General features: G+C 64.3%; 115 protein-coding genes, 1 tRNA gene and 2 pseudogenes (1 of these 118 only partly in view). 74 read left to right on the top strand and 44 right to left on the bottom strand.

Translation table 11 applies throughout. The annotated features are described in order from the left end of the window. Positions 1 to 417 precede the first annotated feature (417 nt). The 3 genes from QZ853_RS12180 to QZ853_RS12190 all read right to left on the bottom strand — a co-directional run bounded on the left by QZ853_RS12180 (position 418) and on the right by QZ853_RS12190 (position 4,816). Positions 418 to 1,626 (bottom strand): acetyl-CoA C-acyltransferase, encoded by a 1,209-nt coding sequence (locus tag QZ853_RS12180; RefSeq protein WP_005409292.1) that lies wholly within the window; start codon positions 1,624 to 1,626, stop codon positions 418 to 420. Positions 1,627 to 1,736: 110 nt separating this feature from the next. Beyond that, positions 1,737 to 4,109 carry a 3-hydroxyacyl-CoA dehydrogenase/enoyl-CoA hydratase family protein gene (locus QZ853_RS12185; protein WP_295573529.1) on the bottom strand — a complete coding sequence of 791 codons (2,373 nt, stop codon included), beginning with the start codon at positions 4,107 to 4,109 and terminating at the stop codon, positions 1,737 to 1,739. A 53-nt stretch (positions 4,110 to 4,162) separates the two neighbouring features. Continuing rightward, positions 4,163 to 4,816 (bottom strand): TetR/AcrR family transcriptional regulator, encoded by a 654-nt coding sequence (locus tag QZ853_RS12190; RefSeq protein ID WP_295573532.1) that lies wholly within the window; start codon positions 4,814 to 4,816, stop codon positions 4,163 to 4,165. A 368-nt stretch (positions 4,817 to 5,184) separates the two neighbouring features. Here QZ853_RS12190 and ndk point away from each other — a divergent pair, with 368 nt between their 5' ends. The 16 genes from ndk (at position 5,185) to QZ853_RS12270 (ending at position 24,895) form a co-directional block, all read left to right on the top strand. After that, entirely contained in the window at positions 5,185 to 5,610 is a 426-nt protein-coding gene (gene ndk / locus QZ853_RS12195; RefSeq protein ID WP_008265389.1) for a nucleoside-diphosphate kinase, read from the top strand. Between the two features lie 10 nt (positions 5,611 to 5,620). Next, positions 5,621 to 6,826: a 23S rRNA (adenine(2503)-C(2))-methyltransferase RlmN gene (gene rlmN, locus QZ853_RS12200; RefSeq protein WP_295573536.1), complete on the top strand. Its 1,206-nt coding sequence runs from the start codon at positions 5,621 to 5,623 to the stop codon at positions 6,824 to 6,826. Next, complete coding sequence (pilW, locus tag QZ853_RS12205) at positions 6,813 to 7,598, top strand: type IV pilus biogenesis/stability protein PilW (protein ID WP_295573544.1); 786 nt, start codon at positions 6,813 to 6,815, stop codon at positions 7,596 to 7,598. The genes rlmN and pilW overlap by 14 nt, the downstream gene beginning before the upstream one ends. An 18-nt stretch (positions 7,599 to 7,616) precedes the next feature. Beyond that, entirely contained in the window at positions 7,617 to 8,492 is an 876-nt protein-coding gene (locus QZ853_RS12210; protein WP_295573545.1) for a RodZ domain-containing protein, read from the top strand. A 65-nt stretch (positions 8,493 to 8,557) separates the two neighbouring features. Next, positions 8,558 to 9,196 carry a tetratricopeptide repeat protein gene (locus tag QZ853_RS12215; RefSeq protein WP_295573546.1) on the top strand — a complete coding sequence of 213 codons (639 nt, stop codon included), beginning with the start codon at positions 8,558 to 8,560 and terminating at the stop codon, positions 9,194 to 9,196. Beyond that, positions 9,196 to 10,404 (top strand): outer membrane protein assembly factor BamB, encoded by a 1,209-nt coding sequence (gene bamB, locus QZ853_RS12220; RefSeq protein ID WP_295573548.1) that lies wholly within the window; start codon positions 9,196 to 9,198, stop codon positions 10,402 to 10,404. The genes QZ853_RS12215 and bamB overlap by 1 nt, the downstream gene beginning before the upstream one ends. Before the next feature lie 15 nt (positions 10,405 to 10,419). Continuing rightward, positions 10,420 to 11,817, top strand: coding sequence for a ribosome biogenesis GTPase Der (gene der / locus QZ853_RS12225; protein ID WP_106549640.1), 1,398 nt, complete (start codon positions 10,420 to 10,422; stop codon positions 11,815 to 11,817). A gap of 162 nt (positions 11,818 to 11,979) precedes the next feature. Continuing rightward, on the top strand, positions 11,980 to 13,122 hold the full coding sequence (gene moeB / locus QZ853_RS12230) for a molybdopterin-synthase adenylyltransferase MoeB (protein WP_295573549.1): 1,143 nt from the start codon (positions 11,980 to 11,982) through the stop codon (positions 13,120 to 13,122). Positions 13,123 to 13,330: 208 nt separating this feature from the next. Continuing rightward, positions 13,331 to 15,166 (top strand): monovalent cation:proton antiporter-2 (CPA2) family protein, encoded by a 1,836-nt coding sequence (locus QZ853_RS12235; protein ID WP_286071722.1) that lies wholly within the window; start codon positions 13,331 to 13,333, stop codon positions 15,164 to 15,166. A 78-nt stretch (positions 15,167 to 15,244) separates the two neighbouring features. After that, positions 15,245 to 16,123 (top strand): bifunctional methylenetetrahydrofolate dehydrogenase/methenyltetrahydrofolate cyclohydrolase FolD, encoded by an 879-nt coding sequence (folD, locus tag QZ853_RS12240; RefSeq protein ID WP_295573550.1) that lies wholly within the window; start codon positions 15,245 to 15,247, stop codon positions 16,121 to 16,123. A gap of 209 nt (positions 16,124 to 16,332) precedes the next feature. After that, complete coding sequence (gene guaB, locus QZ853_RS12245; protein WP_295573551.1) at positions 16,333 to 17,790, top strand: IMP dehydrogenase; 1,458 nt, start codon at positions 16,333 to 16,335, stop codon at positions 17,788 to 17,790. Positions 17,791 to 17,897: 107 nt separating this feature from the next. Further along, a complete protein-coding gene (locus QZ853_RS12250) occupies positions 17,898 to 18,377 on the top strand; it encodes a hypothetical protein (RefSeq protein WP_345777905.1) in 480 nt (159 codons plus the stop codon). After that, on the top strand, positions 18,374 to 19,939 hold the full coding sequence (gene guaA, locus QZ853_RS12255) for a glutamine-hydrolyzing GMP synthase (protein WP_005413109.1): 1,566 nt from the start codon (positions 18,374 to 18,376) through the stop codon (positions 19,937 to 19,939). Before QZ853_RS12250 ends, guaA begins: the two co-directional genes overlap by 4 nt. Before the next feature lie 1,257 nt (positions 19,940 to 21,196). Next, on the top strand, positions 21,197 to 22,093 hold the full coding sequence (locus QZ853_RS12260) for a hypothetical protein (RefSeq protein ID WP_148563082.1): 897 nt from the start codon (positions 21,197 to 21,199) through the stop codon (positions 22,091 to 22,093). Between the two features lie 29 nt (positions 22,094 to 22,122). After that, the gene (locus QZ853_RS12265; RefSeq protein WP_295573553.1) at positions 22,123 to 23,937 is read left to right on the top strand and encodes a hypothetical protein; all 1,815 of its coding nucleotides are present in this window, start codon (positions 22,123 to 22,125) and stop codon (positions 23,935 to 23,937) included. A gap of 4 nt (positions 23,938 to 23,941) precedes the next feature. Next, positions 23,942 to 24,895: a hypothetical protein gene (locus QZ853_RS12270; RefSeq protein ID WP_148563084.1), complete on the top strand. Its 954-nt coding sequence runs from the start codon at positions 23,942 to 23,944 to the stop codon at positions 24,893 to 24,895. Positions 24,896 to 25,023: 128 nt separating this feature from the next. Here QZ853_RS12270 and QZ853_RS12275 read toward each other — a convergent pair whose 3' ends face one another. Both QZ853_RS12275 and QZ853_RS12280 read right to left on the bottom strand, forming a co-directional pair. After that, entirely contained in the window at positions 25,024 to 25,380 is a 357-nt protein-coding gene (locus tag QZ853_RS12275) for a hypothetical protein (protein ID WP_295573554.1), read from the bottom strand. Positions 25,381 to 25,933: 553 nt separating this feature from the next. Then, positions 25,934 to 26,851 (bottom strand): LysR family transcriptional regulator, encoded by a 918-nt coding sequence (locus tag QZ853_RS12280; protein WP_295573556.1) that lies wholly within the window; start codon positions 26,849 to 26,851, stop codon positions 25,934 to 25,936. Positions 26,852 to 26,948: 97 nt separating this feature from the next. Between QZ853_RS12280 and QZ853_RS12285 the strand changes: the two genes are divergently transcribed. Both QZ853_RS12285 and QZ853_RS12290 read left to right on the top strand, forming a co-directional pair. After that, positions 26,949 to 27,788: a type 1 glutamine amidotransferase domain-containing protein gene (locus QZ853_RS12285; RefSeq protein ID WP_295573558.1), complete on the top strand. Its 840-nt coding sequence runs from the start codon at positions 26,949 to 26,951 to the stop codon at positions 27,786 to 27,788. Between the two features lie 111 nt (positions 27,789 to 27,899). Next, entirely contained in the window at positions 27,900 to 28,394 is a 495-nt protein-coding gene (locus QZ853_RS12290; protein WP_295573561.1) for a hypothetical protein, read from the top strand. Positions 28,395 to 28,740: 346 nt separating this feature from the next. Here the strand turns inward: QZ853_RS12290 and QZ853_RS12295 are convergent, their stop codons facing one another. Beyond that, positions 28,741 to 29,898, bottom strand: coding sequence for a hypothetical protein (locus tag QZ853_RS12295; RefSeq protein WP_295573563.1), 1,158 nt, complete (start codon positions 29,896 to 29,898; stop codon positions 28,741 to 28,743). 127 nt (positions 29,899 to 30,025) lie between these two features. Here QZ853_RS12295 and QZ853_RS12300 point away from each other — a divergent pair, with 127 nt between their 5' ends. Beyond that, complete coding sequence (locus tag QZ853_RS12300) at positions 30,026 to 30,808, top strand: 3-hydroxybutyrate dehydrogenase (protein WP_295573565.1); 783 nt, start codon at positions 30,026 to 30,028, stop codon at positions 30,806 to 30,808. On the opposite strand, the gene QZ853_RS12305 is transcribed toward QZ853_RS12300, so the two are convergent. From QZ853_RS12305 to QZ853_RS12340, 8 genes are all read right to left on the bottom strand, one after another. Further along, positions 30,805 to 31,569: a hypothetical protein gene (locus tag QZ853_RS12305; RefSeq protein WP_295573568.1), complete on the bottom strand. Its 765-nt coding sequence runs from the start codon at positions 31,567 to 31,569 to the stop codon at positions 30,805 to 30,807. The genes QZ853_RS12300 and QZ853_RS12305 overlap by 4 nt on opposite strands. A 97-nt stretch (positions 31,570 to 31,666) precedes the next feature. Then, positions 31,667 to 32,044, bottom strand: a complete 378-nt coding sequence (locus QZ853_RS12310; protein ID WP_295573571.1) for a DUF4180 domain-containing protein — start codon at positions 32,042 to 32,044, stop codon at positions 31,667 to 31,669. Continuing rightward, positions 32,037 to 32,903, bottom strand: coding sequence for an alpha/beta hydrolase (locus tag QZ853_RS12315; RefSeq protein WP_295573573.1), 867 nt, complete (start codon positions 32,901 to 32,903; stop codon positions 32,037 to 32,039). Before QZ853_RS12315 ends, QZ853_RS12310 begins: the two co-directional genes overlap by 8 nt. Next, entirely contained in the window at positions 32,900 to 33,319 is a 420-nt protein-coding gene (locus tag QZ853_RS12320) for a helix-turn-helix domain-containing protein (protein ID WP_295573575.1), read from the bottom strand. The genes QZ853_RS12315 and QZ853_RS12320 overlap by 4 nt, the downstream gene beginning before the upstream one ends. Before the next feature lie 134 nt (positions 33,320 to 33,453). Then, positions 33,454 to 33,912, bottom strand: coding sequence for an SRPBCC family protein (locus QZ853_RS12325; protein WP_295573577.1), 459 nt, complete (start codon positions 33,910 to 33,912; stop codon positions 33,454 to 33,456). A gap of 2 nt (positions 33,913 to 33,914) precedes the next feature. Beyond that, positions 33,915 to 34,229 (bottom strand): metalloregulator ArsR/SmtB family transcription factor, encoded by a 315-nt coding sequence (locus QZ853_RS12330; protein WP_295573580.1) that lies wholly within the window; start codon positions 34,227 to 34,229, stop codon positions 33,915 to 33,917. Positions 34,230 to 34,240: 11 nt separating this feature from the next. Continuing rightward, entirely contained in the window at positions 34,241 to 34,696 is a 456-nt protein-coding gene (locus QZ853_RS12335) for an SRPBCC domain-containing protein (RefSeq protein ID WP_295573583.1), read from the bottom strand. A 129-nt stretch (positions 34,697 to 34,825) separates the two neighbouring features. Further along, a complete protein-coding gene (locus QZ853_RS12340; RefSeq protein WP_295573585.1) occupies positions 34,826 to 35,281 on the bottom strand; it encodes a MarR family winged helix-turn-helix transcriptional regulator in 456 nt (151 codons plus the stop codon). Between the two features lie 80 nt (positions 35,282 to 35,361). Here QZ853_RS12340 and QZ853_RS12345 point away from each other — a divergent pair, with 80 nt between their 5' ends. From QZ853_RS12345 to QZ853_RS12355, 3 genes are all read left to right on the top strand, one after another. Next, positions 35,362 to 36,459, top strand: a complete 1,098-nt coding sequence (locus QZ853_RS12345) for an NAD(P)/FAD-dependent oxidoreductase (protein ID WP_295573587.1) — start codon at positions 35,362 to 35,364, stop codon at positions 36,457 to 36,459. 142 nt (positions 36,460 to 36,601) lie between these two features. Then, positions 36,602 to 37,189, top strand: coding sequence for a TetR/AcrR family transcriptional regulator (locus tag QZ853_RS12350; RefSeq protein WP_295573590.1), 588 nt, complete (start codon positions 36,602 to 36,604; stop codon positions 37,187 to 37,189). 92 nt (positions 37,190 to 37,281) lie between these two features. Continuing rightward, entirely contained in the window at positions 37,282 to 37,782 is a 501-nt protein-coding gene (locus QZ853_RS12355) for a hypothetical protein (protein WP_295573593.1), read from the top strand. Positions 37,783 to 37,800: 18 nt separating this feature from the next. Here the strand turns inward: QZ853_RS12355 and QZ853_RS12360 are convergent, their stop codons facing one another. Next, positions 37,801 to 39,045 carry a hypothetical protein gene (locus QZ853_RS12360; RefSeq protein WP_295573595.1) on the bottom strand — a complete coding sequence of 415 codons (1,245 nt, stop codon included), beginning with the start codon at positions 39,043 to 39,045 and terminating at the stop codon, positions 37,801 to 37,803. A gap of 79 nt (positions 39,046 to 39,124) precedes the next feature. Beyond that, the gene (ftrA, locus tag QZ853_RS12365; RefSeq protein ID WP_295573596.1) at positions 39,125 to 40,126 is read right to left on the bottom strand and encodes a transcriptional regulator FtrA; all 1,002 of its coding nucleotides are present in this window, start codon (positions 40,124 to 40,126) and stop codon (positions 39,125 to 39,127) included. Between the two features lie 311 nt (positions 40,127 to 40,437). On the opposite strand from ftrA, the gene QZ853_RS12370 reads away from it, so the two are divergent. The 9 genes from QZ853_RS12370 to QZ853_RS12410 all read left to right on the top strand — a co-directional run bounded on the left by QZ853_RS12370 (position 40,438) and on the right by QZ853_RS12410 (position 51,030). Beyond that, positions 40,438 to 43,014 (top strand): TonB-dependent receptor, encoded by a 2,577-nt coding sequence (locus QZ853_RS12370; RefSeq protein ID WP_295573598.1) that lies wholly within the window; start codon positions 40,438 to 40,440, stop codon positions 43,012 to 43,014. Positions 43,015 to 43,066: 52 nt separating this feature from the next. Beyond that, positions 43,067 to 43,648: an FMN reductase gene (msuE, locus tag QZ853_RS12375; RefSeq protein ID WP_295573600.1), complete on the top strand. Its 582-nt coding sequence runs from the start codon at positions 43,067 to 43,069 to the stop codon at positions 43,646 to 43,648. 156 nt (positions 43,649 to 43,804) lie between these two features. After that, a complete protein-coding gene (locus QZ853_RS12380) occupies positions 43,805 to 44,167 on the top strand; it encodes a DUF3088 family protein (protein ID WP_295573602.1) in 363 nt (120 codons plus the stop codon). Between the two features lie 14 nt (positions 44,168 to 44,181). Continuing rightward, positions 44,182 to 45,159, top strand: coding sequence for an MsnO8 family LLM class oxidoreductase (locus QZ853_RS12385; protein WP_295573604.1), 978 nt, complete (start codon positions 44,182 to 44,184; stop codon positions 45,157 to 45,159). Between the two features lie 18 nt (positions 45,160 to 45,177). Continuing rightward, positions 45,178 to 46,521: an LLM class flavin-dependent oxidoreductase gene (locus tag QZ853_RS12390; protein WP_295573606.1), complete on the top strand. Its 1,344-nt coding sequence runs from the start codon at positions 45,178 to 45,180 to the stop codon at positions 46,519 to 46,521. A 4-nt stretch (positions 46,522 to 46,525) separates the two neighbouring features. Continuing rightward, positions 46,526 to 47,746, top strand: coding sequence for a M20 aminoacylase family protein (locus QZ853_RS12395; RefSeq protein ID WP_295573608.1), 1,221 nt, complete (start codon positions 46,526 to 46,528; stop codon positions 47,744 to 47,746). Further along, the gene (locus QZ853_RS12400) at positions 47,743 to 48,294 is read left to right on the top strand and encodes a GNAT family N-acetyltransferase (protein WP_295573610.1); all 552 of its coding nucleotides are present in this window, start codon (positions 47,743 to 47,745) and stop codon (positions 48,292 to 48,294) included. Before QZ853_RS12395 ends, QZ853_RS12400 begins: the two co-directional genes overlap by 4 nt. Beyond that, positions 48,291 to 50,036 carry an amino acid ABC transporter permease/ATP-binding protein gene (locus QZ853_RS12405; RefSeq protein WP_295573612.1) on the top strand — a complete coding sequence of 582 codons (1,746 nt, stop codon included), beginning with the start codon at positions 48,291 to 48,293 and terminating at the stop codon, positions 50,034 to 50,036. Before QZ853_RS12400 ends, QZ853_RS12405 begins: the two co-directional genes overlap by 4 nt. 16 nt (positions 50,037 to 50,052) lie before the next feature. Next, positions 50,053 to 51,030 (top strand): ABC transporter substrate-binding protein, encoded by a 978-nt coding sequence (locus QZ853_RS12410; RefSeq protein ID WP_295573615.1) that lies wholly within the window; start codon positions 50,053 to 50,055, stop codon positions 51,028 to 51,030. Positions 51,031 to 51,082: 52 nt separating this feature from the next. On the opposite strand, the gene QZ853_RS12415 is transcribed toward QZ853_RS12410, so the two are convergent. Together QZ853_RS12415 and QZ853_RS12420 are read right to left on the bottom strand one after the other, a co-directional pair. Continuing rightward, complete coding sequence (locus QZ853_RS12415; RefSeq protein ID WP_295573618.1) at positions 51,083 to 54,202, bottom strand: discoidin domain-containing protein; 3,120 nt, start codon at positions 54,200 to 54,202, stop codon at positions 51,083 to 51,085. A gap of 165 nt (positions 54,203 to 54,367) precedes the next feature. Further along, complete coding sequence (locus tag QZ853_RS12420; RefSeq protein ID WP_295573620.1) at positions 54,368 to 55,444, bottom strand: MBL fold metallo-hydrolase; 1,077 nt, start codon at positions 55,442 to 55,444, stop codon at positions 54,368 to 54,370. Positions 55,445 to 55,549: 105 nt separating this feature from the next. On the opposite strand from QZ853_RS12420, the gene QZ853_RS12425 reads away from it, so the two are divergent. After that, positions 55,550 to 56,161 (top strand): TetR/AcrR family transcriptional regulator, encoded by a 612-nt coding sequence (locus QZ853_RS12425; RefSeq protein ID WP_295573623.1) that lies wholly within the window; start codon positions 55,550 to 55,552, stop codon positions 56,159 to 56,161. On the opposite strand, the pseudogene QZ853_RS12430 reads toward QZ853_RS12425, so the two are convergent. Beyond that, positions 56,158 to 57,426 (bottom strand): annotated as a pseudogene (locus QZ853_RS12430) (EAL domain-containing protein); the annotation flags it as partial. The gene QZ853_RS12425 and the pseudogene QZ853_RS12430 sit on opposite strands and share 4 nt — an antisense overlap. A gap of 44 nt (positions 57,427 to 57,470) precedes the next feature. Then, positions 57,471 to 58,187 (bottom strand): SDR family NAD(P)-dependent oxidoreductase, encoded by a 717-nt coding sequence (locus QZ853_RS12435; RefSeq protein ID WP_295573628.1) that lies wholly within the window; start codon positions 58,185 to 58,187, stop codon positions 57,471 to 57,473. Positions 58,188 to 58,367: 180 nt separating this feature from the next. Between QZ853_RS12435 and QZ853_RS12440 the strand changes: the two genes are divergently transcribed. The 4 genes from QZ853_RS12440 (at position 58,368) to QZ853_RS12455 (ending at position 61,976) form a co-directional block, all read left to right on the top strand. Next, positions 58,368 to 59,171 carry an APH(3')-II family aminoglycoside O-phosphotransferase gene (locus QZ853_RS12440; protein ID WP_295573630.1) on the top strand — a complete coding sequence of 268 codons (804 nt, stop codon included), beginning with the start codon at positions 58,368 to 58,370 and terminating at the stop codon, positions 59,169 to 59,171. An 82-nt stretch (positions 59,172 to 59,253) separates the two neighbouring features. Further along, positions 59,254 to 59,844, top strand: a complete 591-nt coding sequence (locus QZ853_RS12445) for a TetR/AcrR family transcriptional regulator (protein WP_295573632.1) — start codon at positions 59,254 to 59,256, stop codon at positions 59,842 to 59,844. Further along, positions 59,841 to 60,872, top strand: a complete 1,032-nt coding sequence (locus QZ853_RS12450; protein WP_295573634.1) for a heparan-alpha-glucosaminide N-acetyltransferase domain-containing protein — start codon at positions 59,841 to 59,843, stop codon at positions 60,870 to 60,872. Before QZ853_RS12445 ends, QZ853_RS12450 begins: the two co-directional genes overlap by 4 nt. Positions 60,873 to 60,971: 99 nt before the next feature. Continuing rightward, positions 60,972 to 61,976 (top strand): aminoglycoside phosphotransferase family protein, encoded by a 1,005-nt coding sequence (locus QZ853_RS12455; RefSeq protein WP_295573636.1) that lies wholly within the window; start codon positions 60,972 to 60,974, stop codon positions 61,974 to 61,976. A 63-nt stretch (positions 61,977 to 62,039) separates the two neighbouring features. Here the strand turns inward: QZ853_RS12455 and QZ853_RS12460 are convergent, their stop codons facing one another. From QZ853_RS12460 to QZ853_RS12490, 7 genes are all read right to left on the bottom strand, one after another. Beyond that, on the bottom strand, positions 62,040 to 62,927 hold the full coding sequence (locus tag QZ853_RS12460; protein ID WP_295574318.1) for a DMT family transporter: 888 nt from the start codon (positions 62,925 to 62,927) through the stop codon (positions 62,040 to 62,042). Positions 62,928 to 62,959: 32 nt separating this feature from the next. Continuing rightward, the gene (murB, locus tag QZ853_RS12465; RefSeq protein ID WP_295573637.1) at positions 62,960 to 64,021 is read right to left on the bottom strand and encodes a UDP-N-acetylmuramate dehydrogenase; all 1,062 of its coding nucleotides are present in this window, start codon (positions 64,019 to 64,021) and stop codon (positions 62,960 to 62,962) included. A gap of 8 nt (positions 64,022 to 64,029) precedes the next feature. Further along, entirely contained in the window at positions 64,030 to 65,085 is a 1,056-nt protein-coding gene (locus QZ853_RS12470) for a quinone-dependent dihydroorotate dehydrogenase (protein ID WP_295573640.1), read from the bottom strand. A gap of 8 nt (positions 65,086 to 65,093) precedes the next feature. Then, positions 65,094 to 65,864: a class I SAM-dependent methyltransferase gene (locus tag QZ853_RS12475; RefSeq protein ID WP_295573642.1), complete on the bottom strand. Its 771-nt coding sequence runs from the start codon at positions 65,862 to 65,864 to the stop codon at positions 65,094 to 65,096. Between the two features lie 7 nt (positions 65,865 to 65,871). Next, positions 65,872 to 66,156, bottom strand: a complete 285-nt coding sequence (locus QZ853_RS12480) for a DUF4190 domain-containing protein (RefSeq protein WP_295573645.1) — start codon at positions 66,154 to 66,156, stop codon at positions 65,872 to 65,874. 138 nt (positions 66,157 to 66,294) lie between these two features. Further along, positions 66,295 to 67,098 carry an SDR family oxidoreductase gene (locus tag QZ853_RS12485; RefSeq protein ID WP_295573647.1) on the bottom strand — a complete coding sequence of 268 codons (804 nt, stop codon included), beginning with the start codon at positions 67,096 to 67,098 and terminating at the stop codon, positions 66,295 to 66,297. Beyond that, positions 67,098 to 68,630: an aldehyde dehydrogenase family protein gene (locus QZ853_RS12490; protein WP_295573649.1), complete on the bottom strand. Its 1,533-nt coding sequence runs from the start codon at positions 68,628 to 68,630 to the stop codon at positions 67,098 to 67,100. Before QZ853_RS12490 ends, QZ853_RS12485 begins: the two co-directional genes overlap by 1 nt. 370 nt (positions 68,631 to 69,000) lie before the next feature. On the opposite strand from QZ853_RS12490, the gene QZ853_RS12495 reads away from it, so the two are divergent. From QZ853_RS12495 to QZ853_RS12540, 10 genes are all read left to right on the top strand, one after another. After that, positions 69,001 to 70,533 carry an undecaprenyl-phosphate glucose phosphotransferase gene (locus tag QZ853_RS12495; RefSeq protein ID WP_295573651.1) on the top strand — a complete coding sequence of 511 codons (1,533 nt, stop codon included), beginning with the start codon at positions 69,001 to 69,003 and terminating at the stop codon, positions 70,531 to 70,533. A gap of 152 nt (positions 70,534 to 70,685) precedes the next feature. After that, positions 70,686 to 71,120: a low molecular weight protein-tyrosine-phosphatase gene (locus QZ853_RS12500; protein ID WP_295573654.1), complete on the top strand. Its 435-nt coding sequence runs from the start codon at positions 70,686 to 70,688 to the stop codon at positions 71,118 to 71,120. Between the two features lie 53 nt (positions 71,121 to 71,173). After that, positions 71,174 to 73,384, top strand: coding sequence for a polysaccharide biosynthesis tyrosine autokinase (locus QZ853_RS12505; RefSeq protein ID WP_295573656.1), 2,211 nt, complete (start codon positions 71,174 to 71,176; stop codon positions 73,382 to 73,384). Positions 73,385 to 73,525: 141 nt separating this feature from the next. Beyond that, complete coding sequence (locus QZ853_RS12510; protein ID WP_295573658.1) at positions 73,526 to 74,692, top strand: nucleotide sugar dehydrogenase; 1,167 nt, start codon at positions 73,526 to 73,528, stop codon at positions 74,690 to 74,692. Positions 74,693 to 74,730: 38 nt separating this feature from the next. Beyond that, positions 74,731 to 76,116 (top strand): hypothetical protein, encoded by a 1,386-nt coding sequence (locus tag QZ853_RS12515; RefSeq protein ID WP_295573661.1) that lies wholly within the window; start codon positions 74,731 to 74,733, stop codon positions 76,114 to 76,116. Positions 76,117 to 76,142: 26 nt separating this feature from the next. Further along, a complete protein-coding gene (locus tag QZ853_RS12520; RefSeq protein WP_295573664.1) occupies positions 76,143 to 77,345 on the top strand; it encodes a glycosyltransferase in 1,203 nt (400 codons plus the stop codon). Further along, positions 77,342 to 78,637, top strand: a complete 1,296-nt coding sequence (locus QZ853_RS12525) for a hypothetical protein (RefSeq protein WP_295573666.1) — start codon at positions 77,342 to 77,344, stop codon at positions 78,635 to 78,637. The genes QZ853_RS12520 and QZ853_RS12525 overlap by 4 nt, the downstream gene beginning before the upstream one ends. Then, the gene (locus QZ853_RS12530) at positions 78,630 to 79,886 is read left to right on the top strand and encodes a glycosyltransferase (protein WP_295573667.1); all 1,257 of its coding nucleotides are present in this window, start codon (positions 78,630 to 78,632) and stop codon (positions 79,884 to 79,886) included. The genes QZ853_RS12525 and QZ853_RS12530 overlap by 8 nt, the downstream gene beginning before the upstream one ends. Then, positions 79,883 to 80,395, top strand: a complete 513-nt coding sequence (locus QZ853_RS20580) for a DapH/DapD/GlmU-related protein (RefSeq protein WP_345777903.1) — start codon at positions 79,883 to 79,885, stop codon at positions 80,393 to 80,395. Before QZ853_RS12530 ends, QZ853_RS20580 begins: the two co-directional genes overlap by 4 nt. Next, complete coding sequence (locus QZ853_RS12540) at positions 80,392 to 80,931, top strand: hypothetical protein (protein WP_295573669.1); 540 nt, start codon at positions 80,392 to 80,394, stop codon at positions 80,929 to 80,931. Before QZ853_RS20580 ends, QZ853_RS12540 begins: the two co-directional genes overlap by 4 nt. Before the next feature lie 43 nt (positions 80,932 to 80,974). Here the strand turns inward: QZ853_RS12540 and QZ853_RS12545 are convergent, their stop codons facing one another. The 6 genes from QZ853_RS12545 to QZ853_RS12570 form a co-directional block, all read right to left on the bottom strand. Next, entirely contained in the window at positions 80,975 to 83,125 is a 2,151-nt protein-coding gene (locus QZ853_RS12545; protein ID WP_295573671.1) for a YjbH domain-containing protein, read from the bottom strand. Then, positions 83,122 to 83,898: a capsule biosynthesis GfcC family protein gene (locus QZ853_RS12550; RefSeq protein WP_295573674.1), complete on the bottom strand. Its 777-nt coding sequence runs from the start codon at positions 83,896 to 83,898 to the stop codon at positions 83,122 to 83,124. Before QZ853_RS12550 ends, QZ853_RS12545 begins: the two co-directional genes overlap by 4 nt. Continuing rightward, positions 83,895 to 84,581 carry a YjbF family lipoprotein gene (locus QZ853_RS12555; RefSeq protein WP_295573676.1) on the bottom strand — a complete coding sequence of 229 codons (687 nt, stop codon included), beginning with the start codon at positions 84,579 to 84,581 and terminating at the stop codon, positions 83,895 to 83,897. The genes QZ853_RS12550 and QZ853_RS12555 overlap by 4 nt, the downstream gene beginning before the upstream one ends. Before the next feature lie 13 nt (positions 84,582 to 84,594). Beyond that, positions 84,595 to 85,701, bottom strand: a complete 1,107-nt coding sequence (locus QZ853_RS12560; RefSeq protein WP_295573679.1) for a polysaccharide biosynthesis/export family protein — start codon at positions 85,699 to 85,701, stop codon at positions 84,595 to 84,597. A 92-nt stretch (positions 85,702 to 85,793) separates the two neighbouring features. Beyond that, positions 85,794 to 86,108 (bottom strand): hypothetical protein, encoded by a 315-nt coding sequence (locus QZ853_RS12565; protein WP_295573682.1) that lies wholly within the window; start codon positions 86,106 to 86,108, stop codon positions 85,794 to 85,796. 108 nt (positions 86,109 to 86,216) lie between these two features. Beyond that, positions 86,217 to 86,807 carry a phosphatase PAP2 family protein gene (locus QZ853_RS12570; protein WP_295573686.1) on the bottom strand — a complete coding sequence of 197 codons (591 nt, stop codon included), beginning with the start codon at positions 86,805 to 86,807 and terminating at the stop codon, positions 86,217 to 86,219. A 108-nt stretch (positions 86,808 to 86,915) separates the two neighbouring features. On the opposite strand from QZ853_RS12570, the gene QZ853_RS12575 reads away from it, so the two are divergent. Next, positions 86,916 to 86,992, top strand: a tRNA-Arg gene (locus QZ853_RS12575). 102 nt (positions 86,993 to 87,094) lie between these two features. Here QZ853_RS12575 and QZ853_RS12580 read toward each other — a convergent pair. From QZ853_RS12580 to QZ853_RS12590, 3 genes are all read right to left on the bottom strand, one after another. Next, positions 87,095 to 88,084, bottom strand: coding sequence for a tyrosine-type recombinase/integrase (locus QZ853_RS12580; RefSeq protein ID WP_295573689.1), 990 nt, complete (start codon positions 88,082 to 88,084; stop codon positions 87,095 to 87,097). A gap of 205 nt (positions 88,085 to 88,289) precedes the next feature. Then, positions 88,290 to 88,598, bottom strand: a complete 309-nt coding sequence (locus QZ853_RS12585; RefSeq protein WP_295573691.1) for a hypothetical protein — start codon at positions 88,596 to 88,598, stop codon at positions 88,290 to 88,292. Further along, on the bottom strand, positions 88,595 to 89,179 hold the full coding sequence (locus tag QZ853_RS12590; RefSeq protein ID WP_295573693.1) for a hypothetical protein: 585 nt from the start codon (positions 89,177 to 89,179) through the stop codon (positions 88,595 to 88,597). The genes QZ853_RS12585 and QZ853_RS12590 overlap by 4 nt, the downstream gene beginning before the upstream one ends. A 237-nt stretch (positions 89,180 to 89,416) precedes the next feature. On the opposite strand from QZ853_RS12590, the gene QZ853_RS12595 reads away from it, so the two are divergent. Further along, positions 89,417 to 90,199 carry a hypothetical protein gene (locus QZ853_RS12595; RefSeq protein WP_295573695.1) on the top strand — a complete coding sequence of 261 codons (783 nt, stop codon included), beginning with the start codon at positions 89,417 to 89,419 and terminating at the stop codon, positions 90,197 to 90,199. 191 nt (positions 90,200 to 90,390) lie between these two features. On the opposite strand, the gene QZ853_RS12600 is transcribed toward QZ853_RS12595, so the two are convergent. From QZ853_RS12600 to QZ853_RS12625, 6 genes are all read right to left on the bottom strand, one after another. Then, positions 90,391 to 90,633, bottom strand: coding sequence for a hypothetical protein (locus QZ853_RS12600; RefSeq protein ID WP_295573698.1), 243 nt, complete (start codon positions 90,631 to 90,633; stop codon positions 90,391 to 90,393). 109 nt (positions 90,634 to 90,742) lie between these two features. After that, positions 90,743 to 91,156 carry a hypothetical protein gene (locus QZ853_RS12605; protein ID WP_295573700.1) on the bottom strand — a complete coding sequence of 138 codons (414 nt, stop codon included), beginning with the start codon at positions 91,154 to 91,156 and terminating at the stop codon, positions 90,743 to 90,745. Next, a complete protein-coding gene (locus QZ853_RS12610; protein WP_295573702.1) occupies positions 91,153 to 91,368 on the bottom strand; it encodes a hypothetical protein in 216 nt (71 codons plus the stop codon). The genes QZ853_RS12605 and QZ853_RS12610 overlap by 4 nt, the downstream gene beginning before the upstream one ends. Continuing rightward, positions 91,365 to 91,601, bottom strand: coding sequence for a hypothetical protein (locus QZ853_RS12615; protein WP_295573704.1), 237 nt, complete (start codon positions 91,599 to 91,601; stop codon positions 91,365 to 91,367). The genes QZ853_RS12610 and QZ853_RS12615 overlap by 4 nt, the downstream gene beginning before the upstream one ends. Before the next feature lie 206 nt (positions 91,602 to 91,807). Next, positions 91,808 to 92,245, bottom strand: a complete 438-nt coding sequence (locus tag QZ853_RS12620; protein ID WP_295573706.1) for a hypothetical protein — start codon at positions 92,243 to 92,245, stop codon at positions 91,808 to 91,810. Beyond that, the gene (locus QZ853_RS12625; RefSeq protein WP_295573709.1) at positions 92,233 to 92,982 is read right to left on the bottom strand and encodes a S24 family peptidase; all 750 of its coding nucleotides are present in this window, start codon (positions 92,980 to 92,982) and stop codon (positions 92,233 to 92,235) included. The genes QZ853_RS12620 and QZ853_RS12625 overlap by 13 nt, the downstream gene beginning before the upstream one ends. A 56-nt stretch (positions 92,983 to 93,038) precedes the next feature. Between QZ853_RS12625 and QZ853_RS12630 the strand changes: the two genes are divergently transcribed. After that, complete coding sequence (locus QZ853_RS12630; protein ID WP_295573712.1) at positions 93,039 to 93,530, top strand: YdaS family helix-turn-helix protein; 492 nt, start codon at positions 93,039 to 93,041, stop codon at positions 93,528 to 93,530. 158 nt (positions 93,531 to 93,688) lie between these two features. On the opposite strand, the gene QZ853_RS12635 is transcribed toward QZ853_RS12630, so the two are convergent. Then, complete coding sequence (locus tag QZ853_RS12635) at positions 93,689 to 93,985, bottom strand: hypothetical protein (RefSeq protein ID WP_295573715.1); 297 nt, start codon at positions 93,983 to 93,985, stop codon at positions 93,689 to 93,691. Positions 93,986 to 94,127: 142 nt separating this feature from the next. Between QZ853_RS12635 and QZ853_RS12640 the strand changes: the two genes are divergently transcribed. The 5 genes from QZ853_RS12640 (at position 94,128) to QZ853_RS12660 (ending at position 97,298) form a co-directional block, all read left to right on the top strand. After that, positions 94,128 to 94,571, top strand: a complete 444-nt coding sequence (locus QZ853_RS12640) for a phage regulatory CII family protein (RefSeq protein ID WP_253086113.1) — start codon at positions 94,128 to 94,130, stop codon at positions 94,569 to 94,571. After that, a complete protein-coding gene (locus tag QZ853_RS12645; protein ID WP_345777904.1) occupies positions 94,568 to 94,888 on the top strand; it encodes a MarR family winged helix-turn-helix transcriptional regulator in 321 nt (106 codons plus the stop codon). Before QZ853_RS12640 ends, QZ853_RS12645 begins: the two co-directional genes overlap by 4 nt. Positions 94,889 to 94,910: 22 nt before the next feature. Next, the gene (locus QZ853_RS12650; RefSeq protein WP_295573721.1) at positions 94,911 to 95,876 is read left to right on the top strand and encodes a helix-turn-helix domain-containing protein; all 966 of its coding nucleotides are present in this window, start codon (positions 94,911 to 94,913) and stop codon (positions 95,874 to 95,876) included. Continuing rightward, positions 95,842 to 96,444 carry a hypothetical protein gene (locus QZ853_RS12655; protein ID WP_295573724.1) on the top strand — a complete coding sequence of 201 codons (603 nt, stop codon included), beginning with the start codon at positions 95,842 to 95,844 and terminating at the stop codon, positions 96,442 to 96,444. Before QZ853_RS12650 ends, QZ853_RS12655 begins: the two co-directional genes overlap by 35 nt. Positions 96,445 to 96,830: 386 nt before the next feature. Beyond that, complete coding sequence (locus QZ853_RS12660) at positions 96,831 to 97,298, top strand: recombination protein NinB (protein WP_295573726.1); 468 nt, start codon at positions 96,831 to 96,833, stop codon at positions 97,296 to 97,298. A gap of 5 nt (positions 97,299 to 97,303) precedes the next feature. On the opposite strand, the gene QZ853_RS12665 is transcribed toward QZ853_RS12660, so the two are convergent. Further along, positions 97,304 to 97,816: a hypothetical protein gene (locus QZ853_RS12665; protein ID WP_295573728.1), complete on the bottom strand. Its 513-nt coding sequence runs from the start codon at positions 97,814 to 97,816 to the stop codon at positions 97,304 to 97,306. A 140-nt stretch (positions 97,817 to 97,956) separates the two neighbouring features. Here QZ853_RS12665 and QZ853_RS12670 point away from each other — a divergent pair, with 140 nt between their 5' ends. From QZ853_RS12670 to QZ853_RS12765, 20 genes and pseudogenes are all read left to right on the top strand, one after another. Next, the gene (locus QZ853_RS12670; RefSeq protein WP_197628464.1) at positions 97,957 to 98,265 is read left to right on the top strand and encodes a nuclease domain-containing protein; all 309 of its coding nucleotides are present in this window, start codon (positions 97,957 to 97,959) and stop codon (positions 98,263 to 98,265) included. After that, a pseudogene (locus QZ853_RS12675) lies at positions 98,262 to 98,659 on the top strand (hypothetical protein). The gene QZ853_RS12670 and the pseudogene QZ853_RS12675 overlap by 4 nt, the downstream one beginning before the upstream one ends. Then, on the top strand, positions 98,656 to 99,363 hold the full coding sequence (locus QZ853_RS12680) for a hypothetical protein (protein ID WP_262222122.1): 708 nt from the start codon (positions 98,656 to 98,658) through the stop codon (positions 99,361 to 99,363). The pseudogene QZ853_RS12675 and the gene QZ853_RS12680 overlap by 4 nt, the downstream one beginning before the upstream one ends. A gap of 26 nt (positions 99,364 to 99,389) precedes the next feature. Further along, entirely contained in the window at positions 99,390 to 100,031 is a 642-nt protein-coding gene (locus QZ853_RS12685; RefSeq protein WP_262222121.1) for a hypothetical protein, read from the top strand. A 90-nt stretch (positions 100,032 to 100,121) separates the two neighbouring features. Next, a complete protein-coding gene (locus tag QZ853_RS12690; RefSeq protein WP_295573736.1) occupies positions 100,122 to 100,787 on the top strand; it encodes a glycoside hydrolase family 19 protein in 666 nt (221 codons plus the stop codon). Further along, on the top strand, positions 100,784 to 101,110 hold the full coding sequence (locus tag QZ853_RS12695; RefSeq protein ID WP_053462892.1) for a hypothetical protein: 327 nt from the start codon (positions 100,784 to 100,786) through the stop codon (positions 101,108 to 101,110). The genes QZ853_RS12690 and QZ853_RS12695 overlap by 4 nt, the downstream gene beginning before the upstream one ends. Beyond that, a complete protein-coding gene (locus QZ853_RS12700) occupies positions 101,107 to 101,322 on the top strand; it encodes a hypothetical protein (RefSeq protein ID WP_043034789.1) in 216 nt (71 codons plus the stop codon). Before QZ853_RS12695 ends, QZ853_RS12700 begins: the two co-directional genes overlap by 4 nt. A gap of 1 nt (position 101,323) precedes the next feature. Beyond that, on the top strand, positions 101,324 to 101,800 hold the full coding sequence (locus QZ853_RS12705; protein WP_295573742.1) for a hypothetical protein: 477 nt from the start codon (positions 101,324 to 101,326) through the stop codon (positions 101,798 to 101,800). Then, positions 101,797 to 101,997 (top strand): hypothetical protein, encoded by a 201-nt coding sequence (locus QZ853_RS12710; protein ID WP_295573744.1) that lies wholly within the window; start codon positions 101,797 to 101,799, stop codon positions 101,995 to 101,997. Before QZ853_RS12705 ends, QZ853_RS12710 begins: the two co-directional genes overlap by 4 nt. Before the next feature lie 468 nt (positions 101,998 to 102,465). Then, positions 102,466 to 102,891, top strand: a complete 426-nt coding sequence (locus tag QZ853_RS12715) for a P27 family phage terminase small subunit (RefSeq protein WP_043034793.1) — start codon at positions 102,466 to 102,468, stop codon at positions 102,889 to 102,891. Continuing rightward, a complete protein-coding gene (locus QZ853_RS12720) occupies positions 102,824 to 104,572 on the top strand; it encodes a terminase TerL endonuclease subunit (protein ID WP_295573747.1) in 1,749 nt (582 codons plus the stop codon). The genes QZ853_RS12715 and QZ853_RS12720 overlap by 68 nt, the downstream gene beginning before the upstream one ends. A gap of 2 nt (positions 104,573 to 104,574) precedes the next feature. After that, a complete protein-coding gene (locus QZ853_RS12725) occupies positions 104,575 to 105,858 on the top strand; it encodes a phage portal protein (RefSeq protein WP_295573750.1) in 1,284 nt (427 codons plus the stop codon). Between the two features lie 3 nt (positions 105,859 to 105,861). Continuing rightward, positions 105,862 to 106,728, top strand: a complete 867-nt coding sequence (locus tag QZ853_RS12730) for a head maturation protease, ClpP-related (protein WP_295573753.1) — start codon at positions 105,862 to 105,864, stop codon at positions 106,726 to 106,728. 11 nt (positions 106,729 to 106,739) lie between these two features. Continuing rightward, positions 106,740 to 107,951 carry a phage major capsid protein gene (locus QZ853_RS12735; protein ID WP_188218816.1) on the top strand — a complete coding sequence of 404 codons (1,212 nt, stop codon included), beginning with the start codon at positions 106,740 to 106,742 and terminating at the stop codon, positions 107,949 to 107,951. A 54-nt stretch (positions 107,952 to 108,005) separates the two neighbouring features. Continuing rightward, positions 108,006 to 108,365, top strand: coding sequence for a hypothetical protein (locus QZ853_RS12740; protein ID WP_295573756.1), 360 nt, complete (start codon positions 108,006 to 108,008; stop codon positions 108,363 to 108,365). Positions 108,366 to 108,368: 3 nt separating this feature from the next. After that, positions 108,369 to 108,713, top strand: a complete 345-nt coding sequence (locus QZ853_RS12745; protein ID WP_295573759.1) for a head-tail connector protein — start codon at positions 108,369 to 108,371, stop codon at positions 108,711 to 108,713. A gap of 1 nt (position 108,714) precedes the next feature. Further along, entirely contained in the window at positions 108,715 to 109,053 is a 339-nt protein-coding gene (locus QZ853_RS12750) for a phage head closure protein (RefSeq protein ID WP_295573761.1), read from the top strand. A 5-nt stretch (positions 109,054 to 109,058) separates the two neighbouring features. Continuing rightward, a complete protein-coding gene (locus QZ853_RS12755) occupies positions 109,059 to 109,547 on the top strand; it encodes a hypothetical protein (RefSeq protein WP_295573763.1) in 489 nt (162 codons plus the stop codon). Further along, positions 109,547 to 109,909, top strand: a complete 363-nt coding sequence (locus QZ853_RS12760) for a DUF3168 domain-containing protein (RefSeq protein ID WP_295573765.1) — start codon at positions 109,547 to 109,549, stop codon at positions 109,907 to 109,909. Before QZ853_RS12755 ends, QZ853_RS12760 begins: the two co-directional genes overlap by 1 nt. A gap of 62 nt (positions 109,910 to 109,971) precedes the next feature. Beyond that, positions 109,972 to 110,181 carry the 5' end (the start) of a phage tail tube protein gene (locus QZ853_RS12765; RefSeq protein ID WP_295573767.1) on the top strand. Its footprint extends 294 nt past the window's final position, so the window shows 210 of its 504 coding nt (coding positions 1–210); its start codon is at positions 109,972 to 109,974; the stop codon falls past the right edge of the window.

Here is a 110,181-nt window from a genome sequence, read left to right on the forward strand (position 1 = left end):
GTCCCGCCTGTCAGGTTTCCTGCGGGCGCGGACGGGAAGGGCGGAATCAAAGGCAAAGGCAAAAGCAAAAAGGCAGCCAATGGCTGCCTTTTTTCGTGGGTCGGGGTCAGAGCCCGTTGCGTAGCAAAGGGCTCTGAACCCAGCTCTTGCCCTGCCTTTGCTCACCCCGCCGCCGCGCGGAATGCCGGGTGGCACGGGTGGGTGAGGCTGACCGGGACCGTTGGCGCCATGGGCCCGAGGCATGCCTCGGGCGGGTTGGGCAGGACGCCCAACCCCGGTCTTGCCGTGTGCGCAGGACGGCGCACACGAGCAAGGCGCCATCGAGCCCCCAAGGACGGGTTTACGGCGTGTCCCGGGCAGCCTCACCCACCCGGGCCCGACAGCCAACCGACACTCCAGCCGGCAACGCTTTGATCCTTACAGCGCCTCGAAAATACCCGCCGCGCCCATGCCGGTGCCGATGCACATCGTCACCATGCCGTACTTCTGCTGGCGACGACGCAGGCCGTGCAGCAGGGTGGCGGTGCGGATCGCACCGGTCGCACCCAGCGGATGGCCCAGGGCGATCGCGCCGCCCAGCGGGTTGACCTTGCTGGGGTCCAGGCCGCAGTCGCGGATCACCGCCAGCGACTGCGCGGCGAACGCTTCATTCAGTTCGATCCAGTCCAGCTGGTCCTGGGTCAGGCCAGCCTGCTTCAGTGCCTTCGGAATCGCGGCGATCGGGCCGATGCCCATTACTTCCGGGCGCACGCCGGCCACCGAGAAGCTGACAAAACGCGCCAGCGGGGTCAGGCCGTAATCCTTGATCGCCTGTTCCGAGGCCAGCAGCACGGCGCCGGCGCCGTCGCTCATCTGCGACGAGTTGCCGGCGGTGACGGTGCCGCCGAACTGGCCGTTGCGGAACACCGGGCGCAGCTTGGCCAGGCCTTCGGCCGAGGAATCCGGGCGCGGGCCTTCGTCGGTGTCGGCGATCTTGTTGCGGGTGATGATGCGCTGTCCATCTGCCAGGTCCGGCAGGTGCGAGACGATCTCGTACGGGCTGATCTCGTCCTTGAATTCGCCGTTCTGGATGGCGGCCATGGCCTTCTGGTGCGAGGCGAGGGCGAACGCATCCTGGTCCTCGCGCGAGACCTTCCACTCTTCGGCCACCTTCTCGGCGGTGATGCCCATGCCGTAGGCGATGGCTACGTGGTCGTTGTCGAACACGCTCGGCGCCATCGCGATCTTGTTGCCCATCATCGGCACCATCGACATCGACTCGGTGCCGCCGGCCAGCATCAGGTCGGCGTTGCCCAGGCGGATCGCATCGGCGGCCTGCGCCACGGCCTGCAGGCCGGAGGAGCAGAAGCGGTTCACGGTCTGCGCGGCGATGGTGTTGGGCAGGCCAGCCAGCAGCACGCCGATGCGCGCCACGTTCATGCCCTGCTCGGCTTCCGGCATGGCGCAGCCGATGATCGCGTCATCGATGCGGTTGACGTCCACGCCCGGCGCCTGTGCGACGACGCTGCGCAGCACGTGCGCAAGCATGTCGTCGGGGCGGGTGTTGCGGAACATGCCCTTGGGCGCCTTGCCCACCGGGGTACGGGTGGCGGCGACGATGTAGGCGTCCTGGATTTGCTTGGTCATTGCAGTGATCTCTCGAAGTTTTTTGCCGGTGTGCCCACCAAGGTGGGCACCTACCAGAGGCGGAGGAGTGCCGACCCACGGTCGGCACCCACCAAAAGCAGGGGTGGCGATCAGTTCCGCAGCGGCTTGCCGGTCTTCAGCATGTGTGCGATGCGGGCCTGGGTCTTTTCCTGCTGGGCCAGTTCAACGAAATGCTTGCGCTCCAGGGTCAGCAGCCACTCTTCGTCGACCAGGGTGCCGCGGTCGACCTTGCCGCCGCACAGCACGGTGGCGATGCGCTCGGCGATCTCGTAGTCGTACGGGCTGATGAAGCGGCCTTCCAGCATGTTGACCAGCATCATCTTGAAGGTGGCGATGCCCACGTCACCGGCGACCTGGATGCGGCGTGCCGGCAGCGGCGGACGGTAGCCCGCTTCGGCCAGGGCGCGCGCTTCGGCCTTGGCGATGTACAGCGCCTCGTAGCTGTTAAACACCACCTTGTCGGTGCTGCGCAGCAGGCCCAGTTCCTGGGCGTTGACCGCCGAGTTGGACACCTTGGCCATCGCCACGGTCTCGAAGGTCTTCTTCAGTTCGGCGAACACGTCACCGCCCGGACCGGCGGCCTGCGAGGCGCGCACGGCCAGTTCCTTCAGGCCGCCACCGGCCGGCAGCAGGCCGACGCCGGCCTCGACCAGGCCGATGTAGCTTTCCAGGAAGGCCACGGTCTTGGCGCTGTGCATCTGGAATTCGCAGCCGCCGCCCAGGGCCAGGCCCCGCACCGCGGCCACCACCGGCACCAGCGAGTACTTGATGCGCTGGCTGGTGCGCTGGAAGTTGGCGACCATCTCTTCGAACTGGTCGACCTTGCCGGCCTGCAGCAGGCCCAGCGCACCGGCCAGGTCGGCACCGGCGGAGAAGGGTTCCTTCTGCTGCCAGATCACCAGGCCCTGGAAATCCTTTTCGGCGCGGCTGACACATTCCTGCAGGCCATCGAGCGCCTGGTCGGACACGGTGTTCATCTTGGTCTTGAAGCTGACCACGGCGATGCCATCACCGTCGTGCCACATGCGCAGGCCGTCGTTCTCGAACACGGTCTCGCCCGGCGCGAACTTTTCGCCCAGCAGCGGATCCGGGAAGCGCTGGCGCTGGTACACCGGCAGCGACGAGCGCGGCAGCTTGGCGTTGCGCGACGGGCTGTAGCTACCCTCGGCAGCGTGCACGCCGTCGCGGCCATCGAACACCCAGTCCGGCAGCGGGGCGTTGCTCATGCTCTTGCCGGCGACGATGTCATCGGCGATCCACTGCGCGACCTGCTTCCAGCCGGCGGCCTGCCAGGTTTCGAACGGGCCCAGCGACCAGCCGTAGCCCCAGCGGATGGCCAGGTCAACGTCACGCGCGGTCTCGGCGATGTCGGCCAGGTGGTAGGCGCTGTAGTGGAACAGGTCGCGGAAGGTCGCCCACAGGAACTGCGCCTGCGGGTGCTGGCTTTCGCGCAGCTTGGCGAACTTCTCGGCCGGGTTCTTGATCTTCAGGATCTCGACCAGTTCCGGCGCGGCGGTGCGGTCGGCCGGACGGTAGTCCTGCTTTTCCAGGTCGAGGACCACGATGTCCTTGCCGACCTTGCGGAAGATGCCGGCGCCGGTCTTCTGGCCCAGCGCACCCTTGGCGATCAGCGCGTCGAGCCACTTTGGCGACTTGAAGAATTCATGCCACGGGTCATTGGGCAGCGTGTCGCCCATGGTCTTGATCACGTGGGCCATGGTGTCCAGGCCGACCACGTCGGAGGTGCGGTAGGTGGCCGACTTCGGGCGGCCCACCAGCGGGCCGGTCAGGCCGTCCACTTCATCGAAGCCCAGGCCGAACTGCTGGGTGTGGTGGATGGTGGACAGGATCGAGAACACGCCGATGCGGTTGCCGATGAAGTTCGGGGTGTCCTTGGCGTACACCACGCCCTTGCCCAGGGTGGTGACCAGGAACGCTTCCAGGCCTTCCAGCACCGCCTTGTCGGTGGTGGTGGCCGGGATCAGCTCGGCCAGGTGCATGTAGCGCGGCGGGTTGAAGAAATGCACGCCGCAGAAGCGGTGGCGCAGCTGCTCGGGCAGCACGTCGGCCAGCTTGTTGATGCCCAGGCCCGAGGTGTTGGAGGCCAGCACCGCGTGGTCAGCCACGAACGGGGCGATCTTCTTGTACAGGTCCTGCTTCCAGTCCATGCGCTCGGCGATGGCCTCGATGATCAGGTCGCAGTCCTTCAGCTGCTCCAGGCCGGACTCGTAGTTGGCCGGGGTGATGGCTTCGGCCAGCGACTTGCTGGCCAGCGGCGCCGGGCTCAGCTTGCCCAGGTTGGCGATCGCCTTCAGCACGATGCCGTCGGCCGGACCTTCCTTGGCAGGCAGATCGAACAGCACGGTGTCGACGCCCGCGTTGGTGAGGTGGGCGGCGATCTGGGCACCCATGACGCCGGCACCCAGCACGGCGGCGCGGCGGACTAGCAGGGAATTGGACATGGTGTAGGGCCTTTGTTGGTCAGCAGTTACTGGGTGGGTCACACCCGGTGGAATCAAGGGGAAGCGGGCAGGGCGCTGGCGCGTGCGGCGGCGCGGAACCCGGCTTCGGCGAAATGGATCAGTTCGTGGGCGGCATGGGCACGATGCGCCGCTTCGGTGACACCGGCGGGACGCTTGATCAGCCCGAAGTCGGCCATGGCATAGGTGAGCGAACCGGCCAGGAAGTCCAGGCGCCAGTACAGCTCTTCCTTGCTCAGGCCGGGCACGCACTCGCCGATGGCCTTGCCGAACGCACGCAGCACGTGGCCGTAGTGGTCGGACAGGAACTTGCGCAGGTTGTCGTTCTTCTCGGCGTAGGCGCGGGCGATCACGCGCACGAAGGCGCCGCCGTTCTGGCGGTCCTGGGCCAGCGCCAGCGCTGGCTCGACGAAGGCGGCCAGCACCGGACGCAGCTGCCCGGGGTGTTCGGCGCGGGCACGTTCGAGCTGTGACAGGCGGGCGCCGGTCATCTCGTCCATACGGCGACGGAATACCTCGTTGACCAGGTTTTCCTTGGAGCCGAAGTGGTAGTTGACCGCGGCGATGTTGACATCGGCCTGACTGGTAACCTGGCGCAGTGAGGTGCCTGCGAAACCGTGCTGGGCGAACAGCTCCTCGGCGGCACCGAGGATCCGGTCCTTGGTCGAGAAGTGGGCGGGCTTGGCCATCGGTGGGCGGACCTTAATCAAACGATTGTTTGATACTAGGACCAGACGGTACCGTATGGCATTTTGCAGTGCAGCAAAAATGCGCAGGGTGGTCAGAATCCGCTCAGGTGGGTGAATGGGCAGGCGCGGACGGATCCTCGAACGGGGGCGCCGACCCCAGCGGTGAGCCCCGGAATGGGGGCGAGCCTCCCTGTAGAGCTGTGACCCCGGCCACGACGGCGTTGCTGGCCGGCGGCCGGCACTACCACGCCAGCGCTTTATCTTTTACAATTCGCCCACGTTTATCAGGCTAAGCCCGCGTCCCGACGCGGGTTTTTTTCATGTTACCCTTCGGGCCATCAGCGGCCCGATTCCATTGGAGACATCCCATGGCGCTGGAGCGCACCCTTTCGATCATCAAGCCGGACGCCGTTGCCAAGAACGTCATCGGCGAAATCTACGCCCGCTTCGAGAAGGCCGGCCTGAAGGTCGTGGCCGCCAAGTACAAGCAGCTGTCGCGCCGTGAAGCCGAAGGCTTCTACGCCGTGCACCGCGAGCGTCCGTTCTTCAACGCGCTGGTCGAGTTCATGATCTCCGGCCCGGTGATGATCCAGGCCCTGGAAGGCGAGAACGCCGTCCTGGCCCACCGCGACCTGCTGGGCGCCACCAACCCGAAGGAAGCCGCTGCGGGCACCATCCGCGCCGACTTCGCCGAATCCATCGATGCCAACGCCGCCCACGGCTCGGACTCGGTCGAGAATGCCGCGATTGAAATCGCCTACTTCTTCGCCGCCACCGAAGTCGTCTCGCGCTGAGAGTAATGCCGTGAACGAGGTCGTACAGTCCCCCGCCATCCAGCCGCTGCCGAAGTCGGCACCCACGGCTGGCAAGCAGAACCTGCTCGACCTCGATCGCGCGGGCCTGGAACAGTTTTTCGTCGAAAAACTCGGCGAAAAGAAGTTCCGTGCCCATCAGGTGATGAAGTGGATCCACCATCGCTACGTCACCGACTTCGATGAAATGACCGATCTCGGCAAGGTCCTGCGCGCCAAGCTGCAGGCCCATGCCGAGGTCGTTGTCCCCAACATCGTGTTCGACAAGCCCTCCGCCGACGGCACCCACAAGTGGCTGCTGGCGATGGGCGTGGATGGCAAGAACGCCATCGAGACCGTGTACATCCCGGACAAGACCCGCGGCACGCTGTGCGTGTCCTCGCAGGTCGGCTGCGGCCTGAACTGCACGTTCTGCTCCACCGCCACCCAGGGCTTCAACCGCAACCTGACCACCGCCGAGATCATCGGCCAGGTGTGGGTCGCGGCGCGCCACCTGGGCAATGTGCCGCACCAGATGCGCCGCCTCACCAACGTGGTGATGATGGGCATGGGCGAGCCGCTGATGAATTTCGACAACGTCGTGCGCGCGATGAGCGTGATGCGCGACGATCTGGGCTACGGCCTGGCCAACAAGCGCGTGACCCTGTCGACCTCCGGCCTGGTGCCGCAGATCGATCGTCTGTCCGCCGAAAGCGACGTATCGCTGGCCGTTTCCCTGCATGCGCCCAATGACGCACTGCGCGAAACGCTGGTGCCACTGAACAAGAAGTACCCGATCGCCGAGCTGATGGCCTCGTGCGCACGTTACCTGCGCGCCAACAAGCGCCGCGAATCGGTGACCTTCGAATACACCCTGATGAAGGGCATCAACGACAAGCCCGAGCATGCCCGCGAGCTGGCGCGCCTGATGCACCAGTTCGACAACGCGGTACAGGCCAGGGACTCGGGCAAGGTCAACCTGATCCCGTTCAACCCGTTCCCGGGCACCCGCTACGAGCGTTCCGAAGAGGCGCATATCCGCGCCTTCCAGAAGATCCTGCTCGACAGCAACGTGCTGACCATGGTCCGCCGCACCCGTGGCGACGACATCGACGCCGCCTGTGGCCAGCTCAAGGGCCAGGTGATGGACCGCACCCGCCGCCAGGCGGAGTTCAACAAGGCGCTGCAGGCGGGGAAGGGGAGCGATGCCGCGGCCTGACCGCCTCTGGCTGGTTGTGCTCGCCGGCACGCTGGCCCTCGCGGTCGTCGGCTGCAAATCCCAACCCAAGGCCAAGCTGGGGCCCAGCGTGGCGCCGGTGTATTCGGTGCGCGATCCGGACAACGTGCGTCGCCACGTGCGCTGGCAGGAACTGCTTGCCCTGGCCGCCCGCGACATGCAGGTCGGCAATCTCGACGCTGCCGAGCGCAAGGCGCGCGACGCGCAGAAGTTGGCCCCGGAAGCACCGGACGCACTGATGCTGCTGGCCGGCATTGACGAGCGCCGTGGCCGTACTCAGCAGGCCGGCGAGAACTTCCGCAGGGCGGCCGAGCTGGCGCCGCAGCGCGGCGACATCCTCAACAACTATGGTGCGTGGCTGTGCCAGCAGGGCCGGCCGGCCGAATCGCTGGTCTGGTTCGATCGTGCGGTGCAGGCCCCGGGCTATGCCACCCCGGCCGAGGCGCAGGCCAATGCCGGCGGCTGTGCACTGGATGCCGGCCAGCTCGAACGTGCCGAGCGCGACCTGCGCGCCGCGCTGACGACACTGCCGGGCAACCCGGTCGCGCTCGAGGCGATGGCCCAGCTGAGCTTCCGCCAGGGCCGCTACATGGAGGCCCGGGCCTTCGCCGAACGCAGGATTGCGGCTGCACCCGCCACGCGTTCCGTGTTACAACTTGCGTCTCAAATCGAAGCGCGGCTGGGCGATCGGGCAGCATCTGATCGGTATCTGCAGCGGATTCGACAGGAATTTCCGCAGGACGCGGGCTCCTAACTCCAGGGTTGATGCATTGTGATTGATGACCAGACTGTGAGCGCTCTCGAGACTGCGGCCGGCTGCGGCACCCGCCTGCGCCAGGCCCGCGAGGCGGCCGGGCTGACCCTCGAGGATGTCGGCTCGCGCCTGCGCATGCCGGTCCAGGTGGTCAAGTCGCTGGAAGAAGAACAATGGCAGAAGCTCGGCGCGCCGGTGTTCGTGCGCGGCCAGCTGCGCAGCTATGCGCGCCTGCTCAACGTGGACGTCAGCGAACTGCTGGAGCAGGCCCAGGTCGGTCCGGTCGTGCCGCCCACCCTCGTCAGCCATACCCATACCCCGCGTGCGCGGCGGATTGCCGAGAACCTCGGCAGGCGCATGCTGTATGTCGGCATCACCGCCGTGCTGGCCGTGCCGGTGTGGTTCGCCACCCGCGGCCATTTCGATGGCAGCGCGACCCCGTCGCCGAGCACCGCCTCGCTGGACGCCATCCCGGCCGCTGTGCCGGTGGCTCCGTCCGCCGCTGGCGTCGAGCCGACGGCGTCGGCTGAGGTCGCCAGTACCGCCCCGGCCGGCAAGCCGGCGGCGACCCCGTATGTGGCCTCGCTGGCCCCGGTGCCGCGTCCGGCCCCGGCCGCCGTCGCTGCCGGCAACACGCTGGAGATGCAGTTCAGCGGTGACAGCTGGGTCGATATCGGTGGCCCGGACGGCGCCACCGTGGAAAAGGCGCTGATCAAGTCCGGCGAGAGCCGCAGCTTCACCCCGGGCCAGGTGAGCCGGGTGACCCTGGGCAACGCTTCGGCGGTCCAGGTTCAGCAGAACGGCGCTATCGTCGATCTGACCCCCTACCAGCGAGCCAACGTGGCACGCTTTCAGGTATCCTCTGAAGGCTCCGTAGTCCCGGTTTCGCACTGAGGCGCGGTTTCACCACCTTCGATTAAACCCAATGGTCCCTCCCGATGGGCGGGGCGAGAGTACGCATGGCGATCGACGATCTGCTCGACGAGCACGAACAAAGTGAACGCGTCCGCAGCTGGCTGCGGAAGAATGGCGCCAGCATCCTCGGTGGCGTGGTCATCGCCATCGGTGCCATTGCCGGCTGGCAGTGGTACCAGAAGGATCAGGGCGGCAAGCTGGCCTCGGCCAATGTCGAGTACCAGAAGGCGCTGGTCGGCCTTCAGCAGAACAAGCTCGATGACGCGGCCAAGGCCGTGAAGGCGCTCGAAGCCGGCCCGTCCAGCATCTACGGCGACCTCGCGGCGCTGCAGCTGGCCAAGGCCCAGGTCGACGCTGGCAAGAACGAAGAAGCGCTGGCCACCCTGCGCAGCGTGAAGGTCGAAGGCGACCTGCAGCGCGTGGTCGACCAGCGCGTGGCCCGCCTGCTGGTGGCCACCGGCAAGAGCGACGAGGCGATCAAGCTGCTGGGCAGCGCCACCGACAGCAGCAGCCTGGAAATCCATGGCGACGCGCTGATGGCGCAGGGCAAGCGCGATGGCGCCCGTGAACAGTACGAGAAGGCGCTGAAGTCGCTGGACGTGGCAGCGCCGCAGCGGCGCCTGCTGGAAACCAAGGTTATGGATGCCGGCGGCACGGTCGCCGCCCCTGCGGAGTCGGTTTGATGAGTCAGAAGGTCATGATCACCCGCGTCGCCACCGTGCTCCTGATGGGCATGGCCCTGACCGGCTGCAGCACCGTGAAGGGCTGGTTCGCCGGCAAGGACGCGGCAGCGAAGAAGGCGCTGGAGCCGGCTGAACTGGTCAAGTTCGAGCCGAGCGTGAAGGTCAACAAAGCCTGGTCGGTCAATCTCGGCAAGGGCGAGCGCCGCATTGGCGTGCGCCAGGGCCCGGCCGTGGCCAATGGCCATGTGTTCGCCGCGGCGATCACCGGTGGCGTGCATGCCATCGACCTGCAGACCGGCAAGAAGGTCTGGACCTGGGAGCCGACCAAAGAAAAGAAGAAGCCCAAGCTGCGCCTGTCCGGCGGCCCGGGTGTCGGTGAGAACCTGGTCGTGATCGGCACGCTTGACGGCCAGGTCATTGCCCTGGACATCAATGATGGCAGCGAGAAGTGGCGCGCCCGTGTGCCGGGTGAGGTCATTGCCGCGCCGGCCGTGGCGCAGGGCCTGGTGTTCGTGCGCAGCAATGACGGCCGCGTCACCGCCTTCGATGCCGGCAACGGCACCCAGAAGTGGTTCAACCCGAGCGAACTGCCAGCGCTGACCGTGCGCGGCAACGCGCCGGTGGTCACCGGTCCGGGCGTGCTGTTCATCGGCAAGGACGAAGGTGCGGTTGCCGCGCTGGCCATGCAGGATGGGCGTACCCTGTGGGAACAGAACCTTGGCAACGGCGAAGGCCGTACCGAGCTGGACCGCATGGCCGACGTCGACGGCGCTCCGGTTCTGGAGGGCAACACCCTCTTCGTGAGCAGCTTCAAGAACCAGACCATGGCCATTGAAGGCCCGACCGGCCGCCCGCTGTGGGCGCGCGACCATGGCGGTGCCGGTGGCGTGGCAGTGTCGTCGGGCAATGTGTTCGTGACCGACAACAAGGGTGGCGTGTTCGGCCTGGACAAGGGCACCGGCGCTGCCATGTGGTCGCAGACCGCGCTGGCGCGTCGTTCGCTGACCGGCCCGGCGCTGCAGGGCGACTACGTGGTGGTCGGTGACTACAAGGGATACGTGCACTGGTTGAAGACCTCCGATGGTGCGATGGCGGCACGGGCGAAGAGCGGCGGCGACGCCCTGCTGGCCCAGCCGGTCGTCGTAGACGGGGTGCTGCTGGTGCAGAACGTTGATGGCAAGCTGACCGCCTTCCGGTTGGCAAATTAAATTGGAGTAATCGCGATGCTGCCTTTGGTCGCCCTGGTTGGACGGCCGAACGTCGGCAAGTCGACTATTTTCAATGCGCTGACGCGCACCCGTGACGCCCTGGTCCATGACCAGCCCGGCGTCACCCGCGATCGCAACTACGGCGTCTGCCGCCTCGACGAGGACAACCATTTCCTCGTCGTGGATACCGGCGGTATTGCCGGCGAAGACGAAGGCCTGGCCGGTGCCACCACGCGCCAGGCGCGTGCTGCTGCCGCCGAAGCCGATCTGATCCTGTTCGTCGTTGATGCCCGTGAGGGCACCTCGGCGCTGGACGACGAGATCCTGGCCTGGCTGCGCAAGCTGTCGCGCCCGACGCTGCTGCTGATCAACAAGATCGACGGCACCGACGAGGACAGCGTGCGGTCCGAGTTCGCCCGTTACGGCTTCGGCGAGATGCTGACCGTCTCGGCCGCGCATCGCCAGGGTCTGGACGACCTGCTGGATGAAGTGATCCAGCGCCTGCCGGAAGAAGGCAGCGGCGAAGAGCTCGACAACGATCCGAACCGCATCCGCATCGCCTTCGTCGGCCGCCCGAACGTGGGCAAGTCGACCCTGGTCAACCGCATCCTCGGCGAGGAGCGCATGATCGCCTCCGACGTGCCGGGCACCACCCGCGACTCGATCGCGGTGGATCTGGAGCGCGACGGCCGCGAGTACCGCCTGATCGATACCGCCGGCCTGCGCCGCCGTTCGCGCGTGGACGAGGTCGTCGAGAAATTCTCGGTGGTCAAGACCATGCAGTCGATCGAGCAGTGCCAGGTGGCGGTGCTGATGCTGGACGCCACCGAAGGCGTGACCGATCAGGACGCCACCGTGCTCGGCGCCGTGCTCGACGCCGGCCGTGCGCTGGTGATCGCCATCAACAAGTGGGATGGCCTGACCGAGTACCAGCGCGAGCAGGCGGAAACCATGCTGTCGCTGAAGCTCGGCTTCGTGCCGTGGGCCGAATCGGTGCGCATCTCGGCCAAGCACGGCTCGGGCCTGCGAGAGCTGTTCCGTGCGGTACACCGCGCGCACGAATCGGCGAACAAGACCTTCACCACCAGCGAAGTGAACAAGGCGCTGGAAGTGGCGTACGAGACCAATCCGCCGCCGACCATCCGCGGCCATGTCTCCAAGCTGCGCTACGTACACCCGGCCGGCGCCAACCCGCCGACCTTCATCGTGCACGGCACGCGCCTGAAGGAGCTGCAGGAGTCGTACAAGCGCTACCTGGAGAACTTCTTCCGCAAGCGCTTCAAGCTGATCGGCACGCCGGTGAGCTTCATCTTCCGCGAGGGTGCCAACCCTTACGAGGGCAAGAAAAACGTCCTCACCGAGCGGCAGATCAAGGCCAAGCGGCGCTTGATGAAGCACGTCAAGGGCAAGTGATCTACGAGAAGGCGGCCGCAGGGCCGCCTTCTTCATTTGAGCGCCGCCGCGGGGCGGGGCAACGGCGACCGGCGAGAGCCGACTGGGTAGAGCCGACTACCGCGCGCAGCGCGGGGTTCCGGCATTCCACGACAGCCCCGACGGCCGCTCTACAATGGGTGCATGAGCATTCCCCAGCTTTCCCCGCAGCAGGCCCATGAACGCCTCGCCCACGGCGCCGTGCTGATCGATGTGCGCGAGGCGCACGAGCGGGCCGGCGGCATGGCCGAAGGCGCGCGTGGCGTGGCCAAGGTCGAGCTGCAGGCCGACCCGGCCGCGCATCTGCCACGGCAGGACCAGCACATCCTGTTGATCTGCCAGAGCGGCAAGCGCTCGGCCGATGCCGCGCAGTTCCTGCTGGAGGCAGGCTACACAAATGTCGCTTCCGTGACCGGCGGCACCGTGGCCTGGCGCGAACAGTCGCTGCCGTTGGTGCAGCCGCTGTCCAGCGCCGCCGACCGTGATTTCTTTGATCGTTATTCACGCCACCTGCTGCTGCCGCAGGTCGGCGAAGCCGGGCAGCGCCGGTTGCTGCAATCACGCGTGCTGGTGCTGGGCGCGGGCGGCCTGGGGGCGCCGGCCGGCTTCTATCTGGCCGCAGCCGGGGTAGGGCATCTGCGTTTTGCCGACCATGACCGCGTGGAGCGCAGCAACCTGCACAGGCAGATCGTGCATACCGAGGCCAGCGTCGGCCAGCTCAAGGTCGATTCGGCGCGCGAGCGGTTGCTGGCACTGAACCCGTCGATCGAGGTCGAGGCCGTGCCTGAGCGGGTCACATCCGAGAACGTGGATGTGCTGCTGGACGGCGTGGACGTGGTGCTGGACGGCTCGGACAACTTCCCGCTGCGCTACCTGCTCAACGATGCCTGCATCAAGCACGCCACGCCGCTGGTGTATGCCGCCATCGAGCGCTTCGACGGCCAGGTAAGCGTGTTTGACGCAGGCCGCCAGCGTGGTGTGGCGCCCTGCTACCGCTGCCTGTTCCCGGAGCCGCCGCCGCCGGAGTTCGCGCCGAACTGTTCCGAAGCCGGCGTGCTGGGGGTGCTGCCTGGATTGGCTGGGGTGCTGCAGGCCACCGAAGTGCTGAAGCTGCTGCTGGGCATCGGTGAGCCGCTGGTGGGGCGGTTGCTGCGCTTCGATGCGCTGGGCATGCGCTTCCGCGAGACCGGCATCCGGCCTGATCCGCAGTGCCCGGTGTGCGCGCCCGGCGTGCCGTTCCCGGGGTATATCGATTACGCCGCGTTTTGCCGGGGTGGCTCTCTGTAGCGTCGAGCCACGCTCGACGGCCCTGCGCGTTGAGACCAAAGGCAGTCGCGCGTGCTCGACTCTACAGGGCATGCTTTCGGGATGATATTGGGGGTCACTCCCGGCATCGTTCCACCTCCAAGACAATCCGGCGCAACATGCGTGCTATTGCCGTCATCGGCATTGCTCTATTGTTGAACCCGATTCTGGATCTTGGGGAAAACACCGGATGGCGGTAGAAGCAGCGACCAGCGAGCTGGTCAAGGTCGTCGCCCTGCTGGGCGCGGCGGTGGTGATGGTGCCTTTGTTCCGCCGGGCCGGCCTGGGCTCGGTGCTGGGCTACTTCGCCGCTGGCCTGGCGATCGGACCGTTCGGGCTGGGCTGGTTCTCCGACCCGCAGGCGATCCTGCATACCGCCGAACTCGGCGTGGTGATGTTCCTGTTCGTGATCGGCCTGGAAATGCGGCCGTCGCACCTGTGGAGCCTGCGCAAGGAAATCTTCGGGCTGGGCACGCTGCAGATCGCCACCTGTGCGCTGGTGCTGACCAGCATCGCCAAACTGTTCGGCTTCCCGTGGCAGGTCGCCTTCATCGGCGCCACCGGCTTCGTGCTCACCTCCACCGCGGTGGTGATGCAGTTGCTGGCCGAGCGCGGTGATATCGCGCTGCCGTCGGGGCAGAAGATCGTTTCGATCCTGCTGTTCGAAGACCTGTTGATCGTGCCGTTGCTGGCCCTGGTGGCGTGGATGGCGCCGAGCGCGGGCAGTGCCGATGGCGAGGGTTCGCGCTGGCTGTCGGTGGCGATTGGTGTCGGTGCCATCGTCGGCCTGGTGCTGGTCGGCCGCTTCCTGCTCAACCCGCTGTTCCGCGTGCTGGCCGAATCGAAGGCGCGCGAGGTGATGACCGCTGCCGCGTTGCTGGTGGTGCTGGGCGCGGCACTGCTGATGCAGCTTTCCGGCCTGTCGATGGCGATGGGCGCGTTCCTGGCCGGCGTGCTGCTGAGCGAGTCGACCTTCCGCCACCAGATCGAAGCGGACATCGAGCCGTTCCGCGGCATCCTGCTCGGCCTGTTCTTCCTCAGCGTGGGCATGGCGCTGGACCTGGGCGTGGTGGCGGGAAACTGGCCGCTGATCCTGGGCCTGGTGCTGGCGCTGATGGCGGCCAAGGCGCTGTGCATCTACGTGGTCGCGCGCATCATGGGCAGTGATCACGCACAGGCGCTGGATCGCGGTGTCCTGATGGCGCAGGGCGGCGAGTTCGCCTTCGTACTGTTCTCTGCTGCGGCTTCGGCCGGCGTGATCAACCTGGAGATCAATGCCAACTTCACCGCCGTGGTGGTGCTGTCGATGGCGCTGACCCCGCTGGTGGTGCTGGTCTACAAGCGCATCGCGCCGAAGCCGACGGTGAACATGGACGGCGTGGACGAGGCCGATGGCCTTTCCGGCAGCGTGCTGATGATCGGTTTCGGCCGCTTCGGCCAGGTCGCCAGCCAGTCGCTGCTGGCGCGCGACGTGGACGTGACCATCATCGACAACGATGTGGAGATGATCCACAACGCCGAGCGTTTTGGTTTCAAGATCTATTACGGCGATGGCACCCGCCTGGACGTGCTGCATGCTTCCGGCGCCGCTACCGCGCGGGCCATCGCGGTGTGCGTGAACAACGCCGAGGATGCCGACCGCATCGTTGAACTGGTGGCGCATGAGTTCCCGCAGGCCAAGCTGCTGGTGCGCTCGTTCGACCGCGAGCACTCGCTGCGGTTGATCCATGCCGGCGTCGATTTCCAGATCCGCGAGACGTTTGAATCGGCGCTGCTGTTTGGCCAGGCCGCGCTGATGGAACTGGGTGCGGACGAAGATGACGCGCAGGAGATCGCGGAGCAGATCCGCGAGCGCGATGCCGAGCGCTTCGAGCTGGAAATGGCCGGTGGCAGCCTGCGTGCCGGTGCGCACATGGTGTTTGGCAGCGCGCTGCCAGGCGTGCCCACGCCGACCCCGTTCACCGCGCCAAAGCGCAAGGCGCGCACGTTGAATGCCGACCAGGTGCCGGAAGAGGAAGAGGATTGACCGGTTCTGGTAAGGCCGGTGGGCGAGGGGGCCTGAATCAGGGACAATAGCGTCCCCGCCGCCGTTCCCCCGCTCCCGATGACCGATTCCGCCCCCCAGCATCCTGCCCGCATCCTCGATGGCCGCCGTATCGCCGAGGACCTGCTCGACAGCCTGAAGGTGCGCGTCGACGCCCGCGTGGCCGCCGGCGGCAGCCGTCCGGGCCTGGCCGTGGTGCTGGTCGGTGGCGACCCGGCCTCGACCGTCTACGTGCGCAACAAGCGCCGTGCCGCCGAGAAGGTCGGCATCGAGGCGCATGACTACGATCTGCCGGCCGGCACCACTGAAGCCGAACTGCTCGACCTGATCGACCAGCTCAACGCCGATCCGAAGATCAACGGCATCCTGATCCAGCTGCCGCTGCCGGGCATCCCCGATGCGCGCCGGCTGATCCAGCGCATCGACCCGCGCAAGGACGTGGACGGGTTCCACCCGGAAAACGTCGGCCACCTGGCCCTGCGTGAGTTCGGCCTGCGCCCGTGCACCCCGCGCGGCATCACCACGCTGCTGGGCCACACCGACCAGCCGGTGCGCGGCCGCAACGCCACCATCGTCGGCGTCAGCAACCACGTCGGCCGGCCGATGGGCCTGGAGCTGCTGATTGCCGGCTGCACCGTGACCAGCTGCCACAAGTTCACCCCCAGGGACGTGCTGGAACAGGCCGTGCGCAACGCCGACATCCTGGTGGTGGCGGTGGGCCGCCCGGGCATCGTGCCGGGCGAGTGGGTGAAGCCGGGCGCGGTGGTGATCGATGTGGGTATCAACCGGCTGGACGACGGCCGGTTGGTGGGCGATGTCGGGTTTGAGGCGGCGGCGCAGCGGGCCAGCTGGATTACCCCGGTGCCGGGTGGCGTGGGCCCGATGACCGTGGCCACGTTGATGCAGAACACGCTGGAAGCGGCGGAAGCGCTGAGCTGACCTGCTGTTGGCGCCCACCAAAGGCGGCGCCGGGCCTTGGGCCCGCTGTAGAGCCGAGCCCATGCTCGGCTCATCGCGGTCTGGCGGAAAGCAGCCGAGCGGTTGCGACACTGTGTCGCGCGAAGTTCCAGTTCTGGTCAGCAAAAATGCTGTTCTTGGCCCCTGAAAAGGGGTAAAATGTCGCGCTTCCCCACATCTCGGGTATGCCGATGCTGCGCATCCAGGCTGAAGCACTCACTTACGACGACGTCTCGCTCGTCCCCGCCCACTCGACCATCCTGCCCAAGGACGTCAACCTCGAAACGCGGTTGACCCGAGACCTGAAGCTGAAGCTTCCGATCCTGTCCGCCGCGATGGATACCGTCACCGAAGCCCGCTTGGCCATCGCCATGGCCCAGCTCGGCGGCATGGGCATCATCCACAAGAATCTCAGCCTGGAACAGCAGGCCGCGGAAGTGGCCAAGGTCAAGAAGTTCGAGGCCGGCGTCATCCGCGACCCGATCACCGTCGGCCCGGAAACCACCATCCGCGACGTGCTGGCCCTGACCCAGGCGCACAACATCTCCGGCGTGCCGGTGGTGGGCAGCGACGGCCAGCTGGCCGGCATCGTGACCCACCGCGACATGCGCTTCGAGACCGAGCTGGACGATCCGGTCCGCCACATCATGACCAAGAAGGATCGCCTGATCACGGTCAAGGAAGGCGCCGCGTCTGATGAAGTGCTGCAGCTGCTGCACCGCAACCGCATCGAAAAGGTGCTGGTGGTCAATGATTCGTTCGAACTGCGTGGCCTGATCACCGTCAAGGACATCCAGAAGAACACCGACTTCCCGAACGCTGCCAAGGATCTGTCGACCCGCCTGCTGGTCGGCGCTGCCGTCGGCGTGGGTGGCGATACCGATCGCCGCGTGGAAGCGCTGGTTGCCGCCGGCGTGGACGTGATCGTGGTCGATACCGCGCACGGCCACTCGCAGGGCGTGCTGGACCGCGTCAGCTGGGTCAAGAAGAACTTCCCGAACGTGCAGGTCATCGGTGGCAACATCTGCACCGGCGAAGCCGCACTGGCGCTGCTGGACAGCGGCGCGGACGCCGTGAAGGTCGGCATCGGCCCGGGCTCGATCTGCACCACGCGCGTTGTCGCCGGTGTCGGCGTGCCGCAGGTCACCGCAATCGACCTGGTGGCCGAAGCGCTGCAGGACCGCATCCCGCTGATCGCCGACGGTGGCATTCGTTACTCGGGCGACATCGGCAAGGCGCTGGCCGCCGGTGCCTCGACCATCATGGTCGGCGGCCTGCTGGCCGGTACCGAGGAATCGCCGGGCGAGACCGAGCTGTACCAGGGCCGTTCGTACAAGAGCTACCGCGGCATGGGTTCGCTGGCTGCCATGGAGAAGGGGTCGAAGGACCGCTACTTCCAGGACGCCGCCACCGCCGACAAGCTGGTGCCGGAAGGCATCGAAGGCCGCGTGCCGTACCGCGGCCCGGTGGGCGGCATCATCCACCAGCTGATGGGCGGCCTGCGCGCCACCATGGGTTACGTGGGCTGCGCCACCATCGACGACATGCGCACCAAGCCCAAGTTCGTGAAGATCAGCGGCGCCGGCCAGCGTGAGAGCCACGTCCACGACGTGACCATCACCAAAGAGCCGCCGAACTACCGCGCCTGATGCGCTTGCGAACTGCTCTTGCGATTACGGGCAGCCTGCTGATGGCAGGCTGTTCGTTGTCCGAACCGCCGCCGCGCTCCGGGTCTCCGGGCGCGGCGGTTTCGCAATTGCAGGACGTGCAGGCGTGCCAGAACGCGTTCTCGCTGCCGAAGGGCTGGCAGGTGCAGGCCGCTGGCGAGCAGCGCTGGCTGCTGAAAGGCACCGGCGAGCGCCCGCTGCAGGTCGTCCTGCGGTGCGTTACCGATCTGGGTGACAGGCTTGAAGATCCTGTGGTCACCGCCGAGCTGGGGCCGCTGGAGCCGAAGCGGATGAGCGTGCAGTCCGCGTTCTGGGGCAACGCCGTGGATTCCGGTTACCCGATGCACACGCTGCAACGGCGCATCGTGCCCGGCACCGAAGTGCAGGAAATCGCCGAGCTGCCGCGCGCCGACCGCGCCAACCCCAACGCACCGCACGGCCTGCTGATGCTGCGCTGGGACGAGGAAGATCCCTCACATATTCAACAACGCGAGGCGTTCATCGCCACGCTGACGCAGAGCCTTGAAGCGCCGGGCGCTGCGAAAAACACCACTGGAACGGCACCATGACCAACATCCATAACGACAAGATCCTCATCCTCGATTTCGGCGCGCAGTACACGCAGCTGATCGCCCGCCGCATCCGCGAGCTGGGCGTCTACTGCGAAATCTGGGCGTGGGACCACAACCCGGCCGAGATTGCCGCGTTCGGCGCCAAGGGCATCATCCTGTCCGGTGGCCCGGAATCGACCACGCTGCCGGGCGCCCCGGCCGCGCCGCAGGAAGTGTTCGACAGCGGCCTGCCGATCTTCGGCATCTGCTACGGCATGCAGACCCTGGCCGCGCAGCTGGGCGGTGCCACCGAAGCGGCGGATCAGCGCGAATTCGGCCACGCCGAAGTGAACGTGATCAACCCGGATGCGCTGTTCAAGGGCCTGAGCGACCACGGCGGCGAGCCGAAGCTGAATGTCTGGATGAGCCACGGCGACCACGTCTCCGTTGCACCGCCGGGCTTCACCATCACTGCCACCACCGACCGCATTCCGGTGGCCGCCATGGCCAACGAAGAGAAGCGCTGGTACGGCGTGCAGTTCCACCCGGAAGTGACCCACACCCTGCAGGGCCAGGCGCTGCTGCGCCGCTTCGTGGTGGACGTGTGCGGCTGCCAGACCCTGTGGACCGCCGCCAACATCATCGACGACCAGATCGCCCGCGTGCGCGAACAGGTGGGCGATGACGAAGTGATCCTGGGCCTGTCCGGCGGCGTTGACTCGTCCGTGGTGGCCGCACTGCTGCACAAGGCCATCGGCGAGAAGCTGACCTGCGTGTTCGTGGATACCGGCCTGCTGCGCTGGCAGGAAGGCGACCAGGTGATGGCGATGTTCGCCGAGCACATGGGCGTAAAGGTGGTGCGCGTGAATGCCGCCGACCGTTACTTCGCCGCGCTGGAAGGCGTGAGCGACCCGGAAGCCAAGCGCAAGATCATCGGCAACCTTTTCGTTGAGATCTTCGACGAAGAGTCGAACAAGCTGAAGAACGCCAAGTGGCTGGCGCAGGGCACCATCTACCCGGACGTGATCGAGTCGGCTGGCAGCAAGACAGGCAAGGCGCATGTGATCAAGAGCCACCACAACGTGGGCGGCCTGCCGGAGCACATGAAGCTGGGCCTGGTGGAGCCGCTGCGCGAGCTGTTCAAGGACGAAGTGCGCCGCCTGGGCGTCGAGCTGGGCCTGCCGCGCACCATGGTCTACCGTCACCCGTTCCCGGGCCCGGGCCTGGGCGTGCGTATCCTGGGCGAAGTGAAACGCGAGTACGCCGAGCTGCTGGCCAAGGCCGATGCCATCTTCATTGATGAGCTGCGCAAGGCGGACCTGTACGACAAGACCAGCCAGGCGTTTGCCGTGTTCCTGCCGGTGAAGTCGGTGGGCGTGGTGGGCGATGCGCGGGCTTATGAGTGGGTGATTGCGCTAAGGGCCGTTGAGACGATTGATTTCATGACGGCGCATTGGGCGCATCTGCCGTATGAGTTCCTGGGGACGGTGAGCAACCGGATCATCAATGAGTTGCGGGGGGTGTCGCGGGTTGTCTATGACATCTCGGGGAAGCCGCCGGCGACCATTGAGTGGGAATGAGTTGAAGAACGAGGGCGCCGAGAGGCGCCCTTGTTGTATGGGCTACATGCTAATTTCTACGTATGAAAATCCGCGCCCCGTTGCTGCCTAGAGCGATTCGGTGAACGTCACTCAGTGCTACACCGCGTCAACTGTAGTCAACTAGGCAAGATATCCTATGTTGGAATCAAGCGCTAAGTGTCTCAATCAGGAAGGTTCGGCCAGGTCTTCATCAATGGTTTTTGATTTCTATCCAACGCCAGCTACGATTGCGAGAAGAGTGGCAGCAGCCTCGAGTATTTCCTTGCCGAAGCTGGTTGCGGATTTTTCGGCCGGAGACGGCAGTCTCTTGCGCGCAGCAAGTGATAGGTGGCCATCTGCAGTAATTATTGCAACTGACATACAGAGCAAGCTTGTACGTCAGATTAAAGCTGTGAACCCTACTTGGATAGCTGGAACATGTGATTTTTTGCTGGAGCGATCGGTAAGGTCCTGTAAGTCGTTGGCTGGACGCGAAGGGGCGGTTGACCTGATTCTCCTGAATCCGCCCTTCTCCATGAGGGGGCAGGCTGTCGCCGGGAACAGTAGACCTGTGCCAAGCATTGCGTTGCGGTTTCTACTTCGCGCTACTGCATACGCCTCACAGCATGCCGAGATCTGTGCCATTCTCCCTATCTCTTCCTTGTATGGGGAGAAAGATCGTAGTGCAAGACTACGCCTTGAGCGTGATTGGTCCATCCATCTAGTAGAGAAGCTTCCGCGAGGCTCGTTTCCGGGTTGCTTTGCCGAGGCGGCTATCGTGCGGCTTTCACGAAAGTTGTCAGAGGGTGAAGAAAGAAGTACAGAGACGCCGACACTCTTTAGTCACGCTACCATTACTCGCGGACGTGTTCATGTCCACACTGTAAAGCCTAAGCGTGGAGGGCCCCGGGTCGAATTCATACACAGCACGAATCTTACAAATTCCAGGGTTAGCAGGTCCAGCCTGCATGTTGATCCAGTTCAGGTCATCACAGGCCCGGCGATACTAATCCACCGCGTCGGGAGGCCATCAAAGTCGAAGGTATGCATGTTGGAGGCGGGGCGACGGGTTCAGCTTTCTGATTGTGTAATTGCCATCCAGGCTCAAGATCGCGAAGAGATCGAATCGATCTTTGAGGCTCTCATGGAGCATTACGCGACTCTGAAATCCGCATACATCGGCACGGGCGCACCGTTTATTACGGTGTCTAGATTAAATAATCTGCTTTCGACATTGCTTAAATAGGATAACTAATAGTGGAATGGATTCTGGAAGAGCCGGAACTGTCGTTGCGCAAGGCGGAGTTCTTCAGCCTCATAAATCTGTGGCCCAATACCGCAGACTTGGATGTGAGTGGATGGCTTTCTAACTTTAATGAAGGTGAGCGGATTCTAGCTGGGCATCTTCTTAGTGGTTTCGTCTACTTGAATAGATCCGTTGTTTCCGCCCTTTTTATATCTGCATTTCATCAGCTGAGTACCAGTCCATATTTAACCGGGCCGACGGACTCTAGGCGAGAGAATTGGGAGTGGTTCAGGCAGAACGTAGTGGTAACTCATGTGGAGGGTGAGACTCCGAGTACTACTGACAGCGGACATATATTCGCTCGGCTGGCAAGAACGGCGCTAGGAATACCGGAAGCTAACATAGTTACGCCGGAGCGCGCGCTGCGAATTCTCTCGTCCGGATCTGGCCGACCAATTGTCTTTGTCGACGATTTTCTAGGAAGTGGAAGCCAGTTCTCGGCTACTTGGGAGAGGTTCTATTCAATCTCTTCCGCTCATGAGTCAAACTTCAAGAGGGAAGTTTCCTATCATTCCACTTCCATTTACTTTATACCGTTGATTGCCACAAAATCGGGGGTTGACTGCGTCGCGGAGGTCGCGCCGCAAGTATCGATTTGTGCTGCCCATGTGCTTGATGGGCGAGATAGCGCCCTTACTCCAGATTCTCAGGTCTGGCCTGAGGAGCTTAGGGAGCAGGGTGTTGAGATGATCCACGCCGCAAGTTCTCGCGCAGGCATTCAAGGAGATGATTGGCAGGGTTTTGGGAAGTTGGGACTTTGCTTGTCTTTTGAGCACTCCACGCCAGATGCAACTTTGCCGATCTTCTATCATGAAGAAAACTGGCACCCGCTTATTAAGAGGACGTGATCGTGCCTACACAGCTCATTGATGCCAGCATGGCGCAGGTGTTCTCAAGCTTTAGAGCTGAGCACGACAAGCTCAGTCTTGCCCATCAGTTTACTCAGCCAGGATACTTTCCAGAGCTGCTAACGTTGCAGCCCTGCTTCCTTATTGGCGGACGAGGAACTGGAAAAACCACAACTCTGCAATCTCTCTCGTATCGTGTTCGGCTCGCCACTCCCCCGGACCGGATTCAAGGTCGATTGGATGATTTAGGGATCATTGGTCTGTATCACAAGATCAACACTGGTCGTGTCGCAGCCTTTCAAGGGCCAGAGCTTGACCAAAGTGAGTGGGATCGACTGTTTGGACACTACCTTAATCTCACGTTAGTCGTGTCAATATTGGAGTTCTTCGCTTGGAGGGAATCCAATCAGGAGGGTGAGCGCTCGCTGCCTTCTGAAGTTCTGGACTTGGTTGCCACAATATTCTCGTGCATGCGAGTGGGTACAGCTTCGGGTGCTCTGTTGGCTGTTAAATCTGAGATGGCAGATTTTGAAACCGCGATCAATTCGATAGGTCGAAAGCCGAACCTTAGACTTACTCCGTTGGGAATGCCCATTGACTCACTCCTTGATAGCATTGCCGATTCGGGTGTGGTAGGCGATGCTTCGTTTTACTTTCTTATTGATGAGTTCGAGAATCTTTCCAACTATCAACAGAGAATTGTTAATACACTTGTCAAGCATTCGCGGCCGCCATATACCTTTAAAATTGGCGTGAAAGAACTCGGAGTTCGTGAGCGATGCACTGTAAACGCTACTGAACAGTTGATTGATCCAGCCGATTTTCGAAGAATCGACATATCGGAGCGCCTCACATCTGGGGCTTCGTTTGAGGTCTTTGCGGCGCAGGTGTGCGCAAGGCGGGCTAGGCTTGATGATCCCGAAGCGGTTAGATCGCTCTTCCCGGGAATAAGCGCGGACGATGAAGCGCTTAAGCTAGGAATCGAGCGGGTTGCGCAGGAGCCAGTGGCAAGTGTGTTTGCGGTGATGGACTCAGCAGAGCGAGAGCGATTCAAAACATACTCGCTTCTTGAGCAGTATTGTCTGTTTATGCTGGAAGATGGTAGTCCCACCCGTGTCCGCGAGCTCATGCGGACGACTACGGATTCAAGCATCGCGGACCGGCTTAATAATTACAAGATTCCAATACTCTTCAGTCTTAAGCAAGGTAAGCGAGGATTTAGAAAATATTATTGTGGCTGGGATGTTCTCTGCAAGCTCGCAAATGGAAATATTAGGTACTTGCTTGAGCTGGTTCATAGATCTATCTATCTTCAACTTGAGTCCGGTCCTTCAAGTCATGTGTCAATCGAAGCGCAGACTGAGGCAGCGCGATTGATAGGACAGAAGAACCTTAGGGAGCTTGAAGGTCTTTCAGTTCTCGGCGGGCGAATGACAAAGCTTGCGTTGAGCCTGGGTCGTGTCTTCCAGGTGATGGCGTTGTCTCCCTTAGGGCATACGCCCGAAGTTACGCAGTTTCGCTTGGAATCTCCACCAAGCGTTGGCGGTGACCGGGCTGCACAAGAACTTCTTGAGCAGTGCGTGATGCATCTTGCATTGGTCAGGCGGCCCGGCACGAAGTTGCAACAATCCGAGGATATTCGAGATTATGATTACTCCCTGCATCCCATCTTTAGTGCTTACTTCGAATACAGCTATCGCCAGAAGCGCAAGATGTTACTTACTTCGGATGACATAATTTCTCTGTCGGAGGGCAAGGCCGAGGGGATTCGGGCAGTGCTGCTCCGGCAGAATAGAGAGGGTTCGATTTTTGGATTGCCCAGTCAGATGGATCTCGGGATCTGAGGCGATGACAAGAATTACTGATCGTCCTATTTATTCTCAGACTTTCAATAGTCTTCCTGATCTCCTTTTGAGTTCGGAGGTGGTGATTGCCGTTGGTGATAGTACCGAAGAGAGGGGGAGTCATGTTCAGGCAATGAATGAGCGCGCCCCGGATAGCTTCTGGGTGCTGAAGGAAACGGATAATCTTAATCAGGCGGAGAGTCATTTCCGTGGCTGTAGTACGTTCCTTAACTTGAGAGACCCTGATCAGCTCAGATCTACCATACAAGAGGTGACTGGTGGATCTCTTGATGTCGATCTGACGAGTATCCCCGCTCACATTTGGGCGCCAATTATTCGTGCATGTATTGAGATTGGTGTGCAAACTAGAAGTATTTATATCGAGCCGGAGGATTACGCGAGGAGCTCTACGCCCGGGGTGGGATCTCTTTTTGACCTTAGCGAAAGAATAACTGGAATTCAGCCAATTCCAGGCTTTGCTGCATTGCGGTCTATCGATGACGAATCTTCGATATTCGTCCCCCTGATGGGCTTCGAAGGAGCAAGATTGTCCTATATGCTTGATCAGATTGAGCCCAGTCCTGATCGAGTTTTTCCAATAATTGGTGTTCCGGGATTTAAGAAGGAGTACCCATTTAGTACGTATCTCGGCAATCAGGTCCCTTTGGAGGAAACGAGAGCTTGGCGCAATGCAACCTACTCGCGTGCCAACTGTCCCTTCAGTGCCTACTATGCAATTGAGAAAATAGCCGCTCAGCGTCCCGGGCACCACTTGCGGATCGCGCCTATTGGCACCAAGCCGCACTGCCTCGGTGCTGTTCTTTATAATATTGATAATCAGGTGGCTTCGGAGATTGTCTATGATCATCCGCGAAGAAGCCGTTCCCGAACGAAAGGAATAGCTAGGGTTAGTCTATTCGAGATATCCGAGTTCCGAAGGGATTTTGCCAGAGTCTGATGCCTCAGTTTGACGTGCGCCAGCGTTTCCTTGAGCAGCCGTGAATTGCTGATTGCGGGTACCCGTGACCAGATGGTGGCTTCCGCTTTGTGAGCAGACTCCAATCTGAGCACGGCGGCCATTGCGGGTCACTCCGGCCTAACCTCATGACAACCCCACTCAACCAACCCCCGGCAAGCTAGAAACAACCCATCCACAACCCCCTCATCCAGATGCCGTTCCGGGTCCGCTGCCACCCGGCAGCGGTCTGCCGCGTGCAGCACCTCCAACACCGTCAGCGCTCCCACCATCGCGCGCTCGCTCCTGGCCAGACTCACGCGGCGGCCTGGCGAGACATCGGTTTCTGGCCACGGATGCCCATCTGCCCCCTCGCAGCCACGCATGCGCTTTAGGATGCCGAGCAGGGAGTTCAGGTCGGGCAGGGGAGTGTCGTCGTTGATGGGCTCAACAACGGTGTATGAGGAGAGGGTGTCGGATTCGTTCATGGCGTCGGCTTCCGTGGCTGTGCTTAACAGCGCCACCGTGAGGAGGTGGCGGACGATGCGTGGCTGCAAACCGGGATGAAATAGCACCATAGACCGGTGGGCCCGAGGGCCCCCACGCACCGCCCGCCAGAAAGGCCGACGGATTGCCCGCCGGCACCGGTTAAGGACGGTGCCGACGGGCAAGCGCAAACTACAGGTGCATCTCTCATCACGGGTTTGCAGACCCGCTGCCACCCTTTTTCGGTGGCGCGCCATGGTGTTTACGCCGCCGCTTCGAATGCCAATAGAAATTCGCGAAGGAATCGCGGAATCCGAGAGCGAAGAACTATTGTTGCACGCACCATTCGTGCAGCACGCGACACCGCCGGACGCATTCGCGCAGCTGCTCTGCTGATGGCGAATCAAACTGGCGCAATCGCCCACGCCACAAGCGAATAGCGCGACGGTCTTCTTTGCAACAGTTCTTAGTCTGCTTCGGCAGGCAGTGGCACCCGACAGACCGCACACCCCGAAAATCGGTTCAAACCCGACACCGCCAGCGAGCCTTGCGGCTTCAACCAGCGCGATCCTCAGCCGCATTCCCCACCAGCAACTCAATCATCGCCCGCGCCGCCGCCGACTGCCGCCGATGCGGTGCATAGATCACCGAGAACGGCCGCGACCGCCCGCGCAGCTGCGGCAGCACTTCCACCAGCTCCCCACGCTGCAACCGCTCGCGCACGATGAACGCATAGCTCTGGCAGATGCCGATGCCCTGTTCGGCCAGCGACACCACGCCCAGCACATCGTCGGAGGTCTCGATGGACGAACGCGGCAGCCAGTCCACGTCGCGCCCACCGTCGCGGAAGATCCACGGCGCCAGCCGCCCAGTACGCGGCATCACGAAGGGCAGGCACAGGTGCTGCTGCAGGTCGTCCAGCGTGTGCGGCGTGCCGCGGCGTTGGAGGTAGTCCGGCGCGGCCACCAGCAGCAGCGGGGCGTCTTCCAGCTTTCGCGCCACCAGCCCGCTGTCCGGCAACTGGCCCAGGCGGATGGCCAGGTCGAAGCCTTCGGCCACCAGGTCCACGTTGCGGTTGGTGATGTTCAGTTCCACCTGCACCTGCGGGTACTGCTGCGCAAAGCGCGCCAGCACGGGCGGCAGCCGGTAGTGGCCATAGGTGGTGGGCACGCTCAGGCGCACGCGGCCGGCCAGCGCACCGTCCTGGGCCAGTACGTCGCGCTCGGCGTCGTCCAGCAGGCCGAAGGCGGTGCGCACCTGTTCCAGATAGAGCCGCCCGGCGTCGGTCAGGCCCACGCGGCGGGTGGTCCGCTGCAGCAGCTGCCGGCCCAGCCGCGCTTCCAGGCGGGTGACCGCGCGGCTCAGCACCGAGGGCGTGGTGGACAGCGCCACCGCGCCGGCCGTGAACGACCCGTGCTCGACCACCGCCAGGAACACCTCTACATCGCCCAGGTAGTCGAACTTTCGGCTCATTTGGCTCTCCGGGGAACAGATGTTTTGCGACGGGGCCAATTTATCGCCGCTGGGGCGATGAATAAAGTGGCCGTCATTCCCCGATTAGGAGCTACCCATGAACCTGATGACCCGGCTGGCCGCAGCGCTGGCCCTGACCCTGGCCGCCACCGGCGCGCAGGCCGCCAACGTGCTGGTGGTGCTGTCCGACGAAAACCACATGGACCTGAAGGACGGCAAGGTGCTGCCCACCGGCTTCTATCTCAACGAGTTGATGCAGCCGGTCAAGCTGCTGCTGGACGCCGGCCACGAGGTGACCTTCGCCACGCCGCAGGGGCGGGCGCCGACGGTGGATGCGTCCTCGGTAACGCCGGCGTACTTCGGCAACGATGCCGCGCAGCTGACGCTGCACAAGGACCTGCTAGAGAAACTGGCGTTGACCTCGCCGACGGCTTCGCCTGTGGTCAGCCTGGCGCGCGTCGAACAGCAGGGCTACGCGCGCTTCGATGCGGTCTACATTCCCGGTGGCCACGCGCCGATGCAGGATCTGCTGAAGAGCCCGGCGCTGGGTCGCTTGCTGGCCGACTTCCACCAGCGCAACAAGACCACCGCGCTGGTCTGCCATGGGCCGATCGCGCTGCTTTCCACGCTGCCGGATGCCGGTAGTTTCGTGGCAAAGCTGGAAGCGGGGGTGATGCCGGCTACGCCGAAGTGGATCTACAGCGGCTACCGGATGACGGTGATCAGCAACCAGGAAGAAGAACAGGCCAAGCCGTTGCTGGGTGGTGGCGAGATGAAGTTCTACCCGCAGACCGCGTTGCAGCGGGCGGGGGCGAAGTTCAGCAGCAACACCACGCCGTGGGCCGGGCATGTGGTGGTGGACCGCGAGCTGATTACCGGGCAGAACCCGGCTTCGGCGCTGGAGGTGGGGCAGCGGTTGGTGGAGCGGTTGAAGTAAGGCGGGCTCTGCATCGCTTGCTGTGCCGTGGCACCATGGCGGACTGGCTTCGTCCTTATGGGCGGGGCCGGTTTTCCAGGGAAGTCCCTTACCACGACTGCCCGAACGTTCATGCTGGAGATCTGTGTGCCAAACACTCTGGAAGCTGTTTTGAAGACCGCAGGCTTCATTGTGCTCGCGGCGCTTCCGTTGTTGACCCTTTGGTTCTTCCTTCGGCGAATGTCAGCGACCGCGCGTTCTGCGTTGGAATCCGGGCTGCAATTGAACCCGCCTCGCAGGATCTCCGGCACGTCCATGACCTTGGTGATGGTGGATGGCAAAGAGGATCGTGAGCACTACTTCTTCGATACGGACGCGTTCTACCTGCGGCGGGGACCGGTGCCCACGGCGGTTCCGCTTTCGCAGATCACCTCAGTCACACGCACGTCCGACAGGATCTACGGGCGCTATGTCTGGCAGGTGTGCTTCAGCAAAGCGTCGGGCAGAAAGTGCGTGACGTTCACCAATAACCTGACCCTGTTCAACCGCGATTTCCTGCTCTTCCTGGAGGCGGTGCGGAAGGCCAATCCACTGGCAACCGTCGATCAGGCGGGTCTGTTCTTCTGATTGTGCGGCGATATCAGCAGCGCTGATTGGCAAACAGAGGGTCCAGGAGGGCGGGTTGCCTTGGACACAGTGCTGCATGGTTGAGATGTGCGGGCGTTGAGGGAGTCCATCTACGCAAGGCGCGGGCCTACTGGCATCTCTGCCTGCCGCCCGCCACACAGCTTGCCCGCCAATGCTCCCAGGCCTTGGCATCGATGCCAGCCATCAGTGCGACGGCCTGCAGCTCCGCCCAGTTCTTCGGGGAAGGCGCCGCAAGCAGCCCACGCATGAAGGCCTGCATTCTCGCTTCGCCTACCTGCTTTTCCAGCGAAAGCAGCAGCAAGGGCCCGTAGCCGTAGCGGTACAGTTAGCCCAGATCCGAGTTGCCGTCGATGGCATCGAACGCGGGCAGCGGCTTGTCCGTCTTGTCGACGGCCGATTGCAGGCGCGCAATGTGGCGATCCGCCGCGGCGTCCCCACTGATCTCACGCAGCGCCTTGATCGACAGGAACTCAGCGCCGGATTCCAGCAGGAACCAGAAATACGGCCCCTGCGGACGGTTGAGCGTGCCGAAGTAGTAATGGCCCATTTCGTGCGCGATGTACTGCACGCGCCGCTCGGCCTTCTCGCCACCGGCCAGCAGTGAATCGGCCACGTTGCCGATGCTGCCGCTCATGGCGATGGTCGGCCAGGTGGCAAAGCCCCATTCGCTGCCTTCGCGGTCGCGCTCGATCTGGTTGAGCGTGACCATGCGCAGGAAGGTGGGGCGGTCGGCCAGTGGTACGCCCATGTAGCGGCTGTGCACGTCGGCCACTTTCTGCACGGTGCTGGACAGTGCATCGACCTTGGCCGTGGGCAGGGTCTCGTTGAGGATCGTGACCTGCGCAGTGCGGGTGATCGGGCCGCTGCCGCCGAACAGCAGGATCGGCCGCGCGTTGTCGCTGCGGAACTGGCCCTGCGCGCCTTCGATGGCCGGGCTGCCATTGAGATACAGGAAGCGGCAGCCGGTGCAGTCGACCTGCAGGTCGTAGCGGCTTTGGCTGCTACGCACGCGCGCCTTCGGGTCGAACGCCTGCGGCAGCCACGCGGACTGCTCGGTGAAGCGGGCGCTGTCGCCGTTGAAGGCCATCATGCCTTTGAAGTCGCCCAGGGCATCGTGCTTCGGGTACAGCGGGAACGCGCCTACGTACTGCACGCAGAGCGTGGCGGTGGGCTCGGCCAGGGTGTAGACGCGCGCTTCGCCATCCACGCCCGGGCCGAACCAGCCATCGAAGCCGACCGGCTTGCCTTCGCCATCGGTGACCCGTGCCACGTTCAGGCCGGCGTTGAGCACGAAGTGGGCTTGGGCGTTGGCGGGGGAATTGGATACGCACACATCGCCCTCTACGCGGCCGCTCGCGATATCCACCTGCACGCTGCCGGTGGTGAGCGGCGTGGTTGGCGGCGCGGGCAACGCGGCCTGGCTGATGACAGGGGCGAGCAGTGCGGCAACAACGAAGGGCAGCAGGGCCTTGCAGGGGGTCATCGAGCCATCCTTGGGTGGAGGGTGGTGAATATAGAGGGAATGCGAATTCCTGCCGAGAGGGAGCATCCACGTGTGGCGTGGATCTGCGGGGCTACACTGATGGCCTGCCCCCGATGGAAGCTCGCCCATGTTCTCTGGCAAGGTTGCGGTGGTCACCGGCTCCACCAGCGGTATCGGTCTTGGCATTGCCACCGCGCTGGCGCGGCAAGGCGCCGACATCGTGCTGAATGGCTTCGGCGATGCGGCGGAGATCGAACGCATCCGTACCGGCCTGGAAGCCGAGTTCGGTGTACGGGTGACGCATGATGGCGCGGACCTGTCCAAGGGTGAGGCGGTGCGCGGAATGATCGACCACGCCGTTGCGAAGATGGGCCGCATCGACATCCTCGTGAACAACGCGGGCATCCAGCACACCGCGTCGATCGAGGAATTCCCGGTCGAGAAGTGGGATGCGATCCTGGCGCTGAACCTGTCGGCGGTGTTCCATGCAACGGCAGCGGCCTTGCCGCACATGAAGCAGCAGGGCGCCGGCCGCATCATCAACATCGCGTCGGTGCACGGGCTGGTGGGCTCGGTGAACAAGTCGGCGTATGTGGCGGCCAAGCATGGCGTGGTGGGGTTCACCAAGGTGACCGCGCTGGAGAATGCGGGCAGCGGCATCACCGCCAACGCGATCTGCCCGGGCTGGGTGCGAACGGCGCTGGTGGAGCAGCAGATCACCGCGTTGGCGGAGAAGGACGGCACGGATCAGGAATCCGCCGCCCGTGCGCTGCTGGCCGAGAAGCAGCCGTCGTTGCAGTTCGTGACGCCCGAGCAGCTGGGCGAGATGGTGGTGTTCCTGGCGTCGGATGCCGCCGCACAGGTCACCGGAACGGCGCTGCCGGTGGATGGGGGCTGGACGGCCCGTTAGTTGGCTGGCTGCGCCTTACGCTGCAGCATCGGCAGCGCCACCAGCGTTACCAGAAGGGTGAACAGCACCAGCGACGAGCCGACCGTGCCGAAGCCCAGCCCGCCCTTTTCCAGCGGCTTGGTGAGCAGATCGCCGAAGGTGGCGCCGAACGGGCGGGTGAGCACGAAGGCGATCCAGAACAGGATGACCCGGTTGATGCCCTTGATGCGGCTGGCCAGCGCGGTGAGCGCGATGAGGCTGCCGATCAGCAGCGCGCCGCCGGTGAAGCCGAGCCCGGAATCGTCGGCGAGGAAATCACCCAGCGCGGTGCCGAGCGTGTTGGAGAACAACACGGCGGTCCAGTAGAAGCCTTCGGCGCGGCGCGATGCGATGTTGCTGACCGAGATCGACTTTTCCGACAGCCGCCAGGCCAGCAGCACCAGCGCCAGGCAACTGGCTAGCAGGCTGGCACCGGTGGCGTAACCCAGGCCGAGCGTGCGGTCGAGCAGGTCGGACATCGTCGTGCCGGCGGTGCTGGTGGCCAGCACCACCGACCAGAACAGCAGCGGGTGGAAGCGCCGTGCCGACAACTGCATGCCCAGCAGGCCGGCGAAGATCGCCAGCAGGATGGCCGAGCTGGCCACGTAGCCCAGATTGAGCGTCATCGACAGCAGATCGCCCGCAGTCTCGCCGAGGGTGGTGGCGGCGATCTTCATCACCCAGAAGCCGAGGGTGACCGCCGCCACTTTGCTGTGCAGGGAATCTGCGTCTGAAGCAGGCATCGAACATCGCCTGGGGAGCCTGCGGGTGATGCTGTGGCGGGCGGCGTCGGAGTGCAGTCGGAAGCGGGTTCGGTGAGGGTGAGCGCGGGGCTGGCGTTCAGCCCGCGCTGGCCGAGACCGACAGGCGGGCCAAGAGGGCATCCCAGTCGGCCACGAAGCAGCCGTCGCGACCGCGGTTGCATTCGGTGATCCACGCGTCCAGTGATTCGCTTTGTGCGCGGTAAGCGCTGACGTCGCCCAGCACGGCGAAGCGCAGGCGGTAGTTCACCAGCATCTGCAGCCATTGCCCGGCCATGCCGGAGCGCAGCTCGAAGAAGTCTGGCGACAGGCGTTGCACCGGAATGGCGATCCACTCGGCCTGATGGCCGAGGGCGTCGCCGACCAGGTCGCGCATGGCGTTGGCATCGAGTGCGGGGCCCTGCGGCGCGATGCGCAGGAGGCGGGTGGTGCCGATGTGTTCAATGGAATCATTCATGCTGGAGGTTCTGCAGTTGACGCAGCCGGGCGAGGATGTCTTCGCGCAGGCCGGGGATGTAGTGGTAGCCCTCTGCCAGCAGGGTCACGTCCGCCGTCGGGACGAGCCGTTTCATGCGTTCGGCGGCGGCAGGGGTGTCGATGAGGGCATCACGCGCGCCCATGACAAGAGCGACCGGCGGATGCAACGCAGCCAGCCGCTCGTCGCTGATGCGGGGAATGCGCAGCGGGCGTGGCCGAACCTCGGCACGGATCAATGCCAGCAGGTCGAGCAGCGGCTGCGCACGTGCAGGTGCATGCAGCGGCGCGGGCCCCATGACCGCGCGGCGCAGGCGCTCGCGTCCCCATCGGCCAAGCAGCAACAGTGGCAGTGCCTTGAGCAGGAATGCACGCTGGCGCCCGATACCCGAGGGGCTGACCAGGACCAGTGCGTTGACCCGGGCAGGCCTTCGCAGCGCGTAGTCCAGTGCCAGGAAGCCGCCGAACGACAGGCCCACGAATGCTGCGCTTTCCACGCCGAGTGCGTCGAGGACATCATCCAGCCATTGCGCATGCGCATCGCTGTCCAGCGCAGGTTGCGTGCCTTCGCTGAGGCCCGGTTCGCCAATGATGTCGACGGCATGCACGCGGTAGTACTCGCTCCAACGTTCTGCATCGAACATCCAGCTGGCGGCATTGCTGAGGGTGCCATGCAGCAGCACCAGGGCAGGGCCGTGTTCCGGGCCGCAGCTGACCACGAATGTCGAACCGGCGCGGGTGGCGAGATGGTGCGATTCGTGGGGTACCGGCCAGTCCGAAAGCACCTGGCGATAGGCGGCAAGTACGTGCTGCGTGGGAATGCCGGGGCGCTGCCACTTCATGCGCTGCGGTCCTGCAGCAGACGCTGCAGGCTGACCAGCAGCGCCGTGGAACCTTCCAGGCCACCGATCACGATCAGCTTGAGCACATCGTGCTCAGGCGAATAGATCGTCTCCATGCGCAGCCGCTCATCGTCGGCCTCGCGGCCGGTGACGCGCGCATGCAGGGCACGGACCAGGTCGGCGGCACGTGCCGCACCGCATCCGGGAATATCCACCACTGTGGTCAGCTGTGGGCGCGCAGCGGAGGGCTCACGCACGGTGCCGGTGAACACGTCGAGGTCTTCAGCGGTGATGCGATAGGACTTGCCGATGCGGGTCGCGCGCAGTTGGCCGTTACGGATATGCCGCAGGACGGTTTTGGGGTGGAGGCTGAGCTGCTGGGCAGCCTGTTCGACGGTTAGCAACGCGGGGGACATATCGGAACTCGAGAACCATGTGCTCCCTATTGTTCCATGAAATTCAATTGTTGGGAGCGATTGGGGATTGCGCGGCGGCGGTGACAGGAGGGCATCTACCCAGTGCCGCTCGCGCGGGCCAACCATCCCGACGACTACGCTGGCTTCGCAAACACATCCAGCCCCTTGCCCGTCTCCAGCAGCGACTTCAGGCTGGACAGCACGATCGGCCAGCCCTGGCGGATGCCGGTGTCCATGCCGCTGCCCGGTTCCAGTTCCTCGTGGGTAACGGTCAGCCGCACCATGTCCTGGTAAGGCACGATCTCGAAGGTGACCCGGCTGTAGGCAGCGGGATTGTCGGCCTGTGAGGCGGCGGCCCAGGTGATGACCAGCCGCGAGGGCGGGGTGCTTTCCACCACGTCGCCGACCAGCTCGACCGAGCGCGTTTCGTTGGCACGCACATGCTGCCAGCGCGAGCCGGGCTTCCAGTCCGAGACGTTTTCATGGCCCCAGTAGCGGCTGGCGATCTCGGGGCGGGTGATGGCCTCGAACACCTTCTGTGGCGTGGAGGCGATGTAGATCACGTGGATGAAGCGGGTGGTCTCTGCAGACATCGTCATTCTCTTTCCAGTTCGCGTTTCAGGTCATGCAGCAGGCTCAGGCGCTGCTGCTCGAACTTGCGTACCCAGCGCTCGTAGACTTCGTGCAACGGCACCGGGTTGATGAAGTGCAGCTTTTCGCGGCCGCGGCGCACGGTGCTGATCAGATTGGCGTCTTCCAGCAGGCCCAGGTGCTGGGTGACCGATTGCCGGGCCATGTCCAGGTGTTCGCAGAGCTGGCCCAGCGTCTGGCCGTTGTCTGCGCAGAGCAGGTCCAGCAGCGTCCTGCGCGTGGGGTCGGCTAGGGCCTTGAACACCTTGTCTGCATTCATGCGGGGCGTCTTCAGTTCCAGTTGTCGATCCTGACGTCGTGCGGGTTGGGCTGGCCCTTGCCGGTTTCCAGCAGGGCTTTGAGGCTGATCAGGAACACCGCCCACTTGGTGCTGCAGTGGGAGGTGAACTCGACGCGTTCCTTCCAGCCTTCGTGGGTGAACAGCACGATGCAGTAGTCGCCTTCCTGTTTCAGTGCGAAACGCGCATGCGTGCCGATCCATTCGGCGGGGCCAGCCAGGAACTTCCAGAGCACCAGCTCGCCGGGAATGAGCTGTTCCAGCTGCATTTCCATCGCGCCGATTTCCTGGCCGTTGTGGGTGAAACGAACCTTGACCGTGCCGCCGACGTTGCGATCGCCATGGGTGTCTTCGGCCCACCAGGCGGCGACGCCTTCGGGGGTGGCCAGTGCTTGATACACCTGGCTTGCGGGGGCCTTGATGCCGACCCTGTGTGCGATATCCACCATTGCCGGTTCCTCGCGATGGGCAGGCAGGCGCCGCCTTCGGGATGGACTATATGCAGGTAAATGACTGCATGTCAAACCCGGCCCATGGAGTTGCGGCCGTGGTAGTGCCAGCGCTACCTCGGTGATGCGTCAGTTTTCCGCGTCCTGCAGCGCTGCATGCAGTTTGTCGGTGATCCGCTGCAGAGCGGCCAGGTCATCGGCAGAGAGATGGTCGAGGAAATACTGGCGGACGCCGGCTATGTGTAGCGGCCGTGCTGCGCTCAGCTGCGCGTGACCTTCTGCGGTCATGCGGATCACTACGACCTTGTCGCTGTTGGTATCGCGCTCGATCAGCCCACGGGCGGCCATGCGCGTCAGCTGATGCGAGAGCCGCGTCTTGTCCCATTCCAGGTAGTCCAGCAGCTCGCGCTGGCGGCGACAACGATCCTCGGCCTGGCTCAGCTCCATCAGCACGATGAAGTCGGCTTTGGACAGCCCGGTACTGCGGGTGATGTCCTGAACGATGCGGCCGGAGGTGATCTCGGCCATGCGCCGGAAGCCGCGCCAGGCGGCCCATTCGTCGGGTGTGATGCTGGGGGAGGTCATGGCTGCACGTTGCCGGGACATGGTTGACATGTCAACTTGCTCGTTCTACGGTTGACATATCAACTCACGTGGATCGCGCCATGCAGCACCCTCCCCGCATCGCCGTCATCGGCGCAGGTCCCGCTGGCCTGACCGCTGCGCTGATCCTCCATCGCGGTGGCTACCGCTTGAGCGTGTACGAGGGTGAATCGTCCGGACAGCAGCGTGCACAGGGAGGCACGCTGGATCTGCACGACGATTCCGGCCAGGTGGCGCTGCAACGCGCGGGCCTGCTTGAGGCCTTCCGTGCAGTCGCACGGCATGAGGGGCAGGAGGCACGGATGGGCGACCCGTGGTCAGGGGAGATCACCTCCGGTGGGTTCGGGCCGGAGGGGAGCAAGGACAAGCCGGAGATCGACCGTGGCGACCTGCGCCAGTTGCTGCTGGACGCGCTGCCGGCGGACACGGTGCAGTGGGGCCACCGCCTGGCCGAACTGGTCCCTGCACAGGCGGACGGCCACCGCTTGCGCTTTGCCAACGGCGTGCAGCGGGAGGCTGACATCGTGATCGGTGCCGATGGTGCATGGTCGAAAGTGCGCGCGGCTTTGAGTGCCAGCCAGCCGCTGCCAACCGGCATTACGTTTTTCGAGGGCTGGATCGAGCGGCCAGCAGCGGACATCGCAGCGATGGTCGGGCAGGGCAGCCTGTTCTGCTTTGGCGGCGAGGAAGCCCTGTTCGTGCAACGCAACAGCGGCGATCGGCTCTGCGTGTATGCGGCGCTGAAGCGCTCCTCCGAGTGGCTCGATGCACGGATTGCACAGCACGGCATGCGGACGCTGGTGGCAGGCAGCTTTGCCGGGTGGGCCCCGAACCTTCGGCGCGTGCTGGAGGCCTGCACGGACTTCGTGCGGCGGCCGATCTACAGCCTGCCGGCGGATTTCCGCTGGACCCCGTGCGATGGCGTGACCCTGATCGGCGATGCGGCGCATCTGATGCCGCCGGTGGGCGTGGGTGTGAACCTGGCGATGCTGGACGCGTCGGATGTGGCGATGGCGTTGTGCGCGCAGCCGGATGCGATCAGCGCCATCCACGAAGCCGAAGCGCTGGTGTGCGAACGCGCCCGCGCGCTGATGCCGGATGCGATCGAGGGGTTCCAGCGCTGGTTCATTACGGAAGGCGCTGCTGAGGGCGGTCGATGATCGCTTGACTGGTAATCGACCGGTTGCCCGACGCCGTGCGGGGGCGACGCCCGGCGCCGAAGTAGAGCGGTTGCAGCGTCGGTCTTGCCACGTGAGCTTCTGGGGGTTGACGGGAGAGTCTACCGACTAGTAGATTGGCGCCATGAAAGAATCGTTGTCCCCCAAGGCTCAGGAGATCCTGGCCCACGCCCGCTCGCTGCTGGAGGCCGGCGGCTACAACGGCTTCAGCTACGCAGACGTGTCGGCGAGGGTGAACATCAGCAAGGCCAGCATCCATCACCACTTCCCCAGCAAGGCGGATCTGGTGCGCACGGTGGTAGCGCTGTATCGCGCCGAGGCGCGCGAAGGCCTGGCGCTGCTGGACCGACAGCTGGACGACCCGCTGCGGGAACTTAACGCTTATGTGGACTACTGGTCCAGCTGTATCGCCGGTGGCACGTCCTCGTTCTGCATCTGCGCGATGCTGGCGGCAGAGGCACCGATGATTCCTGCCGAGATTGCCGAAGAAGTGCGAGGGCATTTCGAGGATCTGAGCGGCTGGTTGACGGTGACGCTGGAGAAGGGCGAAGCGCAGGGCCAGTTGCGGCTGCAGGGTTCGGCTACGGACGAGGCCAAGGCGTTCATGTCATCGGTGCATGGCGCGATGCTGGCCGCGCGCGGATTCGGAGATGCGGCGACCTTCGCTGCACTGGCGCAGTTGGCCATCGCGCGGGTGAGCGCCACTGCCTGAGCGATGTGTGGTGGGCCTGCGGCAACGTAGGCCCTGTTTTTTGAACTCGTCGCCTACCTACTAGTAGATTCATTTAATCCTTGGAGTGTTCCATGTCGCACCCACTGTCCATGCTTGGCGTGTTCCATACCGTTGTCAGCCTGATCCCGGTTCTCAGCGGCCTGTATGCCTTCATTCGCCATCGCGCAATCGCCCCAGCCACACGCTCGGGCAAGGTGTACCTGGCCGGACTGCTACTGTCTGTCGCTACCTCATTCACCGTGTCCAGCACGGGTGGCCTTAATCCAGGCCACGCGTTCGGCGTGATCGTGCTGCTGGTGGCGTTCGGGGGCGTGCTGGCCGCGCGGCTGCGCTGGCTGGGTCGCGCAGCGCGCTATCTGTCGACATTTGCGCTGTCTTTCAGCTTCCTGCTGTCGCTGGTGCCGGGCGTGAATGAAACGCTGACGCGGTTGCCAGTGGGCCATCCCATTGCGGCTGCGCCCCTGGCACCGGTGATCCAGCAGACGCTGCTCGGGTGCGCGCTGTTATTCGCAATCGGATTCCTGGCGCAGTGCTGGATGCTTCATGCGCGCACTGCACGCACGCGTGGCTGAGACCGCCAGCGCTGCGGATCAGTCGGCCAGCACGGTGTCTGCACCTTCGCGGTAGCTCGCGCGGGCGCTGCCACACACCGCATGGGTGGCAGCACTGGGTGGCAGGCCGGTGGCCTTGATGCCGCGCAGTGTGTCGCCATCAAGTACCTCGGCGTAGCGTTCGGCGGCCAGCGTGCTGTCGGGCAATACGTACAGCAGGACGCGCTGCAACGTGGATTGCCCCTGCAGGGGCAGCGGCTGCCGGAACGCAGGCACCTGCACGCGCGCGCTGTGCCAACGCGTCGGTGCATCGACGGTTTGCCAGCGCACCTGCAGGGGTGCGTCCAGCGATAACAATGCGGTGCCGAGGGGGTAGCCGTAGGCCGTGCAGTCCGCGGGCACGGCCGGGATGCTCGCGATGGCCGTGTCACCGATGTCCAGTGCGGTGCCATTGACCTCCAGCCGCACGATCGGTGTGCTGCCGTAGTTGTGGATCTTGAACAGCACGAGGCCTTCAAAGCGGCTGCGTTCCAGATCGTCGGCAGTGAAGCCGCTGAGGCGTGCGAGTGTTGGCGCGACCTCCACGTGATCGCTGTAGTGGTAGTAGAGGTGCACGAGTTCCGGTGTGCCTGCGCGGCGCCATCCGGCATTGAATGGGGCGGTGTCCGGATAGCGCTGTCGTACCAGCGGCACATCGGTGATGGCGCGATCCCCAGAGGGTGTGGCGTAGCGATAGTGGCCTACAGTGCGCTTCAGGCGCCCGTCCTCATATGGGAACGCTCCGTCAGCATCGGACTGTGCATTGGGATAGCGATGGAAGACCATGAAGCGTTCCGGCGCGTCGCCTTGCATGGGCAGGTCCGGGCCAGCGCCGGAGCCGGTGGATGCATACGGCGTGGTGTCCAGCCACAGCGGCTGCCCGCTGAGGTTGACGTGCAGCTCTGCGATGGAGGCACGCGAACCGCCACCAAAGCTGGCCCAACTGCTCTGCAGGGAATGCCACAGCGGAATGACGAGCATGGCGGCGGCGGTCGGCACGAACATCAGCGCGTGCACCCGGCCGGGAACGCGCCCGCGCTGCCGCACCATGTAGTACACCCACGCCAGCAGCAGGACCAGCAGCAACGGGAGGCCGACCCAGATCGCGACGGTGGCGAGCGCCACGACGCCCCAGCCCAGGTTGGGGGTGGCTATCGCGATGAGCGAGAGCGCGGCGATGAGCACGGCCAGCAGCAGCGACATGCCGATGCCGACGCGGTAATTCCGGTAGGAGCTGTCAGTCATCACCGTTCCATCGGCGGTGTGGGGCGTGCTCCTATCTTGCGGCGGTGGGGGCGCCGTGGGAAGCCGGGAAGGAGGGCGCTCAGCAGCCGACCAGGCGGTCGGCACCGATGCCGTTGCGGTGCTGGCTGCGGTATTCGGTCGGGCTGGCGTCGGCCTGGCTGCGGAAATGGCGGCGGAACGACTCCTGCGAGCCGAAGCCGGCCTGCTCGGCGATCCACTGCAGCGGCCGGTCCGTGGTCTCCAGCAGCTCGCGCGCAAACGCCACGCGCTCGCGGATCAGCCAGTCGATGGGCGACAGGCCGGTGGCTTCCAGGAACTGCCGTTGCAGGGTGCGCTGGCTGAGCGCGGCCTGCTCGGCGAGGCTGCCAAGTGAGTGCGGTTCACGCAGGTTGCGGCGCATCCACTCCATCAGCTTCGCCAACCGCGTGGGCTCGCCGTTGGGAATGGCACGGCTGACACGCTGGCTGCGGCCAGCATCGCGCCACGGCGCCAGCACCAGCCGTTCGGCCACCAGGTTGGCCACGCGCGCACCGTAATCCTTGCGCACCATGTGCAGCATCATGTCCATGCCGGTGGCGGAGCCGGCCGAGGTGATGATGCTGCCGGTGTCCACGTACAGCACATCCTCGCGCACATCGATGCGCGGGAAGTCGCGTGCCAGCGCTTCGGTAAGCCGCCAGTGCGTGGTGGCCTGGCGCCCATCGAGCAGCCCGGCCCACGCCAGCACGAACGCACCGGAGCAGATCGAGGCGATGCGCGCACCACGGGCGTGAGCGCGGATGAGCGCATCGAGCAGTGCCTGCGGCGGGCGTTCGCCGGGTTCGCGCCAGCCTGGGATGACAATGATGTCGGCGTCGTCGATGGCATCGAGCGCGTAGGGCAGTTGGATCTGCGTGCCACCCAGCATGCGCAGCGCGCCGGGTTCGCCTGCGCAGAGCTGGGTGCGGTACCAGGCCACGCCGAGTTCCGGTCGCACCGGGGCGAACAGGCCGACCGCACAGCCGAACTCGAACAGCCCCTGGCCGTGACAGGCGACGATGGCGACGAGCGGCGCGGTGGGATCGGCAGGTGGGCTGGGCATGGCGTGATGCTACGGGCGGTGATGCGCGGCGCGGAGTGGCGCGCGGGCATGAGGTGATGCCTGTGGAGCATGTGCACGGGGGGACATTCGCCTGGCTTGGGGCGCCCGCCACCCACCGCCCGCCGCACATCATCCAGCTTCGATTGCCCATCGCCGTCCCAGGCGCGTGCTGCGCAGGCCTGCCTTACGTCATTACCAGCAGTCATGTGGCTGGCCGGATATGACGGTTGGGTGACGCGATCCCGCCTGTTGCCGCCGGTGAACAGGCCCTTGAATGGACGCGTGTTTCCGGTCCACCCCCACGAGCCCCCATGCCTGCCGCCCACGCCCCTGTCCTGAGCACCCTTGCTGTCCTGATCGCTGCCGCTCTGGCCCCATCGCTTGGCCACGCGGCTGAAGCCGATGCCGATCCGGCTGTCACCGCCGCGACAGCCAACGTCGCCGCCTCCACGCTGGATGCGGTGGTGGTGACCGGTTCGCGCACCAGCACACGCACGGTAAAGAACAGTTCCACGCCGATCGACGTGATCTCCGCCGAAGACCTCACCGCTACCGGTCAGGCCAACCTGCTTGAGGCGCTGCAGCGTGCGCTGCCTTCGCTCAGCCAGATCGGTGGTTACCAGAGCGATCAGGAGAGCCTGATCCGCGGCTACCAGCTGCGCAACCTGTCGCCGGGCTACACGCTGGTGCTGGTGAACGGCAAGCGCCGCAATGCCAGCGCCTATGTCAGTGGCGCAAACGGCGGTGGCTTTCCGGGCCATGCCTGGGCCGACCTGGCGCTGATTCCGGTTTCGGCCATCGACCATGTGGAGGTGCTGCGTGATGGCGCCTCGGCCATCTATGGCTCGGATGCGATCACCGGCGTGGTGAACGTGATCCTCAAATCGCAGGCACACGGCGGCGAGTTCGCCGTGGAGAGCGGGCAGAGCATCGATGGCGATGGTTCACGCACCAGCGTGCGCGCGAATGTGGGTCTGCCGTGGGGCGCCGATGGCTTCGTCAACCTCTCCGGTGAGACCACGCGCCAGCACCACGCGATCCGCACCCGGCGCTATATTGATGGCTACCTGAGTTATCCAGCGGTGGATGCCAGCGGCAATCGGGTGGCGCTGCGGCCGAACAACCGGCTGCCTGCCGGTGCGTCGCCGAGCCCGGCCGAGGCCACGCGTGATCCTGAGGCCAACACCATCCTCAGCTCGCCGTCGTATGCGTTGAAGGCGTTCGCGGTGAACGTGGGACATGGCCTGGGCGAGAGCGCACAGTTCTACGCCAATGCCACCGCCAGCGACCGCACTGCGCAGGCAATCCAGAACTTCCGCCTGCCGGCGACCATCTTCACCACCTACAAGGCGCCGGGTGTACTGAGCGTTTTCCCGGATGGCTTCCTGCCGGTGCTGGAAACCAAGGAGAAGCAGTACACCGGCACCGCGGGTGTGAAGGGCCAGGTTGCGGGGTGGGACTTCGACGCCAGCCTGACCGGCAACCGCAGCACGGTGCGCACCTATACGCGCAACTCGGTGAACTACTCGCTGCCGTACCCGGGCTCGCCCACCGATTTCTACGACGGCAAGCTGGACTACCAGCAGGGCATCGCCAACCTGGACCTGCGCCGAGGTTTCGAGGTGGCGGCGTTCGCTTCGCCGCTGGAAGTGAGCGCCGGTGCGGAATACCAGCACGAACGGTACGAGCGTGCGGCCGGTCAGTGGGAGTCGTATACCGGCTTCGGTGCGGCGGCGTTCGTGGGCTACTCCACCGCCGATGCGGTGAAGGCCAACCGCAACAGCAAGGCGGTCTATGTGGGCGCGGCCAGCAACATTACCGCGCGCTGGTATCTGGATGCAGCTGCACGCTGGGAAGATCATTCCGACTTCGGCAGCGTGTCCACGGGTCGCCTGACCACGCGCTTCGACTTCACCGACGCGTTGGGTGCACGCGCTACGGTCAGCAACGGTTTCCATGCGCCCAGCCTGGGTGCGCAGTACTACCAGGCCACCGGCAGCTGCCCGTGCGGCACCACGCTGGTGGCGCAGGTGTCTTCGCCCGCGGCGATCGCGCTGGGGGCAACGCCACTGAAGCCGGAGAAGGCCACCAACTACAGCCTGGGCGTGACCTGGGACCCGAGCCCGGCCTTCCATCTGGCGCTGGACGCGTACCAGATCGACATCCGTGGCCAGCTCGGCCAGTCCAGCCAGATCGGCTACAACGCGCAGGACCCGGCGCGCATCACCGACAACAGTGGCACCGTGCTGAGCGCGGCGCAGAAGAGCACCATCGACACGCTGCTGGGTTCGGCGGGTATCAGCATCCTGCCGGGTGATGCCTTCTACGCCAGCTACTTCACCAACGTGGGCAACACGCGTACGCGCGGTGTCGAGTTGACCCTGGAGGCCAACCAGGAAACCGCGTGGGGCAAGCTGCGCTGGAGCTACGCGGCCAACGTGGGCCGCACCACCATCCAGAAGGTGAGCGACATTCCAGCGGCGCTGCAGGGGTTGCCCAACATCAACCTGCTGACCAAGACCAGCGAGTACGCGCTGCGCTTCCGCACGCCGAGCTACACGCAGGTGGCGGGACTGGGCTGGCAGAACGGGCGCTGGCGCTCGAACGTCGATTTTACCTATTACGGCCCGATCAAGCGCCTGAACAACGGCGTGGAGTACAGGCAGCCGCCGGTGCTGGTAACCAATCTTTCCGGTGCGGTGGAACTGGGGGCGGGCTGGAGTGCGGCATTGGGTATCAACAACGTGTTCGACAAGCGCACGCGCAAGGTGCCGGAGTACGCGCGCAGCACTACCGATGTGGCGAGCATCGAGACGACCTGGGATTCGGGCGATGTGCTGAGCCGGATCGGGGCGTACTGGTATGGGCGGGTCAGTTACCGGTTCTGAGGGTCAAGCGAAACGTCGCCGGGCATGGCCCGGCGCTACCGAGGAGAGGGTCATGTCTTCTGCATTGAAGGTGGTTGCAGTGGTGGGATCGCCGACAAGTTCGGCGACGTCGCGCACGCTGCTGCTGGCGCGGCATCTGCTGGAGTCGTTGCAGCAGCGGATGCACGCCAGTGTGGATCTGGTGGAGCTGGCGCCGATCGCGCGCTCACTGGGGCAGTCGTTGTCGCGCGATGAGGTGGAGCCTGCGGTGGAGCAGGCGCTGCAGACGATCGAGGCGGCCGAACTGCTGGTGGTGGCGGCGCCTGTGTATCGCGGTTCCTATCCGGGGCTGTTCAAGCACCTGGTCGATTTCCTCGGACTGGAGGCGCTGGTGGATACGCCGGTGCTGCTGGCGGCTACCGGCGGCAGCGAGCGCCATGCGCTGGTGATCGACCACCAGTTGCGGCCGTTGTTCAGTTTCCTGCAGGCGCACACGCTGCCGATCGGGGTGTATGCCACGCCAGCCGATTTTGAGGGCGAGCGTATCCACAGTGCGGCGTTGCAGGCGCGTATCGCGCTGGCGACCGAGCGTGCGGTCGGGCATCTGGCCGTGCAGGCGCCGGCGGTACCAGCGCCGCTGCGACGCATTGCCTGACGGCATAACCGACGGCGCTTTGCTTATGGCCAAGGCGCATCTGCATGGCCGGATCTGACCGCCGATTGTCGCCTGGCATCGCCGTGCCGACCGCCGTCATCTCTAGCATCGATATCGAAGCGGCATCGCATTGCCGCCCCCGATGAGGACGACCCCGTGAGTCTGGACGCAACCGACAAGCCCATCCTGTTCCTGCTCGACCGTGAGTTCGAGGACGGACAGATTCCCGGCCAGCGCTTCTTCTGCCGGCACAGCCTGCTGCTGGAAGGCGCACTGTCGAGCATCCACGGCCTGGACGCGCAGCTGGACGTACGCCGCATCGGCTTCGCACGGCCGCGTCGCGAGGTGATCGCCGAGATCGGCGAACAGGATCAGTCGTTGCCCAAGCTGGTGCTGCCGCAGGGCGTGCGCAGCGAACTGGCCAGCGGCGTGCACCACGACCGCCAGTACATCTCCGGCGCCGAGCCTATCCTGGCCGCGCTGAACGGGTTGCTCGGCATCCCCGTGGCCCATCCCTGAGCGAGGACGCGACGATGAGCTATCACATCAGCGTATTGGACAAGAGCCCGGTGGCCGAGGGCGCGTTGCCGGAGCAGGCGCTGCGCAACAGCCTGCAGCTGGCGCAGCGCGCCGAACAGCTGGGCTACCACCGCTACTGGTTTGCCGAGCACCATGCCGCGCCGGCGCTGGCCAGCCCGGCGCCGGAAGTGCTGGCGGCCTGGGTGCTGGCACAGACGCGGCGCATCCGCATCGGCAGTGGTGGAGTGATGCTCCGCCACTACGCACCGTACAAGGTGGCGGAGAACTTCAACCTGCTGGCCGCGCTGGCGCCGGGGCGTGTGGATCTGGGCGTGGGCAAAGCCCCCGGTGGCCTGCCGGCCTCGACGGCAGCACTGGCGGCAGGACGACCGGCGTTCGCTGACTTCGATCAGCAGCTGCGAGACCTGGAGGGCTATCTGTCCGGTGCTGATGCCGATGCGCTGGCGCGTCCAATTCCTCGGCAGGCGCCGGAGCGCTTCCTGCTCGGTGCCAGCCCGCAGAGCGCGCGGCAGGCGGCCGCGCTCGGCTGGCGTTTCGTCTATGCCGCGCACTTCGACGGCGATCCTGAACACATCGAAGCTGCGTTTGCGGCCTATCGCTCTGTCTCCACGCAGCCACCGCTGCTGGCCACGGTGGCCTTCGCCGCACCTACGGCCGAAGCGGCTGCGCGGCACATCGGTGCATTGAAGGTCTACAAGCTGCACCTCGGCCCGGGCCAGACGGTGAACCTGCCCAGTCCCGAGGCGGCCGCCGAGTATGCACGCCAGGTAGGCGTGACCGAGTTCCGCATCGAGGAAACCCGCCCGAGCGTGCTGTCCGGCGATGCACAGCATGTGCGTGACGAACTGGATGCGCTGCACCGTCGCTTCGGCGTGGGTGAGTTCATTCTCGATGCGCCGGTGGCCGACCTCGATGCACGCCTGACTTCCCTTGAGCTGCTGTCGCCCGCGCCACGCGCGGCGGTGGCCTGATCTGCAGGAGCGATTCCCATGAGCACCCCCCCGCGCCACATTCCGTTCGGCATCATGCTGCAGGGCCCCGGCAGCCACATGCATGCCTGGAAGCATCCGTCCAATCCGGCTGACGCCAGCGTCAACCTGCAGTTCTACATCGACATCGCGCGCACGGCCGAGGACAACGGCATCGCCTTCGGCTTCGTGGCCGATGGCCTGTACATCAATGAGAAGTCGATCCCGCACTTCCTCAACCGCTTCGAGCCGATCTCGCTGCTGTCGGCGCTGGCCACTGCAACGAAGAAGATCGGCCTGGCGGGCACGCTCTCTACGTCCTATAGCGATCCGTTCACCGTGGCCCGCCAGTTTGCTTCGCTGGATCTGCTCAGTGGCGGTCGCGCCGGCTGGAACGTGGTGACCTCACCGCTGGAAGGTTCGGGCCGCAACTATGGCCGCCCACATCCGGAGCATGCCCTGCGCTACCAGATCGCCGACGAGTATCTGGACGTGGTGCAGGGGCTGTGGGATTCCTGGGATGACGACGCCTTCGTGCGCGAGCGCGACAGCGGCACCTTCTTTGCGCCAGAGAAATTCCGCCGACTCGACCACAAGGGCCGCTTCTTCCAGGTGGAAGGCCCACTCAACATCCAGCGCTCGGCGCAGGGCCAGCCGGTGATCTTCCAAGCCGGTTCGTCCGACGACGGCATCGCGCTGGCCGGCAAGTACGCCGATGCGGTGTTCACCCATTCGCCGTCGCTGGAAGAAACCCGCGCGTTCACCCAGAAGGTGAAGAATTCGGCGATCGCGCACGGCCGCAGCGGCAACGACGTGAAGATCTTCCCGGGCATCGGCCCCATCGTCGGACGCACCGCCGGGGAGGCTGAAGCCAAATACCAGGCGATCGCCGCACTGGCCACGCTGGAGGACGCGCTGGCTTATCTCGGGCGTTTCTTCGATCACCACGATTTCAGCCAGTACGACCCGGACGCACCGTTCCCGGAGCTGGGCGACATCGGCAGCAACTCGTTCCGCTCGACCACGGACCGCATCAAGCAGGATGCGCGCGAGAAGGGGTTGAGCCTACGCCAGGTCGCACTGGAAGCGGTCAGCCCGCGGCCGAACTTCATCGGCACCCCGGAGCATGTGGCCGATGAGCTGATCCGCTGGTTCGATGCCGGTGCCAGCGATGGCTTCATTCTCGGCTTTGCCGCACAACGTGAAGGCCTGGACGATTTCGTGACCCAGGTGCTGCCGATCCTGCAGGCCCGTGGCTACCACCAGCGTGAACTGGAAGGTCAGACCCTGCGTGAGCATCTGGGCCTGCCGTTCAAGGCCAGCCGCTATGCGGCCGATGCCGAGCCGGCACGGAAGGTGGGGTAAGGCGATGAGCGGAGAAACCGCGGCAACACCGGGCCACGCTCGGCGGAGTTCCCCACCAACCGGCGTTCTGCCTGAAATCGCAGCGCGCGCCGAGGCCGCCATCGCGATCCGCCATGACCTGCACCGGCACCCGGAGCTGGCCTTCGAGGAGCATCGCACCAGTGCCCGGGTGGCCGAGCTGCTGCAGCAATGGGGCTATGAGGTGGCCACCGGGCTAGGCGGCACCGGTGTGGTCGGCACGCTGCAGCGCGGGCAGGGGAGCCGTCGCCTCGGCCTGCGCGCTGACATCGACGCACTGCCGATCCACGAGGACTCCGGCCTGGCCTACGCCAGCCAGACCGACGGCCTGATGCATGCCTGCGGTCACGATGGCCACACCGCCATCCTGCTGTCTGCCGCGCATTACTTGGCCCACCATGGGCGGATTGACGGCACCCTGCAGCTGGTGTTCCAGCCCGCCGAGGAAACCGGCTCGGGTGCCTCGAAGATGATCGCCGATGGCCTGTTCGAACGCTTCCCGATGGATGCGATCTATGGGCTGCACAACTGGCCGGGTGTGCCAGTGGGGCACTTCGGCTTCGTCGATGGCCCAGCGATGGCATCGGTGGACTGGGCACGGCTGAAGGTGCTCGGCAAGGGCGGTCATGGTGCAGAGCCGCAGGGCAGCGTGGATCCGATCCTGGTCGCTGCGCACATCATCACTGCGCTGCAGAGCGTGGTGTCGCGCAATGTCGATCCGCGGCACATGGGCGTGGTCACCGTCGGCTCGATCCACGGCGGGCAGGCGGCCAACGTGATTCCGGATGTGGTCGAGCTGAAGCTGACCGTGCGCGCCTACCTGCCTGAGGTACGCGATACGCTGAGGCGGCGGGTCACCGAGCTTGCCGAGCAGACCGCTGTGGCGTTCGGGGCACGCGCCGAGATCGAGTTCCCGCGTGGCTTCCCCAGCGTGATCAACCATCCGCGGCAGACCGCCTATATCCGCGAGGTGGCCGTGCAGGGCTTCGGCGCCGCACAGGTGGTACCCGAATTTGCGCCGCGCACGGCCAGCGAGGACTTTGCCTTCCTTCTGCAGGCGCGGCCAGGCAGCTTCGTGTTCGTCGGCAACGGCGACAGCGCACCGCTGCACAGCCCGCGCTATGTGTTCAACGACGCAGCCATCGCGCCCGCTGCCAGCCTGTGGGCGCGGCTGGCCGAGGACTATCTGGTGAAGGACGCAGCATGAGCAGCAACGAACGCTTCCTCTATACCTCGGTGGATGATCCGCTGGCGCTGCCCTTGTTCGATGGCCTGGAGCAGGAGTACGACCGCCGCTACGCCGACGTGCGTCGCCGCATCGGCGGCAGCGCCCGCGAAGAGCTACAGCGCTACCCGGCGCAGGCCTTCGCCGCACCGGTAGGAGCGTTCGTGCTGCTGCTGCGTGATGGTGTGGCGATTTCCGGTGGCGCGTTCATGCCGCACCGCGATCCGGATACCGCCGAATTCAAGCGCATCTGGACGCTGCCGGGCCTGCGCCGCCAGGGCATCGCGCGGCGCGTGTTGCAGGAGCTGGAAGACCAGGCGGCACGCCAGGGCTATCGGCGGGTGTTCCTGACCACCGGCTTCCGCCAGCCCGAGGCGGTCGGTCTTTACCTCAGCCATGGCTACACCGCGCTGTTCGATCTGGACGCGGATCCGGAAACCATCGCGCATCTGCCCTTCGAGAAGCATCTTGGACAAGCGGCGCCGGTGCTTGCGCCGTCGCAGGCCATGCTGCACGGAGCCCACGCATGAGTACGCCGTCGTCTGCGCTTGAGGGGCTCACTGCGCGTCCTGCGCCAGCGCCCGAGTTGAAGATTGTGCCGGCGCGCCATCCGTTGCAGGTGGTTGGCACGGTGCTGGCGCTTGCGCTGATCCTGATCGGCCTTCAATCAGTATTGGGCAATCCGCGCTGGGGCTGGGGCACCTTTGCCGAATGGTTCTTCGCGCGCCCGGTGCTTGAGGGCCTCGGCCGCACGCTGCTGCTGACCGCGCTTGGTACCGGACTCGGTTTCGCACTGGGTACCTTGCTCGCGCTGGCCCGTGTGTCCGGTTCGCCGCTACTGTCGGCGGTGTCATGGGGCTACGTGTGGCTGTTCCGCTCAATCCCGCTGTTGGTGCTGTTGCTGCTGTTGAACAACCTGGGCTACCTGTACAGCACCATCGAACTGGGGGTGCCGTTCACCGGCATCAGCCTGTTCTCGTATCCAACCACGCAGCTGATCGGCGTGTTCACCGCAGCAGTACTGGGACTGACCCTGAACCAGGCCGCGTTCTCGGCCGAGGTGATCCGTGGCGGCATCCTCTCTGTGGACCATGGGCAGTATGAGGCGGCTGCTGCCCTTGGCCTGCCGCGTGGTCGGCAGGTGCGCCGCATCATCCTGCCGCAGGCGATGCGTTCGATCCTGCCGGCCGCGTTCAACGATGTGATCGGCTTGGCCAAGAGCACGTCGGTGGTCTATGTGCTGGCGCTGCCGGAGCTGTTCTACACCGTGCAGGTGATCTATCGCCGCAACCTGGAGGTAGTGCCGCTGTTGATGGTGGCCACGGTCTGGTACCTGGTGATTCTGACCGTGCTGTCGCTGTTGCAGCGGCGCGTGGAGCAGCGCTTCGCGCGCGGCCAGCTGCAGCGCGAGCGCTCGGTGCCGCGCGTGTCATCGCCGGTGCGCGCGCGGGCCGATGGCGCACCGCGCGTGGCCAACCGTCCGCGCCTCGCCGCCCAGGTCGAAGCGGGCGAGGGCGCTGCTGTACTGCTGCATGGCGTGGGCAAGGCATTCGGCGAGCAGCCGGTGCTGGACGATGTGAACCTGGACCTGCGCGCGGGCAGCGTGACCGTGCTGATCGGCCCGTCCGGCGCTGGAAAATCCACGCTGCTGCGGCTGATCAACCACCTGGAACGTGCCGACAGTGGCTACGTGACCGTTGGTGGCCAGCTGATCGGCTACCGCCGCGACGGTGACACGCTGTACGAACTGCCGGAGCGCGAAATCCGCCGCCGTCGTGCCGAAGTCGGCATGGTGTTCCAGGGCTTCAACCTGTTCCCGCACCTGACTGCGCTGGAGAACATCATCGAGGCACCGATTGCAGTGCGTGGCGTGCCGCGCGCGCAGGCCGAGGAACAGGCGCGCATGCTGCTGGAGCGGGTCGGCCTGGCCGACAAGGCCGGTGCGTTCCCGCGCCAGCTGTCCGGTGGGCAGCAGCAGCGCATCGCGATCGCGCGGGCGCTGGCGCTGCAGCCGAAGGTGCTGCTGTTCGACGAACCTACCTCGGCACTGGACCCGGAGCTGGTGGCCGAGGTGCTGACCGTGATCGAGGAGCTGGCTCGTTCCGGCACCACGCTGGTGATTGTCACCCATGAGCTGGGCTTCGCCCGCCGCGTGGCGGACCACGTGGTGATGATGGACCAGGGCCGGGTGATCGAGCAGGGCGCGCCCGAGGCGCTGTTCGAACGCCCGCGCCAGCAACGCACGGCCGACTTCCTGGCCAAGACCCTGTAACCCTCTGAGGAATGCCATGAGCCCTGCAACACCCCGTCGCCCCTCACGCAGCACCTTGTTGATCGCTGGCGTGCTGGTCATCGGCGTCGCCGGCATCGTCTATTCGCGCGTTCGCCAGGTGCCGGAGAGCGAGGCAGCAGCCACGACCGGTCTGTCTGGCGCGCATCCCGCCGCGCTGAAGGGCACTGTGGACCCGAAGGCGCAGGCGTTGATCCCGGCCGGCTACCGCTTTGTCACGCCGGGAGCGTTCACCGTCGCCACCCATCCGGGCCAGCTGCCGCTGGCCGACTACGGAGCCGACAGCAAGCAGGTGGTCGGCATTGAGCCGGACATCGCACGGCTGATCGCCGATGCGCTCGGCCGGAAGCTGGTGATTGTGCCGGTGGCCTGGGCCGACTGGCCGCTGGGGCTGGAATCGGGCAAGTACGATGCGGTGCTGTCGAACGTGACGGTCACTGAAGAGCGCAAGAAGAAGTTCGATTTCTCCAGCTATCGCTACGATCTGCTGGGCATCTATACGCGCAGCGATGGGCCGATCCAGAAGATCGAGAAGCCCGCCGATGTGGCCGGGCTGAAGGTGGTGGTCGGTGCCAGCACCAACCAGGACCAGATCCTGCGCCAGTGGGACCAGCAGAACATTGCCGCCGGCCTGAAGCCGGTGGAGTACCAGTACTTCGATGACGCAGTGGTGGGCCGCTTGGCGGTGATCACCGGGCGCGCCGATGTCTCGTTCGAGCCCAATGCCACCGGCGCCTACTCCGCGCGCGACGGCAAAGTGCGGCGTGTGGGGCTGTTCCCGGGGGGATGGCCGAATGCCGCGGCGATTTCGGTGACCACGCGCAAGGGCAGCGGCCTGGCCGACGCTGTGACGCAGGCGTTGAATACCCAGATCCGCAGCGGCACTTACGCACAGGCGCTGAAACGATGGAACGTGGCCGAGGAAGCGGTACCGCAGTCGCAGACCAACCCGCCGGGGTTGCCGACGCTGCAATGACGCCGGCCACGGCCCCGCTCGCCCTTGTCGAGCCGAGCCGTGCTCGGCTGCTCTACCAACGCGCCTCCAGCGTCCTGAACGGCTTTGCCAGGCGCACACCCTCGGCATCGAAGTCGGAAACGCTCCGGCCATCCACACGTACCGTCTTCGGTACCGTCCGCTGCGGCCACCAGACCTTCAGCGCCGTCCCGCTGCGCAGCCCCTCGCCGAGGGTCACCGTCAGCACCTCGCCGCGCTGCCTCGCCTGCATCTGCAACGTGCCATACGCCGTCGGCAGGCGTTCCACCGCCAGGCCATCCCCCGCCACCCACGACGGCGGTGTGCCCGGCAGCAGCGAGAGGGCTTCATCGTCTTCGCGCATCAGCATGCCGAACAGCGTGCGGCCGTACTCGGCGCCGATCCAGGTGTGCGGCATGTCGCCCAGGTAGCGCGGGAAGCGCAGCCGCGAATGCACCACTTCGGCCAGCACCTGCCACTCAAGCGGCCGCCGATCATGCAGAAGTCCCTGCAGCAGCTCGTCGGCCACCTGTGGCTGGCCGAGGTGTACATAGCTCAGTACGTTGCGGATTTCGTAGGGCGTATAGGCATACAGTGCACCGGGCTGGCTGCGTCTGCGCACGTCCTCCAGGTACCGGGCGAAGGTGGTCCTCAACGCCTCGGCCGGCAGTACGCTCTGCGCCCCGGTCGGGTCCAGTGCGATCGATACACCGGTAGGATCGCCATCGCCCAGATCGGCCGAGGACGGAATGAAATCGATGCCCTTCCAGGCCATCGTCGCCCGGATCGACGCATGCAATGCGTCGTACAGTGCCTTGTACTGTTCGCGCGCCCACGCCGCGGTTTCGTGATCGCCCAACGCATCGGCCAGCCATGCACCGTCGTGCCAGCCCTTCAGTCCCCAGTAGTCATCCCAGTAGCTGTGCGTGGGCGAGGGGTAGCCTTCGTGGCTGATCGACGGCGCAAGGATGCCAGCAAAGCGCTCCGGTGCAGGCTGGTCGGCCTTGTAGCCCGGCATCAGCGTGCGTTCGCGCAGTTCCTGCAGGAAGCGCAGCGCGGCTTTCACTTTCGGCAGGTAGTCACGGACCGATTCGGGCCCGCCATCGAGGCGCGCGACATCGGCCACCAGCGCAACGTATTGGCCCTGGCTGTCGTACTCGATGTCCGAGCCGAAGCCGGTGTTGACGCTGCCATCATCGTTGAGGATCGGTGATACCAAGCCGTTGGCATGCACGCCATGTTCGCTGTACCAGACCAGGTAGTCCCGCGCGACCTTGGCTTCGCCCATGCGCAGCAGCACCGCAGAGGTGGCCATGCCATCGCGGATGAAGGATCGGTTGTAGTTGCGCGGGCCGGGCTGCATGGCTGGACCGGTCTGGTTGATCAGCATGTACGCCGCCTGCGCGCGCAGCATGTCCACCAGCGACGGATCAGGCAGGCGCAGGCCGACCTGGCCCAGTCGTGCCTGCCAGTCCGCAGAGACTTGTGTGGCCAGCGCGTCGAACGCGGTGCTGGCATCGCCGGGAAGCGTTGCCAGATCAAGCGCGGGCGCTTCGGGCAGCGCGCCGTTGGCGTCTGCGGCGGCAGTACCCAGCGGGAAGGCGGCTACAACCGATTCGCTGGCACCCGGGGCCAGCGAGATGCGGTAGTCCAGAACGGCGGCGGCCAGACCCTGCTCGTCGCGTGTCTGGTGGGTGGAAGGCAGCTTCCCAGCGGCGAGTGCCGAGGTGATTTCCGTTGCACCGTCCTTGCCGAAGGGCGCCGCACCAGACGCCGATACCGGCGTGAGCGAATACAACAACGTGCGGCCATTGATGCGCACGGCCTGACGATCTACCGCAACGTCGCGGATGGGCGACAGGCCACCGTTCTGCCATGGCGGATTCATCTGCATCGGGCGCACGACGAGGCTGAGTGTGCCCTCGATCCGGGTGCTGCCGGTGTTGTGCAGCCGGTGCCGCAGGAAGGTCACGGGCTGGCCATCGCGCTCGACGGCGAAGGCCTCGCTGTGAAGCGCCAGGCCGGGTTGCGGCGACCACGTGGCAGATGGCATGGGTTTCCAGCCGTCGCGTAGTTCATGCTGTACGGATTGCCCGGCAGCGCCGGCACTGCGGCCATCGGCATTGCGCCAGATCGGCTGCACCAGCGGTGCACCCTTGAATGCCTCCAGATTGCCGTACTCGTCGAAGATCGATTTCTGCCGGCCGGCATGTACGCCGACTGCGGTCCAGTAGGTCTGCTGCATCTGCAGCGAGGCCGGGAACAACGCGCGCTGCGCACCACTGGCGGCAATCTGATACTGCTTCATCGGCGTCATCACGGCCTTGGGGCCGAGCAGGCGCAGGCGCGCGATCTTCGGTGCGCTGCCTTCGACGCTGAGCCGCAGCGCACGAATCGGCTGTGCAGCCGTCGCGGCCAGCCAGCTCTGACGATGGTTGCCCGCCTGCAGGTCCTGCGCGAGTTCCTGCCAGCGTCCTCGGGCGTCCTGTACCTGCAGATGCGCTGCGCCACGCGTGCCATCGGCCCAGTCCACCGCCAGCCCGGCCGAGGGTTGGGCGTGGGGCAGGGTGATCTGGAGCGAGTGCGCGCCATTCTTTCCGGCCGGTATTGCCACCGAACTGCCGCCCTGCCAGAGGGCCGCCGCCTGCGACGCATCAAGCCCGTCGATGCGTGCGACGAGCGTACTGTCCAGCGGTTCCATTTCGAAGATCGACACGCCCCAGTCGGAGGTGCGCTGCGGGCTGGCCAGCCGCAGGTAGCGTGCCTGCCGCGGCGCGAAGTACAGCGTTTCCACGTCACCCAGCGAATCGTTCGTGGTGTACGCCGATTGCCAGTGCTGGCCGTCCATCGAGGTCTGCAGCGAATAGCCCTCCGGATGGGACACATCCCAGGTGAGGCGTGCGCCGGCCAGCATCGCGGGCACGCCAAGATCGACCTGGAACCAGTGCCCCGGGCTGAAGGCACCGCCGGTGATGGTCTTCGGGTCGCCGTCAATCAGGTGGCTGATCGCCATCGCCGGCACATGCTGCGAAGAACTGCTGGCCTGCCATTGACTGCGTGGGGGAAGGCTCTGTGCCTGTGCGGCAGCGGCGAGGGCGGCCAACAGCAGGGCGGCGGCTGATCGCCACGGGATGGCTGAGCGGAAAACCTTGGAGCGTTCGGCGCGCAACGTCATTACGGACAGCCTCGCAGGTTCGGCCGGTATCGGGCGAGCGCTACGCTAGCAAGGGATGTAACCGGTTACATGACGCACTGCAGCGCCGAGGGCCGCTTCTTTGGTTGATGCAGCTGAGCATGGCTCGGCTCTACATCGTTTCCGGCAGCTCAAGCGCACCGCATGCTACAGCTCAACCGTCTCCCACCATCGTGTGCCCGCCAGTGGCGCCTGCATGTCCAGCGCTTCGCCCATCATCGGCGTAGCCACCGGCACGTTCTTGGCCGCAGCCAATGCGGTGATGCGTTCGAACGGCTGCTGCCATTCGTGCAGGGCCAGGTCGAAGGTGCCGTTGTGGATCGGCAGCAGCCACTTGCCGCGCAGGTCCAGATGCGCCTGCAGGGTCTGCTCGGGCTGCATGTGCACGAAGGCCCAGCGCGGGTCATAGGCGCCGGTCTCGATCATGGTCAGGTCGAACGGGCCGTACTCCTTGCCGATGGCCTTGAAGCCATCGAAGTAGCCGGTGTCACCGCTGAAGAAGATGCGGAAGTCGCCATCCTGGATCACCCATGACGCCCACAGGCTCCGATCGCTGTCACCCAGCCCGCGGCCTGAGAAGTGCTGGCCGGGCGTGGCGGTGAGGTGCAGGCCATTGGCCTCGGTCGATTGCCACCAGTCCAGCTGCTCTACTTTGCCGGCATCGACACCCCAGGCGATCAGCTGGTCACCCACGCCAAGCGGGGCGATGAAGCGCGCGGTCTTTCCGGCCAGCTGCATCACCGCAGCATGGTCAAGGTGGTCGTAATGGTTGTGGGAGAGAATCACGCCGGCGATCGGCGGCAGTTCCGCGATGCTGATCGGCGGTGCATGGAAGCGCGCCGGCCCCATCCACTGCACCGGCGAGGCGCGCTCGGAGAACACCGGGTCGGTCAGCCAGTACTGGCCGCGCAGTTTCAGCAGGATCGTGGAATGGCCGATGCGGAACAGGCTGCGGTCAGGTGCGGCATCCAGCGTTGCGCGGTCCAGCGGCTGCACAGGGATCGGGTGGGCCGGCACGGTGCCCTTGGGCTTGTTGAACAGGAACGTCCACCAGATCTCCAGGCCATCGCGCAGGCCCATCGCCGGCTTCGGCAGGGCGTTTCGGAACTTGCCGTCGCGGTACTGCGGCGATTCGGGGAAATCGGGGAGAGACCAGGTCTTGCAGAGGGTGTAGGCGGTCACGGCAAGGATTCCAGACAGGAGGACAAGGAGCAGGCGCTTCATGGGTGACGTCCGCTGGGTACACTGCACAGTGTAGTTTCCCATTTCTCAAAAGTACACTGCCGGGTGTAAAATGTGCGCATCCGTTCAGCTATCTGGTTTTCCGCCATGCCCCGTGCCCCGCAACGCTTGACCGACCGCAAACGCGAGGCCATCGTGCGCGCAGCGGTGGAGGAGTTCCGTGCCGCAGGCTACGAGGCCACCAGCATGGACCGCATCGCCGAAGTGGCCGGGGTCTCCAAGCGCACTGTCTACAACCACTTCCCGAGCAAAGAGGCGTTGTTCTCGATGATCCTGGAGGAGCTGTGGGAGCGCAGCGTGGCCGGCGATGTGCTGCCGTACCGCAGCGAGCTGCCGCTGGACGTGCAGTTGCTGCAGCTGCTGGGCCAGAAGCTGGACCTGCTCAGCGACGCCAATTTCATCGACCTGGCGCGGGTGGCGATGGCCGAGATCATCCATTCCCCCGAACGCGCGCAGGCCATCGTCTGTCGCATGGGCGAGAAGGAAAGCGGTGAGAGTGCCTGGATCCGTGCTGCGATCGCCGATGGACGCTTGCGCAAGGTCGATCCGGAATTCGCCGGTCACCAGCTGCACGGGCTGGTGAAGAGCTTCGCGTTCTGGCCGCAGGTAACGATGGGGCAGGCACCGTTGAATGCGCAGGAGCGTGCGCGGGTGGCCGAATCGGCCGTGGCGATGTTCCTCGGTTACTACGCGATCTAGTCGGCGGCGAAACGACGGAACTCGTCCGCCGGCAGTGCCGCCGAATACAGGTAGCCCTGGCCGACATCCACGTCCAGCGCCCGCAACTGCTGCTCCTGCGCCAGCGTTTCGGTGCCCTCGGCCACCACGATCGCGCCGCAGCGATGGGCGACCTCGACGATGAAGCGCACGATCGACTGTGACTTCGCATCGAACAGCGTAGCGATCAGTGCCTGCTCGATCTTGACCTCGGCGATGGCCAGCTGCGAGAGCAGGATCAGGGTCGAATAGCCGGCGCCGAAATCATCCAGCGACAAGGTAACCCCAGCTTCCAGCAGCTGCGCGATGTTGGCTTCGACCACGTCGCGCTCGACGATCTCGGTCCACTCGACGATCTCCAGGCGCAGCATCGCACCGGCGACGTCGTGCAGCTGCAGCAGCTCCTGCAGGCGCAGGCCGAAGTCGGGCAGGCACAGTGACTCGGCCGAGACGTTGACGGCCACCTTCAGTTGCGTGCCATCACGCCGGCACTGCTGCAGGAAGCGGATCGCCGACTGCAGCGTGGCCCATTCCAGGTCCGCAAGCCGACGCTGTCGCCGCAGCAGGGAAATCACGCGCATCGGGGAGATCAGCCGCCCCTCGCCGTCGCGCATGCGCAGCAGCGCTTCGGCGCCCACCAGCTGGCGGTCCTGCAATCGAAGCTTGGGCTGGTAGCACAGGGGCGCGTCAGCATGCTGCAGCCAATGCTCCAGCGCGCTTTCGATCAGTGCGTCGGTCTCGCTGTCGCGCTGGATCGGATCGTCGAAGAACACCACGCCCGTATCGATTGCGCTCAGCGCCAGGGTGATCGCACGGAACGGCAGAGGCCCGTCGTCGCAGTGGCCCGGTGCCTTCAGCTCCACGACGGCGCAGCGGAACAGCGGACGGAAGCCCGGCCAGTCCTGGCCGACCCGATCGGCCAGCGCGGAGGCCAGCTCGCTGATCTGTGGTTGCGCGCGCAGTTCGGACAACGACGCGCCATGGACCAGAATGGCCAGCGCCGCATCACCGAACTGGTAGATCTCCAGCCTGTCGGCCGCCAGCGATGGCAGCAGGCGGCGGACCTCGTCGCTGCTGTCGCGTCGCCACAGCCCGTTGTCCTGCAGCGGCCCGTAGCGCAGGCGAAGATCGCGCAGGTTGCCCATTTCGGCAACGACGATGCGTAGCCACGCTTGTTCGCGCTGGCGCTGGGCATCGATCTGCGCATCGTTGTAGACCAGTGCGAACACCGCCGCGAGCACCAGCAGCCGGTCGGGCGGCCACTGATGCCCCGTGGCGCTGGCCGCCGAGGTCAGTAGCGCGGGTCGGCGATGGCCGGCAGCACCAGTTCGCGCACGAAGCCCGAAGGTGACAGACGCAGCAGGGCACGCACCATGGTTATCACATCGTGCATGGGAACCAGCTCGCCTGCGCCGCGCGCAGCGGCGTCAGTCAACGGCACCGACAGTGCATCGTCGGTGTTGAGATAACCCAGCTGCAGGCTGGTAACCGCCAAGCGACGATCACGGAAGCCTTCGCGCAGCGCATCGGCGATGCCGTTGAGCGCGAACTTCGACGCACCGAACGCCACTTCCGGGCGACCGCTGCGCGGCAGTGCCGAGGTCGAGCCGGTCAGCACCAGCTGCGGCCGTGTTGCATTGAGCACGCGCGGCAACAGGCGCCGCAGGAGCATCAGGGTGGCGGTGATGTTGACGTCGACCAGCTGCTTGAGCGCCGCATCGCTTTCTTCGAGGAAGGCGTACTCGTCACTGAATGCCTTCTCTTCCCAGATGCCCAGGTTGTGGATCAGCACATCCAGATCAGCCGGCGCCTGTGCAGCAATCTGCTCGGCAGCAATGGAGGGCTGGGCCAGGTCGGCCTCGATCCACTGCAGCGTGATTCCATCAGGGCATTGGAGGTCGCGCGGACGACTGCGCGAGACGCCGATGACAGTGTCGCCCGGCTCCCACAGGCCTTCGACGAATGCCCGGCCCAAGCCCCTGCTGGCACCGATGACCATCAATTTCATGTTGCTTCCTTGTATTGGGGAGGCGCGGCGACCGCCGCAGCGCCGGTCACTGTGGACGGCATGCGGCGATTGGTCCATCGTGCGCGCGCTGGCGTATGGACCCGGTTCAGGGCGGCGCACCTGCCGGAAGTACGCGACAATCACCAACGTCACTCACCGACTCCGGACCTTCGCATCTGCATGGACGAACCCGAACCCGCTGCTGGCGATATGCCGCTGCCGCAGACGTGGCAGGGAGTGCTGGCTGGCGCCCGCATCGAACGGCAGTCGATAGGCATGTCGCGTGCGGATGTTGCCCGCGTGTATCGGCCCGGGCAGGCCGACGCTTTCCTGAAGTCGGAAGTGATCGATGCCTTCAGTGAACTGGGCGACGAGATCGAGCGACTGCATTGGCTGCGGGCCCAGGGCCAGCCGGCGCCGACGGTGGTGGCTACCGCGGAAGAAATGGGGCGGCGCTGGTTGCTGATGAGTGCGCTGCCGGGTCGCGATCTTGCCTCCTCACCGGACCTGCCGCCGCAACAGGTGGTGGCTGTGCTGGCTGACGCGTTGCGCGGCCTGCACGCGTTACCGTTGGCGGCCTGCCCGTTCGACCAGCGGCTGGCCTGGCGGCTTCAAGCCGCACAGGCGCGCGTCGAGGCGGGTCTGGTCGACGCCGATGACTTCGATGACGAACGTCTTGGGCAGAGCGCCCAGCAGGTGTTCGCCGCGCTTGATGCCACCCGGCCGGAGGGCGAGGACCTGGTGGTGAGCCACGGCGATGCCTGCCTGCCCAACCTGATGGTGGCCCAAGGCCGCTTCAGCGGCTTCATCGACTGCGGGCGGCTGGGCGTGGCCGACCGCTACCAGGACCTGGCATTGGCCGCGCGCAGCCTTGTGCACAATTTCGGTGACACCCGCTGGGTGGCGCCGCTGTTCCAGCGATATGGCGTGATCGCCGATGAGCGTCGGATGGCGTTCTATCGATTGCTCGACGAGTTCTTCTGAGGCCGGCAAAGGCTGAACGCTGGCCCCCCTGTGCCGGCCTGTGCTCTTTGAAAAATGCGAACGTTCGTTCATTATTTGCGCGATGAACCGCATCGACCGCAATCAGCAACGCATTGCGCAGATCCTGCAGGCGGCACTGCAGTGCTTCCTGGCAAAGGGCTTCCATCAGACCAGCATGCGTGACATCGCGCAGGCAGCCGGGGTCAGCTTGGGCAATCTCTACAACCACTTCCCAGGCAAGGAGGCGATCATCGTTGCGGTGGCGGTGGCCGAGAGCGAAGAACTGGCGCCGTTGCGGCAGCGCCTGGCGGCGTCTGACGGCGACCGCACACAAGTGCTGGCCTTCCTGCAGGAGTTCCACGCACTGTGCCGGCAGCCGGAATGGGCGATGCTTGCCGTTGAAGTGCTGGCCGAAAGCGCGCGCAATCCCGCTGTGGCCGAGGCCTTCGCGGGCAATCGCAGGCACTTGCACCAGGCATTGGCCGAGGCCCTGCAGCGCGTGGCGCAGCGCGAACGTCGGCGCCCAGCGTTGACACCGGCAGTGCAATCGCAGGTACTGCTGGACGCCATCGAGAGCGACGCGCTGCGCCGGGGGCTGGCCAAGGGGGGCGATGTGGATGGCGCACCGTTGGATCTGGGCCTGCTGACGCGTCTGCTTGGGGCACGCGCATGAGCGATGACCGGCGGTTGCACGGCCTGGATCTGGCGCGCTATCTGGCGCTGGCCGGCATGGTACTGGTCAACTTCCGCTTGGCGATGGCCGTTCCCGCTGAAGAAGCGGGCTGGCTGGCGGGCTTCTTCCATCTGCTGGAAGGCAAAGCGTCTGCGACCTTCGTCACCCTGGCCGGCCTTGGCCTGGTACTGGCCACGCAGCGCCAGCAATGGAGGGCGGCGAGCCTGCAGACCTGGCGGCGTGCATTGGTCCTGCTGGTGCTGGGCCTGCTCAACCTGACCCTGTTCCCGGCCGACATCCTGCACTACTACGCGGTGTACTTCGCGCTTGCAGTGCTTTGGCTGCGCGCGTCTCCGAAAGTGTTGCTGGCCAGCATCGTCGCCTTGGCGGCGTCCTCGTTCTGGGCGCTGCTGCACTGGGACTACAGTGAGGGCTGGAACTGGCAGACACTGGAGTACGCGGGCCTGTGGCAATGGCCCGGCGCGGTGCGCAACCTGCTGTTCAACGGTTTCCATCCGGTGCTGCCGTGGCTGGGTTTCTTCCTGCTGGGCATGCTGCTGGCACGCCTGCCGTTGTCGCTACCCCGGGTGCAGCGCGCAGTGCTGGTGCTGGGGCTGTTGCTGATCGGCGCGGGCCACGCGGTGCAGCACCTCGCGCAGGCAACGGCCTGGCAGGCGTGGCTGGGAACGCAGCCGATGCCGCCCGGGCCGGCCTACCTGCTGACCGGAGCAGGTGCGGCGTGTTCGCTGATCGCCACCTGCCTGCTGCTCACGCGTCGATACCCGGGTGACTGGATGGAACCGTTCACCGCCGCAGGGCGCATGACCCTGACCCTGTATGTCGGCCATATCCTGCTGGGCATGGGCACACTGGAAAGCCTGGGCCTCCTGGACGGCAGCGCGTCGTTGGCGTCGGTGCTGTTGTGGGCGCTGCTGTTCCTGATGCTGGCGACGGGCGCAGCGTGGCTGTGGTCGTGGCGGTTCGCACGTGGCCCGCTGGAAGCGCTGATGCGTCGCGTCGCGGGCTAGCCCGTTGCCTGCGCCGGCGTAATGTTGTGACGGACATGTCTGTGTCTCGGCGAAGGCATCTGCGATAGTGGGCGCAGGCAATACTTTCCCCTTCCATTCATGTCATTCGCGTCGGCGCAGCATCTCGGCGAAGTTCTGCAACAGTCCTACGGCATTACAGCCAACGCAGTGGTGCCGCGTGCGGTGGGCGCCGATGCCGGCGCCAGCGTATACCGCGTCGATGCGCGGCAGGGAAAGTGGTGGTTGAAGTGCCGTACCTACCAGGTTGATCCCACGGTGTGGGACAGCCTGCACTGGCTGCGCGGCACACTGGGCATTGACGAGATCGTTGCGCCGTGGCCGGCACTGACCGGCGGCGCATCGGTACAGCGCTGGGGCCTCCAGTTCACTCTGTTCCCCTATATCGAAGGCCAGTCCGGTTTCGAGGCACCCTTGAGCCGCCCCCAGTGGAGCCGGTTGGGCGAGGTGTTGCGGCGTGTGCACGAGGCGCGGCTTCCCGCGAAGCTGCAGGGCGCATTGCCATGCGTGCAGCTGGAAACCGCAGCGTTGGAAACGGTTGGCCGCTGGTTGGGGGAGGGCGACCTGCCGGAGGTGCAGGACGGGCTCAGCCGTGCGTTCGTCTCGACATGGGAGCAGCATCGCGCACGAATTGCGGCGCTGCATGCACATGCGCTGCAGCTGCACAGCGCGCTGCAGGACGTTCCGGCCGATTTGCACCTGTGTCATACCGACCTGCACGCCGGCAACTTGCTGATGGGAAACGATGGTGGTCTGCACCTGATCGACTGGGACGGCCTTTCACTGGCACCGCGCGAACGCGACCTGATGTTCATCGGGGCTGCGGTGGGCGGGCGCTGGGGGCGTGAGAAACCGTCGGGGTTTGCGGAGGGATATGGCCGCGACCTTGGCGACCCGCGCTGGATCGCGTGGTACCGGCACTGGCGCATCCTGCAGGACCTGATCGAGTTCCAGCAGGTGTTGATCGGTACCGATGCCGGCGAGCGCTCGCCGCAGCTGCGCCGTCAGTCGCTGCATTACCTGGGCGAGCAGTTCGCACCGGGCAATGTGTTCGACGCGGCCGAGCGGGCGTATCGCGCTCTGTAGATCCACGCCATGCGTGGATGGCGTGATCAGGCGAGTGGGTCGTCATCCACGCGTGGCGTGGATCTACTCGGCGGGTTTGACCGCTGCGGAGGCCGCGGCGCTGGCGGCACGCCGCGATAACACGGCTTCACGGTGGGCGATATAGGCGTTGGCAGCCAGGATGATGCCGGCGCCGATGAGCGTCCAGCGATCCACGCTTTCATGGAACAGCAGCCAGCCGAACAGCGTCACCAGCGGCAGCTGCAGGAAGCTGATCGGGGTCAGCGCCGAGACTTCACCGAGGCGCAGCGCCCGCGTCCACAGCAGCTGACCGACAGTGCCGAGCACACCCGTGGCCAGCAGCCACAGCCAGGCGATGCCGGTTGGCCAGACCCAGACGAACAGGGCCGGTACCAGCGACAGCGGTACCCAGAATACATAGGTGTAGAGCACCACGGTGTCGGCGCTGTCGACGCGGGTCAGCTGCTTGATCTGGATCGCCACCAACGAGCTGAGCAGGGCTGCTGCGACTGCCACCAGGCTGCCTGCGGTAAAGCCGGCGGTACCGGGTCGCACGATCACCAGCACGCCGATGAAGCCGACCACCACCGCTGCCCAGCGTCGCACGCGCACGGTCTCGCCCAGCCACAGCACGGCGGCAATCGTGACGAACAGCGGTGTCGAGTAAGACAGCGAAACCGCCTGTGCCAACGGCAGATGGCCCAGCGCCCAGAACGCACACAGCATCGAGCCCAGGCCGATTGCACTGCGCACGAAGTAGCGTGGCAGCTGTCGTGTCTTCAGTGGCGCGCGGCCGGGCCGCAACAGCATCGGCAACAGTGCCAGCAGGCCGAAGGCATTGCGGAAGAACGCCACTTCCTGGGTCGGTACATGACGGGTGGCATAGCGGATGGCCACCGCCATCAGGCCGAACGCCATCGTGCTGCCAAGCATCAGCAGCGCCGCCCGCATCGGGGTAGCGCCGGGAGAGGGGGTGGAGCTGTTCACCACTGTGCGCCGAGCAGGCGGGGCTCCGGTTCGATCGGTACGCCAAATTTCTCCAGAACCGAGGCCGAGATGCGCCGCGCCAGCGCCAACAGTTCAGCGCCGCTGGCGTTGCCGTAGTTGACCAGCACCAGCGCATGGCTCGGGGCGACGCCAGCATCGTCTTCGCGGAAGCCCTTCCAGCCGCAGGATTCGATCATCCAGGCCGCCGAGACCTTGCGCTTGCCGTCCTGGTCGGACGGGAACACTGGCAGCTCAGGGAAGTGCTGCAGCAGCACGTCGACCTGTTCCAGCGGCAGCACCGGGTTCTTGAAGAAGCTGCCAGCGTTGCCCAGTACATCCGGGTCGGGCAGCTTGCGGCGGCGGATCGCGATCACCGCATTGGCCACATCCACTGCACCGGGCAGCTCCACGCCCTGCGCCTGCAGTTCTTCGCTGATGCCGGCGTAATCCATGCGCAGGTCATGCAGCAGGGGCAGCTTCAGTTCGATGGCCGTGATCAGGTAGCGGTCCGTCTGCTGCTTGAACACGCTGTCACGGTAGGCGAAGCCGCACTGCTCGTTGTCCAGCCGCACCCAGGCCTGTTGCTGGCAGTCCCAGGCTTCGACGGCCTGGATGAACTCGCCGACCTGCGCACCGTAGGCGCCGATGTTCTGGATCGGCGCGGCACCGGCGGTGCCGGGAATCAAGGCCAGGTTTTCCAGTCCGGACAGGCCTTCCTGCAGCGACCACATGACCAGGCCATGCCAGGGCACACCGGCGCCGGCGCGGATCACCGCATGGTCGGCGCGGTGTTCAAGGAAGCTGATGTCGCGGTTGCCGAACACCAGTACGGTGCCGGGCAGATCGTCGGCGATCAGCACATTGCTGCCGCTGCCGAGTACCAGCAATGGTCCCTCGGCCACTTCGGGCAGCGCCAGCACCTCCGGCAACAGCGCCGGGTCGTGCAGTTCCAGCAGCTGGGCCGCGCTGGCCTGCACATGGAAGGTGTTCAGTGCCTGCAGCGGCGCATTGCGGGTGAGCGTCCAGCGCAGCGGTGCGGCGGCGTCGGTGGTGTCCATGGGCGCGCTCACAGCGGTGCCACCGCGCCACGGCTCGGCGCTTCGCGGCGGCGACGGATCGCCTCCACGCATTCGGAAACCAGCGCCGGGCCACGGAAGATCAGCCCGCTGTAGCACTGCACCAGCGCGGCTCCGGCGGCCATCTTGGCCACCGCGTCGGCACCGGACAGGATGCCGCCGACGCCGACCAGCGGCACCGACTCGGGCAAGCGCGCGCGCAGGCGGCGCAGCACCAGGGTGGACTGTTCCAGCACCGGGGCGCCGGACAAGCCGCCGGCTTCATTGGCCAGCGGATGGCCGGCCACCTTGCTGTGGTCGATGGTGGTGTTGGTGGCGATCACGCCATCCACCTGCAGTTCGCCCAGCACGCGCGCGGCGGCATCGATGTCGCGCTCGCTGAGGTCCGGTGCCACCTTGACCAGCATCGGCACGCGGCGACCGTGCTGCGCGGCCAGGGTTTCCTGGCGGTCGCGCAGCTGGCTGACCAGCTGGCGCAGTGCGGTCTCCTCCTGCAGTTCGCGCAGGCCGGCGGTGTTGGGCGAGGAGATGTTGACCGTGATGTAGTCGGCCAGCGGATACACCTTGTCCATGCAGGCGATGTAGTCATCGGCCGCCTGTTCGTTGGCGGTGTCCTTGTTCTTGCCGATATTGATGCCGAGCAGGCCGCGGCGGTTGCGCGCGCGCTCGACGTTGCGCACCAGCGCGTCCACGCCTGCATTGTTGAAGCCCATGCGGTTGATGATCGCGTTGTGTTCCGGCAGCCGGAACAGGCGCGGCTGCGGGTTGCCGGCCTGCGGTCGCGGGGTGATGGTGCCGATCTCGACGAAGCCGAAGCCCAGCGCGAACAATGCATCGATGTGCTCGCCGTTCTTGTCCAAGCCGGCGGCCAGGCCGACCGGGTTGGGGAAGGTCAGCCCGAACACGGTGCTCGGCATCGGCGCGATGCGGGCGGCCAGCAGCGGCGTGGTGCCGGTGCGCCAGGCCAGGTCCAGTGCGGACAGGCCGAGGCCGTGGGCGCGCTCGGCGTCGAGCGAGAACAGGAAGGGGCGGGCAAGCGAATACATGCGTCGGTTCAGTCCAGCGTGCCGAGGAAGGCTCGGGTTCGATATTCAAAAGCAACCTGGCCGTCGACCGCGTGGGTGGCGAACAGGTCCTGCAGCGCGTCGATCATCGGCACATGGCGCGGGTGACCGGGTTGCGGGGCATAGGAGGAGGACAGCAGGCGCCCGCGCAGGGCATCGAAATCCAGGTGCTGCACGTTCGGCAGCTCGACCATGCCGCGCAGCCCTGCGCCGAACCAGGCCTGCATGGTGGCGTCGTCCTGGTAGCGTTCGGCCACAGCGGTGTAGTCGGTGCCGTAGTCCAGCAGCAGCTGCTCGTAGCCGACCAGGAACGGGCTGGCATCGAGCAGGCGCGAGTTCCAATAGATCAGTGCCTGGCCACCCGGGCGCAGGATGCGCTGCCACTCGGCGCGCACCGCCACGGTTTCGAACCAGTGGAAGGCCTGTGCGACGCTGACCAGATCGATGCTGGCAGCGTCCAGCCCGGTGGCCTCGGCGCGTCCATCGACCGCACTGAACTGCGGGTACAGCGGCGCCAGCCACTGCTCGGACGCAGAGCGCATGGCGGTGTTCGGTTCCACCGCGATCACCGGGTGGCCGCTGGCCAGGAACAGGCGACTGGAAATGCCGGTGCCGGCGCCGATGTCGGCCACCTGCGCCTGATGGCTGACACCCATCGGACCGTGCAGCCACTCGAGCAGGGCCGGCGGGTAATCGGGCCGGTAGCGGACGTAGTCGGCGACGCGGCTGCTGAAGCGTTCAGTGCTGTCGGCGGTGGTCATGGTGGGCTCAGCTCGACATCGCGGCGAACCAGGCCAGGCCGCCGAAGAACAGGATGAAGGCCAGGATGGCGGCGATCACGGCGCCGACCATCACCCACCCCAGCACCAGCCCGGTAATAGCGAGGCCGTCACCTTCAAGTTCAAGCGGGCGGCGGCGGATCTCGGCGCGGGCCATGTGACCGGTCACGATGGCGACGATGCTGGCCACGAAGGGCAGGACGGTCCAGCTGGCGATACCCATGACCAGGCTGACGACGGCCAGGGTGCTTGTCTGTCGGGGTGCCACGCTCATCGGGGTCCTCCTTGGCAGTGTGCACATGATAGTGCCTCTGCCCGGGCAATCCCATGCCCGGAGGGTACGATGGCAGGCGTCGACCTTGTCCGGCGAACGGGGCGCCAACCCAGGTTGGCAGCTGCCGGAGCGCCGTCGTCAGCCCATCAACACCTGGCCGCCATCCACATTGAGCACGTGGCCGGTGATCCAGCGTGCCAGCGGCGAGCACAGGAACAGGGCGGCGTCAGCGATCTCTCGCGGGTGGCCGAAGCGGCCGAACGGGATTTTCGCCAGGGTGCCGTGGTACAGCGCAGGATCCTCGATGCGGCGGCGGTCCCACAGGCCGTCATCGAACTCGATCGAGCCCGGTGCGATGGCGTTGACCCGGATCCGGTCCTTGGCCAGGGCCAAGGCCTGCGAGGTGGTGTAGTGCGAGAGCGCGGCCTTGGCGGCGGCGTAGGGTGCGCCGCCTGGACGCGGCTGCTGCGCAGCGATCGAAGACAGGTTGAGGATGCAGGCATCGCTGGAGGCGCGCAGCCACGGCAAGGCCAGTCGCGAGGCCCGCACGGCCGCCATCAGGTCAATCTGCAGGCTGGCAGCCCAGCCGTCTTCGTCATCCGCCATGCCGTAGCCGGTGGCGTTGTTGATCAGCACGTCGATGCCGCCGAGCGTGCCGGCTGCGGCGTGCAGCCAGGCCTGGATCTGGCCGGTGTCGGCCAGATCGGTGGCAAACGCATGCAGTGGGGTGCCCAGCGCCTGTGCGTCGGCACGCAGCGCATCCAGTCCGGCTTGGCCGCGGGCGCAGGCCGAAACCTGCGCACCGGCACCGGCAAACGCCAGCGCCATTTCACGGCCGATGCCCTTGCTGCCGCCGGCAACCAGCACGCGGCGGCCGCTGAAGTCGAGGGTCGGAGCCCCGTTGGGGATCCGGCCCACCGCCATGGCCGAAACGTTCGCCATTACAGGTCGAACTTGATGCCCTGGGCCAGCGGCAGCGAATCGGAATAGTTGATGGTGTTGGTCTGGCGGCGCATGTAGACCTTCCACGCATCCGAACCGGACTCGCGGCCACCGCCGGTGTCCTTCTCGCCACCGAAGGCGCCGCCGATCTCGGCACCGGACGTGCCGATGTTGATGTTGGCGATGCCGCAGTCGCTGCCGGCCGCCGACAGGAACTTCTCGGCAGTCTTCAGGTTCTGGGTGAAGATCGACGACGACAGGCCCTGCGGCACGCCGTTCTGCATGTCGATGGCTTCGTCGAGGCTGTCGTACGGCATCACGTACAGGATCGGTGCGAAGGTCTCGTGCTGGACCACCGCATCGCTGTTCTTCAGGCCGGAGACGATCGCGGGCAGCACGAAGTTGCCGGCGCGGTCGATGCGGGTGCCGCCGGTTTCGATGGTGCCGCCGGCGGCCTTGGCCTGGGCAATGGCATCCAGGAACTGCTGCACGGCGCCTTCGCTGTTCAGCGGGCCCATCAGGTTGGCGGCATCGGTCGGGTCGCCGATCTTGCCTTCAACCTGCTTGTACGCCTTGACCAGCGTGGCCAGCACGTCGGCGTAGATCGAGCGGTGCACGATCAGGCGGCGGGTGGTGGTGCAGCGCTGGCCAGCGGTGCCGACAGCGCCGAACACGATGCCCGGCACGGCCAGCTTCAGGTCGGCGGTTTCGTCCAGGATGATGGCGTTGTTGCCGCCCAGTTCCAGCAGGCAGCGGCCGAGGCGGCGCGCGACCTTCTCGTTGACGGTGCGGCCGACCTGGGTCGATCCGGTGAAGCTGATGAGCGGTACGCGACGGTCGTCGACCATCTTTTCCGACAGCGCGGTGCCGGCGTCGTTGATCAGGAAGAAGATGTCCGGGAAGCCGGCTTCGCGCAGGGCATCGTTGCAGATCTTCAGCGAGGCGATGGCGGTCAGCGGAGTCTTGTTGGACGGCTTCCAGATGCAGACGTCGCCACAGATGGCGGCCAGGAACGAATTCCAGCTCCACACCGCCACCGGGAAGTTGAAGGCGGAGATGATGCCGACCAGGCCCAGCGGGTGGTACTGCTCGTACATGCGGTGGCCGGGGCGCTCGGAGTGCATGGTGTAGCCGTACAGCATGCGGCTCTGGCCGACCGCGAAATCGGCGATGTCGATCATCTCCTGCACTTCGCCGTCGCCTTCCGGCTTGCTCTTGCCCATTTCCAGCGCGACCAGCGAACCGAGGGCGTCCTTGTGTTTGCGCAGTGCTTCGCCGCAAAGGCGCACGGCTTCGCCACGGCGCGGGGCCGGCGTGGTGCGCCAGATCTTGAAGGCTTCCTGGGCGCGAGCGACGACGGTCTCGTATTCGGCCTCGGTGGTGGCGCGGACCTGCGCGATCGGCTCGCCAGTAGTCGGGTTGACCGGGGTGATCAGCTCACCGCTGGTCGCGCTCGACCACTCCCCGTTGCCCAGGTACGTGCCAGCGTTGATCGCGTCCAGGCCAAGGGACTTGAGCAGCTCGGAAGACATGCAGACTCCTGTGTTTCGTTACGTTGTTTGGCGCCATCGCGGGCAGGTGGGGGCGCGATGAACTGAACCGTCGATGGTAGCAGAGCGTGGTTGCCGGACTTTGATGCGGTGCGAGGTGAGGGGGAGGGGGAGGGGGAGGGCCGAGCTTCAAGGCGATTGGCGCTTCATGGAGAGTCTGTGACGACGTGTGACGAAAGGTGACGTGAAGCGCCGAACATCGAGACAGGATGCCGTCGAAAAATCGTAATGGTTGTAAAGACTTGCGAAGACGGTGGCGAGAAATTGGCGGTCATCGCCACCCCCTTTCCTTTCTTTTACAGGGAACATCGTTCACAATATCTGCACAATTCGTTGACAGCATCTCGACATTTTGGCGCGGGCTGTCGAGCTCTGCACGCGACGGCGCACTTGCTGTTGTCGGGTTGGGAGAACATGGAGAAGCGCTTTGCTACATGGATCAGTAGAAGACCTTCCCGCAGAGCGGGCCCGGGCCGGCCGTCGCCGCGTCGAGGCCCGGGCTGCCCTTGAACTGGGGCTGCGCCTGGGCGATCTGTTGTTGCTGCCGGGCATGGCGGTGCTTTCCCACATCCTGCTGTTCGGCACAGGCGCCCCCGATTCGTCCCAGCGGATCGTGTTCGGTGCGGTGGTCCTCAGTGCCATCGTCTGCTTCTCTGTAGCGCCGGTCTATCGCAACTGGCGGGTCCGGGGCCTTCTGGCGGATCTGTGGCTGTTGCTGCTGGCCTGGTCGTCCACGTTTGCTTTGTTCTCGATCTACGTCGTGCTTGTCGGCGTCACCGATGCAGTTCCTTCCAGTTGGCTGGTGGGCTGGTACGCGACGGGGCTGGGTGCGATGGCGACGCTGCGCGTAATGCTGAGGGTGCAGCTGCATCGCCTGCGCTCGCGTGGGATGGACCGCGAACGCATCCTGCTGGTCGGCCTGCGCGCGCCCGCACTGAGGCTGCATCGTCTGCTGCGCGGGAAGCCGGAGCTGGGCAAGGAAGTGGTGGGCTATTTCACCTGTGCCGGTGACATTGCCACTCGCCGTGGTGGTGATGCCCCTCGTCGGCTGGGGGCCTTGGTCGACGTGCCGCATTATCTGGATCTGCATCGCGGAGAATTCGACCAGGTCTGGTTCTCAATGCCGATGGGAGATGCCGCGCCGATCAAGGATGTGCTCAAGCAGATCGAACGTTTCCCGGTCCCTGTGCGCTTGATTCCCGATACCACCGGCCTGGGTGCACTGAATCCCGGCGTGCATCAGGTGGGCGACGTGCCGATGATTGGCGTCCGCCAAGGTCTTGCCGATCACAGATTCCGACTGTTCAAGCGCGCCGAGGACATTGTCGTGGCTGGCGTGGCCGTGATCGTGTTGGCTCCGTTGTTTGTCGTGCTTGCCATCGGCGTGAAGCTGAGTTCGCCTGGCCCTGTGCTGTTCCGCCAGAAGCGCCACGGGCTGGGAGGCAAGGAGTTCTGGATGCTCAAGTTCCGCTCCATGCGCGTGCATGCCGAAGGTGCGGGGCAGGTCACCCAGGCGACGCGTGGCGATCCGCGCGTGACGCGATTTGGCGCCTTCCTGCGCCGCAGCAGCCTGGATGAGCTGCCGCAGTTCTTCAACGTGCTGGGTGGCAACATGTCGGTGGTGGGGCCGCGACCGCACGCGATCCAGCACAATAATCACTATGAGCGCGTCATCGAGCGCTACATGCATCGCCACTACGTCAAGCCGGGCATCACCGGCTGGGCGCAGGTGCACGGATTGCGCGGCGAGACGCCGCAGCTGCGCTCGATGAAGAAGCGCGTGCAGTACGACATCGACTACATCCGGCGGTGGAGTCCTACGTTGGACGTGCGCATCATCGTGTTGACCTTGCTCAAGGTGCTGGGCCAGAAGTCGGCCTACTGACGTGGCCGATGTCCGGAACTGCGACGTAATCCCATGAATCTGCTGGCGATTTCATCGCCTGTAATGCGGTTGTAATGTATTCTGTGCGGCTGCCGCCGGCGCTTGTTACTGCAGCCGTGCGTGCCGCAAGGAATGCCACAGGATCCAGGTCAGTGTTCAAGAACGTTCTTTTTGTATGTGTAGGCAACATCTGTCGCAGCCCCTCCGCTGAAGTAATGCTGAGGCAGGCTGTTGCCGGCAAGGGCATCCACGTGTCTTCGGCCGGCCTGGGTGCACTGGCGGGGCATGGCATCGATGCCACCGCGCAGGAGCTGCTGGTGGAGCAGGGCATGGATGGGCGGGGACATCGCGCCCGCCAGATCGATGACGCCATCCTCGGTGCCGCCGATCTGGTGTTGACCATGGAGCGCAAGCACGTGCGCCGCATCGCCGAGATCGCGCCGCAGGCGTCCGGCAAGACCTTCCTGCTGGGCAAGTGGCAGCAGGATCGGGAGATTCCTGATCCCTATCGCCAACAGCGTCCGGCGTTCGAGCATGTCTACAAGCTGATGGCTGAGGGTGTGGCCAGCTGGGCGCGGCACCTGTAGTGCCGATCTCTCATTCCTGACCGCCCCCACGTCCAATTGAAGAGTTCTAAGTGATGACCACCGATACTCGTAGTCCGGCGCAGGACGATGCCGATGAAATCGACCTGCGGCAGTTGCTCGGCACCTTGATTGACCACAGATGGTGGATTGCCGGAATCACGGGGACGTTCTTCGTCATTGCGGTTGCCTACGCCTCATTGGCGACCCCCATCTATCGTGCCGATGCGATCGTGCAGGTTGAGTCCAAGGTGCCGAGCCTGCCGGGGCTTTCTGATATCAGTCAGTCCCTTGGCATCGGAGGGGGCACGGCAGAGGCGACAACCGAAATCGCGCTCATCACTTCCCGTTCGGTAGTGGGCAGCGCCGTCGATGCGCTGAAGCTTGACGTCGAGGTTAAGCCGAATCGGTTCCCGCTTCTCGGTGGCTACTTCGCGCGAAAAGCAGAGCGTTCGGACCTTGATGCATTGGCGGATGTGCGATTTGGCATGGCGCGGTTCGGTTGGGGTGGCGACAAGCTGGACGTGTTCCAGCTGGATGTGCCGCGCAACCTGGTTGCAGAGCCCTTGACCGTGGTAGCAGGGGAGCGCGGGACCTACGAGCTTCTGGATGAGTCCGGGAACCTCCTGCTGAAAGGCCAGGTCGGCAAGCCCGCGGCCGGAAATGGCATTGTGATGCAGGTGGCGATGATGCGGGCGCATCCCGGCATGCGCTTTGAGGTGACCCGCCAGCGGCACCTGACAGTGGTAGGAGAGCTGCAGAAGAAGGTCGCTGTAAGCGAATCTGGCAAGGAGTCTGGCATCCTGACGCTGGCCTATGAGAATGCGGACCCTGATCTTGCGCAGCGTTTCCTGCAGCAGGTTGCCCAGGCCTATGTGCGGCAGAACGTGGAGCGTAACTCGGCCGAGGCGTCTGCGCAGCTGACGTTTGTGAAGGAGCAGCTGCCCAGTGTGCGCAATCAGGTTGATGCCGCGCAGAAGGCGCTGAGTACTTATCAGACACGTGCCAACTCCGTGGATCTGAGCCTGCAGACCAAGGGCCTGCTGGATCAGGAGGTTGCTGTGGAGACCAGCATCCAGCAGCTGCGCCTGCAGCAGGCAGAGATGGATCGCAAGTTCACGCGTGATCATCCGGCGTACCAGGCGCTGATGCGACAGATCGGAGAGCTGGAGGGACGGAAGAGTGGATTCCAAGGGCAGGTGAAGCAGTTGCCTGAAGCGCAGCAGGAGCTGCTGCGGCTGACGCGCGACCTTCAGGTCAGCAATGAAATGTATACCGGCATGCTGAATCAAGCACAGCAGCTGGATGTCGCGCGCGCTGGCACGGTGGGCAATGTGCGCATCGTCGATGCGGCCGAGGTGGATGCATCAACTCCGGTGAAGCCCAGAAAGGCGTTGGTTGTTCTTATCGGCACGCTGCTCGGTGGCTTCCTCTCGATTGCCTTCGTACTCATAAGGCAGATGCTCAACCGTGGCGTCGAGGATCCGGCGCAGATCGAGGAACTGGGGTTGCCCGTCTACGCATCGATCCCGGTCAGTGCGCAGCAGCAGAGCGACTCGGTGCGCGGCAAGTTCCGCGCAGATGGCAAGCTGCACCTGCTGGCCATCAAGGATCCTGCGGATCTTGCGATCGAATCCGTGCGTAGCCTGCGAACCAGCCTGCACTTCGCCCGGCTGGAAGCAAAAAACAACATTGTTCTGATCTCGGGCGCCAGCCCGAACGCAGGCAAGACGTTCGTCTCCTCCAATCTGGCCGCAGTAATTGCGCAGGCCGGTCAGCGGGTGCTGATCATCGACGCGGACATGCGTAAGGGCACTTTGCACAAGGCGCTGGGTGCCGCGCAGACGCCGGGTCTATCAGATCTGCTGGTAGGCAAGGTCGGGCTGGCCGACGTGGTTCGGACTCTGCCGGGCGTGGACAATCTGAGTTTCATTCCGCGTGGTGATGTGCCGCCGAATCCATCCGAGCTGCTGATGCACTCGAACTTCACCTCGATGTTGGAACACGTTGCGGGCGAATATGACCTGGTCATTGTGGACACGCCTCCAATCCTCGCCGTGACTGACGCTGCTGTCATTGCCCATCATGCCGGCACCTGCCTGATGGTAGCGCGTTTCGGCCTGAATCAAGCCAAGGAGCTGGCATTGGCCAAGCATCGGTTCGAACAGAACAACGTGCGCATCAAGGGTGCAATCTTCAATGCGGTCGAACGCAGGGCGACGGGCTATTACAGCTACGGCTACTACGAGTACAAGTCTTCAAACTGACCTCGGCTGAGGATGGGCGCGGAGCCGTGATGTTCGACTCCGCACTCGTCCCTGACGCGGTGTTGTTGTTCATACAAGGTAATGAATGCTGCCTGCGCGCCGAGCTTGAGCGGTGCCGGGGTGCAGTAGGGAACGTTGCATATGAAGATCGCTGTTGCAGGGGTTGGCTACGTCGGCCTGGCCAATGCTGTGCTTCTTGCCCAGCACAATTCTGTTGTCGCACTGGATGTGGACGTGGCAAAGGTTGAGGCGATCAACAAGTGCCGTTCGCCCGTTGAAGACGTTGATATCCAGGACTTCCTGGATCGTGGCACCCTGGATCTGCGGGCGACCGTTGACAAAGAATCGGCTTACGTCGGCGCCAGCTTCGTCATTATCGCAACGCCTACGGACTACGATCCAGATACGGACTTCTTCGATACGAGCTCGGTCGAGCAAGTCATCCGTGATGTGTTGGAGATCAATCCGTCTGCGACACTAATCATAAAATCCACTGTGCCGGTTGGGTTTACCGATCGTGTCCGTGCCAAGCATGCGGATGCAAGGATCATCTTCTCGCCGGAGTTTCTGCGCGAGGGCCGTGCCCTGCACGACAATCTCTACCCCAGCCGCATCATCGTGGGTGAGTGTTCGGCGCAGGCGACGGAGTTCGCATCACTTCTCCGGCAGGGGGCTGCGACCGACAACGTTCCCGTTGTCTTCTGCGGAGCAGCCGAGGCAGAGGCCATCAAGCTGTTTGCGAACACATATCTGGCGATGCGTGTGTCCTACTTCAATGAGCTGGATACCTATGCGGCCTGCCATGGATTGAATGCGCGTCAGATCATTGATGGCGTGTGTCTGGATCCCCGGATTGGAGAGCACTACAACAATCCTTCCTGCGGCTATGGAGGCTACTGCCTGCCAAAGGACACGCGGCAGTTGCTGGCGAACTATCGCGACGTTCCACAGAACCTCATCCAGGCCATCGTGGCATCAAACTCGACCCGCAAGGACTTCATTGCTGCCGAAGTACTTCGCTCCAACCCCAGGGTGGTGGGCATCTACCGTTTGGCGATGAAGGCCGGGTCGGACAACTTCCGTTCGTCCAGCATCCAGGGCGTCATGAAGCGAATCAAGGCGCAAGGCGTGGAGGTGATTGTCTATGAGCCCACCCTGGTCGCCGATGAGTTCTTCCGGTCGAGAGTGTGCCGGGATGTGAATGAGTTCAAGCGCATTGCTGACGTGATCATTGCCAATCGACGTCACCCCGATCTGGACGATGTGGCAGGCAAGACATATAGTCGCGATCAGTTCGGGGTTGACTGATGCAGGCAATTGCCGGAAGGGCGCGAGCCGGAACATCGATGTTGATGCTGGTCTCGCTGGTCCTCGCCAACCTGGCGAGTCTTGGTATCCAGTTCGTGATACCGAGGCTGCTGGTGCCGGAGGAGTACACGCGATTCGCGATGATGTGGGCGTCCGGCCAGCTGGCGGCTGCCGTTCTTTTTGAATGGCTACGGATTGGCGTGGTCCGCTATTCCGCAAGTGACTCTCGCGATCCACGGAAATTGCCTGAAACCCTTGGTGCACTTTACGTGGGCATTCTGGGAGTGGCGGTAGTGCTGGCGGTGCTGCTCCTGGCAACTGGCGATGCCGGAGGGGCAGTCTTCACTGCGGGCTTCATCCTCTTCTACGCATGTGCTCAAGGGGCATTCGACGGTCAGCAGGCCAGCCTGAGGGCCGACTTTCGCAATGTTCGCTTCTCCATTACCTGGATGGCGCGAAGCATTCTGTCATTCATCCTCACGCTTGCCGCAGCGTCGTGCTTCTCTGATGGCAGGTTCGCACTTGCGGGCCTGATTGTTTCCTTCCTGGTTGCCTCGGTGTTTGCCGGATCACGCCCGCGGTCACTTCGTTGGCCTGCGCGAGCGAGCGTCATCTTCCTGGTGAAGTTTGGATTGTTCGCTGCCGCCGCAGGCATGATCTCGTTTGCGCTGCCACTGGCCGCGAGATATGCGATGGTGCATTACGCAGGTGGAGCTGAGTCGGCAGGCGCCTTGCTGGCAGTGGATATAGCACAGAAGATCCTGATGGCACTCGGAACGGCGATCAACCTGGTGTTGCTCCAACCGGTAATCGGCCGCGTCAATCTTGACCCGGTGGAAGGCCGGGGTCACATGGCCGGCCACTTGGTCAATGTGGTGGCACTATTCTCTGCCGCCATGGTCGTGCTGCTCTATGCGAATCGCGTCATGGTGACGTACTTCGTGCCAACCGCATTCCTTGATTCCTACTCGAAGGTGTCGCTTCTTGCGGTCATCTCAGTCGTGCTTGTTTGCTTGAAGAGCTATGGACTCGATGCATTGTTCGCCATCGGGGCGAAGACGGTCTACTCGGTAGTCACCAGTGCATTGGCCTTGATCCTCTTCGCTCTCGGATGCGTTGGTCTGTATGCAACCCAATGCCTCAGCCTGGTCAGCATCCTGATCGCTTTGGTACTCGCGTTGGCCGCGGGTGTCGTTCTGGCTGCCTGGCTCGTGGCGTCCACTCTGTCAATGCAACTTCCGTGGGCCAAGTTGTCAAGGATTCTCCTGGTCACCGTCATTGCCCTTACGGCCTCCTACTGCCTTGCTCTGTTTGGCGGGCGTGTTGTCCAGATGCTGGGAATGGTCATGATCGTGCTCGTCATTCTTTGCGGCTATCGCGCACTTGGTGTAGGTGGGCCCAGGCAATGGTTGGTCCAGTCGTGAGCCCGCAGGAAAGAGGTGGAGATGAGATGCGCAGCGATCCTGGTCGTGTAGCCGAACAGAAGGATTGCGTGGAGAACCGGGTTTCGTCCCTCAACGTCCTGATCTTCACTACGGATGTCCATGCCGGGGGGATCCGGGCATCCACGCTTCGCCTCAAGGAAATGCTGGCTGACGGTGTCTCCAATGTGAGCATCCTGTCCTATGAGCCTGCGGGAGAGGGCGGAGAGGCAGACTACTCCCTCGGTCTTCCGCTGGTGCGGGAGTTCCAGGCCAATGCTCGATGGGACTATGACCTTCGCCGCGCCATGGGCATCCTGTTGGCGGTGCTTCGATTCCGCAAGCTGATGCGGAGTGAGCGCTTCGATGCAGTTATTTCGATGTCGTACGGTCCGAGTATCGTTGCGTTGATGGCGAAGAAGCTCGGGCTTGATTTCAAGCTCATCGTCTCCGAGCGACAGGATCCTTCACGGGATCTTGCTGCCGGTTGGCGAAAGCGCCTGGTGCGGAGATTGTGTGGCTGGATGTACCGCGGAAGTGATCTCTATCACTGCAATTCTCCAGTTGCTGCCGAACGCGCGCCGGTTCTATTCAAGGTGTCGCCGGAGAAGACGCTTTTCATTCCTAATGGATATGATTTTTCGCGGCTTGATCTGCAGGCCGCTGCTTCGCCAGTGACAGCGATATCCCGCCCCTATGTCGTGTCATGCGGTCGATTGAATGAACAGAAGGGGCAGCACATCGCCATTGCTGTCTTCGCCCGGATGGTGAAGCTGGGTTACAAGGGCGCACTGGTGTTCATTGGTGACGGTAGCCTGAGGGAGTCTCTGCAAGCGTGCGCTGAGATGAAGGGCGTATCGGATCGGGTGATGTTTCTTGGAGCGGTGGATAACCCCCTTCCGTACTTCCGCCAGGCCGATCTCGTGCTCGTAACTTCCTTGTGGGAAGGGTTCGCCAATGTGCCCGTTGAGGCGATGGCTGTCGGCGGGAGAGTGATCAGCACGCGTTGGAGTGGGGCGAAGGAAGTGCTCCAGAACGCGGCCAACTTCTTCTCGGCTGATCTTGATGCACTTGATCAATGCGATGAGGCTGCCGTGGCGTTGGCGTCAACCGAGGCCATGGCAGCGGTCACCGAATTGCCTCGACTTGCTGCCGTCGAGTCTCTGCGGGAGCAGTACGGGTACGCGGGGACTTCGCGCAGGTTCGTCGCGGCCATCGAGGGCCTTCAATGATCAGGATCAGGTTTGTCAGCTGGCTCGGTTTCCTGGCGATAGCGCTGTTGCCCGTTTTCAAGATGTCGTTCGTCCCTGTCAGTTACAGTCCGCCGTCGCTCATCCCGGCAGCACTGCTGGGCATCGTCTTCTTCTTCGGTTCACATGGGAGGATTGAGCGCGCCGACGTCGCGACGATCTGTTTTGTGCTCTATGTGGTCCTGGTCAGTTTCATATTCCTGGGGGTGAAGGACATCGGCGTGGAGCGCGTTCTCAGGGGAATTCTGCCGGTTCTTGCGGGGCTGGCCGCGTTTCTTGGTTTCCGCTACTACTTCCGGTTCGTCTCTATCGATCAGTACCTGAACATTCTGCGTTCTGTGCTGAAGATCGTGCTGCTCTATGGAATCTTCGAGATTGTCGCCCTTTACCTTGGCGTTGGTGGCGTGTTTCGCGACGCACTGGCACTCGCACTGAGCGGGAATGCAGGATCACGGGTGCAGCTGTTTACCTCCGAGGCATCCTGGGCCAGCCTCTATCTGGTGTTCGCTTTCCCGCTGCTTGGTCGCCTGTCGTGGATCTATCGCGGGATGTGGTTGCTGCTCTTCGCCGCCACGTTCTCGCTCTACGGCTTTGCGACATTGGTCATCGGATTGATCGGGTACCGCCTTCTGATGGGCCGCAGCTTCACCAGAACCCTGTTTCAGGTACTCCTCATCGGGGCGGGAACCCTGTTGGTCGTGTATGCAGTGAAGCTGATGGTGGCCAATCTCGCATCTTCAGGGGACCTTCCCTACTACTTGACACGCATCATCAAGCTCGACGAGGCCTCGACCGTTGAGGCCTCGTTGCTCGAGTCCCTCGATGGATCGGTGTTTGTGCGCGTCATGTATCCCGTGTACGCGCTCCTTGTCTCGCTTTCATATCCGTTCGGAATGGGCGCAGCGTTGTATCCCTACGGCTTCAACGAAGCGATGTCATGGTTGCCGCTGAATCATGTTGCGTATCGAAATTTCGAGATCATGGGCGACATCTCATCGACCTCGGCCGATCCACGTAATCTGTTTGTTGGCATCTACGTCATGGGCGGGTTGGTGGGGTTGGCGTATCTCCTCTTCATGCTCAGCCGCGTGCGTCGTGATGTCAGCCAGATCAAGCGCTCCGGTTCTCCGGCCGAAAGGCTGGTGGTTCTCCAGCTGGTGCTCATGGGCGCCGCTTGCCTTCAGTTTGGCTCATTCGCCTTCGTGCTCTTGTGGATTCCGCTTGCCGCAGTACTGGCCATTTCACGTGGAATAAGGGGGCGGCGTCATGGCTAAGGTCGTCTTTCTGATGACCAGGCCGTTCCTTCCTGTAGTCGGCGGTCGTGAGCGCATGCTGCGCCAGCATCTCGAATACCTGGTTGATCGGTTCGATGAAGTGATGGTCATCTGCTTCAAGGGGCGTGGCGAAACCGTTGATGTTGAGCGCTACCGCCGGGAGTTTCCCTCGGTGGCGTTCCATTTCACCCCTTACCCGCCGGTGGTGGATGTGTTGCGTGGCGCCCTTCAGCTGGGCCTTGCTGCGCCGCTTCAATGCCTGGCCTTCTTCGGCAAGCGCAAGTCACGCTGGATTACATCGCAGATCGCGGACTTCGGTCCCGATGTAGTGGTTGTGGATATGCTCCGATTGTGGAGCTACGTCCAGCATTGGGACTCGACGCCCCTTGTGCTTGATATCGATGATCTGCTTTCCGTCCGCTACCAGAGGCAACTTTCCTCAGGTGCGACGGACGTGCTTGGAACCTTCAGGGAGCGATTGCCCTCTGTAGCGGGATGGTTGGCCAATGTGTTTGCAGCCCGTCTTCTGGCTGTCGAGTCCAGACGGTTGGCAAGGATGGAGCTGGATGTGACCGCGTCCGCCGCGAGCGTCATCTTTGTATCGGAGCTGGAGGCCGAGCGGCACAGGCTGAGATCGGGCGCGGCGAACCTGTATTCTGTGCCGCCGATGTCTGCTGATGTCGTTGGCGTCCGGAGGCCGCGTTCACATCATGGTGGCATGCCGCTTCGCCTGGCGTTCCTGGGAAACCTGAAGGCACCCCAGAACTTGCAAGCCCTGCGATACGTGGTTGGCACGCTTCTCCCTGTCCTGGTTGACGCGAGGTTTGAGTACTCGCTCGATGTGATTGGAAGCATCGACGCGAGGGTAGCCGAGGAACTTTCGCGTCCAGGGATTACCTTCCACGGTTTCGTCGATGATCTGAATGAGGCGCTCCGGGACACGGATCTGCACCTGGCGCCCATTCTTTCCGGAACCGGAGTCAAGACCAAGATTGTTGATGCCTTTGCGATCGGGGTCCCAACCGTGACAACCTCATTGGGCTTGGAGGGGTTGGCCGTCGAGGGGCGTCATGTGGCACTCGTCTTTGACACGCCCGAGCGCTTCCTGGAGATCGTAAGGGCAGTCATGGCGGATCCGACAATGCTGCACAACATTTCCTCCAGCGCATCGGCCTACGTCTCTGAGCAGCACGCACGTGAGGTGGTGTTCGCCAAGTACTCCAAAGCCTACGAGAGGCTGGGACCATGATCTTGCGCTCCCTCCACAAGTGCGTGGTGCATGTGGTAAACATGGCCTGCGCGGTGCTTCCGGACGATCCGATCTCTTGTCGCCTTCGTCCCCGTCTGCTGGGCATTCTCGGGATATCGACTGCCGGCGGTGTTCGAATCCGGGGTGGCGGGCGCTTTGAAGGTGGGCGCATCGTCATTGGCCAAGGCTGTTTCATCAACCGTGGCTGCTACTTTGATGCAACGGGGACGATCCGCCTTGGCCATCGTGTAACCGTGGGCCACGGGGTTGCATTGATCACGGCGTCTCACGTTGTCGACAGCACCGAGTCGCGCGCGGGCAGGGTTACCGCCAGGGATGTGCATGTCGGCGACGGGGTCTGGATTGGGGCGAACGCGATCATTCTTCCCGGCGTTTCGATTGGCGCCGGTGCGATCATTGCTGCGGGAGCGGTGGTTACACGCGACGTGCCAGCGAATGTGCTTGTTGCGGGCAACCCGGCCGTTTTCAAGAAGGAGTTGGCTGCATGACCGAGGTTCCTGCTACGGAAACGCTCCTGAGCCTGTTGAATGCGGATCTCCGCGCTGCCAGGGCAGGGGCACAACCATCATTGTTGAGTGGCCTGGCTCGCTATTTCCTGGATCCTGGGTTTGCAACGGTGGTGCGCTACCGGTTGTCGGTCTTCGCGAGGCGTTTTGGCAAGGTGGGCCGCGTGCTGTCGAAGTTCATCTGGCTGTACAACGTACGCGTTTCCGCTTGCTATCTCTCTCCCCGTTCCAGGATCGGGCCCGGATTGCTTCTTCCCCACGCTGCTGCCGTGGTCGTGGGAGATGGTGTTGTGGCCGGACGCGATCTTCAGCTGTACCAATCCGTCACGCTCGGCCAGCGAGGCGCGCGGTATCCGTGCATTGGAAATGGAGTGACCATCTTTGCCGGCGCCTGCGTGCTGGGCCCGTTGCAGGTGGGAGATGACGCGGTCGTTGGCGCCAATGCAGTTGTGCTGCGGAGCGTTCCGCCCCGCTGTACGGTGGCGGGTGTACCTGCCCGAGAGCTTTCAGGAAAGTAGTGCCAAGGTCCGACAAGATCCGAGCGAGCCGGGAGTTGTCCCCTTAATCGCCAATTCTATTGATGTTGTCGAAGAAGAATTCAGGGTCTCGTTCAGACGTCATCTGATAAAGGCCGTAGCTGTGTCCAACTCTTGCACCTCCATCTCGATAGAGCGGGTTCCACAGGAAATTCGCACGTGCGCGGGTCGATCGCGGGAGCAGGAAATCGAACGGGATCGACACGTAGATTCCCTTGTCGAAGCTTCCTTCACCGTAGTCGGCAGACGATACGTCGGTCTTCGTCGCGTATGCGCCCATCGTTACGCCGTTGGCAAAGGCGCGCGAGACGGCAAGTGTTGCGCCCCAATCCTTGGCGAGGTAACGGCCGGCGCTGAGTGCGCTGACCACACGCCGCTGGTCACCCCACATGTAGTAGAAGGTTGCATGGCCGGTAGCAACGCTGTAGTCCCGGAAACTGAACCGCTGGTCGAAATCGCGTTGCTTCACCCAGTTTGCTTCGACCCCCAGTGCCCAGCGCTCGTCCAGCGGACGATAAAGAACTTCGCCGCCAGCGCCTGCATACATTGATTCCAGCATGCCGGCGTAAGCCATGCCGTAAAGGTCCCGGCCAAGATGGTGGGTGCTGGTCAGCTGCAGGCTGGGCAACGTCAGGTCTTCAGTCGTCATGTAACGACGAATATTCGTGCGAACCCTCGGCAGGCGGCTCGGGGCGTCGTAGCGGAACTTGTCGTAGTTGTTGTAGGCGTTATAGCTGATGTTGCCACTGAGCCACAGATTACGGGTGAAGTAGAAGCTCGCGCCGTAAGTGCCGGCGACCTGGAACAGCACAAACCCGTCTGGACCACCCAGGGATTGCTGATAGCCAACGTTGAATGCCCCATCGAAGCGGTGCCGTGACGCCTCGTATAGGGTCTGCCGGCGCTGGCTGGCCGGCGGTGCCATCTCCACATGCCCGGCAAGCGTACCCAGCTCGCTCTTGTTGTTCACATAGTCCACGAACGCCTTGCGCTCCATGCTGGTCTCGACAACCGGCACGCCCAATCGGGTGTTCTGTATTGTGAACCAGTCGACGCTGGCTGGCGCGATACCATCGAGAATGCGAGCAGTTCGTCCCAGGCCCTGCGCTGGGTAATAGAAGCGTCGTTGCTCGCCAGAAACGATGATTTCGGAGCCCCGTTGGCTGATGCGGTTTACACGCAGCCCGGCGTTCTGATCAAGCTGGCTGGCCACGGCGCTCCAATCCAGGGATTGGTAATCCGCGTTGGTGCTCTCATCGGCTCGTACCTCACCATTCAATCCATGACGCTTGAGCGGGAAAGGCGCCGGGTCCAGAACCTTGGGCATGGACCTGGCTTGCGCGAGGTTGGTTCGCAGGGTGATGCCAAAAGTGGCCACGTCACCTCGCTCCCAGCCCGCATGCAGGAGCACATTCTGATTGACGGCGTAGGATGCCCCGAAATTGAATGGGCTGCGTTGAACCTGGTGATTGTTCTGCGGCTCGTGCTTGTAGTCGTTGCCGTCGTACTCGAGCTTCAGCTGAAGGGGTTCCCACGGCGTCTGATAGGCGACACCGCCGAACACGCCAACCGGACCACGCAGCATGCCGTTGCTGTTGAATTTTCCTGCGCCCGTGGAGCGTGGGCGGGTCTCAAACCGATCATTCAGCGCAGCAAGCGGATTCTGGAAGTCGCCCCGATTGCCGATGTAACCGGTCGCTACGCCCAGGCTCGCGTCAAATGCGCCCATCCGCTTGCTTGCCACCAGGTACTCGCTGGAGAAGAGGCCGGTGCCGCCCAGATCACGGAAGCCTGCGGAGACTTCCGGGACCCAGCGGCTTTCCTGCAGCAAGCGGATCTTCACGTCGATCGACTTGTCCTTGTAGTTCTGGCTGCCGCTGAGCCATTGCGGGCCATAGCGTCGATTTGCCACCGATACATAGCGGAACGCGCCCTCCATCCATGGGAGCGGTTGCAGCACGAGGTTGTAACGACTGTAGGGCGATGTATGGCTTGCGGTGAACGCCAGTTCGCCTTCTTCCGCCATGCGTGCGGTCGGCGTCTGCAGCAAGCCGATGCCGCCCCAGTCACTTGCGGTTGGCGTGGGCGCTGTCTGTGCGTGCAGAACAGTGCTGATGCTCAGGCTGAGCAGGGCTACGCCGACGCGCGCCAGCGGCCTGTAGGTGGAGGTGTTCAAAGCGACACTCCCGGTACATCCATTACCTGGGTTGCAAGGAAGCGTGCAATCTCCTCATTGAGGCGAGGATTCACCCTGGCCAGGGCGCTGGGACGCAATGGCACGTACAGCACTGCTCCGGGGGCAAGCGTGGACGGGGCTGAGCGATTCCACAACGCAATGCCGATCTTTTCGACTCTGCCGTCTGGCTCGATCACGTACAGGTCGTCCTTGCTCGCGGCGCGTAGCGCGGGACAGTGACGCAGGTAGTCGAGCGGCGCCTGCTGGGCAACATGGTGCAACGTGCAGGGCTGGGCAACGACTCCCATGACGGTTACCGTGGTGGGGCGTCCGGGATAGACCAGGCGATCTCCGTCGCCTAGCGGGCGGTTGCTTTCGTCTGCCACTTCTACTGCGCGTGCGGTCAACAGTGCGGGCACACGACCGGTCACCGGCATGCGCTTGATGTCGTCCGCAAGCGTTCTGGCGACACTTGCATCATCGGCGTCGGCGGAAGTGCTTTCTATCAGTTGGCCCAGGTCGAACAGAACACCGGCCTTCAGGCGGGTCTGCGCGATCTGCTCGGAAGCACGCAGCCATGCGGCTGCCAGTGGGTAGGCGGAGGTCTGCGGACTGGCGGCCAGAATGGCGTCACTGAGGCGTGCGCCTGCCGGCAGAATTTGCTGGCCGGGGCGGCTGACATGACCGATCACCTCGACCGATACCTGTGGAGCAGCCGTGGCGGTAGCTGCAGTTATCGTGCCCAGCAGCAGGGCAAGCAGACGCGGGCTCATCGGTGTAGCAGATCCGGGGTATAGGGCTTGAGCTGGGTGATTTCCAGGCTGGTGCCTGGCGCGATGGCCTGACGACTCTTCCAGATGAAGCCGGTATCCGGGTCTACCCAGAAATGGTTCTCGGCCTTCCACCGCTTGCCGCGCTGTGTTTCGCGCACGTGCAGCACACTGCGGCGCTTGCCGAGAATCTCGATGGATTCACTGCCCATGGGTTCCAGCGTGCCGCGCACTTCCACGCCGTAGCGGTAGCCCGGCATCAGGTCGTAGTAGCGATGTACAGTTACTGGGCGATCAAGCCTGTGCAGCGCCCTGAATGGGTTATCGCCCTCGATCCACATGTTCTGCAGCTGAGGGCTGCCACCAAAGGTGCCGACGAGCAGGCCATCCTGCAGGAAGACGATGCTGCGCTCACTGCTGTACCAAGCTTGGCGGCCGGCATCAATATTGCCCAGTACCAGCACGGCACCGCCATCAGGGCCGAGCACCTTGATCTGCGCATAGCGCTTCTCGGCAACCTCTCCTGCGCTGGGTGCAATGTCGGGGCGGCCTTGCAGGGCCAGTTGAGCCGTCTTGATGCTGGTACGGCCGACCACGCCGCAGCCCGACAGTCCGAATGCAATCAACAAAAACGCGACAACGCCGCGTAGCGCCGACGGTGGCGCGGCGAGAGCGATCCTGCTCATCTTGTGCCTGCCATCAATTGTCGAGATCGTTGCGCGCGCTTGCCGCGTTACTGATGATCGAAGTGAAGGGAAGCAGCTGGTTTACAAAGCGGCTCCAGCGAGTGACCCCGGCCGCACCGACGAAAACAACGTCACCGGGAAGCAGTTCAAACTGGCTGGCAACGGCAAACGCGGCGGGCGACTTGGCTTCGAGGTGGTACACCGTGGAGGGCGTGCTCTGCAGATCCTGCGAACCGCGGATCACGTAGACGGCGTTCCCGTTGGAGGTGCTTTGCTGCAGCCCGCGTGCCCGGCCAAGTGCCTGGCTGAGCGAAATGTCGCTGGTTTTGAAGCTCATCGCGCCGGGCTGGTTGACTTCGCCCACCACGAAAATTTCCTTGCGGTCCAGGTAAGGCACGTACAGGTGGTCGCTGGACTTCAGGAAAATGTTCGTGGCACCCCCTCCCTGACGACCAAGGCGATCCAGGTCGATCGTGTAGGTGACGCCGTCGCGGGTCAGCCGGACCCCGGACAAGTCGGCCTGGGTGGCGTCCAATCCGGACTGGCTGATTGCGTCGCCCAGCGTCAGCGGCGTGACGGTCAGCGGCACCGTGGCTGCTTGGCGCGACGCGCCAGTGACCCACACGCGTTGGCTGGCATAGGTCAGGATGGAGACATCAACTTGGGGCGCCTCAATGTAGCGCGCAAGCTTGCTTGTGAGTTCCTCGCGCAGCTGGCTTGGTGTCCTGCCTGCGGCCGATATCTTGCCGACATAGGGATAGAACAGCGATCCGTCGGACTGGACGGGACGGCCCGCCGCATTGAGCTGTTGCTGGGGGCCTGCAGGAACGGTCAGCTCTGGGTGATCCCAGACCGTTATGTACAAGACATCGCCGGCGCCGATCTCGTAGGGGGCAGGTTGGTAGCGGGTCAGCGCGGTCGGCAAGCCGGGCACATCACGCGCCGCCCGATCCATGGCGATGAGCTTCGGCGTGATCGGAATCAGCTCGATCTGGTCATTGCCAACCGGCTGGTCGTCGCGTGCGAACGCGCTCGAACGCATGTGCTGTCCGGGTGCAAACATGCACCCGGACAGGGAAAGGGCCAGCGCCAAAGCGGCGCAAAGACGCTTGCAGTCCATCGATGATTCTTCCTTGCCCTGCTGGGCAAAACAAAAGCCCCCGCCAGACCTGCGCCCGGCGGGGGCGTGATGACCCTGATCCGCTCGGCGGATCAGTTGGTGCCGGTGGTACCGGTAGTGCCGGTGGTGCCGGTGGTGCCGCCCGGACCCGGAGGCGTGGTGCCGCCACCATTGTTGTTGCCCGCATCGTCCTTGCTGCTGTCCGCAGCAACGCTGTACAGCACGCCAGCGGCAGCAACGCCCAGGCCAACGGAAGCGACAGTGGTCAGGGTGCCAGTGGCGGCGGCGCCAGCAGCTTCTGCACCAGCGACTTCAGCGCTGGTTTCCGCAGCGGCAACCTGAGCTTCCTGGGCAAACACCGGCGAGGACAGGCCCAGCAGGGCCAGTGCGGCAATCATCTTCTTCATCTACGGGGTCTCCTACTCCGTGAGGTAAATTTTCCGTTGTTATGTTGGCCGCTATTCATTTCCCCTGTCAAGGAAAGTGAAGGAAATGTGTAATTGCGTTCGCACTCTTCAGCGGTGAGGGTGGATCTCTGCTCTTCCCGTGATGAATTTGGCCAGCGCGATTACCGCGTCGTGGGTGCGAAGGTCGGGCAGGGCGACGGGCAGGATCATGCCGGCAATCAGGGCCGCGGCAACGGCCAAGGTGCTGGCGTGGCGGGAGGGCGGTGCGGCGTTCAACACCGCTGTGCTCCCGCCCAGTCCCAGCGCCAGCCCGGCGATGACTTCCGACAGGCTGTGCGCATGCAACGGGATTCGTGACCAGGCGATCGCGACGGCCAGCAGCACGCCGCCGAGCACGCCGATGGCCCGTGCACGCCTGCCAGGACCGGCAAGCAGCGCGCCGACGACCGGATAGACGACGCTGGACATGGCTGCATGCCCGGAGAAGCCGGTGAACTGCAGGCTCTTGATGCCGATGCCCCACCCCATGAAGGCCAGCTTGGAGGAAAGCGTCACGGCGGCAACGGCCGCGATCGCAAGCATCCATCTCCACTTCAGGCGCGCGTCGGTGCGGGGCAGGGAGAGCAGCAGCACCAGCGCCATCGGCAGCAGCCAACGGCTGTCGCCGAGGGTGGAGAGGGTTCGCCAGACGTCCGACATCCAGTTCTCACGGCGTTCGGCGGGCCAGCATAGCCACTCCGACGGAGTAGCAGAACGATGCGCGCTTGGTCCATTCAGCTGGACGCGGTATCCTTTGCCGCTGCCAATGGCCCCGTAGCTCAGCTGGATAGAGCGTCCCCCTCCTAAGGGGAAGGTCGCCCGTTCGAATCGGGCCGGGGTCACCAGAATCAATAGCTTAGGCAGGCTCAATGGGCGGAATTTCCCACTGTTTCCTGCATATCCACAGGATTTGGTCCCAGTGGTCCCAGCGCTCTCAGCCGCGCGGATCAATACCTGAGCTTCGCCACAGCACCATCGTCGCCTTCCGGCGTCAGATGGGCGTAGTACTTCTCGGTCGTGGCGTAATCGGCATGGCCGGCCAGGATCTGCACCCGCCGCAACGGCACCCCGGCCATGACCATGTGGGCGCAGAAGGTGTGCCGTAGGCGGTGGAGGCTGCCACCGATCCCCGCACGCTTGGCATCCGATGCGAACCAGTCGGACACCGTGTCCTTGTGCACGGTCACCAGTGGGTCGGGTAGGTGGCGAATTGCCCAGCGCGCATACCGGTTGAGCGGCACCTCGCGCCACTTGCCGGACTTCGTACGGCCCTGGCCGTCTTCGTCCGGGTCGCTCTCGACTCTCAGCCTGCGCCCGGCTACCGAATCCTTCCCCAATCCAACCAGTTCACCGCGGCGCAGCCCCGTGTGCGCCATGAACAGCCACAGAGGTGCACGGCCAGGATTTGCCCGGTACAGCTTGCGCATCGCGGCCCGGTCATAGAACCGCACCGCCACGCTGCGGACGCCGCGCGGCGCCTGGGTCTCTTCCAGCGGGTTGAAGTCCAGTTCTTTCCACTTCACGCCACGCCGGAAAGCAGCCTGCAGCCTGCGCACTTCCTTCCCTACGGTCTCCGGTGCCACCTTGTCCTTGGCCAGGCGATCCGTCTTGTAGGACTCCATTTCCATCGGGCGCAGGGTGTCGATAGGGCGGTGCCCGAAGCGGGCAACGAACAGTCGAACCTCGCTCTTTGCCTTTCCGTGCGTGGTGGGGTGCTCGGCCTTGTACCAGTCCAGGTACGCCTCCAGGAAATCCCTGACAGTGGGCAGCCGGGGGAGGATGCGTACCCCATGGGTCAGTTCCGCTTCTTTCGCTGCTCGTACGCCCTCAGCCTCGCGTGGGCTGACGCGACCAATGGCGACACGGCTTCGCTTGCCGCCTTCCCGCCAGTTGAGGTACGCGGCGCCATCGCGCCAGAAGATTGTGACCTTGACCATTGCTTGGAGCCGTAGATTGCAGAGTAGAGGGCCGCCTTCTCGTAGAGCTTCTTGCCCATGAAATTTCGCGGTTCGATGCCGTAGTCGGCGATGTTCGAATCGAACTGGCTTCGTGACACGCCGCAGTAGTGCACGGCCTCGTCTACGGTCAGCCAGTCCTTTCCGACGATGTCCAGCTTTTTAGCTGCTCCCATCGGGCTCTCCTTCAGTTCGCCGCCAGCGCCGCGCGCTGGGCCTTGGGTTTGCGCTCGGCCAGGCCGAGCTGGAACTGCAAGACGTTGTCGGCCGCCGCAGGCACCGCAGCCGGGCGCGCGCTGCGCTCGGGTCGGTTAAGTCGACGCCACGCCGCAATGGCCTTGTCGGGATCGGCATGCTTGCTGGTCGACCTGCAGGCGCACTCGACCAGATGGCCGCCGCCGGCGGAGGCGCAGCGCTTGTCGTGGATGTGGCGCGCGCGGTGGCCGGCGGCGCAGCTCGGCAACCCTTCCGGGTGGCTGATGTGTTCTTGGGTCATGGCTTATTGCACTCCTCGATGTGGGCTTCGAGCTTCTCGATCAGGAAGGTGGCTTCGGTGGCCCGGCGGCGGCGTTCGTGCGTGCTGAGCGGCATGTGGCCGGCATCCCGGATCCACTTCAGCGGCTCAAGGAACCAGCTCGGGTCGACGGGCAGCAGCTTGCGCGGGTCGACCTTCGTGTCGGGCGGGAAACAGTCCGGGCCGGCCCAGTCCTCGCTGATCCCGCAACGCGTGCACATGCGCCGCTGGAAATCGTGGACCTTCTCGGGCTGGATAACGCGCGGTGTCTCGAACAGTGCGCGGACAACGAGCCCACGCTGGTGCGCGGCGTAGACGTGCCCTGCGTCGGCCTGCATCCAGCATCCCGGGCCGTGATCGTCCTTGTGGCGGTACTCCCAGCGCACTGGCTGAGCGGTGTAGAGCGCTTTCAGCAAGGTGTCAGCCCAAGCGCGCACCTCGCGCCCGTCAACAGCGGTGGCCGGATCGACGCGACGCATGGCAGAAACAACCGCGGCGACAGGCGATGATGCCTTGGTGGCCTCGACAGCCGTGGCCGGGGAAATGGGTAGTGGTGCGGTCATGCGAACAGGTCCAGTTGGTCCGGCAGTGCCGGTGCGCGCGGCGGTGCCGGCACTGGGGCGGGAGCGGTGGCGCGCATGCGTGCGCGCTGTGCAGCGTTGAAGGCGAAGCAGAACCCGAGGCCGTGTCGGCGCGCCCGGCATTCGGTCAGCAGCACGCGCGCTGTGTGCTTGGCCTGTGCAGCGGTGAGCAGCTTGTCAGCCAGGGGGTTCCTCCGAGGGCCCAATCGGCGTGGCAGAATGCCGATCGATCCTCAGGGGGGCGGTGACATGATTTTGATTTATCTTTATTTGCTCTATCTTCTGGATTGGAGCTTTGTGGCAATGCGTTGGCGCGGCGTCAGCCCATGCATGCAGCTGGGTGTAGGAGACTGCGTCGTGTGGTGGGACGGATGGGCGGTAGCCATGTCCTTCGTGGGAATACTTGCCACCGTATTCTTGGGCGTGGCCACGATCGTTCTTGGCATTATTGCGAATGCGAACAGTGCCATGGCAGCGAGCATTTCTCTTCGAACTGTCCTCGGACAGGAGGCGGCGACTGCTGCTGAGAGGGATTTGATTCTTGTGAGAATTCAGGCCGAGGTCGCTGCGGTTGACGTGGTTTGCCAAGCAATCAAGGAGATATTCACGGATGAAGCCTACGCGGAGTTTTGTAAGTCCTCCCAGGCGCGAAGCACCGCTCATGCGCTGGTCAAGCAGCTTCGACTTCCCGTGACGAAGGGTCTTACGCCTCGTCTCCACACTCTGAGCTGCAAGGAGGCACTCTATTTGGCGCGCTCGCTCGGAGCATGCGACACACTGAGACAAAGCTGGCAGGGAGTTGAGGGCACGGATGATCCGAAGCAGCTCAAGATGCTCTGGAACTCGCTCAGTCACTATCGAACGATCCTCTCCCACGATCTTTCCGAGATTAGGAAAGTGGCATCGTCCGCCGTGGCGAAATCTGGAATCACTAGCGACGCCCTTGCGGCAGCGCTTGGTATTGACCCAGCTGCAATCAAAAGCTCCGCTGAGGCGATCTAGGCGCGCCATCGGGTGCGGTCGCAGAGGTTTCTTGACGGCAAACTTCTTTGCCGTCGTCCACTCGCCTCTGAAAGCTGAGTTGTAGACTACTGGCTGACACACGAGATGAACTCCTGGGATGGGTTGCCGGCTGTTGGAACCCGGCCGGCGCGGGTTCCCTGCGCTACAGGGGGAGAGCGCAGGGCAGGGGGTCAGTGGGTGTCGTCAGCGATCAGCGGCGCGCGCTGTCGTTCATCGCTGCGGCGCTGCATTTCGGCCTTGAACGCCGGCCAAGTGGTGTTGAGGTCTTCCCAGCAGCGCCATGCGAAGAACACGGCACCGATGGCGCAGGCCAGTGCGACCTGGTCGGTGTGGTTGCGCAGCGCCCATGCGAGCAGGGCGAGGAGCAGGCCGACGACGGCGGCGCAGAAGAAGGGCAGGGCCAGGTGGCGCATTACTCGGTCTCCTGTTCGTTGGTGGGCTCGGCCGGCGCTGGCGCCGGGCCGACGGGCGGGGTGATGGGCGGGATGCCGACGGCCATGGCGGCGAAGAAGTCGGGATCCGTCATGGGGCACCAGCTGCAGTGATGTGGCGCTCTACCCACGTCCGCATGCGAGTCCATCGCTGCTCCGGCGTTTCGTTGTCCCAGCGCCACTCGCCGTCGTTCTCGTGAACGATCTCCGCCGCCATCGCTTCGGCGATGCCAAACGCCTTGCTCACGGCCTCGCGGTCGTTGGGGTCGAGGCCGGTCATGTCCAATCCGCGCTTGGCGCCGATCACTCCCAGCGTGCAGTGGCAGCCTGTGCTGTCCTGCAGCTCTTCGGCGATGAGGCGCTTTTCTGGCATCGCGTCGAGGGCGTCGCGCAGCTCGATCAGGAACTCCTGCCCGCGCTTGCCGCGCAATGCGGAAGAAACCGCGCCGCGCCAGCAGATCAGCGGCCAGGTGTCGCAGTCGTCGCTGTAACCGCTGCGGCTCATGCAGCACCGCCTTGGGCGCGCGCTGCGCTGCGGACGGCAGCGACCGCGCCCGCAGCGCTATGGCCATGCCGCAGGACGGCATTGGCGGCGATGCTCGCGGCGACGACGACCTGGTAGGGGAGGAGGCCCCAGCGGCGCCCGGCGCGGGCGACGATGCCTGCGGCGGCCGCCGCGCGCTGTGCGCTGGAGTGGTGGGCGAGGGCGGCGTTCACGCGGCCACCGCCTGCTGGAGCGCCAGCGGCTTGGAGCGGGCGATGGTGGCGGTTTCGGTCGCGCCTTCGTCGATCGCGTCGGCGCAGACGGCCAGGTGCTCGGCCAGTTCGCGGGCCTCGGCCGAGGTCAGGCTGAGTAGTGCGGCGTCGCCGACCTGGACGACAACGGTGCCGGCGTGGGGCCGGGATTCGACGCGAGCTGCGCCGCGGCTGGTGCTGGTGATGGCTGCCATCTTTCTCTCCATGCCTGGGCCCGGAGGGGCCGCTTCTGAGGTGGCGCGGAAAGATTAGGGGCGCTAATGCATCCTGTCAATAGGGGCGCTTATATCGCGATTCGTGTTTTTTCTGAACCTGGTCAGGGATAGCGACGTGTCGGAGGAAGCTTCCACCAAAAACCCCGCCTTAGCGGGGTCTGTAGTGCCAACGTTTCTGCGGCAAATCAGCGAGAGCCTTTCATGCAGGCCAAGTATGCGTCATTCTCGAAATCACGGGTCGCCGTCTGCTGATTCTTCTCGACCGACATGCGCGGACGGTCATAAGCATCCATGATCATTTGGTGCATGACGGGAGCAATAGCCGGGTCAACATCCTTGGCCAGGTCCATCACTCCAGACATGGGTACGCCTGCCTGCCGTCCATCCATCACTGTGCGTGCATACTCCGAGACAACCTTGCAGAGCTCCGTCTTACTGAATGACTCCTCCCGCTTGTCCGACGCTTGGGCAGCGATGGCTGGCCGAGAACTCGAAGTTTCGGGGGAGCTGGGCGATCGGTTCCAGAGAGCGCCAGCTGCCACAGCAGTAACGACTACACCGGCAGTGAACGCAATCAGCAATTTGCCGAGGCTTGCGGTATCCATTCCCATCAGTCTGCCCATCCTCCAATCCAGTGAACGCGGCCGATCACAGTGATCGGGTGGCGAGTGGAAACCATGGGCTTAGGCTTACGCCACTGATGGTCGCCATGCGGGTTATCGCTCTCGAAGTACACGCCCGTGTCTAGAACCATGGCGCGTTTCACAAAATACTCTGGGTTAGCCATCCCGTTGACCTGGATGACGTAAAGAACCCCATCGACCACACGCGTATCCGATGTATCGAACAGGATTGCATCGCCGTCTTTTATGGTCGGCTCCATGCTGTCGCCCTTGCCGTAGTACACGGCAAGGGCGCGGCCATAGATACCGCGCCGGCGCAGGCTCGTCTTCTTGAACTTGAGACTATGGGTCTCGGCGTACTCCGTCGCCTCTGCACCGGCTCCGAGGCCGGCTGCCTGGGCGTATCCGACGATATCGTCCCAAGCGTCGTCCGACGGAGCAGGGGAGGTGTACTGTTGCTCGGGCAAGTCTCTTCGAATGTCCGTGTCCTCAATTCCCAAAGCTGCCGCGAACACCTTGAGCGTCCGGTAGTTCATCGGGATCTTGCCATTGAGGTACTGGCTGACGGCGCCTTGTGTGATTCCAAGTTCGTGAGCCAGCTTCTCTTGAGTGATTCCGAGTGAACGAGCCCTGTCGGCCCAGGCCGCTTTCAGCCGCGCAGCGGCCGCTATGTCGGCTGAGGTCGGCTTCGCTTTGCGAGAAGTTTCCATATCAGGGACGCTAATTAATACGTTCATGATTTGCCAATAGCGGCACTATTGACCTGAGTATGAGTGCCACTCATACTCCGGGCATGGACATCCCCACCTACCGAAAAGAGAAGGGCCTGTCGCAGTCGGCGTTCGCCGCCTTGCTGACAGAAACGGGTACGCCTGCCACTCAGGGCCTTGTCTCCCAATGGGAGAACGGAACAACGGCCATTAAGGCCGAGCGGGCTATTCAGATCGACCTCGCGACCGGTGGCGCGGTGAGTCGCTTCGAGCTGCTTCCAGCTGTTTTCGGTCCGAAGCCTATGCAGGATGTGCCGCGCGCCGTGATCAACCAGCTGGTCGATTGCCGCATGAGCAAGCGCGCGCTGCGCGCCCGGCTTGGCCTGTCGACGGACAAGCAGCTGGCGACGGTGCTGCAGCTGCCGACCGAGCAGGTCGAGTCCTGGGCGGAAGAGGGCGCATTGCCTGGACTGCCGCAGATCCAGCGCCTGCTGGGCGTGCAGGAGCAACCGCAGGCGCAGCCGGCGCCGTATGACCCGGACGAAGACCGTTACGCCCCCCTGGAGGTGGCCTGATATGCGCGCGCTGAAGCGACGACTTGCGATCCACCGCCGACTGCTGGCCTTCCAGCAGTGGAGCGGGCTTGCTCGAAAGCTGAGCGATCCGCAGGGCATAGCCGTGCCCCGCCTCAACATCGTCCAGCTGCCGAGCGGCAGGATGGTCTGTCTTGGGGTTACGGCTTCTGAAGCCCCAGTCGGACGTTGTTCGCCACAGCCAGAAGCTCTCCTGCCACGCGCTGATGCTCCGCCACTGTTGTCTCTGAAAGCGGTGATTGCAGAAGGTCTGCGGCGATTCGTTCGTTGGCTGCAGCCAGGTTCGCCGTGAGCACGGCCGTCGAGTTCTCGCGGTCCGCGAGCATCTGGAACAGCACCCCGTGCACCGCGTTCAACCGGCCGATGAGGATGTCCAGCTCCTGCCGGTGCGCAACTGCCTCCCTTTCGAGTCGTTCGATCCGAGCCTTGTCGTCCATGTCGCCCTCCTTGCGGGCTGTTCGTGTGGAAACGCCAGCGTAGCGCAGGGAGGGCGACGCCCGTCGTCCGTGAGTTGTTGATGTCCATGGCGCACATGTTGCGCCGCAGTAGTGCCCACGTATCCATTCGAGTCCCTATCCCATGAATGTCACCGATGCCGCTTACGACACGGTCCACCAGTACCCCGGTGGAAGTGAGGCTTTGGCGCCCAGGCTGGGCATGTCGGCCGCGGTCCTTCGCGGCAAGGTCAACCCGAACACCGACCGCAACCTGCTGAGCCTGCAGGAGGCGGATGCGCTGATGGCGCGCACTGGCGACTTCCGCATCTTGCACGCGCTGTGCGCGCAGCACGGTTTCGTGGCGCAGCGCAGCGATGCCCCGGAATCGGGTTCGCTCATCAGCGCGCTGCTGCAGGCGGCGGCAGCCAAGGGGGATCTGGCCGAGTTGGTTTCGGCGGCGCTGGACGACGGCAGGATCTCGCCGAACGAGGCTGACGCGATCGCGCGCGGGTGCGCGGCGGTGATGGCCAGGCTGGTGCAGGTCAGCCAGCACGCCGAGGCGGCAGCAGAGCGGGGTGGGGCATGAGCACGATCAACCACCCTGCGCGCGCGAGCGATCTGAGCACCAGCCACGACGCGGCTCACTACGTGGTCGCCAGCGGCCTGCAGGCGCACCAGCACGACCAGAGCGCCAAGGCGGTTACCGACTATCCGGGCATGACCAGCAACGAGCTGGCGCAGGCCACGGGCCTGGACCGCTACATGCTGGCCCGCCGCCTGCCTGAGCTGATCAAGGCAGGCCGCGTGTGGCGCGGCCCCAACAAGCCGTGTCCGGTCAGCGGCCGCACCGCATGCACCTGGTGGCCGGTCGCGCCGGGTCAGAACCTGGCCCTGGGGATCTGACGTGAGCGCACGAGTTACAGGCATGGTCTTCGACCGCTACCCGAATGGCGGCGGCGAGATGCTGCTGGCGTTGGCCCTGGCCGACCACGCGCACGACGACGGCACGCACATCTTCCCATCCGTCGCGAGGCTGGCAGCGAAGACTCGCCAGTCCGCCCGTACCGTTCAGTACCAACTGCGGGCCATGGAAAGCTCCGGATGGTTGGTACTGGTCAACCGTGGCACCGGTGGGCGGCAGGCTGGCGGGCTGATGGGATTGCCCCGAGAGTATCGAATCAACCCCTCGTGGATTAAGGGTGCAGAAATTGCACCCTTTGAGAATGGTCATGCTGGCGCAGACCTGAATACACGGCCCGAAACGAACGGAGAGGGCGCAAAGGGTGCAGATTTTGCACCCTTAGACATCGGGTCAAAGGGTGCAAAACAGCGCGGCAAAGGGTGCAAAAAAGCGCATCTAAGGGTGCAAAACGACGCATCTAAGGGTGCAACAGCTATTGCACCCGAACCAAAAGCAACCAAAAGCAACCAAGAGCAACCCTCACACCGCGCGTGTGAGCGCGAGGCCGATCCGCTGGCGCTGACCACCGAGCAGGTAGACCGCGAGCTGGCCGGCTTCGGCAGCACGCCCACCGGTGTCGACCGCGAGTTGCTGGCCAGGTTCGTCCGCCACCGCGCCGCGATACGCCGCCCGCTCTCTGTCCAGGGCTGGCTGCAGGTCCGCCAGCAGCTGCTGGACCTGGTCGCTGCCGGCCACGACCCGAACGAATCCCTGAAGCAGACGATGGCCGCCGGCCTGGCGCTGCCCGTGATCCCTGTCGCCCAGCCATCCGCAGGAGCAACCCATGCAAGCCCTCAACACGGTTCTGCCGACCGCACCGAGCAGCTCGAACAGCAGTTCTACGCCCAACGCCGAGGCGGTGGCCACGATGGCGGCGCTGGGTTCGAGCCAAGCGATGTCGTCGACGCCGAGTTTGCCGTCGTCGGCTGAGCCGCTGACCGAGGTGCAGTCGGCCTACCTGTGGGAGTTCTGGAAGCAGATGACGGCCATGTTCCCGGGCAAGTGGGAGCGCGAGAACGGCGCGGCGCCGTTCAAGAAGGACGGGAGCCTGACCATCGCGGCCGGCACGTGGTTCCAGGTGCTGAAGGGCCGCAGCCGGGCACAGCACGCGCGCGGCATGGCCTGCTGCTTGACCGAGGGCAGGGAGTGGCCGCCGAACCCGCCGAGGTTCCTGACGATGTGCCTGGACATTCCAGTCATGGCGGCGGTGGAGCGGGAGATGGCACCGGGCCGGCCGCAGAGCGGCTTCACCGTGCTGGTGCGCTCGCTGCTGGACCTGCACGTCTACGCCTCGGCCGACCACGGATCTCAGCAACGGCGGATGTTGGAGGAGGCCTACACGCGCGCTGTCCAACACGTGGTCGACGGCAAGCCGCTGCCGCAGCCGTTCCTGGCGATCGAGCAGGAGAAGCACGGCGTGCGGCCGGTGCGTGACCGGGAGTCGGCGCGTGCTGCGATGGAGCGGGCAGCGGCCGAGCTGAACTTCGATGGTGACTGAAGCGGAGCTGGCCCAAGCCGAGCAGGCCGGGCGCTGGGCGCGGGATGCCTGCCGCAGCCGGGAATCAGCACCGCGGTACGAGATGGGGCAGGACGGTGTGACGCGGCGGCGCCGCTGGCAGGCCGGGTGGGACGAACGAGACGAGCAGATCAGGAGGAAGCGGGGATGAGCCATATGGGAACTACTCAGCACACCATGCGCAACCCGGGCTGGCCCGATCCAGGCGCGCAAAGCACGCTCCTGACGACTGCGATCAAGTTGGTGCGCATGTACAAGGACGATGTGCCAAGTGCCGAGAAGATTCGGCAAGACTTCGGCGTTAGCCGCGCAACGGCGTATCGGTGGAGAGCAGCACTGAAGGCCGCGAATCTCTCGGAGGTGAGCCTATGATGCGCACCTTCCTCATCGACCCGCCGAACAACCGCAACTGGCCGCAGGCGGTCTCCAACGTCGTGCGCGCCATCAACGAATGGCTCAAAGGCGGCCCGGTGCAGATCACCCTGGACGAGCCGAAGCGGACGCTGGACCAGAACGCGGCGATGTGGCCCGCGCCGAGCGACATTGCCAAGCAGGTGCCGCTGGTGATCACCCGCCGCGACGGCAGTACCAGGCAGGCCACGTCCTACGACTGGAAGGACGTGCTGACCGCAGCGTTCGAGGAAGAGACCGAGTGGGCGCCCGGCCTGCGCGGTGGCGTGGTGATGCTCGGCGCCCGAACCAGCAAGTACAGCCGCCGGAAGATAGGCGACTTCCTCACCTTCATCCACGCCGAGTTTTCGGACCGGGTGCGCGGGTCGGACAGCGCTGTGGAACGACTTGCGCAGTTCGCGCCGACCAAGAGGAGGGTTGCGTGATCACCTCAAAGTCGAGGCTGCAGGCCGAGGAGCTTGTCAAACTCTCCAATTACTTCGGAGCAGCTGGCCTGTATCTGCCTCAGCGCTTCGGAGTAATGCGCGTGGTCTTCCTTGCTGCGCAGGAAGCGTTTAGTCCCATCTGTGCCGGCTACGCCTATCTCGCGGGCCTTGAGCGAAAAGCCTATCGCCTTCGTGGCTGGTCCAGAGGCCGGTCCCATAACATGCAGGTCTCGAATGCATTCGTAGATAGGCTGAGGGATTGCATGCGAGTCAACCCCGAACAGCGGGTTGTAGGTTTCTCGGGGCGTAGCTTTCTCCTTCCAACGCACGAAGTCTTTGTAGAGGAGCGCGGCCATGCTCCGAGCATTTGCGAGATCGTCTTCCTGCTTCTGAAAAATCTCGGCGCGCCGCTGCCATCGTGCAATGAAGGCGGCAGCAAGAATCGCTCCGATACTGCCAAATGCCTGAACCCAAGCCGGCCATACTTGCCCAGCATCCTTGTCGACGTAGATGCGCACGGGGTCAAACCCCATTGCATAAGACAGGCCTACGCCAGCAACGATGGAAGCTCCGAGCCACCTCACCGTCTTCCAATTGATGGGCCGCATCTCACATCCCCTGTGTTGAATGCCGAGATTGTATGCGGGGGGGGAGCCTGATGCACGGCAACTACCGTGATCGAGCCCTGCTGGACCTCGCCTACCAGCTCAACTGCACCCTGCAGATCGAAGGGGTGTGCGAGGGAGGCCCGGGCGAGCCGTGCCACAGCAACCAGTCCCGCCACGGCAAGGGCGGCAGCATCAAGGCGCACGACTGCTTCTTCGCCAGCGGGTGCCGGAGCTGTCACCGCGAGTTGGACCAGGGGAAGCGCTTCACCCGCGAGGAGAAGGCCGAGATCTGGCAGCGGGCGCACGACCTGACCATGTTGCAGCTTTGGCAGCAGGGCTACCTGCGGGTGCGCGCATGAAGGAGCTGATCCTGCCGTGGCCGAGCAAGGACCTATCGCCGAACGGCCGGGTTCACTGGAGCGGAAGGCAAAGGCCACGAAGCACGCCCGGCAGACGGCCGTGGTGCTGGCGCACGAGGCGGGTTGGCGCGCGCTGCAGCTGCCGGCGGGGAAGCTGCACCTGTGGGTGAGCTTCCACCAGGCGCCTGGGAAGGCGCTGCCGGACGACGACAACATGCTGGGGCGGTTCAAGGCGTACCGAGACGGAATAGCCCAGGTGCTGGGCATCGACGACAAGCGGTTCATCAGCCATCCGGTTGTGAGCAGCGAGCGCCGGCCGGGCGGCCAGGTGGTGGTGCGGATTACGGGCGGGCCGGCGGCGGCCGGCCACTCAACGACAGGGGAACGGGCATGAATCCACGAGAGACGATGGCGCGGCTGGGGCCGAGCACGGTGAAGTTCGACATCGGCCGGGGAGGCGGGAAGCCCGACCTGACGAACCAGGATATTGCCGCGGCCCTGGGCATGGTGCCGGCGGGGCTGGGTCGGGAGCTGCTGGAGGCGTGTTGGTGGCCGGATGGTGCCGCGCTGCGACGGCACAAGCTACGGGACGCGGTAATCGCGCTGGTGACGCCGGAGCTGCAGCGGCAGCAGCGCCGGTTGGCTGAGGCACGGACGGACCTCGGCCTGGCCGAGGTGTGCATCGGCTGGGGCGGAGCGGCGACGGCCGAGCAGCGGGCGAACCGTGACGCCGCCCAGCAGCGGCTGGGCCGAATCAAGGCTCAGTGCTGGCCGATCAGCACCTTGGAGTCGCTGCCGACCTTGGCAGCGGCAGTGATCAGCGAGATCGCCCAGCGGCCGCATTGCGCGGCCTGCGAGGGCAGGGGACATAGAATGTCATGCGACCTGCGGGTCATCTGCAAAGCCTGCGGTGGCTCAGGGCTCGGCCAGGTCAGCGACCGGCGGCGCGCTGCTGCGCTGGGTCGCGACGAGTCCAGCTATCGGGAGCGTTGGCGCGGGGTCTATGAGTGGATGCTGCAGCGCTTCACCGAGGCTGAGCAAGAGGCTGCTTGGCACTTAGCAAGGTGCCTTGATCGAGATCCCACTGAATTCGCATAGAATTCGCCCTTAAAGGGGAGGGATCCATGGAGCAGTTTTTTTCTGACACAGCTGCGGCCGTAGCTGCCGCAGTCCTCGTGGCACTGACTGTCTGGCTCGCGAACAAGATTCGGAACTATCGACTCGAATCGAAGCTTATGAATGCCTTGCCGACAAACGGCGTAGGCATCTCTTACGATCAGTTCGGGCGTCCAATTGACCTGACTGTGCAGTTGGCTAACAAGTCATCGGCGATGATCAGAGTGAGAAAGCTGGTTATCGTGACTGACTCCTTCCCGATCAGTTTCCACCCGGATGGATCAGTGGCAAAGTCGCAGAACCCGCTGGACAATGAAATTCGCGCAGAGAAGTTTCCAAGAAGAGTCATCATAAGGGGAAGCATTCCTGATGATGAAGTGGCCGGCTCCATGATCCTTCCGCCACTTTGCCTCGGGATATGGAAAACGGACTCCAGTTTCCCGATGAACAGAGAAATAGTCGTAAGTCATGCGTTCATTGTGTTCGAGTACCCAAACTTGTTGGGCCAATCAACTCTTGTACGCATCAAGGTTGAAGGCAAGAAGTTCGCTCTCGTGAAGGAACGGGTCGAGTCGACGAACAACAATGCATTCCATGGAATTGTCGACCCGATGATTGCTGATGCGGCAGGCTTGGCGGTGCGGGGTTGATGCCCCCGCACTTCAGCAGGTAGATTCACTACTATCGCGCACGACCTGACCCCGGCCATCCAGCCGGGGTTTCCATTTTCGGACCCCGCCATGATCCTGACCGCCTCGACAATCCAGCAGGCGGTCGGCTGCAGTGCCGCCGTCGCCGCCCAGTGGGCTCAGCCCCTTGCCGACGCCTGTACAGCGTTCGGCATCAGCACCCCGAAGCGGGTGGCAGCGTTCCTGGCGCAGGTCGGGCACGAGTCGGCGAGCCTTACCCGGACCGTCGAGAACCTGAACTACGGTGCGCAGGGCATGGCCGACACCTGGCCCAGCCGCTACGCCGTTGACCCCAAGGCCAAGCCGAGAAAGCCGAACGACCTGGCGCGCGCGCTGGAACGGAAGCCGGTTGCGATCGGCAACAACGCTTACGCCAATCGGCTTGGCAACGGCTCGGAGTCGAGTGGCGATGGCTACCGCTATCGCGGCCGTGGTCCTATCCAGAACACGGGCCGGGCCAACTACGCGGCCATCCGCGACGCTCTGCGTGCGAAGGGCATCAAGGGCGTGCCTGACTTCGAGGCCAGACCCGAGGAACTGGAGCGGCCGAAATGGGGTGCCCTGGCCGCCGGAGCATTCTGGGATGCCCGATCCCTGAACAAGCTGGCGGATGCCAGCCGTTTCGATGAGATCACCGAGCGAATCAACGGTGGGCAGACCGGCGCGGCTGACCGAAGGGCACGCTACGCCCGCGCGCTGAAGGCGCTGGCCGCATGACGCCGAAGAAGAAGGGCGCCAAGTTGTCGCCGGTCAACCAGCTGCAGGGCGTGCTGGTGGTGCTGGAGAGTCAGAAAGCCAAAAGCCCCACGGCGGAGCTCCTGCTGGCAATCCGCGAGATGGTCAGCGATGCGCTCGCCGTCCTGCAGGAGCCTGATCCGACCAAGCAGCGAATCGCATTCGTGCTGCTGGCAGTTCAGCAGTCCACCCAGGTGGCCATCAAGGAGGTGCGCGGCAAGCGCCTCACGCGCGTGACCATCATCGACCAGCAGCTCTACCACTGGGCGCTGGAGGAAATTCATTCACTGGCAGGTGCCGCATGACCTTCGCGACCCGCAACATAGGCGCCGCTCGCGTCGGCATTGCCGTGCTGGTGCTGTTCCTGCTTGGGATGGCCATGGCCGCCCTGATCGCAGTGGCCATTCCGCCGGAGAACAAGGACTCGTTCGGCATGCTGATCGGTGGATTGAACAACGCGACCGGCATGGTCATCGGCTACTTCTTCGGCATGACCCGCAAGGGCCCGGGAGCCTGAGATGAACCGAATTGCCATCCACCTTCTGGTGTTCGTCGCCTGGTCTGCTGGCATGTTCGGCGCAGGCTGGGCCTGGCGCGGTGACCGGGCTGAGACCGTGGACGCCCGGCAGCTGGCTGGCGCCAGCGCTGCCCAGGTCGAGCAGATCAACCAGACCCGTGCCGTAGAGCACAGCCACGCCGAGGCGTTGGCCACCATCGGAGCCAAGCATGAAGAAGACCGGACCGCGGCCACGGCCGTCCCTGCTGCTGTTGTTGCTGGCGTGCGCGATGGCAGCATCCAGCTGCGCGACGACCTCGCCACCTGTAACACCGCTCGCCTGTCCCAGGCTGTCGCCGGCACCATCGAACGTGATGCGCACGCCGAACTACGAGCAGAGGTTGCGGGAGCTGTTGTTCAAGTCGGCCGAGACGCAGACGACCACATCAGTGCCAGCCAAGCCGTCATCGCAGCAGACCGTGCCGAGGTGACGCGATGAGCCTGCACGACCGGCTGCGCCGGATCGAGCTGCAGCAGGAAGAGCAGCGCCAGGCCACCGCCAGGCTTGAAGGGAAGGTTGATGCATTGTTGGCTGCGCTGGCAGCTGAGGGCGAGGAAGAGCAGGACGAGGCAGCCCGCAGCCTGGACGGTGAGCTGGTGCCAGGCGAGCGCGACCAGTCGCAGAGCCTGGGCTGATGGCCAGCTTCCCTCGTCGACATAGACCGATGCCGCAGCTGGCTCCGGTACACGTCGCGCAAGCACCGCAGGAGAACTACGGCAAAGGCCGAGGCGGCAGGCCGTGGCGTCGCAAGCGCGATGCGGTGATGGCACGTGACCTGTACCTCTGTCAGCCATGCCGTGCAGCCGGTCGCATCCGCCAGGCAGAAGAGGTTGACCACGTTGTGCCGCAGGCGGAAGGCGGCACGGACTCCTTGGACAACCTGCAGGCAATCTGCTGCGCGTGCCACGGCACCAAGACCAAGGCAGAGGCGGCACGAGGCGCGAATCGCTCTCATCCGTACCTCTCGAAACGATGAATGCGATTGATTCCCATCAACTGCCCCGGGGGAGGGGAAAAAGTTCGAAGCGCTCCCCTCGGACACCGGCCGCTCAGTCGTTTTTTCGCACCGTCAATTCAGAAAATTCAGTTTTTGAGGCCTGTCTATGTCCCGCCCCCGCAAGCCGACAGCGCTGAAGGTGGTGGCCGGCACCGACCGGCCTGACCGCGAAGCGCCTGCCGCGGCTGAACTCCCGCTGGTGTCCGATGTGCCACCGGCACCGGACTGGATGCCCAACGCACACGCGCGTAAGGAATGGGAGCGCCTAGCTCCGATCCTCCACGCAAACAAGCTCCTGACCGAGGCCGGCCTGTCGGCGCTCGGCCAGCTCTGCGCTCTTCATGGAAAGACCGTCCAGCTGTACGCCGCCGGCGAGGCGCCGGTTGCATCGATGGTTGCCCAGCTGCGTGGACTGATGAACGACTTCGGCCTGACGCCAGTGGCGCAGGGAAAGGTGAAACCCAATGGCGACACGGAAAAGCCGGGCAACGCGTTCGCCGCGCTCGGAAAGCCCCGCGCCGCCGGAAAATGACTACGTCGATGTTGCGATCGGATATGCGAAGGCGGCAGCGGCTGATAGGAGAGGGAGGTTCGGCCGGCTGATCAAGCTGGCGGCGAAACGGTTCCTGGACGATCTGAAGCGGGCGAAGAAGAAGGGAGCGCCATTCTCCTTCTCACGCGATCACGCCAATCACGCTTGCAGCTGGATCGAGCTTCTCCCGCACGTGGAAGGCAAGTGGGAGACGCCGGAGATCCGGCTTCACCCGTCCCACGTGTGGTTCGTGGTACAGCTGTTCGGGTTCCGCAAGCCAGATGGAACACGCCGCTTCACGTCCGCATTGTTCGCGGTGGCGCGCAAGAACGCGAAGTCGACGCTGTCGGCGGCCATCCTGCTCTACTGCGAATGCTGCGAAGAGGAAGAAGGTGCGCAGGTCATTTCAGCGGCTACCACTGGCAGCCAGGCGCGCATCATCTTCAACGTGGCTAAGCGGATGGCCGAGAAGAAGGCCGATCTGCGGGAGGCCTACGGGCTGGAGTGCTGGGCCAATGCGATCAGCCGGGTCGAGACCGGCGCGACGTTCAAGCCGATCAACGCCAAGGCATCGACGCAGGACGGCCTGAACCCGTCCCACGTTGGCCTCGATGAAATCCATGCGCACAAGACGCCTGATCTGCTGAACGTGTTGCAGTCGGCGGCTGGTGCTCGGCGGAATCCGCTCTGGTTGTTCACGACTACCGAGGGGTACGCGAACCCCGGCCCTTGGTCGGAGATTCGGCAGTTCGCCACGCAGCTGCTGGAAGGGGTGTTCGGCGATGCGGCCGACCACTTCTTGGCGATCTTCTTCGCGGTGGACAAGGATGACGGGGACTTCGACGAGAGGGCCTGGCATAAGGCCAACCCGTTGATGGACGTTAACCCCCACCTGCTGGCGGCGATCAGGAAGGAATCGATCGAAGCGAAGGCGATGCCTTCGAAGCTCGCTGAGTTCCAGATCAAGCGGCTGAACCGGCCTGCTGCAGCGGCAAACGGCTTCATCCTGCTGCCAAAGTGGAATGCCTGCCATGGCGTGGTCGATCTGGACGCACTGAAGGACGTTCCCTGCTGGGGTGGGCTTGACCTGGCCAGCACGCGCGACCTTGCATCGCTGCGGCTGGTCTGGCGCTTGGACGACAAGATCCTCACTTGGGGACGGCGCTGGGTGCCCGAGTCCGCGGTGGCACAGCGAACCGAGCGCGGCACTGTCCCGTATGCGGGCTGGGTCGCGGCCGGGCTGCTGGAGCAGACCGATGGCGAGGTCACCGACTACGCGGTGATTGAGCAGGCGGTTCTGGACGTGCACGAGCGCTTCAACCTGCAGTCGCTTGCGTTCGACCGCTGGAACGCTACCGAGATGGTCAGCCGCCTTGTTGCGGCGGAAGTCCCACTGGTGGAGTTCATCCAGGGCACGAAGTCGTACCACCCCGCGATGGTAGAGCTGGAGCGCGCCTACATCGGGAAGCGGTTGGTGCACGACGGCGACCCTGTACTGGCCTGGTGCGCGGCCAACCTGGTCGCTCGCAAGGACGTGAATCTGAACATGGCGCCGGACAAGCGCCGCTCCGCGGACAAGATCGATGACATGACCGCGTTGCTGATGGCCCTCGGTGTGAGTCTGACCACCAGCACTGAGCAGCCGATTGACGATTTCCTAAATAGCCCGGTGATCGGATGATAATGACGAAGAAGCCAGGGCGCCTGCGCGCTGCTGCGCTCAAGTGGCTCGGCGTTCCGATCCACCTCACTGATGGCGACTTCTGGGCAGAGTTCTTTGGAACGGGCTCGGCGGCGGGTGTGGCGGTGAACCATCAGACCGTGCTGAAGCTTTCGGCCGTATGGTCATGCGTTAGGCTGATCTCGGAGACAATTTCTACGCTTCCGCTGTCGATGTACGAGAAGACGAGTAGCGGTAAGCGAGTGGCCAGCCAACATCCGCTGCAGTTCATCCTGCACGATCAGCCCAACGCAGACACGACCGCTGCTGTCCACTGGGAGGCGAGCGTGGCGGCCATGTTGCTGCGCGGTAACGCGCGCTGCGAGAAGCTGATGATTGGCGGCCGATTGGTGGGCCTGCAGTTTCTGCATCCAGACCGGGTGACTTGGTTCCGGCGCGACGGGATCAAGGTGTGGAGGTACACCGACGAGAACGGCCTCCAGCGGGAGATCCCGAACGATCGCGTTTGGAGCATCCCTGGGTTCTCCCTGGACGGTAAGGAGGGGGTATCTGTCATTGGCTACGGTGCGGAGGTATTTGGCGCCGCCATCGGCGCTGACATGGCGGCAAGTTCAACGTTCTCCAAGGGACTGCTGCCGACCACGGCTATTTCCTACCCGAGCACGCTTAAGCCCGAGCAGCGAAAAGAGGCGAGGGAAACGTTGGAAACGCTTAGTGGGGCCGTGAATGCTGGGCGACCAGTCATTCTCGAAGCGGGGTCCGATATCAAGACGATTGGTATCAACCCGGCCGACGCCCAGCTGCTCGAATCACGTGCTTTCTCGGTAGAGGAGATCTGTCGCTGGTTCCGTGTTCCTCCGTTTATGGTTGGCCACGCCGAGAAGTCAACCAGTTGGGGCACGGGCATCGAGCAGCAGATGATCGGCTTTCTGACATTCACGCTTGGCCCCTGGCTCCGCCGGATTGAGCAGGCGATTAGCAAGGACCTTCTAACACCCTCCGAGCGCACCCGGTTTTACCCGAAGTTCGCAGTCGAAGGGCTTCTTCGCGCCGACAGCGCTGGGCGAGCTTCCTTCTACGCGGCCATGGTGAACAACGGCATCCTGACCCGCGACGAAGTACGCGAGCTGGAGGATCGCGAACCGATGGGTGGAAACGCCGCGGTGCTGACGGTGCAGACCGCTCTTGCACCGCTGGACAAACTTGGCCAGGCCGAAGACGGCAATGCTGCTCGCGCATCAATGCGCGCATTTCTTGGCGTTCCCGACGCCGCCAGTAAGGAGTAATCGATGACCATCCGTGCAACCCCGGACGTTCCGAGCGGACGGCCGCAGATTGATGTGCGCAGCTACATCGCACCATCGGCGTTTGATCGCTGGGATTCCAGCATCCGCGCTGCAGCTGAGGATCAGGAAGACCGGACCATCGGCATCTACGACGTGATCGGCGAGGACTGGTGGACCGGGGGCGGCTTCACTGCCAAACGCATGTCTGCGGCACTCCGTTCGCTGGGCAAGGGGCCGGTCACCGTCGCCATCAACTCTCCGGGCGGCGACATGTTCGAAGGGCTGGCCATGTACTCGATGCTTCGCGAGCACCCGGGCGAGGTCACGGTGAAGGTGATGGGTATCGCGGCATCTGCCGCCTCCATCATCGCCATGGCCGGCGACCATGTGCAGATTGCACGTGCGGGCTTCCTGATGATCCACAACTGCTGGCTCCTGGCCGCAGGCAACCGCCACGAGCTGCGCGAGATTGCTGACCAGCTGGAGCCATTCGACCAGGCAATGGCCGACGTGTACGCGGCCAGGACCGGCGAAGACCTCAAGGCTATGCAGAAGCTCATGGATCGCGAGTCCTACATCGGCGGCAGCGCTGCCGTTTCCCAGGGATTCGCAGATTCGCTGCTCGATTCCGACGAGATCGGCAAGGCCGATGACAGCAAGAACGCCTCTGCGGTGCGCCGTATGGAGGCCGCTCTGCGGGCCTCTGGCATGCCGAAGTCCGAGGCCATGCGGCTGATCAGTCAATTCAAGTCCAGCGCGGGTGATCCCGCTGGCAGCGGTGAGGGCGAGCCCACCGAACACGGCCAGCGTGATGCTGCCGGCTTCACGACCACTGCGGCGCTGGCCGCCAACCTCACCACCATCCTGTAAGGAGAGCCTCAATGGCCCAGATCGACGACGACATCAAGAACATCAACTCCAGCCTGGAGAAGGTGAACGAGCAGCTGAAGAAGCACGCGGAGCAGGCGAAGGCCGATATCAGCGCGCATGCACAGCTGTCCGAAGAAACCAAGGCCAAGGTCGACCAGCTGCTGGTCACCCAGGGCGAGCTGCAGGCCAACCTGCAGGCTGCCCAGCAGGTCATTGCCAAGCTGGAGCAGGGCGGCGGCGCGCCGGCCAAGGCCCTGACCATCGGCGAAGTGGTTGCCGCGTCCGATGCCTGCAAGAACTTCAACCCGGGTATGCAGGGCAGCTTCACGGTCAAGGCGGCTATCACCCGCGAAGACGCCTCGGCCGGCACCCTGATCCAGCCGCAGCGCGTGCCCGGCGTGGTTGCAACGCCGAACCAGCGCCTTTTCATCCGCGATCTTCTGACTTGGGGGCCCACCTCCTCGGACAGCATCGAGTACGTCCGCGAGACCGGCTTTACCAACAGCGCGGATGTGGTGGCCGAGAACCCGACCAATCCGAAGCCGGAGTCTGACCTGGCGTTCGAGCTGGACTCGGCCAAGATCGCCACCATCGCCCACTGGATCCGCGCGTCCAAGCAGGTTCTGCGCGATGCCAGCATGCTGCAGGCCTACATCAACGGCCGTCTGATGTACGGCCTGAAGCTGAAAGAAGAAGCGCAGCTGCTGAAGGGTTCGGGCGTGGGCCTGAACATCAATGGCCTCTACACCCAGGCCACGACCTATGCGAACCCGGGCGTGACCGTGCAAAACGAGACGGCCATTGATCGTCTGCGTATCGCCATGCTGCAGGTGACCCTGGCCGAGTACGAAGCCGATGGCATCGTGCTGAACCCGATCGATTGGACGACCATCGAACTGTCGAAGACCACCGAGAACGCCTACCTGTTCGCCACGCCGCGTGGCCTGGCCGTTCCCGGCCTGTGGGCGCGCCCGGTCGTGGCTACCAAGGCCATGGATCTGGGCGACTTCCTGACCGGTGCGTTCAAGATGGGTGCTCAGGGCTGGGACCGCGAGCAGGCGAACATAACTGTCTCCAACCAGGACCGCGACAACTTCGTCAAGAACATGGTCACCATCCTCTGCGAAGAGGACGTGGGCCTGACCGTCTTCCGCCCCGAGGCATTCGTGAAGGGTGGCTTCGACGGTCTGCCGGTCACCGACGGCGCTGGCGCCGGCGGCTGATGCCACGTGGCGCCCGGCAATGCCGGGCGCTGCCCATGACGAAGGAACCGGATGATGGCCAAGGTCATTGCACTCACCTCGTTTGAACACAACGGAAGCCGTAGCCGCGGCGCGGAGTTCGATGTATCCAACCAACACGCGGACTTGCTGGTCCAGCGTGGCCTCGTGAAGCTGACTGGCAAGGCGGGCGCCGCTAGCGGTGGTCCGGCTGCTCCGGCTGGCGGATCCAATGAGGGCGCTCAGCTCGTCCGCCAGAAGGCTGCCGACGCGATCGCGGCAATTGCGGCGATGACCGATCTCGAAATGCTGGACGCTGCGCTGAAGGCAGAGACCGGCAAGGGCGAAAAGTCCCGCGCCACCGTGATCGAAGCAATCGAAGCCGCCATCAAGGCGGCGACGCCGGCGCAGGCTTGAGCCATGCAGCTGATTACCATCGACCAGGCCCGGCAGCACTGCCGGGCCGATAGCGTCGACGACGCGATGCTGGAGTTGTACGGTGGCGCTGCCGAGGGGGCTGCTCAGCAGTTTCTCAATCGCCGTGTGTTCAAAGACAATGAATCCATGGCCGCTGCAGTCCTGGATGGTACGGCCGGCGTCGATCCTATGCTGGCCAACGACTCAATCAGGGCGGCCATCCTCTTGATGCTGGGGCACCTGTACCGCACGCGTGAAGACGTGCAAGGCAGCGACGGAGCGACCATCCAAGTCCCGATGGGCGCGCACAGCCTGCTATGGCCGTATCGCATCGGCCTCGGGGTCTGACATGAGCCTGCCGGCAGGAAAGCTCCGCCACCGCGTGCTGATCCAGCAGCAGGTGACGAACAAGGACAGCGATGGTATCGAGCAGACGGCGTGGGTCGACGTGGCCACCGTATGGGCCTCTGTCGAGCCGCTGTCCGCCCGCGAGTTCATCCAGTCCGGGCAGACCCAATCGGCGGTCACGGCACGCATCACCATGCGTCACCGCGATGGACTGTTGCCGTCGATGCGCCTGATCCACCGCGGCGAGATCTTCAACATTGCCGGCTTGCTGCCCGACAAGGTGTCTGGGCTGGAGTACATCACGATCCCGGTTTCGGCCGGCGTCAACGACGGGCAGTAGTCGAGATGAAGGTCGAGTTCAACATCAACGGAGTCCCCGGGATCATCCGGACGCTGAGCAGCCTACCGGCCGAGGTCGTGAGCAAGAAGGGCGGCCCGGTGAAGTTGGCGCTGGCCAAAGGCGCGCGCTTCCTGCGCGACAAGGAGCGCCAGAACCTGCAGGCCGTGCTGGAGCCTGGCGACGAGTCCACCGGCCTGCTGGCGCAGAACATCATCGCCTCGCGCGGTAAGGCGCCTAGCGACGGCAACGGAGAGCGCTACTTGGTCCGGATCAAGCGCAGGATGTATCCGGGCCGCGAGGGTGAGCAGGTCAGCACCCTGAAGTCGGCACAGCTGAAGGAGTACGGGTCCGTGCACCAGCCCGCGCGCTCTTTCATCCGTCGAACGGTGAACGAGCGTGGTGAGGAAACGATCAACCTGGTGGTCGGCGATCTGATGGTGCGGATTGATCGCCTGGTGGCGAAGTTGGCCCAGCAGAACCGGGGAGGCCGCTGATGTTCCCGAAGGTGTTCCGGACCATACACACGCCCGCGGTCGCGGCGATCGTCGGTGATCGAATCGGCCGGCATGGGTTCGTCAAGCAGACGGAACAGCGGCCCTACATCACTTGGCAGATCATTTCTGGTCAGCCCTTCGACAACCTCAGCAGCGCGCCCACTGGTGATTTCACAACGGTGCAGATCGACTGCTACTGCGGTGGCGATAACGTCGACGGTCAAGTGGAGGCGTTGGCAACCGCCGTGAGGGCGGCACTGGATGCGGAACTGATCTGCAGTCGGCTGGTGGTCAACAACCGAGACCCTGACACCGGGCTTTTTCGAGTCGGCATGGAGGCCGACTTCATCGACCAGCGCTGAGCCGCTGGCATCACCCCAACGACCGCCGCGAGGCGGTTTTTCTTTGACCAGAGGACTTTGCAATGACCGAGGGCGTCATCAAAACCCAGGGGTCCGAGCTCTTCACCGTGGACAAGCTGAGTTCCAGCGTCGCCTCGGTCCTGAAGTTCGAGTGCCCGACTGGCATCACCGGCCTGGGCGGCGCTGCCGACCAGATCGAATCCACCTGCCTGAGCACCATTGGTGACAAGGAGTTCGAGGGCGGGCTGGGCAATCCGGGGCAGGTCAGCGTC

The organism is uncultured Stenotrophomonas sp. (assembly GCF_913778665.1).
Lineage (GTDB): Bacteria > Pseudomonadota > Gammaproteobacteria > Xanthomonadales > Xanthomonadaceae > Stenotrophomonas.

Coding starts and splice junctions, on each gene's coding strand:
- QZ853_RS12180 (WP_005409292.1), bottom strand. CDS start 1,626: ATGACCAAGCAAATCCAGGACGCCTACATCGTCGCCGCCACCCGTACC.
- QZ853_RS12185 (WP_295573529.1), bottom strand. CDS start 4,109: ATGTCCAATTCCCTGCTAGTCCGCCGCGCCGCCGTGCTGGGTGCCGGC.
- QZ853_RS12190 (WP_295573532.1), bottom strand. CDS start 4,816: ATGGCCAAGCCCGCCCACTTCTCGACCAAGGACCGGATCCTCGGTGCC.
- ndk (WP_008265389.1), top strand. CDS start 5,185: ATGGCGCTGGAGCGCACCCTTTCGATCATCAAGCCGGACGCCGTTGCC.
- pilW (WP_295573544.1), top strand. CDS start 6,813: ATGCCGCGGCCTGACCGCCTCTGGCTGGTTGTGCTCGCCGGCACGCTG.
- QZ853_RS12215 (WP_295573546.1), top strand. CDS start 8,558: ATGGCGATCGACGATCTGCTCGACGAGCACGAACAAAGTGAACGCGTC.
- bamB (WP_295573548.1), top strand. CDS start 9,196: ATGAGTCAGAAGGTCATGATCACCCGCGTCGCCACCGTGCTCCTGATG.
- der (WP_106549640.1), top strand. CDS start 10,420: ATGCTGCCTTTGGTCGCCCTGGTTGGACGGCCGAACGTCGGCAAGTCG.
- moeB (WP_295573549.1), top strand. CDS start 11,980: ATGAGCATTCCCCAGCTTTCCCCGCAGCAGGCCCATGAACGCCTCGCC.
- QZ853_RS12235 (WP_286071722.1), top strand. CDS start 13,331: ATGGCGGTAGAAGCAGCGACCAGCGAGCTGGTCAAGGTCGTCGCCCTG.
- folD (WP_295573550.1), top strand. CDS start 15,245: ATGACCGATTCCGCCCCCCAGCATCCTGCCCGCATCCTCGATGGCCGC.
- guaB (WP_295573551.1), top strand. CDS start 16,333: ATGCTGCGCATCCAGGCTGAAGCACTCACTTACGACGACGTCTCGCTC.
- guaA (WP_005413109.1), top strand. CDS start 18,374: ATGACCAACATCCATAACGACAAGATCCTCATCCTCGATTTCGGCGCG.
- QZ853_RS12265 (WP_295573553.1), top strand. CDS start 22,123: ATGGCGCAGGTGTTCTCAAGCTTTAGAGCTGAGCACGACAAGCTCAGT.
- QZ853_RS12270 (WP_148563084.1), top strand. CDS start 23,942: ATGACAAGAATTACTGATCGTCCTATTTATTCTCAGACTTTCAATAGT.
- QZ853_RS12275 (WP_295573554.1), bottom strand. CDS start 25,380: ATGAACGAATCCGACACCCTCTCCTCATACACCGTTGTTGAGCCCATC.
- QZ853_RS12280 (WP_295573556.1), bottom strand. CDS start 26,851: ATGAGCCGAAAGTTCGACTACCTGGGCGATGTAGAGGTGTTCCTGGCG.
- QZ853_RS12285 (WP_295573558.1), top strand. CDS start 26,949: ATGAACCTGATGACCCGGCTGGCCGCAGCGCTGGCCCTGACCCTGGCC.
- QZ853_RS12290 (WP_295573561.1), top strand. CDS start 27,900: ATGCTGGAGATCTGTGTGCCAAACACTCTGGAAGCTGTTTTGAAGACC.
- QZ853_RS12295 (WP_295573563.1), bottom strand. CDS start 29,898: ATGACCCCCTGCAAGGCCCTGCTGCCCTTCGTTGTTGCCGCACTGCTC.
- QZ853_RS12300 (WP_295573565.1), top strand. CDS start 30,026: ATGTTCTCTGGCAAGGTTGCGGTGGTCACCGGCTCCACCAGCGGTATC.
- QZ853_RS12305 (WP_295573568.1), bottom strand. CDS start 31,569: ATGCCTGCTTCAGACGCAGATTCCCTGCACAGCAAAGTGGCGGCGGTC.
- QZ853_RS12310 (WP_295573571.1), bottom strand. CDS start 32,044: ATGAATGATTCCATTGAACACATCGGCACCACCCGCCTCCTGCGCATC.
- QZ853_RS12315 (WP_295573573.1), bottom strand. CDS start 32,903: ATGAAGTGGCAGCGCCCCGGCATTCCCACGCAGCACGTACTTGCCGCC.
- QZ853_RS12320 (WP_295573575.1), bottom strand. CDS start 33,319: ATGTCCCCCGCGTTGCTAACCGTCGAACAGGCTGCCCAGCAGCTCAGC.
- QZ853_RS12325 (WP_295573577.1), bottom strand. CDS start 33,912: ATGTCTGCAGAGACCACCCGCTTCATCCACGTGATCTACATCGCCTCC.
- QZ853_RS12330 (WP_295573580.1), bottom strand. CDS start 34,229: ATGAATGCAGACAAGGTGTTCAAGGCCCTAGCCGACCCCACGCGCAGG.
- QZ853_RS12335 (WP_295573583.1), bottom strand. CDS start 34,696: ATGGTGGATATCGCACACAGGGTCGGCATCAAGGCCCCCGCAAGCCAG.
- QZ853_RS12340 (WP_295573585.1), bottom strand. CDS start 35,281: ATGACCTCCCCCAGCATCACACCCGACGAATGGGCCGCCTGGCGCGGC.
- QZ853_RS12345 (WP_295573587.1), top strand. CDS start 35,362: ATGCAGCACCCTCCCCGCATCGCCGTCATCGGCGCAGGTCCCGCTGGC.
- QZ853_RS12350 (WP_295573590.1), top strand. CDS start 36,602: ATGAAAGAATCGTTGTCCCCCAAGGCTCAGGAGATCCTGGCCCACGCC.
- QZ853_RS12355 (WP_295573593.1), top strand. CDS start 37,282: ATGTCGCACCCACTGTCCATGCTTGGCGTGTTCCATACCGTTGTCAGC.
- QZ853_RS12360 (WP_295573595.1), bottom strand. CDS start 39,045: ATGACTGACAGCTCCTACCGGAATTACCGCGTCGGCATCGGCATGTCG.
- ftrA (WP_295573596.1), bottom strand. CDS start 40,126: ATGCCCAGCCCACCTGCCGATCCCACCGCGCCGCTCGTCGCCATCGTC.
- QZ853_RS12370 (WP_295573598.1), top strand. CDS start 40,438: ATGCCTGCCGCCCACGCCCCTGTCCTGAGCACCCTTGCTGTCCTGATC.
- msuE (WP_295573600.1), top strand. CDS start 43,067: ATGTCTTCTGCATTGAAGGTGGTTGCAGTGGTGGGATCGCCGACAAGT.
- QZ853_RS12385 (WP_295573604.1), top strand. CDS start 44,182: ATGAGCTATCACATCAGCGTATTGGACAAGAGCCCGGTGGCCGAGGGC.
- QZ853_RS12390 (WP_295573606.1), top strand. CDS start 45,178: ATGAGCACCCCCCCGCGCCACATTCCGTTCGGCATCATGCTGCAGGGC.
- QZ853_RS12395 (WP_295573608.1), top strand. CDS start 46,526: ATGAGCGGAGAAACCGCGGCAACACCGGGCCACGCTCGGCGGAGTTCC.
- QZ853_RS12400 (WP_295573610.1), top strand. CDS start 47,743: ATGAGCAGCAACGAACGCTTCCTCTATACCTCGGTGGATGATCCGCTG.
- QZ853_RS12405 (WP_295573612.1), top strand. CDS start 48,291: ATGAGTACGCCGTCGTCTGCGCTTGAGGGGCTCACTGCGCGTCCTGCG.
- QZ853_RS12410 (WP_295573615.1), top strand. CDS start 50,053: ATGAGCCCTGCAACACCCCGTCGCCCCTCACGCAGCACCTTGTTGATC.
- QZ853_RS12415 (WP_295573618.1), bottom strand. CDS start 54,202: ATGACGTTGCGCGCCGAACGCTCCAAGGTTTTCCGCTCAGCCATCCCG.
- QZ853_RS12420 (WP_295573620.1), bottom strand. CDS start 55,444: ATGAAGCGCCTGCTCCTTGTCCTCCTGTCTGGAATCCTTGCCGTGACC.
- QZ853_RS12425 (WP_295573623.1), top strand. CDS start 55,550: ATGCCCCGTGCCCCGCAACGCTTGACCGACCGCAAACGCGAGGCCATC.
- QZ853_RS12435 (WP_295573628.1), bottom strand. CDS start 58,187: ATGAAATTGATGGTCATCGGTGCCAGCAGGGGCTTGGGCCGGGCATTC.
- QZ853_RS12440 (WP_295573630.1), top strand. CDS start 58,368: ATGGACGAACCCGAACCCGCTGCTGGCGATATGCCGCTGCCGCAGACG.
- QZ853_RS12445 (WP_295573632.1), top strand. CDS start 59,254: ATGAACCGCATCGACCGCAATCAGCAACGCATTGCGCAGATCCTGCAG.
- QZ853_RS12450 (WP_295573634.1), top strand. CDS start 59,841: ATGAGCGATGACCGGCGGTTGCACGGCCTGGATCTGGCGCGCTATCTG.
- QZ853_RS12455 (WP_295573636.1), top strand. CDS start 60,972: ATGTCATTCGCGTCGGCGCAGCATCTCGGCGAAGTTCTGCAACAGTCC.
- QZ853_RS12460 (WP_295574318.1), bottom strand. CDS start 62,927: ATGCGGGCGGCGCTGCTGATGCTTGGCAGCACGATGGCGTTCGGCCTG.
- murB (WP_295573637.1), bottom strand. CDS start 64,021: ATGGACACCACCGACGCCGCCGCACCGCTGCGCTGGACGCTCACCCGC.
- QZ853_RS12470 (WP_295573640.1), bottom strand. CDS start 65,085: ATGTATTCGCTTGCCCGCCCCTTCCTGTTCTCGCTCGACGCCGAGCGC.
- QZ853_RS12475 (WP_295573642.1), bottom strand. CDS start 65,864: ATGACCACCGCCGACAGCACTGAACGCTTCAGCAGCCGCGTCGCCGAC.
- QZ853_RS12480 (WP_295573645.1), bottom strand. CDS start 66,156: ATGAGCGTGGCACCCCGACAGACAAGCACCCTGGCCGTCGTCAGCCTG.
- QZ853_RS12485 (WP_295573647.1), bottom strand. CDS start 67,098: ATGGCGAACGTTTCGGCCATGGCGGTGGGCCGGATCCCCAACGGGGCT.
- QZ853_RS12490 (WP_295573649.1), bottom strand. CDS start 68,630: ATGTCTTCCGAGCTGCTCAAGTCCCTTGGCCTGGACGCGATCAACGCT.
- QZ853_RS12505 (WP_295573656.1), top strand. CDS start 71,174: ATGACCACCGATACTCGTAGTCCGGCGCAGGACGATGCCGATGAAATC.
- QZ853_RS12510 (WP_295573658.1), top strand. CDS start 73,526: ATGAAGATCGCTGTTGCAGGGGTTGGCTACGTCGGCCTGGCCAATGCT.
- QZ853_RS12515 (WP_295573661.1), top strand. CDS start 74,731: ATGTTGATGCTGGTCTCGCTGGTCCTCGCCAACCTGGCGAGTCTTGGT.
- QZ853_RS12520 (WP_295573664.1), top strand. CDS start 76,143: ATGCGCAGCGATCCTGGTCGTGTAGCCGAACAGAAGGATTGCGTGGAG.
- QZ853_RS12525 (WP_295573666.1), top strand. CDS start 77,342: ATGATCAGGATCAGGTTTGTCAGCTGGCTCGGTTTCCTGGCGATAGCG.
- QZ853_RS12530 (WP_295573667.1), top strand. CDS start 78,630: ATGGCTAAGGTCGTCTTTCTGATGACCAGGCCGTTCCTTCCTGTAGTC.
- QZ853_RS20580 (WP_345777903.1), top strand. CDS start 79,883: ATGATCTTGCGCTCCCTCCACAAGTGCGTGGTGCATGTGGTAAACATG.
- QZ853_RS12540 (WP_295573669.1), top strand. CDS start 80,392: ATGACCGAGGTTCCTGCTACGGAAACGCTCCTGAGCCTGTTGAATGCG.
- QZ853_RS12550 (WP_295573674.1), bottom strand. CDS start 83,898: ATGAGCCCGCGTCTGCTTGCCCTGCTGCTGGGCACGATAACTGCAGCT.
- QZ853_RS12555 (WP_295573676.1), bottom strand. CDS start 84,581: ATGAGCAGGATCGCTCTCGCCGCGCCACCGTCGGCGCTACGCGGCGTT.
- QZ853_RS12560 (WP_295573679.1), bottom strand. CDS start 85,701: ATGGACTGCAAGCGTCTTTGCGCCGCTTTGGCGCTGGCCCTTTCCCTG.
- QZ853_RS12565 (WP_295573682.1), bottom strand. CDS start 86,108: ATGAAGAAGATGATTGCCGCACTGGCCCTGCTGGGCCTGTCCTCGCCG.
- QZ853_RS12570 (WP_295573686.1), bottom strand. CDS start 86,807: ATGTCGGACGTCTGGCGAACCCTCTCCACCCTCGGCGACAGCCGTTGG.
- QZ853_RS12580 (WP_295573689.1), bottom strand. CDS start 88,084: ATGGTCAAGGTCACAATCTTCTGGCGCGATGGCGCCGCGTACCTCAAC.
- QZ853_RS12585 (WP_295573691.1), bottom strand. CDS start 88,598: ATGACCCAAGAACACATCAGCCACCCGGAAGGGTTGCCGAGCTGCGCC.
- QZ853_RS12590 (WP_295573693.1), bottom strand. CDS start 89,179: ATGACCGCACCACTACCCATTTCCCCGGCCACGGCTGTCGAGGCCACC.
- QZ853_RS12595 (WP_295573695.1), top strand. CDS start 89,417: ATGCCGATCGATCCTCAGGGGGGCGGTGACATGATTTTGATTTATCTT.
- QZ853_RS12600 (WP_295573698.1), bottom strand. CDS start 90,633: ATGCGCCACCTGGCCCTGCCCTTCTTCTGCGCCGCCGTCGTCGGCCTG.
- QZ853_RS12605 (WP_295573700.1), bottom strand. CDS start 91,156: ATGAGCCGCAGCGGTTACAGCGACGACTGCGACACCTGGCCGCTGATC.
- QZ853_RS12615 (WP_295573704.1), bottom strand. CDS start 91,601: ATGGCAGCCATCACCAGCACCAGCCGCGGCGCAGCTCGCGTCGAATCC.
- QZ853_RS12620 (WP_295573706.1), bottom strand. CDS start 92,245: ATGGGCAGACTGATGGGAATGGATACCGCAAGCCTCGGCAAATTGCTG.
- QZ853_RS12625 (WP_295573709.1), bottom strand. CDS start 92,982: ATGAACGTATTAATTAGCGTCCCTGATATGGAAACTTCTCGCAAAGCG.
- QZ853_RS12630 (WP_295573712.1), top strand. CDS start 93,039: ATGGACATCCCCACCTACCGAAAAGAGAAGGGCCTGTCGCAGTCGGCG.
- QZ853_RS12635 (WP_295573715.1), bottom strand. CDS start 93,985: ATGGACGACAAGGCTCGGATCGAACGACTCGAAAGGGAGGCAGTTGCG.
- QZ853_RS12640 (WP_253086113.1), top strand. CDS start 94,128: ATGAATGTCACCGATGCCGCTTACGACACGGTCCACCAGTACCCCGGT.
- QZ853_RS12645 (WP_345777904.1), top strand. CDS start 94,568: ATGAGCACGATCAACCACCCTGCGCGCGCGAGCGATCTGAGCACCAGC.
- QZ853_RS12650 (WP_295573721.1), top strand. CDS start 94,911: ATGGTCTTCGACCGCTACCCGAATGGCGGCGGCGAGATGCTGCTGGCG.
- QZ853_RS12655 (WP_295573724.1), top strand. CDS start 95,842: ATGTCGTCGACGCCGAGTTTGCCGTCGTCGGCTGAGCCGCTGACCGAG.
- QZ853_RS12660 (WP_295573726.1), top strand. CDS start 96,831: ATGATGCGCACCTTCCTCATCGACCCGCCGAACAACCGCAACTGGCCG.
- QZ853_RS12670 (WP_197628464.1), top strand. CDS start 97,957: ATGCACGGCAACTACCGTGATCGAGCCCTGCTGGACCTCGCCTACCAG.
- QZ853_RS12680 (WP_262222122.1), top strand. CDS start 98,656: ATGAATCCACGAGAGACGATGGCGCGGCTGGGGCCGAGCACGGTGAAG.
- QZ853_RS12685 (WP_262222121.1), top strand. CDS start 99,390: ATGGAGCAGTTTTTTTCTGACACAGCTGCGGCCGTAGCTGCCGCAGTC.
- QZ853_RS12690 (WP_295573736.1), top strand. CDS start 100,122: ATGATCCTGACCGCCTCGACAATCCAGCAGGCGGTCGGCTGCAGTGCC.
- QZ853_RS12695 (WP_053462892.1), top strand. CDS start 100,784: ATGACGCCGAAGAAGAAGGGCGCCAAGTTGTCGCCGGTCAACCAGCTG.
- QZ853_RS12700 (WP_043034789.1), top strand. CDS start 101,107: ATGACCTTCGCGACCCGCAACATAGGCGCCGCTCGCGTCGGCATTGCC.
- QZ853_RS12705 (WP_295573742.1), top strand. CDS start 101,324: ATGAACCGAATTGCCATCCACCTTCTGGTGTTCGTCGCCTGGTCTGCT.
- QZ853_RS12710 (WP_295573744.1), top strand. CDS start 101,797: ATGAGCCTGCACGACCGGCTGCGCCGGATCGAGCTGCAGCAGGAAGAG.
- QZ853_RS12715 (WP_043034793.1), top strand. CDS start 102,466: ATGTCCCGCCCCCGCAAGCCGACAGCGCTGAAGGTGGTGGCCGGCACC.
- QZ853_RS12720 (WP_295573747.1), top strand. CDS start 102,824: ATGGCGACACGGAAAAGCCGGGCAACGCGTTCGCCGCGCTCGGAAAGC.
- QZ853_RS12725 (WP_295573750.1), top strand. CDS start 104,575: ATGACGAAGAAGCCAGGGCGCCTGCGCGCTGCTGCGCTCAAGTGGCTC.
- QZ853_RS12730 (WP_295573753.1), top strand. CDS start 105,862: ATGACCATCCGTGCAACCCCGGACGTTCCGAGCGGACGGCCGCAGATT.
- QZ853_RS12735 (WP_188218816.1), top strand. CDS start 106,740: ATGGCCCAGATCGACGACGACATCAAGAACATCAACTCCAGCCTGGAG.
- QZ853_RS12740 (WP_295573756.1), top strand. CDS start 108,006: ATGGCCAAGGTCATTGCACTCACCTCGTTTGAACACAACGGAAGCCGT.
- QZ853_RS12745 (WP_295573759.1), top strand. CDS start 108,369: ATGCAGCTGATTACCATCGACCAGGCCCGGCAGCACTGCCGGGCCGAT.
- QZ853_RS12750 (WP_295573761.1), top strand. CDS start 108,715: ATGAGCCTGCCGGCAGGAAAGCTCCGCCACCGCGTGCTGATCCAGCAG.
- QZ853_RS12755 (WP_295573763.1), top strand. CDS start 109,059: ATGAAGGTCGAGTTCAACATCAACGGAGTCCCCGGGATCATCCGGACG.
- QZ853_RS12760 (WP_295573765.1), top strand. CDS start 109,547: ATGTTCCCGAAGGTGTTCCGGACCATACACACGCCCGCGGTCGCGGCG.